The organism is Brevibacillus brevis NBRC 100599 (genome assembly GCF_000010165.1).
In the GTDB taxonomy this organism is placed as follows: domain Bacteria; phylum Bacillota; class Bacilli; order Brevibacillales; family Brevibacillaceae; genus Brevibacillus; species Brevibacillus brevis_D.
Window position 1 is genome coordinate 1,278,387 of sequence record NC_012491.1, and the last position, 115,343, is coordinate 1,393,729.

Annotated in this window: 101 protein-coding genes and 1 other annotated feature (2 of these 102 cut by a window edge); of the genes, 81 read left to right on the forward strand and 20 right to left on the reverse strand. The window is 46.6% G+C overall.

Annotated features, from left to right (window positions below):
• The 7 genes in view from cobM to BBR47_RS06665 are tightly spaced (at most 23 nt apart) and all read left to right on the forward strand, a layout consistent with a single transcriptional unit that may run on beyond the window.
• On the forward strand, window positions 1–460 hold the 3' portion of the coding sequence (gene cobM / locus BBR47_RS06635) for a precorrin-4 C(11)-methyltransferase (protein ID WP_012684980.1). It extends 320 nt beyond the left edge of the window; the window shows 460 of its 780 coding nt (coding positions 321–780); its start codon lies beyond the left edge, outside the window; it ends in the stop codon at window positions 458–460.
• Window positions 460–1,605 carry a cobalt-precorrin 5A hydrolase gene (locus BBR47_RS06640; protein WP_012684981.1) on the forward strand — a complete coding sequence of 382 codons (1,146 nt, stop codon included), beginning with the start codon at window positions 460–462 and terminating at the stop codon, window positions 1,603–1,605. Before cobM ends, BBR47_RS06640 begins: the two co-directional genes overlap by 1 nt.
• Entirely contained in the window at window positions 1,602–2,978 is a 1,377-nt protein-coding gene (locus BBR47_RS06645) for a cobyrinate a,c-diamide synthase (RefSeq protein WP_012684982.1), read from the forward strand. Before BBR47_RS06640 ends, BBR47_RS06645 begins: the two co-directional genes overlap by 4 nt.
• Window positions 2,971–4,488, forward strand: a complete 1,518-nt coding sequence (locus tag BBR47_RS06650) for a cobyric acid synthase (protein WP_041749287.1) — start codon at window positions 2,971–2,973, stop codon at window positions 4,486–4,488. Before BBR47_RS06645 ends, BBR47_RS06650 begins: the two co-directional genes overlap by 8 nt.
• Entirely contained in the window at window positions 4,488–5,528 is a 1,041-nt protein-coding gene (gene cobT, locus BBR47_RS06655) for a nicotinate-nucleotide--dimethylbenzimidazole phosphoribosyltransferase (protein WP_012684984.1), read from the forward strand. Before BBR47_RS06650 ends, cobT begins: the two co-directional genes overlap by 1 nt.
• The gene (gene cobA / locus BBR47_RS06660; RefSeq protein ID WP_012684985.1) at window positions 5,525–6,310 is read left to right on the forward strand and encodes a uroporphyrinogen-III C-methyltransferase; all 786 of its coding nucleotides are present in this window, start codon (window positions 5,525–5,527) and stop codon (window positions 6,308–6,310) included. Before cobT ends, cobA begins: the two co-directional genes overlap by 4 nt.
• 23 nt (window positions 6,311–6,333) lie before the next feature.
• Window positions 6,334–6,969, forward strand: a complete 636-nt coding sequence (locus BBR47_RS06665) for a precorrin-2 dehydrogenase/sirohydrochlorin ferrochelatase family protein (RefSeq protein WP_012684986.1) — start codon at window positions 6,334–6,336, stop codon at window positions 6,967–6,969.
• Between the two features lie 54 nt (window positions 6,970–7,023).
• On the opposite strand, the gene BBR47_RS06670 is transcribed toward BBR47_RS06665, so the two are convergent.
• Window positions 7,024–7,803, reverse strand: coding sequence for a GNAT family N-acetyltransferase (locus BBR47_RS06670; protein ID WP_012684987.1), 780 nt, complete (start codon window positions 7,801–7,803; stop codon window positions 7,024–7,026).
• Between the two features lie 90 nt (window positions 7,804–7,893).
• Here BBR47_RS06670 and BBR47_RS06675 point away from each other — a divergent pair, with 90 nt between their 5' ends.
• On the forward strand, window positions 7,894–8,589 hold the full coding sequence (locus BBR47_RS06675) for a hypothetical protein (RefSeq protein ID WP_012684988.1): 696 nt from the start codon (window positions 7,894–7,896) through the stop codon (window positions 8,587–8,589).
• Window positions 8,573–9,133, forward strand: a complete 561-nt coding sequence (locus BBR47_RS06680) for a peroxiredoxin family protein (protein WP_012684989.1) — start codon at window positions 8,573–8,575, stop codon at window positions 9,131–9,133. Before BBR47_RS06675 ends, BBR47_RS06680 begins: the two co-directional genes overlap by 17 nt.
• A gap of 48 nt (window positions 9,134–9,181) precedes the next feature.
• On the opposite strand, the gene BBR47_RS06685 is transcribed toward BBR47_RS06680, so the two are convergent.
• Both BBR47_RS06685 and BBR47_RS06690 read right to left on the reverse strand, forming a co-directional pair.
• The gene (locus tag BBR47_RS06685) at window positions 9,182–10,414 is read right to left on the reverse strand and encodes a cation:proton antiporter (RefSeq protein WP_012684990.1); all 1,233 of its coding nucleotides are present in this window, start codon (window positions 10,412–10,414) and stop codon (window positions 9,182–9,184) included.
• Window positions 10,415–10,416: 2 nt separating this feature from the next.
• A complete protein-coding gene (locus BBR47_RS06690; RefSeq protein WP_012684991.1) occupies window positions 10,417–10,914 on the reverse strand; it encodes a cation:proton antiporter regulatory subunit in 498 nt (165 codons plus the stop codon).
• Between the two features lie 326 nt (window positions 10,915–11,240).
• Between BBR47_RS06690 and BBR47_RS06695 the strand changes: the two genes are divergently transcribed.
• A complete protein-coding gene (locus tag BBR47_RS06695) occupies window positions 11,241–11,495 on the forward strand; it encodes a hypothetical protein (protein ID WP_012684992.1) in 255 nt (84 codons plus the stop codon).
• A 48-nt stretch (window positions 11,496–11,543) separates the two neighbouring features.
• Here BBR47_RS06695 and BBR47_RS06700 read toward each other — a convergent pair whose 3' ends face one another.
• A complete protein-coding gene (locus BBR47_RS06700; RefSeq protein WP_012684993.1) occupies window positions 11,544–12,836 on the reverse strand; it encodes a dicarboxylate/amino acid:cation symporter in 1,293 nt (430 codons plus the stop codon).
• 249 nt (window positions 12,837–13,085) lie between these two features.
• Here BBR47_RS06700 and BBR47_RS06705 point away from each other — a divergent pair, with 249 nt between their 5' ends.
• From BBR47_RS06705 to BBR47_RS06715, 3 genes are all read left to right on the forward strand, one after another.
• On the forward strand, window positions 13,086–13,832 hold the full coding sequence (locus tag BBR47_RS06705; protein WP_012684994.1) for a stalk domain-containing protein: 747 nt from the start codon (window positions 13,086–13,088) through the stop codon (window positions 13,830–13,832).
• Between the two features lie 212 nt (window positions 13,833–14,044).
• A complete protein-coding gene (locus BBR47_RS06710) occupies window positions 14,045–14,734 on the forward strand; it encodes a response regulator transcription factor (RefSeq protein ID WP_012684996.1) in 690 nt (229 codons plus the stop codon).
• The gene (locus tag BBR47_RS06715) at window positions 14,700–16,154 is read left to right on the forward strand and encodes a HAMP domain-containing sensor histidine kinase (RefSeq protein ID WP_012684997.1); all 1,455 of its coding nucleotides are present in this window, start codon (window positions 14,700–14,702) and stop codon (window positions 16,152–16,154) included. Before BBR47_RS06710 ends, BBR47_RS06715 begins: the two co-directional genes overlap by 35 nt.
• Before the next feature lie 5 nt (window positions 16,155–16,159).
• On the opposite strand, the gene BBR47_RS06720 is transcribed toward BBR47_RS06715, so the two are convergent.
• Entirely contained in the window at window positions 16,160–17,209 is a 1,050-nt protein-coding gene (locus tag BBR47_RS06720) for a DctP family TRAP transporter solute-binding subunit (RefSeq protein WP_012684998.1), read from the reverse strand.
• A gap of 102 nt (window positions 17,210–17,311) precedes the next feature.
• Between BBR47_RS06720 and BBR47_RS06725 the strand changes: the two genes are divergently transcribed.
• From BBR47_RS06725 to BBR47_RS06820, 20 genes are all read left to right on the forward strand, one after another.
• The gene (locus BBR47_RS06725; RefSeq protein ID WP_012684999.1) at window positions 17,312–18,883 is read left to right on the forward strand and encodes an ATP-binding protein; all 1,572 of its coding nucleotides are present in this window, start codon (window positions 17,312–17,314) and stop codon (window positions 18,881–18,883) included.
• Window positions 18,870–19,631: a response regulator gene (locus BBR47_RS06730; protein ID WP_012685000.1), complete on the forward strand. Its 762-nt coding sequence runs from the start codon at window positions 18,870–18,872 to the stop codon at window positions 19,629–19,631. Before BBR47_RS06725 ends, BBR47_RS06730 begins: the two co-directional genes overlap by 14 nt.
• A complete protein-coding gene (locus tag BBR47_RS06735) occupies window positions 19,618–20,985 on the forward strand; it encodes a sigma-54 interaction domain-containing protein (RefSeq protein ID WP_012685001.1) in 1,368 nt (455 codons plus the stop codon). Before BBR47_RS06730 ends, BBR47_RS06735 begins: the two co-directional genes overlap by 14 nt.
• Window positions 20,986–21,033: 48 nt before the next feature.
• Window positions 21,034–21,963, forward strand: a complete 930-nt coding sequence (locus tag BBR47_RS06740; RefSeq protein WP_012685002.1) for a S66 peptidase family protein — start codon at window positions 21,034–21,036, stop codon at window positions 21,961–21,963.
• A 208-nt stretch (window positions 21,964–22,171) separates the two neighbouring features.
• Window positions 22,172–22,546: a DUF4280 domain-containing protein gene (locus BBR47_RS06745; RefSeq protein ID WP_012685003.1), complete on the forward strand. Its 375-nt coding sequence runs from the start codon at window positions 22,172–22,174 to the stop codon at window positions 22,544–22,546.
• Between the two features lie 37 nt (window positions 22,547–22,583).
• Entirely contained in the window at window positions 22,584–25,400 is a 2,817-nt protein-coding gene (locus BBR47_RS06750) for a phage late control protein (RefSeq protein ID WP_012685004.1), read from the forward strand.
• A 16-nt stretch (window positions 25,401–25,416) separates the two neighbouring features.
• Entirely contained in the window at window positions 25,417–26,067 is a 651-nt protein-coding gene (locus BBR47_RS06755) for an SMI1/KNR4 family protein (RefSeq protein ID WP_012685005.1), read from the forward strand.
• Between the two features lie 431 nt (window positions 26,068–26,498).
• The gene (locus tag BBR47_RS31490; RefSeq protein ID WP_231850566.1) at window positions 26,499–28,340 is read left to right on the forward strand and encodes a hypothetical protein; all 1,842 of its coding nucleotides are present in this window, start codon (window positions 26,499–26,501) and stop codon (window positions 28,338–28,340) included.
• 18 nt (window positions 28,341–28,358) lie between these two features.
• A complete protein-coding gene (locus tag BBR47_RS06770) occupies window positions 28,359–28,775 on the forward strand; it encodes an SUKH-3 domain-containing protein (RefSeq protein ID WP_012685007.1) in 417 nt (138 codons plus the stop codon).
• A 189-nt stretch (window positions 28,776–28,964) separates the two neighbouring features.
• A complete protein-coding gene (locus BBR47_RS06775; RefSeq protein WP_012685008.1) occupies window positions 28,965–30,221 on the forward strand; it encodes a deaminase domain-containing protein in 1,257 nt (418 codons plus the stop codon).
• 28 nt (window positions 30,222–30,249) lie between these two features.
• The gene (locus tag BBR47_RS06780; RefSeq protein WP_012685009.1) at window positions 30,250–30,693 is read left to right on the forward strand and encodes an SMI1/KNR4 family protein; all 444 of its coding nucleotides are present in this window, start codon (window positions 30,250–30,252) and stop codon (window positions 30,691–30,693) included.
• 87 nt (window positions 30,694–30,780) lie between these two features.
• Window positions 30,781–31,167: a deaminase domain-containing protein gene (locus tag BBR47_RS30170; protein WP_012685010.1), complete on the forward strand. Its 387-nt coding sequence runs from the start codon at window positions 30,781–30,783 to the stop codon at window positions 31,165–31,167.
• Between the two features lie 20 nt (window positions 31,168–31,187).
• Window positions 31,188–31,862 (forward strand): Imm3 family immunity protein, encoded by a 675-nt coding sequence (locus BBR47_RS06785; protein WP_012685011.1) that lies wholly within the window; start codon window positions 31,188–31,190, stop codon window positions 31,860–31,862.
• A 355-nt stretch (window positions 31,863–32,217) separates the two neighbouring features.
• Window positions 32,218–33,789: a hypothetical protein gene (locus tag BBR47_RS29715; RefSeq protein ID WP_050763821.1), complete on the forward strand. Its 1,572-nt coding sequence runs from the start codon at window positions 32,218–32,220 to the stop codon at window positions 33,787–33,789.
• 7 nt (window positions 33,790–33,796) lie between these two features.
• Window positions 33,797–34,294 carry a hypothetical protein gene (locus BBR47_RS06795; protein ID WP_419761082.1) on the forward strand — a complete coding sequence of 166 codons (498 nt, stop codon included), beginning with the start codon at window positions 33,797–33,799 and terminating at the stop codon, window positions 34,292–34,294.
• 516 nt (window positions 34,295–34,810) lie between these two features.
• Window positions 34,811–35,617 carry an SMI1/KNR4 family protein gene (locus BBR47_RS06800; protein ID WP_012685015.1) on the forward strand — a complete coding sequence of 269 codons (807 nt, stop codon included), beginning with the start codon at window positions 34,811–34,813 and terminating at the stop codon, window positions 35,615–35,617.
• 440 nt (window positions 35,618–36,057) lie between these two features.
• On the forward strand, window positions 36,058–36,672 hold the full coding sequence (locus BBR47_RS06805) for a hypothetical protein (RefSeq protein ID WP_012685016.1): 615 nt from the start codon (window positions 36,058–36,060) through the stop codon (window positions 36,670–36,672).
• A 241-nt stretch (window positions 36,673–36,913) separates the two neighbouring features.
• On the forward strand, window positions 36,914–39,289 hold the full coding sequence (locus BBR47_RS06810) for a sensor histidine kinase (protein WP_012685017.1): 2,376 nt from the start codon (window positions 36,914–36,916) through the stop codon (window positions 39,287–39,289).
• Window positions 39,286–39,936 (forward strand): response regulator transcription factor, encoded by a 651-nt coding sequence (locus BBR47_RS06815; RefSeq protein ID WP_012685018.1) that lies wholly within the window; start codon window positions 39,286–39,288, stop codon window positions 39,934–39,936. Before BBR47_RS06810 ends, BBR47_RS06815 begins: the two co-directional genes overlap by 4 nt.
• A 265-nt stretch (window positions 39,937–40,201) precedes the next feature.
• Window positions 40,202–40,618, forward strand: a complete 417-nt coding sequence (locus tag BBR47_RS06820) for a hypothetical protein (protein WP_041749288.1) — start codon at window positions 40,202–40,204, stop codon at window positions 40,616–40,618.
• Between the two features lie 380 nt (window positions 40,619–40,998).
• Here BBR47_RS06820 and BBR47_RS31185 read toward each other — a convergent pair whose 3' ends face one another.
• Window positions 40,999–41,151, reverse strand: a complete 153-nt coding sequence (locus tag BBR47_RS31185) for a hypothetical protein (protein ID WP_007726025.1) — start codon at window positions 41,149–41,151, stop codon at window positions 40,999–41,001.
• Window positions 41,152–41,225: 74 nt separating this feature from the next.
• The gene (locus BBR47_RS06830) at window positions 41,226–43,214 is read right to left on the reverse strand and encodes a serine hydrolase (RefSeq protein WP_012685019.1); all 1,989 of its coding nucleotides are present in this window, start codon (window positions 43,212–43,214) and stop codon (window positions 41,226–41,228) included.
• A 270-nt stretch (window positions 43,215–43,484) separates the two neighbouring features.
• On the opposite strand from BBR47_RS06830, the gene BBR47_RS06835 reads away from it, so the two are divergent.
• The 7 genes from BBR47_RS06835 (at window position 43,485) to BBR47_RS06865 (ending at window position 53,447) form a co-directional block, all read left to right on the forward strand.
• Window positions 43,485–44,072 carry a sensor domain-containing protein gene (locus BBR47_RS06835; protein ID WP_012685020.1) on the forward strand — a complete coding sequence of 196 codons (588 nt, stop codon included), beginning with the start codon at window positions 43,485–43,487 and terminating at the stop codon, window positions 44,070–44,072.
• 4 nt (window positions 44,073–44,076) lie between these two features.
• On the forward strand, window positions 44,077–45,885 hold the full coding sequence (locus tag BBR47_RS06840; protein WP_012685021.1) for a helix-turn-helix transcriptional regulator: 1,809 nt from the start codon (window positions 44,077–44,079) through the stop codon (window positions 45,883–45,885).
• Window positions 45,886–46,083: 198 nt separating this feature from the next.
• Window positions 46,084–48,807: an S-layer homology domain-containing protein gene (locus BBR47_RS06845; protein WP_231850567.1), complete on the forward strand. Its 2,724-nt coding sequence runs from the start codon at window positions 46,084–46,086 to the stop codon at window positions 48,805–48,807.
• 305 nt (window positions 48,808–49,112) lie between these two features.
• Window positions 49,113–49,736 carry a hypothetical protein gene (locus tag BBR47_RS06850; protein WP_012685024.1) on the forward strand — a complete coding sequence of 208 codons (624 nt, stop codon included), beginning with the start codon at window positions 49,113–49,115 and terminating at the stop codon, window positions 49,734–49,736.
• 435 nt (window positions 49,737–50,171) lie between these two features.
• The gene (locus tag BBR47_RS06855; RefSeq protein WP_012685025.1) at window positions 50,172–50,756 is read left to right on the forward strand and encodes a hypothetical protein; all 585 of its coding nucleotides are present in this window, start codon (window positions 50,172–50,174) and stop codon (window positions 50,754–50,756) included.
• Between the two features lie 17 nt (window positions 50,757–50,773).
• Window positions 50,774–51,667, forward strand: a complete 894-nt coding sequence (locus BBR47_RS06860; protein ID WP_231850568.1) for a nucleotidyl transferase AbiEii/AbiGii toxin family protein — start codon at window positions 50,774–50,776, stop codon at window positions 51,665–51,667.
• A 163-nt stretch (window positions 51,668–51,830) separates the two neighbouring features.
• Window positions 51,831–53,447 (forward strand): GMC family oxidoreductase, encoded by a 1,617-nt coding sequence (locus BBR47_RS06865; RefSeq protein WP_012685027.1) that lies wholly within the window; start codon window positions 51,831–51,833, stop codon window positions 53,445–53,447.
• 177 nt (window positions 53,448–53,624) lie between these two features.
• On the opposite strand, the gene BBR47_RS06870 is transcribed toward BBR47_RS06865, so the two are convergent.
• A complete protein-coding gene (locus BBR47_RS06870) occupies window positions 53,625–54,056 on the reverse strand; it encodes a DUF1259 domain-containing protein (RefSeq protein ID WP_012685028.1) in 432 nt (143 codons plus the stop codon).
• A 51-nt stretch (window positions 54,057–54,107) separates the two neighbouring features.
• Window positions 54,108–54,533 (reverse strand): DUF1259 domain-containing protein, encoded by a 426-nt coding sequence (locus BBR47_RS06875; RefSeq protein ID WP_012685029.1) that lies wholly within the window; start codon window positions 54,531–54,533, stop codon window positions 54,108–54,110.
• A gap of 412 nt (window positions 54,534–54,945) precedes the next feature.
• On the opposite strand from BBR47_RS06875, the gene imm47 reads away from it, so the two are divergent.
• The 5 genes from imm47 (at window position 54,946) to BBR47_RS06900 (ending at window position 58,073) form a co-directional block, all read left to right on the forward strand.
• Complete coding sequence (gene imm47, locus BBR47_RS06880; RefSeq protein WP_012685030.1) at window positions 54,946–55,740, forward strand: Imm47 family immunity protein; 795 nt, start codon at window positions 54,946–54,948, stop codon at window positions 55,738–55,740.
• 53 nt (window positions 55,741–55,793) lie between these two features.
• Window positions 55,794–56,210, forward strand: coding sequence for a hypothetical protein (locus BBR47_RS06885; RefSeq protein WP_012685031.1), 417 nt, complete (start codon window positions 55,794–55,796; stop codon window positions 56,208–56,210).
• 268 nt (window positions 56,211–56,478) lie between these two features.
• Entirely contained in the window at window positions 56,479–57,180 is a 702-nt protein-coding gene (locus BBR47_RS06890) for an Imm3 family immunity protein (RefSeq protein WP_012685033.1), read from the forward strand.
• Window positions 57,177–57,548, forward strand: a complete 372-nt coding sequence (locus tag BBR47_RS06895) for a hypothetical protein (RefSeq protein WP_012685034.1) — start codon at window positions 57,177–57,179, stop codon at window positions 57,546–57,548. Before BBR47_RS06890 ends, BBR47_RS06895 begins: the two co-directional genes overlap by 4 nt.
• 72 nt (window positions 57,549–57,620) lie before the next feature.
• Window positions 57,621–58,073: a Dps family protein gene (locus tag BBR47_RS06900; protein ID WP_081437224.1), complete on the forward strand. Its 453-nt coding sequence runs from the start codon at window positions 57,621–57,623 to the stop codon at window positions 58,071–58,073.
• Window positions 58,074–58,210: 137 nt separating this feature from the next.
• On the opposite strand, the gene BBR47_RS06905 is transcribed toward BBR47_RS06900, so the two are convergent.
• On the reverse strand, window positions 58,211–58,675 hold the full coding sequence (locus BBR47_RS06905; RefSeq protein WP_012685036.1) for a GNAT family N-acetyltransferase: 465 nt from the start codon (window positions 58,673–58,675) through the stop codon (window positions 58,211–58,213).
• A 453-nt stretch (window positions 58,676–59,128) separates the two neighbouring features.
• On the opposite strand from BBR47_RS06905, the gene coaA reads away from it, so the two are divergent.
• Both coaA and BBR47_RS06915 read left to right on the forward strand, forming a co-directional pair.
• Complete coding sequence (coaA, locus tag BBR47_RS06910) at window positions 59,129–60,067, forward strand: type I pantothenate kinase (RefSeq protein ID WP_231850569.1); 939 nt, start codon at window positions 59,129–59,131, stop codon at window positions 60,065–60,067.
• Between the two features lie 26 nt (window positions 60,068–60,093).
• Window positions 60,094–60,546 carry a DUF523 domain-containing protein gene (locus tag BBR47_RS06915; RefSeq protein WP_012685038.1) on the forward strand — a complete coding sequence of 151 codons (453 nt, stop codon included), beginning with the start codon at window positions 60,094–60,096 and terminating at the stop codon, window positions 60,544–60,546.
• Between the two features lie 32 nt (window positions 60,547–60,578).
• On the opposite strand, the gene BBR47_RS06920 is transcribed toward BBR47_RS06915, so the two are convergent.
• Both BBR47_RS06920 and BBR47_RS06925 read right to left on the reverse strand, forming a co-directional pair.
• Complete coding sequence (locus BBR47_RS06920) at window positions 60,579–62,102, reverse strand: glycine betaine uptake BCCT transporter (protein ID WP_012685039.1); 1,524 nt, start codon at window positions 62,100–62,102, stop codon at window positions 60,579–60,581.
• 92 nt (window positions 62,103–62,194) lie between these two features.
• The gene (locus BBR47_RS06925) at window positions 62,195–63,067 is read right to left on the reverse strand and encodes a LysR family transcriptional regulator (RefSeq protein ID WP_012685040.1); all 873 of its coding nucleotides are present in this window, start codon (window positions 63,065–63,067) and stop codon (window positions 62,195–62,197) included.
• 156 nt (window positions 63,068–63,223) lie between these two features.
• Between BBR47_RS06925 and BBR47_RS06930 the strand changes: the two genes are divergently transcribed.
• Window positions 63,224–64,516, forward strand: coding sequence for an NCS2 family permease (locus BBR47_RS06930; RefSeq protein ID WP_012685041.1), 1,293 nt, complete (start codon window positions 63,224–63,226; stop codon window positions 64,514–64,516).
• Between the two features lie 187 nt (window positions 64,517–64,703).
• On the opposite strand, the gene BBR47_RS06935 is transcribed toward BBR47_RS06930, so the two are convergent.
• Window positions 64,704–65,774, reverse strand: a complete 1,071-nt coding sequence (locus tag BBR47_RS06935; RefSeq protein WP_012685042.1) for a hypothetical protein — start codon at window positions 65,772–65,774, stop codon at window positions 64,704–64,706.
• A gap of 151 nt (window positions 65,775–65,925) precedes the next feature.
• The gene (locus BBR47_RS06940; RefSeq protein WP_012685044.1) at window positions 65,926–66,882 is read right to left on the reverse strand and encodes a GntR family transcriptional regulator; all 957 of its coding nucleotides are present in this window, start codon (window positions 66,880–66,882) and stop codon (window positions 65,926–65,928) included.
• Between the two features lie 139 nt (window positions 66,883–67,021).
• Here BBR47_RS06940 and BBR47_RS06945 point away from each other — a divergent pair, with 139 nt between their 5' ends.
• The 5 genes from BBR47_RS06945 to BBR47_RS06965 all read left to right on the forward strand — a co-directional run bounded on the left by BBR47_RS06945 (window position 67,022) and on the right by BBR47_RS06965 (window position 75,652).
• Window positions 67,022–67,549, forward strand: a complete 528-nt coding sequence (locus tag BBR47_RS06945) for an HPP family protein (protein ID WP_012685045.1) — start codon at window positions 67,022–67,024, stop codon at window positions 67,547–67,549.
• Window positions 67,550–67,690: 141 nt separating this feature from the next.
• Window positions 67,691–68,299, forward strand: a complete 609-nt coding sequence (locus BBR47_RS06950) for a Crp/Fnr family transcriptional regulator (RefSeq protein ID WP_012685046.1) — start codon at window positions 67,691–67,693, stop codon at window positions 68,297–68,299.
• Window positions 68,300–68,368: 69 nt separating this feature from the next.
• Window positions 68,369–69,049, forward strand: a complete 681-nt coding sequence (locus BBR47_RS06955; protein WP_012685047.1) for a queuosine precursor transporter — start codon at window positions 68,369–68,371, stop codon at window positions 69,047–69,049.
• Between the two features lie 171 nt (window positions 69,050–69,220).
• Complete coding sequence (locus tag BBR47_RS06960; protein ID WP_012685048.1) at window positions 69,221–74,710, forward strand: chitobiase/beta-hexosaminidase C-terminal domain-containing protein; 5,490 nt, start codon at window positions 69,221–69,223, stop codon at window positions 74,708–74,710.
• A 603-nt stretch (window positions 74,711–75,313) separates the two neighbouring features.
• A complete protein-coding gene (locus BBR47_RS06965; RefSeq protein WP_041749290.1) occupies window positions 75,314–75,652 on the forward strand; it encodes a darcynin family protein in 339 nt (112 codons plus the stop codon).
• 81 nt (window positions 75,653–75,733) lie between these two features.
• Here BBR47_RS06965 and BBR47_RS31890 read toward each other — a convergent pair whose 3' ends face one another.
• Window positions 75,734–76,501: a carboxymuconolactone decarboxylase family protein gene (locus tag BBR47_RS31890; RefSeq protein WP_012685050.1), complete on the reverse strand. Its 768-nt coding sequence runs from the start codon at window positions 76,499–76,501 to the stop codon at window positions 75,734–75,736.
• A gap of 189 nt (window positions 76,502–76,690) precedes the next feature.
• On the opposite strand from BBR47_RS31890, the gene BBR47_RS06975 reads away from it, so the two are divergent.
• Window positions 76,691–77,068: a MerR family transcriptional regulator gene (locus BBR47_RS06975; RefSeq protein ID WP_012685051.1), complete on the forward strand. Its 378-nt coding sequence runs from the start codon at window positions 76,691–76,693 to the stop codon at window positions 77,066–77,068.
• A 437-nt stretch (window positions 77,069–77,505) separates the two neighbouring features.
• On the opposite strand, the gene trpS is transcribed toward BBR47_RS06975, so the two are convergent.
• Window positions 77,506–78,492, reverse strand: a complete 987-nt coding sequence (gene trpS / locus BBR47_RS06980) for a tryptophan--tRNA ligase (RefSeq protein ID WP_012685052.1) — start codon at window positions 78,490–78,492, stop codon at window positions 77,506–77,508.
• A gap of 124 nt (window positions 78,493–78,616) precedes the next feature.
• Window positions 78,617–78,895: a binding site (T-box leader), on the reverse strand.
• A 107-nt stretch (window positions 78,896–79,002) separates the two neighbouring features.
• Between trpS and BBR47_RS06990 the strand changes: the two genes are divergently transcribed.
• The 8 genes from BBR47_RS06990 (at window position 79,003) to BBR47_RS07025 (ending at window position 89,596) form a co-directional block, all read left to right on the forward strand.
• Complete coding sequence (locus BBR47_RS06990; RefSeq protein WP_155801073.1) at window positions 79,003–79,617, forward strand: TetR/AcrR family transcriptional regulator; 615 nt, start codon at window positions 79,003–79,005, stop codon at window positions 79,615–79,617.
• A gap of 15 nt (window positions 79,618–79,632) precedes the next feature.
• Window positions 79,633–80,169, forward strand: a complete 537-nt coding sequence (locus BBR47_RS06995; protein ID WP_012685054.1) for an HXXEE domain-containing protein — start codon at window positions 79,633–79,635, stop codon at window positions 80,167–80,169.
• A gap of 41 nt (window positions 80,170–80,210) precedes the next feature.
• A complete protein-coding gene (locus tag BBR47_RS07000; RefSeq protein ID WP_231850570.1) occupies window positions 80,211–81,533 on the forward strand; it encodes an ArsR family transcriptional regulator in 1,323 nt (440 codons plus the stop codon).
• 157 nt (window positions 81,534–81,690) lie between these two features.
• Window positions 81,691–83,277 carry a M4 family metallopeptidase gene (locus BBR47_RS07005; protein ID WP_012685056.1) on the forward strand — a complete coding sequence of 529 codons (1,587 nt, stop codon included), beginning with the start codon at window positions 81,691–81,693 and terminating at the stop codon, window positions 83,275–83,277.
• A 135-nt stretch (window positions 83,278–83,412) separates the two neighbouring features.
• Window positions 83,413–84,360 (forward strand): aminoglycoside phosphotransferase family protein, encoded by a 948-nt coding sequence (locus tag BBR47_RS07010; RefSeq protein ID WP_012685057.1) that lies wholly within the window; start codon window positions 83,413–83,415, stop codon window positions 84,358–84,360.
• Between the two features lie 354 nt (window positions 84,361–84,714).
• Window positions 84,715–85,938: a Zn-dependent hydrolase gene (locus BBR47_RS07015; RefSeq protein WP_012685058.1), complete on the forward strand. Its 1,224-nt coding sequence runs from the start codon at window positions 84,715–84,717 to the stop codon at window positions 85,936–85,938.
• 50 nt (window positions 85,939–85,988) lie between these two features.
• Window positions 85,989–87,176, forward strand: a complete 1,188-nt coding sequence (locus BBR47_RS07020; protein ID WP_012685059.1) for a M20 family metallopeptidase — start codon at window positions 85,989–85,991, stop codon at window positions 87,174–87,176.
• Window positions 87,177–87,529: 353 nt separating this feature from the next.
• The gene (locus BBR47_RS07025; protein ID WP_012685060.1) at window positions 87,530–89,596 is read left to right on the forward strand and encodes an alkaline phosphatase family protein; all 2,067 of its coding nucleotides are present in this window, start codon (window positions 87,530–87,532) and stop codon (window positions 89,594–89,596) included.
• Window positions 89,597–89,671: 75 nt separating this feature from the next.
• On the opposite strand, the gene BBR47_RS07030 is transcribed toward BBR47_RS07025, so the two are convergent.
• Entirely contained in the window at window positions 89,672–90,271 is a 600-nt protein-coding gene (locus BBR47_RS07030; protein ID WP_012685061.1) for a hypothetical protein, read from the reverse strand.
• A gap of 273 nt (window positions 90,272–90,544) precedes the next feature.
• Here BBR47_RS07030 and BBR47_RS07035 point away from each other — a divergent pair, with 273 nt between their 5' ends.
• The 3 genes from BBR47_RS07035 (at window position 90,545) to BBR47_RS07050 (ending at window position 94,261) form a co-directional block, all read left to right on the forward strand.
• Window positions 90,545–90,742 (forward strand): hypothetical protein, encoded by a 198-nt coding sequence (locus BBR47_RS07035; RefSeq protein WP_041749292.1) that lies wholly within the window; start codon window positions 90,545–90,547, stop codon window positions 90,740–90,742.
• 133 nt (window positions 90,743–90,875) lie between these two features.
• Window positions 90,876–91,571: a metal-dependent hydrolase gene (locus BBR47_RS07040; RefSeq protein ID WP_012685063.1), complete on the forward strand. Its 696-nt coding sequence runs from the start codon at window positions 90,876–90,878 to the stop codon at window positions 91,569–91,571.
• Window positions 91,572–93,802: 2,231 nt separating this feature from the next.
• Complete coding sequence (locus BBR47_RS07050) at window positions 93,803–94,261, forward strand: TspO/MBR family protein (protein ID WP_012685064.1); 459 nt, start codon at window positions 93,803–93,805, stop codon at window positions 94,259–94,261.
• A gap of 12 nt (window positions 94,262–94,273) precedes the next feature.
• Here the strand turns inward: BBR47_RS07050 and BBR47_RS07055 are convergent, their stop codons facing one another.
• Complete coding sequence (locus tag BBR47_RS07055; RefSeq protein ID WP_012685065.1) at window positions 94,274–95,566, reverse strand: amidohydrolase; 1,293 nt, start codon at window positions 95,564–95,566, stop codon at window positions 94,274–94,276.
• 209 nt (window positions 95,567–95,775) lie between these two features.
• Here BBR47_RS07055 and BBR47_RS07060 point away from each other — a divergent pair, with 209 nt between their 5' ends.
• The 9 genes from BBR47_RS07060 (at window position 95,776) to BBR47_RS07100 (ending at window position 104,975) form a co-directional block, all read left to right on the forward strand.
• The gene (locus BBR47_RS07060) at window positions 95,776–96,642 is read left to right on the forward strand and encodes a MurR/RpiR family transcriptional regulator (protein WP_012685066.1); all 867 of its coding nucleotides are present in this window, start codon (window positions 95,776–95,778) and stop codon (window positions 96,640–96,642) included.
• Between the two features lie 17 nt (window positions 96,643–96,659).
• Window positions 96,660–97,697 carry a serine hydrolase domain-containing protein gene (locus tag BBR47_RS07065; RefSeq protein WP_012685067.1) on the forward strand — a complete coding sequence of 346 codons (1,038 nt, stop codon included), beginning with the start codon at window positions 96,660–96,662 and terminating at the stop codon, window positions 97,695–97,697.
• Window positions 97,698–97,722: 25 nt separating this feature from the next.
• Window positions 97,723–99,006, forward strand: a complete 1,284-nt coding sequence (locus tag BBR47_RS07070) for an ABC transporter substrate-binding protein (protein ID WP_012685068.1) — start codon at window positions 97,723–97,725, stop codon at window positions 99,004–99,006.
• Between the two features lie 138 nt (window positions 99,007–99,144).
• Complete coding sequence (locus BBR47_RS07075; RefSeq protein WP_012685069.1) at window positions 99,145–100,038, forward strand: carbohydrate ABC transporter permease; 894 nt, start codon at window positions 99,145–99,147, stop codon at window positions 100,036–100,038.
• Window positions 100,039–100,071: 33 nt separating this feature from the next.
• The gene (locus BBR47_RS07080; RefSeq protein ID WP_012685070.1) at window positions 100,072–100,896 is read left to right on the forward strand and encodes a carbohydrate ABC transporter permease; all 825 of its coding nucleotides are present in this window, start codon (window positions 100,072–100,074) and stop codon (window positions 100,894–100,896) included.
• Window positions 100,883–101,866 carry an N-acetylglucosamine kinase gene (locus BBR47_RS07085; RefSeq protein WP_012685071.1) on the forward strand — a complete coding sequence of 328 codons (984 nt, stop codon included), beginning with the start codon at window positions 100,883–100,885 and terminating at the stop codon, window positions 101,864–101,866. The genes BBR47_RS07080 and BBR47_RS07085 overlap by 14 nt, the downstream gene beginning before the upstream one ends.
• A gap of 127 nt (window positions 101,867–101,993) precedes the next feature.
• On the forward strand, window positions 101,994–103,406 hold the full coding sequence (locus BBR47_RS07090; protein ID WP_012685072.1) for an ATP-binding protein: 1,413 nt from the start codon (window positions 101,994–101,996) through the stop codon (window positions 103,404–103,406).
• 12 nt (window positions 103,407–103,418) lie between these two features.
• Window positions 103,419–103,733, forward strand: coding sequence for a DUF3870 domain-containing protein (locus tag BBR47_RS07095; RefSeq protein WP_007725309.1), 315 nt, complete (start codon window positions 103,419–103,421; stop codon window positions 103,731–103,733).
• Window positions 103,734–103,760: 27 nt separating this feature from the next.
• Window positions 103,761–104,975, forward strand: coding sequence for a sensor domain-containing diguanylate cyclase (locus BBR47_RS07100; protein ID WP_012685073.1), 1,215 nt, complete (start codon window positions 103,761–103,763; stop codon window positions 104,973–104,975).
• Here BBR47_RS07100 and nhaC read toward each other — a convergent pair.
• Window positions 104,972–106,324 (reverse strand): Na+/H+ antiporter NhaC, encoded by a 1,353-nt coding sequence (gene nhaC, locus BBR47_RS07105; protein WP_012685074.1) that lies wholly within the window; start codon window positions 106,322–106,324, stop codon window positions 104,972–104,974. The two genes, BBR47_RS07100 and nhaC, sit on opposite strands and share 4 nt — an antisense overlap.
• 328 nt (window positions 106,325–106,652) lie before the next feature.
• Between nhaC and BBR47_RS07110 the strand changes: the two genes are divergently transcribed.
• Genes BBR47_RS07110 through BBR47_RS07120 form a run of 3 tightly spaced genes read left to right on the forward strand, consistent with a single transcriptional unit; the run spans window position 106,653 to window position 108,447 of the window.
• Window positions 106,653–107,576, forward strand: a complete 924-nt coding sequence (locus tag BBR47_RS07110; RefSeq protein ID WP_012685076.1) for an NAD(P)/FAD-dependent oxidoreductase — start codon at window positions 106,653–106,655, stop codon at window positions 107,574–107,576.
• 22 nt (window positions 107,577–107,598) lie between these two features.
• Window positions 107,599–107,847 (forward strand): glutaredoxin family protein, encoded by a 249-nt coding sequence (locus BBR47_RS07115; protein ID WP_012685077.1) that lies wholly within the window; start codon window positions 107,599–107,601, stop codon window positions 107,845–107,847.
• A 45-nt stretch (window positions 107,848–107,892) separates the two neighbouring features.
• Window positions 107,893–108,447 carry a peroxiredoxin gene (locus tag BBR47_RS07120; protein WP_041749801.1) on the forward strand — a complete coding sequence of 185 codons (555 nt, stop codon included), beginning with the start codon at window positions 107,893–107,895 and terminating at the stop codon, window positions 108,445–108,447.
• Window positions 108,448–108,555: 108 nt separating this feature from the next.
• Here BBR47_RS07120 and BBR47_RS07125 read toward each other — a convergent pair whose 3' ends face one another.
• A complete protein-coding gene (locus BBR47_RS07125; RefSeq protein ID WP_012685079.1) occupies window positions 108,556–109,470 on the reverse strand; it encodes an NAD(P)/FAD-dependent oxidoreductase in 915 nt (304 codons plus the stop codon).
• A gap of 399 nt (window positions 109,471–109,869) precedes the next feature.
• On the opposite strand from BBR47_RS07125, the gene BBR47_RS07130 reads away from it, so the two are divergent.
• The 4 genes in view from BBR47_RS07130 to BBR47_RS07145 are tightly spaced (at most 21 nt apart) and all read left to right on the forward strand, a layout consistent with a single transcriptional unit that may run on beyond the window.
• On the forward strand, window positions 109,870–112,092 hold the full coding sequence (locus BBR47_RS07130) for a hypothetical protein (protein ID WP_012685081.1): 2,223 nt from the start codon (window positions 109,870–109,872) through the stop codon (window positions 112,090–112,092).
• A gap of 21 nt (window positions 112,093–112,113) precedes the next feature.
• The gene (locus BBR47_RS07135) at window positions 112,114–113,298 is read left to right on the forward strand and encodes a HEAT repeat domain-containing protein (protein ID WP_041749294.1); all 1,185 of its coding nucleotides are present in this window, start codon (window positions 112,114–112,116) and stop codon (window positions 113,296–113,298) included.
• A 17-nt stretch (window positions 113,299–113,315) separates the two neighbouring features.
• Window positions 113,316–114,758, forward strand: coding sequence for a glycosyltransferase family 2 protein (locus tag BBR47_RS07140; RefSeq protein WP_012685083.1), 1,443 nt, complete (start codon window positions 113,316–113,318; stop codon window positions 114,756–114,758).
• A protein-coding gene (locus BBR47_RS07145; RefSeq protein ID WP_012685084.1) for a response regulator transcription factor crosses the window boundary here: on the forward strand, window positions 114,755–115,343 show its 5' portion. Its footprint extends 203 nt past the window's final position; the window shows 589 of its 792 coding nt (coding positions 1–589); the start codon lies at window positions 114,755–114,757; the stop codon falls past the right edge of the window. Before BBR47_RS07140 ends, BBR47_RS07145 begins: the two co-directional genes overlap by 4 nt.

Below are 115,343 nucleotides of genomic sequence, written 5' to 3' on the forward strand. Positions count from 1 at the left end.
TCCAGGTGTGAGCTCAGTATTTGCGGCAGCGGCAGCAGTAGGAGCCGAGCTGACGATTCCTGATCTGACACAGACGATCATCCTCACCCGCGCGGAAGGTCGCACACCAGTGCCTGAAAGAGAAAAGCTGCGTGCGCTTGCTGAGCATCATTGTACGTTGGCTCTGTACCTTAGCGCGACTTTGACGAAAAAAGTAGTCCGTGAGCTGGTCGATGCAGGCTGGAGCGAGGATACACCAGTAGCAGTCGTACAACGTGCAAGCTGGCCGGATCAATTGATCGTTCGCACCACGCTGAAAAATTTGGACGAAGACATGGGCAAAAATGGTATTCGCAAACACGCGATGATTTTGGCTGGCTGGGCATTGGACCCGAACATCCACGACAAGAGCGAGCAATACCGTTCCAAGCTGTATGATAAAACCTTTACACACGGGTTCAGAAAAGGTGTGAAGGAATAATGAAGATCATCGAACTGATCGAGGGAGAAATCCCTGTTATCGAGCAGCGCGGAGACTATGCGATCGTCGCGATCACGAAGCACGGTGTAGAGATGGCACGCGATCTGGCACAGAAATTCCCTGGGACAGACCTGTACTACATGAGCAAGTTCGAGCGCGGAGATGAGGAAGCGCGCGGCATCCAGCTGTTTTCCAACAGTGTCCGGATGCTGTTTCCCGCTCTCTGGCCTGCTTATAAAGGCTTAATCATCATTATTTCGCTGGGTGCGGTTATTCGGATGATCGCACCTTTACTCGAAGACAAAAAGAAAGACCCGGGTGTCGTCGTCGTCGATGACCGTGGGGAGAATGTCATCAGTGTGCTGTCTGGCCATTTGGGCGGTGCCAATGAGCTGGCTCGCGAGGTAGCGGCAGTCATGGGGGCTCGTCCGATTATCACCACAGCATCAGACGTACAAAAGACGATTCCCGTCGATCTATTCGGTAGACGTTTTGGTTGGGAGTGGGATTCCGCTGAAAAGCTGACCCCTGTCAGTGCTTCTGTCGTAAACGAGGAGCGCGTAGCTGTCATCAATGAATCCGGTGAACGCGACTGGTGGATGCATGACACACCGATGCCACCGTCCATCAAGGAATACGCGACAATCGCTGAGGCACAAGCCGATCAGCCGCAAGCTGCTCTCGTCGTTTCTCATCGCTTGCTCACACCGGAGGAACAATCGATTTTGGACAACGGCGTCCTTTATCGTCCGAAGGTAATCGTGCTCGGGATGGGTTGCAACCGGGGAACCTCAACAGAAGAGATCGAGGCTGTCATCAAGGAAACGCTGGATGAACTGCAATTTTCGATCAAAAGTGTAAAAGCACTGGCGACCATCGAGCTGAAAAAGGATGAAGCAGGTCTCATCGCCGTTTGCGAAAAGTACGGCTGGCCATTCGTCTGGTATTCGCCGGAAGAGTTGAATCAGGTAGAAATCAGCGATCCGTCTGATACCGTCTTCAAGTTCACGGGAGCGTACGGAGTGAGCGAGCCTGCCGCGAAGCTATACGCTGGCGCGGGCGAACTCCTTTTGACCAAGAAGAAGTCGGGCAACACCACCATTTCGGTCGGATTGATGCCCTATCATGAGGAGGAGCGTGCATGACGGACAGCCGCCGTATTGTGATTGCAGGAACGGGCAGCGGAGCGGGTAAGACAACCGTTACCATCGGACTGATGGCTGCTCTGAAAAGAAAAGGGCATACCGTACAGGGCTTCAAGTGCGGGCCTGATTACATCGATCCTACGTATCATACGGCTGTGACCGGCAGAGCCTCGCGCAATCTGGACAGCTTCATGCTGGAGCACGAGATCGTGAAGGAGATTTTTGTCTGCGGCAGCGAGGGTGCTGACATCTCGATTATTGAGGGTGTCATGGGCATGTACGATGGCAAGGAAGCGACCAGCGATAAAGGCAGCACGGCAGAAATCAGCATCCTGACTGGCTCTCCGGTTCTGTTGGTGGTCAATTGTCAGAGCATGGCGCGCAGTGCAGCTGCGATTGTCAAAGGCTTTCAACTGCTCAATCCACAGGCGAGAATCGTCGGTGTCATCGCGAACAAGGTCGGGAGTGAAGGGCATCACAAAATCGTGAAGGCAGCGATCGAGCAGGAATGCGGGATTCCGGTCGTAGGCTATCTAAAACGGGAGAATGAGCTGGAAATACCGGAACGTCATCTCGGGTTGGTGCCATCTGTCGAGCGTGGAGAGTTGACACCGCTGTTTGAAAAGCTGGCTGACTTGATCGCAGAGACAGTCGATTTGGAGCAAATCTGGGAACTGGCAAAGGCTGAGCCGCTGCAAGTAGAACCTACGCTGTTTGCTCCGCGAGAAGCGTCTGCCAATGTCACCATTGCTGTAGCGAAGGACCCTGCTTTTCATTTTTACTATCCGGAAAATTTGGAGCTGCTCGAAGCATATGGCGCGAAGCTTGCGTTCTTTTCCCCACTGGCCGGTGAGGGAGTGCCTGAGGACGCAGATGGCTTGTACATCGGGGGAGGCTTCCCGGAGGAGTTTGCAGCAGAGCTATCGCAAAATGAAGCGGTGAAACAATCGATCCGATCTGCGATTACAAAAGGCTTGCCTACCTTGGCTGAGTGCGGCGGCTACATGTTTTTGACAGAGGCGATCGTCACAACTGATGGCGACAGCTATCCAATGGTGGGGCTCATCCCAGGCAAAGTGACCATGCAGAAAAAGCTCGCAGCGCTTGGCTATCGGGAAGTGCGTGGCAAGGAAGGCAATTTCTTGATCGGCACCGAGGAACAGGCAAAAGGGCATGAATTCCATTACTCTACGTATGCTTCGGATCAAGAGCTGCCAGCAGCATATGAGACGAAAGGGCTCCGCGGTACGAAACCGGAGGGCTATGCCCAAGAAAATCTGGTCGCAGGCTATACTCACTTGCATTTCGGCTCCAATCCTGACCTGGTCGAACGTTGGCTGAGCCTTTGCGCGGAGGTGGCCGAGCGTGCCTAAGACCCTCCCGTTGATGGTGCAAGGTACCAGCTCGGATGCAGGAAAAAGTGCGATTGCAACAGCGCTGTGCCGGATTTTTGCCCAAGATGGCTACAAGACAGCTCCGTTCAAATCGCAAAATATGGCCCTGAATTCCTACGTGACGCTGGATGGAAAAGAAATCGGGCGGGCACAGGGCGTTCAGGCAGAGGCGGCAGGAATTCTGGCGACGACTGACATGAACCCCATTTTGATCAAGCCGACACGAGATTCCGAATCGCAAATTGTCGTTAACGGCGAGCCATACGGCAACATGAAGGCTTTTGCCTATCGGACGGAGTTTTATGACAAGGGCTTGCGGATCATTGAGGAAGCGTATCAACGACTCGCTAGCTCCTACGAGCGGATCGTCATTGAAGGGGCTGGCAGTCCGGCAGAGGTCAATCTGAATGACCGTGAGCTCGTCAATATGCGAGTCGCTCGTCTAACGAATGCGCCCGTCATTTTGGTGGCAGACATCGAGCGTGGGGGAGTGTTTGCCAGCTTGGTCGGTACCCTCCAACTGCTCGAGCCCGAAGATCGAGACCGCGTGGTCGGCGTCATTATCAATCGTTTTCGCGGTGATTTGACACTTTTGCAGCCGGGACTCGACTGGTTCGAGGAATATACGGGCAAGCCTGTCCTTGGTGTCGTGCCATTTATTCCAGACTTGTGGATCGATGCGGAGGACTCGTTGATTTTGCATCGTTATCAAGGGCAGCGTGAGACACCGCGGGAGATTGACATTGCGGTTTTGCGCTATCCGCGAATTTCCAACTTTACCGACGTGGACCCGTTTTTTGTAGAGCCGGATTGCCGGATGCGCTTTGTGACACGTCTGGAAGAGCTGGGGGAACCTGACCTGATTGTCTTGCCGGGCAGCAAGAACACACTCGAGGATTTGCAATTCTTACGAGAGACAGGTCTTGCCGCGGCGGTCAAAGACCTTCATCATAAAGGGAAGACGTATATCGTCGGTTTGTGCGGCGGTTATCAAATGCTGGGAGAAGCCATTCATGATCCAGCTGGGGTCGAGTCTCCATTACAGCAGCTTGATGGGCTGGGTCTTATCCCGATGATTACGACGATGGAACAGAAGAAAACGACTGTTTTGTCACGTGGAGAAGCAGTATTTGCGAAGGAAAAGCTGACGGTGGAAGGCTACGAAATTCACATGGGGCAATCGACTTATTCGCGCAATGATTTTCCTTTTATCCAGATGGAGGGGCGTACGGAGGGCTATTGTCAGGAGGAGCGGCAGTTGATCGGCACGTATTTCCATGGCCTGTTCCACAATGACCACTTCCGCACACTGTTGCTGAATGCCATCCGTGAGCAAAAAGGACTCTCACCGATTACGGATCGCCCATCTTTTGTCGCTCTACGAGAGCAGGGGTACGATCTGTTGGCGGATACTGTTCGTCGCCATGTGAAGTTGGATACGATCGAAGAGTACATGAAGGCTTTTCAAGAAAAAGAGGTGCAAATATAATGGCAGTCATTTATCCGGCGATTGAGCCACGAAATCAGGAAGCAAGTGAGCAAACGAGACAGCATGTGGATCAGTTGACCAAACCGCTTGGCAGCCTTGGTCGCCTGGAGCAATTGGCTATTGAGCTGGCTGGGATGACAGGTGAGACAATGCCTGTTGTAACACCGCCGGGCGTGCTTGTTTTTGCGGCCGATCACGGTGTGGCACGGGAAGGTGTCTCTGCCTATCCGCAGGAAGTGACAGCGCAAATGGTGCTGAATATGGTTCATGGTGGAGCTGGAGTCAACGTCTTCGCCAGACAAATCGGAGCCATTCAAAAAATCGTAGATGTCGGTGTAGCGGTCGAGATCGAAGCACCGGGTGTTTATCATAAGAAAATCAGAGCAGGCTCGGGCAATATGCTGAAAGAAGCTGCGATGACGGCAGACGAAGCGCAGCGCTCTATCACAGTTGGCCTCGAGATGGCAGAAGCAATGATCGGGGAAGGCGCCAAAGTCCTGATCGTCGGTGAAGTGGGCATTGGCAACACCACAGCCAGCAGTGCGATCCTGTCAGCCTTAACCGGAGCTGATCCTGAGCAAATCGTCGGACGTGGAACAGGGCTGGATGACGCAGGCTGGCAGCGTAAAAAGACAGTTGTTCGCGAAGCACTCGCCTTGCATCGCCCGGATGCGACCAATCCGTTGGACGTTTTGGCAAAAGTCGGCGGACTGGAAATCGGAGCAATGGCTGGGGCGATCATGGGAGCAGCCTCTCGACGTGTCCCTGTGCTGCTGGATGGCTTTATCGCTACGGTAGCGGCTTTGCTTGCTGTTCGAATGGAGCCACTCGTTGCTGATTACTTGATCGCGGGTCACCGTTCTGAGGAGCCGGGGCATGATTTTGTCCTGCAAGAATTAGGCAAGGAGCCGCTGCTCAGCCTGAAATTGCGACTGGGCGAAGGAAGCGGAGCAACATTGGCGTTTCCAATCGTGGAAGCAGCGACACGGATGGTTCGTGAGATGGCGACATTTGCATCAGCAGGAGTAAGTGACCGATGAGCGGCGCGGGGAAAGTCTATCTCGTAGGAGCTGGCCCTGGCGATCCAAAGCTGATTACTGTAAAAGGAATGGAATGCCTGCAAAAGGCAGAGGTGGTTGTGTATGATCGTCTGGCAAATCCAGCTTTGTTGGAGTACGCGCCACAGACGGCAGAACGCATCTACTGCGGCAAGCTGCCGGATCATCATACGATGAGACAGGAATCGATTAACGAGCTGTTAGCGGAAAAAGCGCTGGAAGGAAAAGTCGTCGTACGGCTAAAAGGCGGCGATCCTTGTGTGTTTGGTCGTGCCGGAGAAGAAGCACAGCATTTGGCTGAGCGAGGAATTGCCTTTGAAATCGTCCCGGGAGTAACAGCTGGAATTGCAGCCTCGGCGTATGCGGGTATTCCGGTGACACACCGCGATCACGGCTCGTCATTTGCTGTCGTGACGGGACATTTGCGTGAAGACAAACCGGAGCTGGCGGTAGAAAAATGGAGTGCTCTCGCGAATGGCATCGACACGGTTGCTTTTTACATGGGAGTCGCCAACCTGCCGTTGATCCGCACCCAATTAATCAAGCACGGACGCGATCCACATACGCCAGTAGCCGTCATCTCGTGGGGAACACTCCCGCAGCAAGCAGTAGTAACGGGTACCTTGGCTGATATTGAGGAACGTTTGGCCCAAAACAGCCACATCACGAATCCAGCTATCATTCTGGTCGGTGAAGTCGTGAAGATGCGTGAGAAAATCAACTGGTTTGAAGCTACGCTTGGAATCGAGCACGTGCAACAATAGGAAACCGAGGGGAGGGAACGCTTATGACGCACTATGCCATGATGGTCAATCTACAAAACAAGCGTTGCTTGGTGGTTGGTGGCGGGCAGGTAGCCGAGCGGAAAATCGGCAGTCTGCTTGCTGCTTGTGCGGATGTTACCGTTGTGAGTCCCTCCTGTACGGCAACTATTCTTGAATGGGCACACGCCAAGAAGCTGACGGTAGTACTGCGCCCCTTTACCCGACAAGACGTCGAAGAGGCAGTGCTCATCATCGCAGCGACGAGTGATCCCGCCGTCAATTTGGCGGTATACGAAGCGTGTCGTCCGCATCAGTGGATCAATATCGTTGATCGCCCAGACCTCTGTTCCTTTACCGTTCCATCTGTCGTTGCACGTGGAGACTTGCAGATTGCGATCTCTACAGGTGGAAATAACCCGGGACTGGCAAAGAAAATGCGCCGCCAGCTCGAAGAGTGGGTGGGACCGGAATACGAGGACTACACGCTTTTTCTCGGCAGCATGAGAAGACAAATACTCTCGCTGTCTGTGAGCGAAGCGGACAAACGAGCAATCTTGGCAGAGCTTTTGGACGACCGCTTTTTACAATGGACCAAAAATGGCGAAACCGACCGAAGAGATCGGGAGGCAGAAGCGCTGCTTACCATGACAAAAGAGTAGATTAACGCCAAAAATTGGATGGCTCCCACTAAGCGACTTGGTGGGAGCTTTTTTCTAGTTTTTTCGCCAGATCATTTCCAAATGCCTCCCGACCTCTTGAAAGCCGAGCTTTCTGTACATTTCCTGTGGCGTATCATCTGCATAGGTCGTCAAGTACATATGGGTGGCGCCGAGCTTTTTGGCGTCCTGCATCATGACCCGAATGATTTCCGTACCGAGTCCCCTACGCTGCCAGGCATCCAGTATAAAAAATTCCTCCATGCGAACGAGCTCCTTGTAAAGATGCCATTCACATGCGCCGACGGGCTCCTGATCGACAAAGCATACATACGGGATGATCTCACCGGTTTCATAGACCGCTCTTTTCCGGTTCGCTTTACGGACAGCAAAATCAGGATTGATCATAACCGAATCATAAGCAGTAAGGCAGCGAATGCCTGCTTCCATGACGTCAGTTGAATCTCCTCGTAAAACAGAGCATTGTGGATTCGGCGCCAGTTTATCGGCAACCTCCAGCGGAGCGAGCATGTACAGCATCGTATTCACTTCAAACCCAAGCTGAGTCGCAAAAGACACGAACTCTTCTGAAAAAGGTAGCGACGGGTGCAATTCCAGCTTCAAGTGGCCGAGCTGCTGCTCTTTGGCACGCCGAAGCTCTTGCTCGATATAAGCTTGTAGCCAGTCCTGCGTGGGCACCGACATGACTTCTGTATAATTATGGCTATACATGTCTGGGACAGATTCATCCCGATATACGCGCACTTGTGGATGCTCGGTTCGCGTAGAAAAAGCAAGGGCATAGCGCTCCTGCAAAGTAAAAATATTCGTGAGCATTCCTTTATTCCCCATTTCCTGATATGGTGATAGTTGTTTGAATACTTGTCTTCCCTAGAGTAAGCCATTTTCCTAAAGGAGGAAACGAAAATGTCGGATGCTTTTCAAATAGGCCCCTTTTTGTTGAAAATGAGCATGCTGGCGGTCGTTGTTTCGCTTTCGCTCGGCTTTGTGGCTATATCCGCTCAGCTTACACATAGTAGGGAATGGAAGTCAGCGGTGATTGAGCTGTTGAGTCATGCACTGGTGCTGGCTTTTCTCGTTTGGAAATTCAGCTACATCTTGTTTGATTTTTCCAAAGCGCTGGAGAACCCCTCATCCATTCTTTATTTTTCTGGGGGAGAAAACGGAACCATGTTGGCTGTCGTGGTAGTTGTCGTCTACCTCACCAAGACAGTACGAAAAAAAGCGATTCCTGTTTATTTCGTCGCCTTGGCCATGGCGACAGGTTTTCTTGCTGCAACGGGCGTTTACCAGCTGCTCACGGTCGTGTTCGAACAGAGCAGCATGTGGTATCACGTACAGCAGATCGCCATATGCACCTGCTTTCTTTGGTGGCTGCAGCGGGCAAAGGAAGGACTCATTCATCTGGCGGCTTGGCTTGCACCCGTAATGTGGTTTGCCATTAGCCAAGTCTATGTGCACTTTTTTGTTCCAAATCGAGAAGCTATGTTTGCAGGACTTTCCAGCTCTCAGCTCATGTACTATGCATTCGCTCTCTTGCTGCTCTTTTTGTCCAGACGAGTGAAGCCGATAGGGGGAGCGACCGATGAAGAAGCATCATAATGTTTGGGCGATTGTCGTACTCCTGGGGCTTTTGGGATGGGGCATTTTCGATGCGGAAATCTTGAACAAGCAGGAGCCCAGCGCGTCATCTGGCGAGCAAGGCAACGGGCAGATTGGAATGGAAAAAGGAAATACCGCTCCGGATTTTGAATTGCAGCAGTTAGGTGGCGGTACTGTCAAGCTGTCCAATTTTCGCGGGAAAAAAGTCATTCTCAATCTGTGGGCGACGTGGTGTCCTCCTTGCCGCGCAGAAATCCCGGACATGCAGCGTTACTACGAAGAGAACAAGGAAAAAGGTGTAGTGATTCTCGGGGTCAATCTGACCGATACGGAGACGAGCCCGGAAGTAGTGGCGGATTTCGTGAAGTTGTACGGCATCAGCTTCCCGATCTTGCTCGATCCCGATAAAAAAGTAGCGAATGTGTCCAAAGCCATTTCGATTCCGACCAGCTACATCATTGATTCGAACGGCGTGGTCCAGAATAAATACATCGGCCCGATGAGTGAAGAAATCATGGAGAACATGCTGTCTGCGATCCAATAGAAAAACCGACAGCAGGCATTATTGCTGTCGGCAGTCATGTCTCTCTGATTATCCAGCGTCTGCTTTGTTTGCTGGTTCTTTGACGGGTGTCTTTCGATCCAGACGAAACACAGCATTGAGCAGCTTGTAAATATGCTTGGATTCCTTGGTCAGCAAAGGACCTAAAATGGCGAGTATCAAAACGTAAAGAGCCGCAAATGGTTGCAAAATTTCCATGAGTGCGCCCGCTTTTCCGAGATTAGCCATGATGATGGAGAACTCACCGCGAGATACGATGGTCAGTCCAATATTGGTAGAAGCCTTCGGAGGCAATCCGGCACTTCGCCCAGCCAATAGCCCGGCGACAACGTTACCGAAAAGGGTAAGGGCAACGGCGCCAATGGACAACCATACGGCTCCACCTAATGACAATGGATCAATTGTCAAACCGAAGCTGAAGAAGAACATGGCCCCGAAGAAGTCACGAAACGGCAGGATGAGGTGCTCGATGCGTTTCATGTGTTGTGTTTCTGCCAAGACGAGACCCACGAGTAATGCTCCGATGGCTTCGGCAACATGGATCGTTTCGGAAAAACCCGCAATCAGAAACAAAGCGGCAAACACTGTAATCATAAACACTTCGTTTGATTTGATGTTCAATGCCCGATTCAGGAAAGGAACGAGCTTGCGGCCTACGATAATGAGGAGGAGCATGTAGCCGAGTGCAATCAATGCAGATGAGAGTACGCCAGCAAGAGAAGTTGCACCGCTTAACACCAAGCCGGACACGATCGAGATATAGACGGCCAAGAATATGTCTTCGAACATGATGATCCCCAAGATCATCTCTGTTTCGCGATTTGCTGTACGTTTGAGATCCACCAGTACTTTTGCCACAATGGCACTGGAGGAAATAGTGGTAATACCTGCGATAATCAAAACTTCTTTAAGTGGAAATCCAGCGGCCCAACCAAACAAGAGGCCGAGGGTAAAGTTGATGACAATGTAAATGGTACCGCCAACGGCAATAGATCGACCAGCCTTGATCAGGCGGCCTACTGAAAATTCAAGTCCGAGGTAAAATAACAGGAAGAGTACGCCGAGTCTGCCCATAAATTCAATGAGCGGGGCGCTTGAAATAAAGCGGAGATCAAACAAACCGATGTCGGGAGCGTGTGGCCCCACGATCATCCCGACGAGAATGTAGAAGGGTACGATGGAGAATTTTAACTTCATGGAGAGGAACCCCGCGATTGCTATGAGTGCGAGGGCAAGACCGACTTCAAAAACGATGTGCTCCAATATCACTCACCTCCGTTGCTGAGAATAGTCTTGAGAGCCTTCACCTGCTTCCGTTCACCTGCAACGACCAAAGTAGATCCTGTACAAAGGACATACTCGGGGCCGGGATTAATCGTTTGATTATGGTCTTTTTCGATAACGGCGATGATCGTAGCGCCTGTTTCTTGACGAATGTTGAGTTCCCCGATCGTCTTGCCAATGGCAGGAGCGTTCGATTCAATCTTGTACCATTCGATCATGAGTTTGTCTAACGCAACCTCGACTGTTTCCAGTGCAGATGGTTTGTACGTCAAGCCGCCTACGATGGCAGCAATTTGTCTCGCCTCATCATCGTCAAGGGTAACCATGGAGAGTGTTTCGTCTATATCATCACGGTCAAAGTGATACATTTCCCGGCGGCCGTCATCGTGAATGACGATAACCAGCTTGTCGCCACTTCTGGTCTCGACCTGGTACTTCCTGCCGATTCCCGGCAAATCAGATTCTCTAATAGAGAACATGTAAGATCCTCCTTCACGCAAAACACTGTATTGGCATAGATAGCTGCTCTTTTTCCCAGTGAGCAACAAGTCGTCAATAATTATTTGGAATTATATCCATCCCGGTGATATTTTAGTAATAATCCCCCCTGTTGTGCGGATTATTGTCGACATTCATACCTACAACAACTATTATACACGAAATGACATCGTTTTTCTTTAAAATGAAACATTTTTATTTAAAAATGACACACTTATAAATGAGTACGAATATTAACTATCCTCTAAAACGCGGTCGCTCCTCTATGAGTGGACTTCGATAGAGGTTATTTTAAGGATGATGAAACATGGCGAACAAACAGTATCGATTAACAGAAGCGGAATGGGTCTTTATTCAAGACATGCGATCCATGGAGATGGATGAGCTATTGGACATCGTGATCGCATTGCGTAATGAGGTAAGGGAGCTGGAGAAAAAGGCGGAGCTGATCAGAGAGCGCGAGAAAGACGGCTGGCAGGAGGAATATCAGGCAGCACAGAAGCGAATTAATCACCTGCGCCAATTTGAGGTTGAGCTTCGCAAAACATGGCCGAATGACTAAAGCAAAAAGAGGTTCTCTCCCAATCGGAGAACCTCTTTTTTATTGGAACTAGGCCATGATCGGTTTTGCTTCTGACTCCTTGTCCGACTCGATGGCCGTTTCATCTGTTTGCTGGACGCGTCCCGGATGGAACTCATTTTCATGCTTGGCTATGACAACAGTAGCTACGCCATTTCCGATGAGATTCGTGATGGCACGAGCTTCTGACATGAATCGATCAACGCCGATCAAGAGGGCAATGCCTTCGACCGGAATGACAGGGAAGGCTGCCAAGGTAGCGGCGAGTGTAATGAAACCAGAACCTGTGACACCGGCAGCCCCTTTTGACGTAATCATCAGGATTCCTAAAAGAGTGATCTGTTCCCAAAAGCTGAGCTCGATGCCATATGCCTGGGCGATAAAAATGGCAGCCATAGATAAATAGATGGAGGTGCCATCCAGATTAAACGAGTAGCCCGTCGGTACGACCAGACCGACAACGGATTTGGAGCAGCCGTACTTCTCCAGCCGGTCCATCATTCTCGGAAGAGCGGATTCTGAGGAGGATGTTCCGAGCACGAGCAGAATTTCCTCCCGAATGTATTTGATAAACGAGAAGATGCTGAATTTGTAGTAGCGCGCGACCCCGCCCAATACGAGAATAATGAACAAAAACATCGTGATATAGACTGCCGTCATCAAAAGGCCCAGTCTGGTCAGCGACCCGATGCCGAATTTGCCAATCGTGTACGCCATCGCCCCAAATGCAGCGATTGGAGAAACCTTCATGATCATGTTAACGACACCAAAAAATCCGTGTGTCAGCTTGTCAAACAGCTTGATGACAGGCTGAGACGCTTGCCCCATGGCAGCGAGTGAGAGACCAAACAGGACAGCGAAGAACAGAATCGGTAACAGCTCGCCTTTTGCCATCGCCCCGACGACGTTTTCCGGGATGATCCCCGTAATAAAATCAATAAAACCGTTATTACTCTGAGCAGCAGCCTCCGTATACTTGGAGACGTCCCCACTGGTCAGTCCTGTTTTGTCAAAGCCTGCTCCAGGCTTGATCAAGTTAACAACCAACAGTCCGATCGCCAATGCGATTGTGGTCACGATTTCAAAATAGAGTAGCGCTTTTCCGCCGATCTTTCCGACCTTTTTCATGTCTCCCATACTGGCGATTCCATTCACTACGGTGAAGAAGACAATCGGTGGAATGACCATTTTGATCAGTTTGACAAAAATATCGGCCAACACTTTCAGCTCTGCGCCGAATTTGGGTGCAAAATGACCAACTAAGATACCGAGAATGATGGCAATAACGACCTGTACGGTCAGATTTTTAAAGTTGATCCGCATCGAATTCATTCCTCCTCCAAGATTTGAAAGCGCTTTATTCCCTCTCTTTTGCATTGTATAGATGGTGTGAAAAATTGAAAATGATGCGGTCATATTGGTTGTTTTGGTCATTTTGGTCATAGAAATCCCCTCAAATTGGAAAGGAAAAAATCACTGATTGACATACTCTCGACACGAACGATAGGTAAAGTAAGAGAGGTACATAGTGACACGAAAGAAATAGACAACCGGGAGAATGGAGGATTTTCTATGTTCAAGAAGCAATATCTGGCGATTGCCTCAGCGTTGATTCTGACTACCACACTTATTCCGACGAGCTCTCAAGCGGCGACTGGAACGAAGAATCTGCAAGCTAAGTACAACAACATTAAAGTTATTTATAACGGTGCAGCTGTTCCAACAACAATCGAACCATTCATCGTAAACGGAACCACGTACATTCCGCTTCGTATGATGGCTGGCGTATTCAGCAAGGATGTAGCATGGGATGGCGCGAAGTACACCATTACGGTAAAAGACTTACCTAACTCCCAACACGCAAACGAGTTGGCTGCACGTGATGCTCAAATCAGAAGCCTGCAAAACACCATCGATAGCCTGAACAAAGAGATCTCTGATTTGAAAAACGGCAAGAAAAACAACAATAACAAAAAAAATGATGATATTCAGGATGCCCTGGATGATTTGGAAGATGATCTGAACTCTGATTACGATGACTACAAAGACCTCAAATGGAGTATCTCCCTGAAGGGCGATGAGGATGATATCGATGTAGAAATCGAGATCAATCTGGATAAATACAAAGATGAATTCGATGATCTGGATGACGATGGCGATGTAGAGGCTCTCGTTGAAGATATTATCAAGGATATCTGGGACGACAAGGATTTCGAAGATGCCGACATTAAAGGTGAAATCATCGACAGCGACTCCGACGATACCATTTATGAGTTCGAAGGCGATGCTAGCGATCAAGACATCAACTTTGACGTGTAAAATTAACGAAAAGTGGGGACGTTCCTCACAAAAAAAGCTTTGCTCCTTTTTACAGGATGCAAGGCTTTTTTCCTATTTTCCAAAAACATCAAAGCCAAATTTAAATACAAGGATGTAAACTGATAGAATAGAAGTACGTAGACGATTAGAGAGACCATGCGAGGATTCTCGAATAGGAATGATCATATGTCTGTAAATCAGGTAGGGAAGATATGAAAAGCATATTATTGGTAGAAGATGAACTGGTGATAGCGCGCGTGATAAAGGCTTACTTGCAAAAGGCAGGGTATGAGGTCTGGTCAGCGAACGACGGACTTGAGGCGATGGAGCTTTTTGACGAAAAAAAGCCGGATCTGGTTCTGTTGGATGTCATGCTCCCTGAACGCAACGGCTGGGAGATTCTCCAGTACATTCGCGAAAAGAGCTCCTGTCCGGTCATTATCATGACGGCGCTCGGTCAAACAGACCAAAAGCTCAAAGGACTGAATCAAGGGGCAGATGACTACATAACGAAGCCGTTTGTCGCGGATGAAGTAGTTGCACGGGTGAATGCGGTGCTGCGCCGCTCTGTAATTTTGGTGAAAGATCAGGAAACCCGACTATTTGGAAGCTTAAAAATAAACTTTCAGTCCCACCACGTGACGCTGCACGGTCTCGAACTGACGTTTCACCCGCGCGATTTGTCCTTGCTGCTTTTTCTGGCACAAAATCCGAATCAGACCTTTACCCGGGAGCAATTGATCGAACAAGTATGGGGAATGGACTATGGTGGGAGTGACCGTGCTGTAGACCTGGCGATCAAGCGGGTCAGAAAGACGCTGGAGAATTGGCCAGTTCAGGAAGGCGAGATCAAGACGCAAAGAGGGGTTGGGTATCAATTCTGTGTTTATAAAAAACAATGAGCCCGTATCGCTGCTGCGCTATTGGACCACACGCTATCTACTCACCCTCGTGATCGGATTACTCATCATTGGGGCTGTTTCTGCCTATTGGATCAAGTACGCTGCGATTGAAAAGCAGATCGAGGTCACGCGACTGTTTGCGGAGGAAGTAGCTGATCGAGTCGTCGATGATGTTGGAAATATTTTGGTGGGGGAAAAACTTCATCAGGTATTGGATAATCGGCGCAAGTTTATGGGTGTGGATCGCAACCTGATTTTGTTCATTGAAGATGTAAAAGGAAAGGTCGTATACAGTCGTCCAACCAAGCTTCCGCCTCCTTTGCAGCAGGCAGCACCTGAGCTGTTGAAGCAGGCAGATATGCGGGATAAAGTGAGGCATCCGTCAGGAGAGACCCTGTATGTAATCAGGAAAAATTTGGAGTTTAATGACCGGATCATTGGCGAAGTGATCTTGCTTTTTCCAGAAACGGATATCAAGGTAGGGAAAGAGGAAATCCAATATTTGGTCATCATGCTGGGGAGTTTGGGTGTGCTTGGCTGGGCGGTTATTTATTTTCATGCGCGGAAGCTGTCTGAACCGATTCAAAATGTGGTAATGTCCGCACGACAGATCGTAGAAGGAAACTACGACGTCTTGCTCAATAAAACGATCAAGGAAAAGGAAATTCACGAACTGGTGCATACGTTTGCAGAAATGGCCGACCGTCTTAGGCAGTTGGAAAGCATGCGAACAGAGCTTTTGGCAGGGGTGACACACGAGTTGAAAACCCCTGTTACGTCGATTAGCGGTTTGATCCAGGCAATTAACGACGAGGTGGTTTCCGGTGAGGAGCAGAAGGAGTTCTTGGAAATCTGCTTGAAGGAGACCAAGCGTCTGCAAAAAATGGTAGAGGATTTGCTAGACTTCAATTCATTTGCCGTAGGAGCGATCACCGTTTGTCAGGAAGAGCAAAACGTGAACAAGCTGGTCCGCGAGATCGCCTCACAATGGCAGATTGTTAACGACCTCGGTCACGTTACGTTTACCGTTGGGGTTCTGGATAAGCAGACGATGATCTATGTGGATCCGGGGCGTGTCCAGCAAATCCTGATTAACCTTTTGAACAACGCGAAACAGGCTGTTGGTGGGAAGGGAAGCATAGCGCTCACTCTCTACGAAACGGACACCGATTTACGAATCGACGTCAAAGACGATGGACCAGGAATACCCGCAAAGGAACAGCCTCTTGTGTTTGAGCGCTTTTTCCGGGGAAGCAATAAAAAAGACAAAGTACGTGGACTCGGTTTGGGGCTGTCCTATTCTCGCATGATGGCGAAGGCGCTTGGTGGAGATCTCCTCCTCGCAAATAGCACGTCAGAGGGATCTGTGTTTACGCTCATTTTGCCCATGCGCAAGGAGCAGAGTGAGGAGATTGCTTGAGAGCTTCACCGGCGTTGGTGGAGCTCTCTGATTTTCTGCATCAAGGGTTCTCCGATACTCGGGGCGAATTGATCGTAGACTGGCTGCAATGCTTCGATCCAGGCCGCACGTTCTTCTGCTGTCTGTATGTGGATGTTCATCCCCCCATTTTCTTGGAGCAAGCGTAGTTGTTTGTCATTCATCGAAACAGCCAACTGATTATTGTAAGCTGTCGCTTCCTGCATCGCTTCTGATATCGCCTGCTGAATATCGGCGGGGAGATTGTTCCAAAACGTTTTATTAATCACGACGGCGTAGCCCAAATAACTGTGATTGCTGATCGTCATGTGCTTTTGAACGTGGTAAAGCCGTTTGGTGTACACATTGGAGATCGTATTTTCTTCGCCGTCTACTTTTCCGGCAGCCAGCATGCTGTATAATTCATTGAAGGAAGAGCCTACAGGGATTGCGTGGAGCGTGCGAAACTGAGCTTCGATCACGTTGCCTGGAATGATGCGCAAACGTTGGCCGACAAAATCGGAAGGCATAATTAATCGGCGGTTGGCTGTCACTTGCTTAAAGCCGCTTCCCCAGAAGGCCAGCCCTTTCATGTCGGAATCTTCAAGCTTATCGAATAGTATTTGGCCGATTTCCCCATTGAATACAGTTTCGACGTCCTCTTGCGATCGAAACAGATAAGGCAGATCAAGGACAGCCCACTCAGGAATCGTGTTCGACACATAGGAGAAGGCAGGGGCGATCATCTGGATTTCGCCGTTTTGCAAAGCAGTCATTTCAGTTTTCTCTGTGTGAAGGATACTGTTGGGAAAGACTTGCACCTCTACACGTCCGTTTGTCTTTTCCTTCACGAGCTGGGAAAAACGTTCGATAGTCAGACCCTTCGGCGTGTTTTCCGCGATCACGTGGCTGAACTTGATGATAATTTGATTGGACAGCCCTACTTGTTCTTCGTCGTATCCTCTGTTGTCCATCAGGAGATCTGGACCGAAGCCGATAATGACAGCGCTCACAAGTCCGAGTATGACTATGAATGTACTGGTTACCAATGATTTCATTATTAAACACCTGCTTATGTTGAATGAATGTGAGTAAATTGCAAACCCAATGGAAAGGAAAGAACGAACCTGCTCGAACGATTAACAATTAAATGGAAGATTATGCTGCTCTCCGTCGGAATCGTTCTTTTTTCCTTGATCATCGGAAACTTGATCATGGCCGGAGGGATTATTCGGATTACGGAAACCCAACTGGGACAACGGCTGATGACCACAGCGCGCACGGTTGCGACGATTCCAAATGTACAAAAAAGCATACAGGAACCAGACGGGTGGAAGGTGATCCAACCGACAGCCAACAACCTGCGCGTCGTCAATGATGTGACGTATATCGTCGTACTGAATAGGGAGCGTGTTCGTTATTCAGACCCATTAGATGAGCGGATTGGTACGGTGTTTATGGACCCTGCGGTTGATGAGGCCTATGCCGAGCACTCCTATTTTCAAAAAGTCATAGGAGAGATGGGAACGGCTCTGCGGGCCTATGTGCCGATCATGGACGACCAGCATCAGCAGGTGGGTGTTGTCGTGGTCGGACGTGTCATGCCTGATGTCTGGGGGATCTTGTACAGCGAGCGAAACAATATCGCGCTGACCTTTTTCCTCTCCTTATTGTTCGGGGTGTGGGGCTCCTATCAGTTGGCCCGTCACATGAAAAAGCAGATGCTCGACTTGGAGCCAGACGAAATCGCGCGAATTCTGGTAGAGAGAACCGCAACCTTCCATGCCATGCATGAGGGAGTAATCGCTATCGATAATCGGGAGCGAATCACAATCTTTAACGACAGGGCGAAGCAAATTTTTGGCATAGAAGGAGAAGTGCTGGGCAAGCACATACGGTCTGTCCTGCACGACACCAGATTACCAGAAGTGTTGGAGCTTCGCCAGAATTTTACCAACACGGAAATTCACGTCGGCAATACTCTGCTCTGGTCCAACCGTTTTCTGATCAAGGTCGAGGAAAAGATCGTCGGCGCCATTGCGATTTTTCAGGACAGAACAGAAGTGGCGAGAATGGCGGAGGAGCTGACAGGTGTAAAAGAATTCGTCGGTGCACTGCGGGTACAAAATCACGAGCACATGAATCATTTGCATACCATCGCAGGCTTGCTTCAGCTCCATCAGCATGAAAAGGCACTCACGTATTTGTTCGAGGTCAACGAGCAGCAGGAGGAGCTCACCTCCTTTTTAACAACAAGGATCATGGATGAGAACTTATCTGGGCTTTTGATCGGCAAAGTAAGCCGCGGAAGAGAGCTGGGCATCCGTGTTGTCATTGATCGCAGGAGTCATCTGGAACGTTTTCCGCCGTACATGGATCATCATAATTTCGTGCTCATATTGGGAAATCTGATCGAGAATGCCTTTGATTCACTGGAGCGCATCGAACGCAAGGAGAAGGAGATCATGATCAGTATCGAGCAAGACGATGAGATTTGCTCCATTTTGGTGGAGGACAATGGAATCGGCATGGACGAAGAGACGCGCCGACATATGCTGGAACGGGGATTTTCTACGAAAGAGCGTGCGCACCGTGGACTTGGTCTACATCTGGTGCATCAGTTGGTCAATAAAGGGGGAGGCGAGCTGGTTTGCCATTCGGCACGCGGAGAAGGGGCCAGCTTTCTCATAACGTTTCCGATGGGGGAGGTGAACAGTCATGGAGAAGGATAACGATCACATTCGCGTACTGATTATGGAAGACGATCCGATGGTACAGGAAATCAACAAGCAGTTCATTGAGCGCGTCCCGGGCTTTGTCGTGGTCGGAATTGCAGCCAACGGGGCAGATGGACTCAAGCTAGTGAAAGAGCTCACTCCTGACTTGGTGATCATTGATATTTTCATGCCGATCCAGGACGGGGTAAAGGCGCTGATGGAGCTGCGCGCCGCCAAACATGCCGTGGACGTCATCGTCGTAACCGCTGCAAAGGACAAAACCACGATCCAGTCCATGCTGCGCAATGGGGCGATGGACTATATAATCAAGCCGTTTCAGTTTGAACGGATCAAGCAGTCGTTGGAAAACTATCGAGAGTTTCGCCGACGGATAGATTGGGAGGGAACCGCATCCCAGGATGAGGTCGACCAGCTGTTATTCCGCAAAAGCCGGGAAAAGGAACAAGCCGATGCCACTCCAGCCAGAGAAGTGCTGCCGAAGGGACTGCACGCTGTCACTATGGAGCAGATCATGCGCCAGATCGAGAAAGAGAGTCAGCCGCTCTCAGCAGATGATGTGGCCGAACGCGTTGGGATCGCGAGAGTGACGGCCAGACGCTATTTGGACTATCTGGAGAAGAGCGGGAGTGTCAGAATGGATGTCAGCTATGGTGGGGTAGGCAGACCGACGAATCGCTATGTACGTGTCACTCCACAAGAGGCGGGGGGCACGGGAGGTAAAGAGCGCCATGGTCGATTATGAAGCGTTATTAGGCTCGCTGTTTGATATCGTGCACGTAACAGACGCAGAAGGCAGAACCTTGCATGGCTCAGGACGATATGAGGAATTTTTCGGAATCGATCCCAGGGAGATGGTGGGCAAACCGATTGAGGAGTTTTATCACCTCGGCTACTTTGCGCCAACGATCACGATGCGGGTCATTCGCGACAAGAAAAAGGTACACACGATTCAAACCACCCGCAAAAATCAAAAGCTTTTTGTGGAAGGCACACCGATTTGGGATCAGGACGGGAATTTTAGCGGAGTGGTTCATACTTTCATTGATATAACGAGCCAGGAGCAACTGCAGCAGGAATTAAATGAAGTCAAGTACGTCGGGACGGTCATGCAAAGTGAAATGACCAAGGAGAACAACAGACAAAAAGGAGAGACTAGCTTGATCTACCGCAGTCAGTCCATGGAGCAGGTCGCCATGTTGGCCAAAAAACTGTCGCAGGTAGAATCATCCATGATCCTGTTAGGAGAATCAGGTGTCGGAAAAGGCGTGCTGGCAAAATACATCCACGAGTGCAGTCCTCGGGTGGACAAACCATTCGTGCACATCAACTGCGGAGCAATTCCCGAGACATTGCTGGAGTCAGAGCTGTTTGGCTATGAAAAGGGTGCTTTTACAGGAGCATTCAAAGATGGTAAGGCAGGTTTGATTGAGAAAGCAAACGGAGGCACGCTGTTTTTGGACGAGATCGGGGAGATGTCACTCTCCTTGCAAGTGAAGCTGTTGAATGTGCTGCAAGAAAAAACGATTACGCCCGTAGGCAGCTCTGTCTCGCGAAAAGTCGATGTAAAGCTGATCACGGCTACGAATAAAAACCTGCGGCAAATGGTCAAGGAAGGCAGGTTTCGCGAGGATTTGTACTATCGCATTCACGTCGTCCCATTGGAAATTCCGCCGCTGCGCGAACGGCAGGAAGAAATACCTGTACTCGTCCATTATTTTCTGAATGTCTTTTCGCAAAAGTACTGTTTGGAGAGACAGCTCGCAGATACCTGCTATCGCATCCTCAGTGAATACGATTGGCCTGGCAATGTGCGGGAGTTGGAAAATGTAGTGGAACGGCTCGTCGTCACGTCTCACGATGTCCTCATTACGCCCGCGCAAATTCCGCGTTACATACATAACCAAGAGTACAGGGAGCACAAAGGGATCAAGGTCGATCATGTGATGGCGATGCAGGAAGCAATGGACGAGGTGGAGCGCCAGCTTGTGCAACGGGCATATGAGCAGCATAAAACGACGACAAAGGTAGCGGAAGCGCTCGGAATCAGCCAGCCGTCTGCAAGTCGCAAGCTGCGAAAATGGTTATGCACCAGTTGACACAGATGTACGATAATGGGGAGAGAACCCGGAGGAGGAGACTGGAAGATGAACAAAGGGAAAGCATTGCGAGCGGGAGATACAATCGGAGTAGTGGCGACCTCTAGCCCTGCTATAGAAGAAGTGCTGAACAAAGCAATGGCAGAGCTGCAAGGTCTGGGATACAAGGTGAAAATATCGGATACATGCCGAGAATCGTACGGTGGGTATTTGGCGGGAACTCCTGAGCAACGGGCGGCGGAGCTGAATGCCATGTTCGTCGACGAGGAAGTGGACGGGATCATGTGCATGCGCGGTGGTTACGGTTCCCCGCAAATGCTACCCTTGCTCGATTATGACCTCATCGCCCAAAACCCAAAGCTGTTTATCGGCTATAGCGACATTACGGCGCTGCATACCGTTTTCGGACAGCGTGCGAATCTGGCTACTCTTCACGGACCGATGGCTACCTCAGACATCGCGCATGGACTGGATGACTGGTCCAAGCAATATTTGCTGCGCGCCATGACTCGCCCCGAGCCATTGGGAGCAATCATGAATCCGCCGGGGGAAGAAATCGTCTGTCTCGTCGAAGGTCAGGCAGCTGGACCCGTAGTCGGCGGGAATCTCGCCCTCGTCTCCGCGTTGATGGGCACGCCTTACCAGCTCGATACGAGAGGCAAGCTGTTGTTCCTGGAGGATATCGACGAGGAGCCGTACCGGATTGACCGCATGCTGACACAGCTTGCCCAGGGTGGCTTGTTTGATGATTGTGCGGGCGTCGTCATCGGGACATGGACCGATTGTGAGCCGAAAAAGCGCGAAGGCTTCTCTGTCTGGGATGTGTTTCAAAATATCGTCGTACCGTACGGAAAGCCAACCATCTGGAACATTCAGATCGGACATGGAGCGTGCAACATCGCTCTCCCTATGGGCGTAGAGGCTAGTCTCGATGCGACAAACGGTGAACTGGTGATCGAAGAGAGCGTAACCATATAGTGTGAATAGGTTTGAATTCAAGAAGGCTTCCCCCAACCATTGCAGAGTTGGTGGGAGCCTTTTTGGGTTACTTAGAAAAATAAGGAAACAGGACGTTTGACCCATAAAACATTTTCCAATATATCCCGATTATTAGATGGAATGTAAAAATAAGACGGAATATGGAAGTTGCTTGCGGAGGATTTTTTTGGAAGGGGAGATAGGTCTAATGATGCTAGCGTTACTTCAAGTACTTGCAATGGGGTTGTTCAGCCCCGAGTACTCATATGTCGTGCGGGGAGCGACCCTCAAGTGCAGTCAGGGAACCGACCCCGGCATTTTGAATTTACCCTGGTGCCATGGCGTTTACAGCCTTGACAAGCCTGTCATGAATGTCGCCGATCACGTCCCCGGCGTGAATATCGGATGCTTCGGTTTTTGCAAAGCAGCAGGAGGAGATGTGTGTGTACCACAGACGTTCTCGAAATGGACAGATGGAAAACACGATGTGCTCATCGACAACGAGCATGCCTTGCTGAGCAGGTCACAGCTCGTTTGCAATCGTTCAGGCATCATCACGATTGAAAAAGACGGTCAGGATTGACGCTTCCCGCGCTTGCTAGAGAAGGAGGGGAGAGAACATGCGGCGTACGAACGGCGTCATGACCTATCAGGATATAAAAGTCGTCTGGCCATATGGACCGATCCGGCTAGATCAGCTAGAGTTCATCCATCAAACAGGCACGCATGCCAAGCTCACGATCACAGGAATTGTCCCGGAAGACAAAGAGGACGAGATCATCAATCGTGCCGGCACCCACGATCCCATCGAGCTGTACAAGGTGGAAGGCGGGCAAAAACAGCCGATATTCATGGGGCGGCTGGATCATGTGGAGATCAAGGTCGTACGAGACATTCACTACGTCACAATAAAGGCAGTGTCGCATACATATGCGTTGGATCTGAGCGTGAAAACACGTTCGTTTCAACAGGTGAATCGGTTGTACCGGGATGTCATAGATGAAATCATGTCCGTCTATCACGGTGGAGATGTCATCGATCAAGCCTTCGACGACCGCCAGCAGGGCAAATACATCATGCAGTACGAGGAGACAGACTGGACCTTTTTAAAACGAATCGCGTCCCATGTCGGAGCCGTCCTCGTCCCAGATTTGAGTGCGCATAAGGTACGCTTGTGGATCGGCATGCCCGAGGGACGCAAGCAAATCAAGCTGGAAGAAGAATCGCCATACGAGGTCAATCGGGCCATCGCGCCGTACATGAAAAAAGCCGCAAACGGCTCCTCATCCGTCAGCGAGTACCAGTACACGACGTACGCCTTCGATTACGACGACCTGCTGCAAATCGGGGATGAGGTGCAGCGGGAAGGGCAAACGTTTGTCATTACGAAAGTGACTGGGAAGCTGGAGCAGGGACTTCTGAGCTGGAGCTACGTATGCGCCGTGCCGGAAGCCGTCAAGCAAACGAAGCTGTACAACAAGGCCATCATCGGTGCGGCGATCGACGGAAAAGTAATTCAAATTGGTCGCAATCAGGTCAAGCTCCACCTGAACATGGACAAAAAACAAGAGCCAAGTAAGGCCCAGTGGTTCCCATATGCAGCGGAAGGCAACCAGATTTTGTATCTCATGCCCGAGCTCGGCTCAAAGGTAAAGCTGTACTTCCCAAGCGCCGATGAAGACGACGGCATGGTCATGAACTCCGTGCGCCATGCACCCAAAGGAGCCGCTGCCGAGAAGCAGGAGCGGCAAATGCAGGACCCCGGTGTGAAAACGTTTGGGAATCCGCAGGGGAAAGAGTTTACGCTCGGGGATAAAGAGCTGACGATGACCGCCAAGGAAGGGATGCTTTACATCTCGATGAACAAGGATGTTGGCGTCAGTCTGAAAAGTACCTCGAATGTGAATATCAGTGCGAGTGGTGCTCTGACCTTGAAAGGGGCAGCCGTGTCTTTGTCCGGGACGCAGAGCTTGAACGTGAAAACGGCGTCGGATACGATAGAGCTGTTGGAGGAAAACAAATCCAGCAGTGAGGAGATTAAGCTGGAGGCTAGCAAACGAAAGAAGTACGACCAGCTGTTTAGTGAATTTGAAAAACAAGTGCAGGCTAAAGGTATTGAAGCGGTGAAAAAAGAGCGAGTGCGGGCAAATTTTGACGCAGAAACGCAGGGAAACAAAGAGTTCTGGGGAGATAGTTTATCTGCTTTGTGGGGTGCTGTGGTTGATACAGCAGATATTGCGTTTACCGCATTAATGCTAGGCAACTCCGAAGAAATTTATGAAGGGGTAAGTGGTAAAGAGGTAGGATCACTTACCGAGCGAAATATCATGGCAAAGGGGGTCGTGGATCGTACTACCAGTGCCTTGAATTACGCGGGAGATGTACTCACGGGGAATAAATCGGCGAGAGAAATGGGAACGGATGCATTAGAAGCGGCTTGGTCAGGTGCAAAAGGAGTCTATAGCGATTTCATAGAACCCTTTGTAAAAGATGGGCAATACATGTTGGAAGACACACAAGGCGGCAGGTGGACCAGGTCGATTGAAGAAAGCTACGAAAAAGGCCGAAATAGAGGCAAGCAAGATTTAGTTATTACCGAGCTGCTACTCAGCCGTGGGGCTGCGTCTGCCTATAAGCAGGGAGCCAAGAAGGTAATTGACTTGGAGCCAGATGGGCATGCCCAACGTGGAAAACGAGATGGTGGGAATAGGACGGGATTACTTCTCGATGGCGCAGATAACCACCGGAACAGTAGCTCATCCCTAAAGGGTGGGAAGCTAAAGACGCAGGCTAAGAGTTTTCCAAAATCGATCGAGGACTTACAAAAAGAGGTTGATAAGCTTCTTGAGCAGATGGGGAACGTGTTTGGTGGAAGAATTGTTGTTCTCCGAAATGCTACTACGGGTCAACCTATGGTTTATTGGGCTAGGCATGATGATTTGCCTGGTAATGGAGGCGGTGGTGGAGGGAATCATCGTCGTAGAGATAATGGTAATGAGAGGACGGGTAATGATGATTTACAAGAAATAATAAACAACTTAGATTCCACAAAAGGAGGATCATTGGGGAACATTGATGGTTTGAAATTTATTAATAAATCATTTCAAAATAAAATATTGGATAATGTTCCTGATATTGATAAATATAAAGGTAGAAAGGTAGCGATTATTGGTCATAGAGATTCAATAATACCGTTTCAAAGAACTATGGGGTTAGATAATAGAATCAATGTTTTTAAAGCAAATAATTTTGGCCCCGGTGGATGGACTGCAGAGAAAAATTTCCAGTGGATTAAAGATATTGTTGGAAATAAACAGCCCGTGTATTTTGCATCCCAAAAAATAAATTTAGGAGATAGCTGGACAAGAGAAGAAATAAAGTATCTACTTGACTCTGGATACAGGCAAAAAGGAAGTTATTTTGTACCTGCAGATTAGACGAGGAGGAATTAAGTTGAAAATTGATGATTTATTACCTAAAATCTATAAAGATTTAAGTAAAAGAGGATATACAAACGAGCGGAATTTTATATCATTTGATGATGTTAATCAGAATTATTTGTGGTTTATTAATTTAACATGGGTTCCTAATGAAGAGATAATGCAGAAAGAGTATGAGAGTTTCCATAACTTAAAAATGATACCTTTTGCGTATACAAATGGTGGCGATTATTGGTGTTTTGATTTAAATCAGAAAGATTATATACCAATAGTATGTTGTTATCACGATGGAGCAGAAGGTGAATATTTTGCTAAGACGCTAGAAGCAGCATTATTTAGGCAAATTTTAGATTTTGCATGCAATGAATTTACTGATAGTGAGATTGAAGATGATCAGAGTGTAGTAACTGGCAAGAAGATTATACTAAATTGGATAAGGAGGCTAGAAGAGTACTTTCCAAATGAATGGATTTCTGAATTAAACAATATTGTTAACAATAAAGACTATGTAGATAGTAGTCCGGGTTATGTTGTAATGATTTCTGAAAGTAAATATGATGAATTGGTAAAGAAATACATTGATTTTGATTTGTTGGATAAAAAGTTTATTTGGACTCAGGAGGATACTACAAAATTTTTCGGTGGGGCTACCAGTACTGAATGAATTAAACACTGGGTGTGTCAAGAATTTAATGAAAACTTGGTTTACAACCCCAACAGCAAGATCGTACAATACAACCAACAAATGCCACAATGCGAGCTAGCCGCCCGTGTTGTGGTCTTTTTCATTCTCTAATATAAAAGGTGGCGGCTGTTCAAAAAGCCTCCACCCAGTGCTGAATGAACCCATCATTCAACCAATTACACATTTAACCCTTGTAATACCCGTATAATGGTTTCTTCATTTTGGTTGTACGTACATGAAGCTTGAATTTTATACCCTAATTAACATCAATGCGTTGCGAATTACAGGTCGATTATGGTCAGATACCACCATGATTGACCTGTCTTTATATACAGATTATTTTGTACCTCATGTCCGAGCTTGGCTCAAAAGTAAAGCTCTACTTCCCGAGCGCCGATGAAGACAACGGCATGGTCATGAACTCCGTGCGGACCGTTCGTCATGCGTTTCCGAGGATATTAAGTGCGTTTGAAAAGGACGTTAAGGAAAATGGTTTGGCTGCCGTCAGAACTGTCAACAACCAATTATCTGAGGCGAAAGGGAAGTTAGATGCTCTCGGAGATACCTTGTTAGGCTTGTGGAATGTGGTAGTAGATGCCGGAGATATTGCGTCGACCGCGTTACCAACATCGTATCTGGTAGACGCCATTTACGAAGGGGTGACTGGGGAAGAGCGACCTTCTCTCCTCGAACGAAATGATCTCGCGAGAGGAGCTGTAGAAACCGCTACGAATGCAGTCAATTACGTGGGAGATACGGTAACGGGCAATAAATCGTGGGAACAAATTAAATCCGATGCAAAGTCGGTTGGACAAGGGCTATACGATGACTATATCGACCCATTCGTGAAAGACGCCCAATACGATCAAGATAACTTGCTTAAAGGCGGTCTGTGGACCAGATCAGAAGAACAAAGCTATGAGAAGGGCCAGAATGAGTTTAAGAAAGACATGGTGGTTGCAGAGGTAGCGGTAAGTGCTCTTAGTGCTGGTACGGGTACAGCAGCCATGCGGACAGTGAAACTGGCCAATAAGCTGGATGGGCCAGGTGGTCCAAAGGGGTTGGGTGGTGGCAGAAGAAAAGGAATAGGTGGACTATTGCTTGGCACTGTCGATGATATGATGGATGGTGGCGCCTCGATTTTTGATGGGAAGATGAAGACGAGTGCTAAGACACTGGGTGATAAACAGGCAGAGATTCAAGCAGTAGTTGAAAAGTTTCAGCTGAAAATGAAAGAACAGTCGAATAAAGAGGTTGATAATAGACTGGATGGCGGGAAGGGTCATACTGGTTCTCGTGCCCCAGAAATCCAAAAGGAACACGCTGCAAAATCTCTCGATATTCCTAATGAAAATGTATTACCAAAGGTAGTGAACGGGGATTCTGGACATTCGAATTATTCTCCGTCGATGAATAGCAAGGCTAATGGCGGTAACAAAAATAGTTCTCAAGGAAGTAATAAGCCAGATACTGAGGCGAGGACGGGGCATGCTCAACATGCTGAAAAACCTCGTGATATTCCTAAGAAAAATGAATTGCCAAAGGTAGTGAACGGAGACTTTGGGCATTCAAACAATCCTACACCTCCTAAAAGTAAGCCTGATAGTACTAAGAAAAATGACCCTCAAGGAAATAATAAGCCAGATACTAAGGGGACAGGTAATGCTGTTGATTTAGCACCAAAACTATTAGATGATTATACAGATTCAGTAAGAGATGGCACTAGATACGGGCCGGATTTTAAACCATCAGTAAGCAGTGTAGCTGTTGATGCTACCGATACGTCGAAAGTTGGATTTGGATGTAGTGGGATTTATCAAAGTAACCCAAGTATTAAACGTATTGAATTGAATAGTCCTAATGAATATATTGAATTTTATAGACATAAATTATCAGATAAATACGTAGATGAATTGGTAGCTAGCAACCCATCATATTTTGTAGGGAAGAACATCAATTCAATTAAAGAAGAAATCGGTAAATTAAGGGAAATAATTCAAAAGACAAAGGAGGAGGCTGCATCTAAAGAGAAATATTATAAGGATGATGAAAAATTGGGAGAACCAAGCATGCAAAAGAACTGGCTCGTGGAAAATTGTGCTGAGGTTTGGGCGGTTCGAGATGCTATTTTACAAGGGTCAAAAATTGAAAATCTTGTGTTGAGGTCATTAGATGTCCGTAGTGGATTAGTTAAACCGTTTTGTAAAAATTGTAGAATAACATTTAAAGATTTTATGAAGTCAATGGAGTAGGAGAGAAGAAATTTGAATATGAGTAAAGAGACTTTAAAAATTTTAAGAGACTCTGGATGGTATGAAGGAAGAAGTATCGATATTAAAGAGATTGAAGAGAATTTAGAGCGATTAGGTTATATAGTATTTCCAGAAGTAAAGAATTTTTTAAAGGAATTTGGAAACTTAGTGATCGAAGATTCTATAAACGATGAGACTCACAATACAAGTATAAGATTCACTAATTATGATAATTGCGGAAGCTTTAAATCAGAAGAAAAATATGCTGGAGAAAGCTTGGTTCCTGTAGGGATGATTGATAGTGGTTACTTAGTACTATTTGTTTCAGAAAGTGGAAAAGTATACTGTAGTACTGGTAAATTAGGTGACAATTCCATAGAAGCATGGGAAAATTTAATTAGCGGGGGTGGTGGTAAACCGTGGGGGAATTTTTGATAACAAATGTCTTTAGGGTGCGAGACTAATCAATAACAGTGCATTCGACGCTCCAGAGAACAATACTACCATCAAACCAAATACTTGATAAACTTAAAAAGCTCATTCCTACTTGAACCATGAGTAGGATGAGCTTTTTTTGCATCCTCGTTTGGACAAGGGCTATACGATGACTATATCGACCCATTCGTGAAAGACGCCCAATATGGTCAAGATAACTTGCTTAAAGGCGGTCTGTGGACCAGATCAGAAGAACAAAGCTATGAGAAGGGCCAGAATGAGTTTAAGAAAGACATGGTGGTAGCAGAGGTAGCGGTAAGTGCTCTTAGTGCTGGTACGGGTACAGCAGCCATGCGGACAGTGAAACTGGCCAATAAGCTGGATGGGCCAGGTGGTCCAAAGGGGTTGGGTGGTGGCAGAAGAAAAGGAATAGGTGGACTATTGCTTGGCACTGTCGATGATATGATGGATGGTGGAGCCTCGATTTTTGATGGGAAGATGAAGACGAGTGCTAAGACACTGCGTGATAAACAGGCAGAGATTCAAGCAGTAGTTGAAAAGTTTCAGCTGAAAATGAAAGAACAGTCGAATAAAGAGGTTGATAGTAGATTGGATGGCGGGAAGGGTCATACTGGTTCTCGTGCCCCGGAAATCCAAAAGGAACACGCTGCAAAATCTCTCGATATTCCTAATAAAAATGTATTACCAAAGGTAGTGAACGGGGATTCTGGACATTCGAATTATTCTCCGTCGATGAATAGCAAGGCTAATGGCGGTAACAAAAATAGTTCTCAAGGAAGTAATAAGCCAGATACTGAGACGAGGACGGGGCATGCTCAACATGCTGAAAAACCTCACGAGATTCCTGATAAGAAGGATTTACCAAAGGTAGTGAACGGCGATTTTGGGAATTCGAATCATTCTATACCTCCTAAGGGTAAGCCTGATACTACTAAGAAAAATGATCCTCAAGGAGATAAGAAGCCGGATACTGAGGGGACGGGAAAAGCTGGTTCTGTCAACAGAGTTTTTAGGGAAGCGACCAAAGAAGATAAGAAATTGTTAGATGATGTGAGGAAGAGGTTTAACGCAGGAAAAACTAAAAATGTCGCATTAACTAAGGGGGAAATAGATGGTGAATCAATAAATCTTGAATCAATGAGTGGGTATGATCCAAATCATCCAAATCATAAGGATAACTATCCAAGACCACCTGAAAATCACTATAAATATAGTGGGTCAGATAATAAAGGAAGGTTGCAAGATACAGAGCAAAAGATGATAGAATATCTGAGAGAAAAGTTCAAAAATAATCCTGATGTTGAAGGCAGTATTGAAATTATTTCACATAACCCTATTTGTAAAAGTTGTAATGATAGTATTGATCAATTTCAAATTGATTTCCGAATATCAAAGTCACGAGAGTTCAAATCTTGGATGACTTGAATGGAGTAGAATATGGAGGAGACTTAACATGGATATTTCAAATAAGGGTGATTTAAAGGAATTCTTATTAACATTAGAAAAAAAATCATACCCAATGAAGCCTTGTAGTGAAGATGAGCTAACAAAATTAAAACATTTTTCTCCAACAAAAACGCTGCCCTCGAATTATTTAGATTTTATGAGTAAGTTTGGGAATGGTGCAGAGTTTTTGACTGGTACAGATTATACTATGAAGTATATATTAGAGTTAAAAGAATGGGCTGTAGAACTTTTAGAGGAAAATAGTTTCTCAAAAAAACTCACAGATAATCAGTTTGTGTTTATGATGCACCAAGGATATATGTTTTGGTTTTTCAATTTGGATGAGGGTGATAATCCTTCAGTATATCTTTACGATGAAAGTCTTAATCTAACGGAGTTTAAGAAAGTCAGCGATACTCTTTCTGAATATTTAATTTCATTATACGACTAAAGAGAATCGAGTAATTGTTTTCAATTAATATTCTTTAATTGCTTTTCACGAATAATCTATCCACCGCCACAATGCGAACTAGCTACCGTGTTGTGGTTTTTTTATTCGCCACTATATACTAAATATTACATTTATACAAGTGGCGGCTTTTCAAAAACCCCCCACCCAGTGCCGAATGAACCCGTCATTCAACCAATAACAGGGTCTGTTAAGGAACACGCTGCAAAATCTCTCGATATTCCTAATAAAAATGTATTACCAAAGGTAGTGAACGGGGATTCTGGACATTCGAATTATTCTCCGTCGATGAATAGCAAGGCTAATCCTTCAAAGGCTCTTGGGAAAATAAAATTATTCACTGAAATTGATACATGTGCAAGTTGTAGTAGGGTTATTGAGCAGTTCCACAGAGATTATCCGGGAATTGATATTGAAGTAATTCATAACGATGGAAATATTATCGTACCAGAATAACTATAAGAGGTGGTTTGAGGATGAAACGAAATTACGAGGCTTTACTTGGTGCATTTTATGGAAAATATTTTGAGTTCAAAAATATGAAAATGAGTAATGATGAAGCACTTGCAAGAACCTCCAATGATTTTGAAGGTGTATTAAAATTAGGTGAAATGGAAAATGCTGTAGTTCACATTGCGATAGGAAATATTATCTTATCACATACGCGGACATATTATAAAGTAAAAGACCAATTAATTGAGGTTTTAAATTCAATAGACTTAGAAAAACTTCAACTGGAAACTTCTCTAGATGAATACCAAGACATTCTAGAACGAAGAGATATGGTGCTAGATGAAATTGATAATATACAAATTGACTACGATCCTTATGCAAGATGGTATAGCTTTGAGATGGAAAAAGAAGTTAAGAGTTATTTTGGAAATATTATATGTGAAGATGAAAGCGAGCTTGTTGAAAAAATAATCGAGCGTTTCGAACGTGATTGTGATAAAACACTTAGTGAAAATATTGTTGTTAAAACTACGCTTGCAGAATTACTAATTAGGCATGGAATTAAGTCGAATGAACAAATTGTAAAAATCAGAAGTGAGCTGGAACAGTTTGATTTGAATAATGTTGGGAAACAATTATCAGAATTTGAGAAGCTAGACCTGTCTATCCGAATTAAGGAAGTATTAGATAAACTTTAGAATCATAGTCACTGGTTTTGTCCCAAACGAGTACGAGCTACTTGTCTTGGTTTTTCTGTATTACTGCAATATCGTACAGGAAGCAAATACCCGTTTATACCGCCACGAGCGTTAGCCTTGTAACAGCAACCCAGTGAAAGAAAGGTAACTTATCGGGATCAAAAATTATCGTCAAAGGCTTATTCCAACTCAAGTGATGAGGAGGAATAAGCTTTTTTCTGTATATAGCAGAAGGCAACCAGATTGCCTTTACACATGATGTGCAGGAAAAAGATTTGGCTGCCAACTTGGGACATAGAGCCACTAACAACCAGTAGCTGAGGCGAAAGGGAAGATAGATGCCTTTGGAGATACCTTGTTAGGCTTGTGGAATACCGCAGTAGATGCCGGAGACATGCTGCTGACAGGACTTGCGGGAGAAGAGAACACGCAAGATTTATATGAGTTTGTAAGCGGTGAAGAAGTTGGCACACTGAGGGAACGCAATGGCATTGTGAAAGGTATTGAGAAAGGCGTAAACGATACGCTCAATTATGTGGGAGATACGGTTACGGGCAAGAAGTCGGGCAATGAAATCCTTTCAGATATAGGAAAGCTTGGACAAGGGCTATACGATGACTATATCGATCCATTCGTGAAGGACGAGAAATATAAACAAGAAAACTTGTTTAACGGCGGTCTGTGGACCAGATCAGAAGAACAAAGCTATGCGAAGGGCCAGAATGAGTTTAAGAAAGACATGGTGGTAGCAGAGGTAGCGGCAAACTTTCTTAGTGCCGGAACAGGTACAGCCGTCATGCGGACAGTGAAAACGGCCGATAAGCTGGATGGGCCGGATGTGCTGGATGTGCTGGATGGGCCGGATGGTAAGAAAAAGTCTGGTGACCATGAGGGAAATGGGAAAGGTGTCCTTTTGCCTAATTCTAGTATCAATGAAGTAATGCACGTCATTCTTAAGGATGGAAAGCTAAAGACGGCGGCTAAGAGTTTTGCAGAAGCGATGATTGAATTAAAAGAGATAATTAAAGAAATTCATAAACTGATGAAAGGTGAAATAGAAATACGAGTTGGAGTGATGTGGACTAATCCAATTGACAGTGGTGGAATTAGTTGGCCAGTAATTTTTATCGAAAAGCGCAACAGTCACGGGAATGGAAATGGAGGCGGCGGTGGAGGAAATCATCGTCGTAGAAAAGAGGAGGAAGAGCCGGATAGAGAAGAGCGCGAGAGGAAGGAACGTGAAGAAAAAGAAAGAGAAGAAAGAGAGAGAAAAGAAAGAGAAGAAAGAGAGCGAAGGGAACAAGAGCAGAGGGATACTGAGGGGACGGATAAAGCTAAGGGAACTCATGAGGGTAAGTATTTAACTGATCGTGAGGACATGCTGCCATATATTATACCTGCAGACAATGGGTTTGATGCATTTATAGAAAGAAAATATATTGACATTAGAAAAATAGGATTAGAAGATGTTAAGACAGTTGCCAAAAATTCAGGATTATCGGAATCAGAAGTTGCAAAGATGAAAACACATTTATTTTTAACTATTTACGATCTATCTGTAGAGGGAAGGCCTCTTCAAAAGTATTACATGCGAGCTGATGGTGATATTGCCTATGCTTGGCAACTTGCTCAAAAAAAAGAACTTAATGAACTACAAAAAGATTGGTTTAGGAGGCTCAAAAATCATGAAATTAAAGAACAAGATATCATGAAGAATGGAGTAAGAGATGATAAAGGCAACATTATTTTAGACCCATTGCCTCTAAGAGATCCATCTACTTATAACGGTAATGATTATGTTAAAAATCATGAAAAAAATGCACATGATTTAGCAAATCTAACTGACCCGAATCCATCTGACCCATTCCCAGAATATGATTTATACGAAGATATAATGAAACATGTAGATAAACCTAATAAGATTTAATAATGAGGTGAGAAAATTGTATCTAAACGAAGTAGTTTCAAGGATAAACCAAATTAAATGGAATGAAGTACGTACTAAAGAAAACGAGGAAAATTCTAAACTAGGTATTGAATATTTGAGGAGACTTGCAATTTTTTTCAGAGAGGAATCTGTGAGGCCAATACATCCAATGATTGCAAATATAGCAAAAATACTTGGTGATGTTGAGGAAGGAATCAAAATTTCGGATTTTTGTAGTAAAGAAGCATCAGATTTTTTAACTAAAGAAGCGTATTTTGGTAAAGTATTTGAGTATTACATTCAGTTAGCAAGATATGTTGACATTAATCCAACCTATTCCAAGTATCTCAGTGTTTATGAACCACTAATTAGAATTGCAGAAAGGGGTGGGTTTTTCGTTCTTAAACCTCATGAGTTGGATATAATAAATGTATCATACATTCCTTTGGGTAATTGGTATGAAAGATATGTGATAAAAGAACCTATCGATATAAGCAACCTGTAAACTAATATTCAGGGAAACTAAAAAACTGGTGGTAGGGCTACCTAGTAGGGTCGAGTCTGTCAAAATTTTTGTGTAAACTTGGTTTACAACTTCAACAGCAAAATCAATACAATACAACAAAAATCAAACACAAAAAAGCTTAATAAACGCTTAAACTAACTTTGAAAGGCTTATTCCAACTCGAACGATGAGAGGGAATGAGCCTGTTTTGTATGGGCTGGAGGGCATCATCGTCGTAGGGATGGGAAGGAAGACCGGGAGAGAGAAGAGAACAAGAGCAGAGAGATACTGAGGGGACGGGTAACGTGGCTTCATACCCATCTAGAACTCCAGAGACTACTGCAGAATCAAAAGTAATAAATGCTGCACATGATAGCCCAAGTAAAATAACTGGCATGGATACTGTTTAGCGCTCATCTAAAAAAGAAAGTCCTTATCCATATGCAGAAGATTCAAACCAAATGAATCCATGTTTAACGTGTAGTGATATTAAAAATATAGAGGAGTACATGAAATATGCAAATGCCAATAAAAAGTAATCACATCCCACCCATAGGAGATTGTACAAATCTTTTTGAACGATTATCAAAATATATATCAAGATTTGATGAGAAATGGATAAATGAAATAGAACCAGCAAAAAAAGAGAGCATAGATACCCTAAAATATCTAACGCAAATTAATAATTATAACTATCATTATCCTAAAGAATATGAGATTTATTTACATTATATGGGGCAGGATGATAGGGGTTTACTTAAAACTCAACTTCCAGGATATACTTCCATTTCTGAGATAATTGATTCTTATGAAGCGATACATGAGGAAGCACGAGATACTTTAAGTGATAAATATGTACATTTTTTTCAAAAAGAATTATTTGATGGTCAACTATCATTTGATTTTACCCAAACTGATAATCCTCAGATTGTTATGACTGATGAGGATAGCCAGTTTGTAAGTTATTTTGCAGATAACTTTGAGAAATTGTTATTTCAATGTGCATTTAGTAAATATGAAAGATTAAATTATGATAAGTGTTTAATCTTTGCTGGATCACCTAACATGCTTAAAGAAGCAATACAGAAGCATAATGAATCGGATGTTTTTGGCATAATTGATCAATTTTCAAAAACATATGATTTTCAAAGGGTTTGGTTTAGTGACCTGACCCATCACATAGGTTTTAAAGACGGCAGTAGCTTTTACATCGAAAGTAGGAACAATGCTTTGTGTGGGTTTATAGCAGGTGATTTAGATAAACAAATCGACAATATTGGTGAAACCTTACTAGCTGAAATATGTGTTAATAAAAAAATTTAAAGCATTCACCATGCTTATATGCAAAGTTTCGAATGGCAAAACGTGAACAGGTAGTAGCAGAAGAGTTGAAGAACCAGCAACTCGTACAGGAAGTAGAAAAGTAAATGAGGTCTATTGCTTAGGCACGAGCTGTATACGAGCAGCTTATGGATTAAGGAACGTGTAATGCAGGAATGTAACCTTACGTTAATCAGTACGGGGAGACTGTAACAAAAGAACAGACTATTACTGATACAGAATTTAGAGATTCGAACTCATTAACACGGCAACAAGTTACCGATATTATGAATAATAAGAATAAAGGTTGGTAGAAAGTGGATTTCCTAAAGCAGTAAACGAATTTGCCCAGAGAAAAGGCCCTTGCTCTGGAGCAGAGAGTAGCTAAAATGACTTATTGGGTTAATATATTTTCAGATCTTTTGATTGAGGGAGAGTAAGCAATGAAAAAATTGTTCGTTTCTTTAATCCTACTATCTGCGACGATAGTCTTTTCTGCTTGTAATTCCCAAAAGCCTAACTCTAATACATCCGAAATGAGTCAACAGGTTACGCCTGTGAACAAATCAGAGGGATTAATTAATACTGAAAATCAAGCTTCGAATACGAAAACAACAGACTTATCTACGAAAGAACTAAAACAGTATTTAAACTCAGTAAAATCAGACATCTCAGCAATAACGGAGAAAGATAATGAAACGGGCACTATTTCAGTTATGGAATCCCATATGGTATTTCCGTTTGTATTTGTGAAAAGCTTAGGGGTATCATTCATTTTTCCAAATGATACTGATGATATAAATCCAACTTACCTGAATGTAAACAAGGCTACAAACATTAGAAATGTTAATGTAAAGGGCGCAATGCCAGGAATGAATTTTAAAGATATACTCAGTAAACTTGAAAATGCACAGGTCAAGAAAACGTGGATCTCAACAGAAGATAATGTGGCTTATAAAATTGATTATAAACTCGACGGTGTCGTGTATACTTTTATTTCATCTGATGAACCGGGAAATGAATCACAACTATTTATTTCCTTAGACGATAACGAATAGGCGGTTGTCAACCTGGTGACCGTCTTTTTCTTATTTAGTTTTAAGGTTTCTTTTTTTGTGACATAACCCATGAATTGAACAGGTCGATTATGGTCAGATACCACCATGATTGACCTGTTTTTATGTGCAGCCGAAGGAAAGTAGACCTTATGGGGAGAAATTGGTAAAATAAGGTAATTTATGTTATGTTTCACAAAAGTAGATTCATTCAAAATGATCGTGGTAAAGGAGATCCAGCCGAATGCAATTATGTAAGAAGCAATGGCTTTTTATCGTCCTTTTTGTACTGGCAGGCTTATTTGCAAGCTATGCGAGTTATTTAGCCTTTACCAAAACGCTCGTGAACATATATGTAGAGAAAATGCCTGACGGGGCTTGGATCGTTTCAGACAACGTCGTATCGGAGTACAATGCAAGTCAGTGGGCAGAGGAGAATGACATAGCTACAGGCGATAGGATTATAAAAATAGATGGTCATTCTCCCGATGAGGACATCTCCGTTTCACGGTTTGGGAAGATTGGTACGGCAGATATACTGGAAGTCATAAAAGACGGGAAGCGGATTGTGCATCATGTACAAAATGAGCACAGCATTTCGTATCTGGTGTACTGTGTGATTCTGCCAGGCATTATTTTTGTCATGCTGCTTCTCTTTTCTATATTTTTGCTCCAGAAGACAGAGGCAAAAAATGTTCCTTCGATCACGTTAATTCTGTTTTTTCTGGCGACCGGGTGTGGCTATGTATCGGGCGCTACCGCTGGCTTGGGGGACATGATCATTCGGCTTGGAAATACGCTGGGTGTTTTGTTCTGCCTCGTTTTATTACTGCATTTTCTTCTCAGCTATTTTGACCTCCTCCACACGAGAGGGCGCATCCTATTGACTCTCGTATACTTCACAAGCACGCTCCTCTATGTTGCGGAAGGCTTCGTTTCATTTGCAAAGATCAAGGAATACTTCCTGACGGTGTATGTAGTCAAGCTGACCTTTTACTCCATTGTATTCTTGATTAATCTCATTGTTATTTTATTGCAATATTTCCATTACCGACGAACACGAAAAGAAGCGATCATGAAGGTTATGCTCACCGGGATATGTGTATCCTATTTCCCTTATGTAGGGCTGGTGACCTTGCCGAAAACGCTCTTTGGTTTTGAATTGATCCAGACGGAGGTAGCGGTCTCGTTTCTGTTTTACTTGCCTGTCTCTTTTTATTATTTGGTGACAGCGAAACAGCTTCTTGATATTGATTTTTTGTTGAACCGATTAAAGTATTATCTCCTGCTGTCACTGTTGCCGTCGGTGTTGATCTTGCTGATTTGCATGTATGTGATCGGCTATTCTCCTAATGGAATGGTGAGCTGGCTTCAGCTTTCACTGGCGACTTATCTGATTATTACTCTGCTTTTTTTTGCGAAAGAGACACTGGACTATGAACTAAGGCACATTTTGTTTCGAGAAAAACTCAATTTCCAGTCAAGCCTGGATCGTTTTTCACGAGAGATCATGAGAGTGATGAAGGTGGTAGAACTGGATGAACGCTTGCTTGCCGAAATACGTGACACGTTGCAAGTAAAAGCCGTTTCCATCGCAGAGATTGAACCGAACCAGAGGAAGGTACATTGGCTGGAAGGCTATCCAGCTCCGTCGACGGAGAATATTATTCAGGTTCTTCAAAAAAATAGCGTCATGAAGATTGGGGACATCGTTACCGATGAGAGCGGTGTGTTTATCCATATGGGGGAGCGGAATCAGAATTTGGCATTTGTCTGGTTGCAAAACAAGCCCAACCAGACACAATTCAATATCGACGAAATCATATGGTTAAAAACAATGATCAGATATGTAGGTCTTGTTTATGAAAATCTTTTTTTGATTGAGAAGCTGTCAGACGAGCTGGAGGAATCACTGCAAAAGCAAAAAGGGGTGTCACCGTGGCTCCTTCGCTTGTTTTTTCGCATGTCCGAGAAGGAAAGGCGCCGACTGGCAAGCGATCTGCACGATTCTGCGTTACAGGAGCAAATTGTTTGGTACCGAAGACTGGATAAGCTGATTACAGACACGAATACACCAGAAGCGGTCGCCAGTGAGCTAACACATATTCGAGAAGGACTCTTGGATGTCATCTATCAAATCCGTCAAGTTTGCAACGAGTTACGCCCGCCATTTTTGCAGGAGATGGGCATTGTAGAAGTGCTGGAGGGCTTGATTTCTTACACCCAGCAACAAGAGAATTTTACGATCACGTTTGCGAAAGGTGAGATTCCTTCTGATCTCGATCCGGAAATCTCGATCAGTCTGTATCGGATTGTACAGGAATTGTTGCGAAATGCTGCTAAACACGCCTGTGCATCCAGCGTCCACATCACGTTGGATTGCAACAACGAACACCTGATCCTGCACTATTCCGATAACGGACAAGGCATGGCTGAAACTGAGCTACGATCAACCTTTTCTCACATGGGCATCGTGGGGATTCAAGAGCGGGTGCGCTGTTTACGGGGGAGTATCCTTTTTCAAACCGATGTGGGAAAAGGTTTTGATGTTCATGTCACACTGCCCGTAGATAGGATTGCCGATACACTTTTATTGGATGGAAAGGAGATTTATCCATGATGAAGCTGTTGTTGGTCGATGATCATCCCTCCGTTCGGGAAGGAACAAAAGTCATGTTTGAGGAGGAGCGAGATTTTGCAGTAAGCGCGGTGTCTTCCGGGATGGAGGCATTGGAGCTGGTCAAAATCATTGACTTTGATGTGATGCTGTTTGATTTGCACATGCCCGTAATCAACGGCTTGGAGCTGACCAAGCGCATCATGAGCATCAAACCCAATCCGCTCATCATCATCTACACAGGCTTTGAAATTGAGCCGTACTTTAACAAACTAGTAGAGGCGGGTGTCTCCGGTTTTGTCAGCAAAACGGCCACAAGAGAGCAGATGATCGAAGCCATCCGATGCACAGTGCGCAATGAAACCGTTATTCCGATTCCTTTGTTCAAGCAATTAAGACGAAATAGTGTACGGCTATGTACAAGAGAGGATCAACTGGAAGAGGTGTCCATAAACGAGCGGGAGCAGCAAATCCTGCTCGAAATTGCAAAAGGGCGAAGCAACAAAGAACTGTCGGAGATCTTGCTGATGAGCCAACGGAACGTGGAGTACCAGTTGACGCGCATCTTTGGAAAGTTGCAGGTACGATCGCGGGCAGAGGCGATTAGCGAAGCGATCAAAAGGGGGATCATCCCTGAACAGAGCTGGTAGTTAGGTAGTCGTTTGGAGAGAAGAGCGTTTGTACTTGTGAAAAGTCGAGCGCTCTTTTTCTATTTTGGAAGAATGATTGCGGGGAGCGCAAAAGAAATACGGGATTCCGAAATAGCGTTTTCGGTGAAAAATGGAAAAATATGGATTACAATAATAATCAGAAGAGGTTGAAGGTACTGAAGGAGGTGAAAAGCATAGCTGGATGCCTTACAGGTTGATCTGATATCACGGAATGAGTATTACAAAATTTGAGGAGGTTGTTCTGATGTTGAAACGTTTTGCTTTTTCTGTTCTTTCGGCAGCTATGGTACTATCATTGGGAACTGGTGCTGCATTTGCTTCTCAGGGAGATCGTGTATCAACGGCTAAAGCACCAACGGCTGCGAGTGTTCAGCAACAGTCGTATAACGTGTACATTTCATGGACCCAACACCCAGTAGCTACGTATTACCAGGTGTCCATGAGAGAGGTGAACAAAGATCACCACATTATACCGGAGTATGTATTTGGACGAGGTCTTGATTATTATAGTCTTAAAGATGCGCCAGCTGGCGAGTATAGGGTTTGGGTTGGTGCATATGATGGTCATCCTAAATATGGGGGTAGACTGTTAGGGATGCAAGAAAGATATATAAAAGTGAGCGGTCATACTTCAGTACATCTTGATCCGTCACGTCTATAATAATTATTAGTCAAAAGGCCCTAATATAGAGCACTACATATAGTAGTGCTTTGGTTGAAGCTAGAGTCTTCTCTAACAATTCTTTTCTAAAATGTAGCTTTGATAAAAAAATGCAGACCAACTCCTTTGGGAGGCGGGCTGCATTTTTTTTATGAGCTTTACCATCCGTTTTGCGTTTATGACGAAAGCTGTAAGGATGGCGTGTATTCGCATACGAAAGAGACCACGGTATTTGTAGGCTTTAGATTCTCCCTCACGATCACGAGGGGCTTGAATGTCCACCTCGCCATACTCGGAACGGACAGTCCTTTTCCTTTTGTTTTTCATGAAAAAAGACTGCCGAGTTTCTCGACAGCCTTAAAGTGGGGGGAGAGTAGTTATTAATCTTTCAGCTCCGTAATCACTTTTGAAGCGCGTTTTTCATCCGGAGTAGGGAACATTTGAAATTGATGCTGAAGCTCGATTTCCTTCTCATTCAAGTCACTTGAATCTTTTTGCTCAGCTTGTCCCCTGTGTTTATCGCTATTTTCCACGACCAGTCACCTCCCTCAAAGGAGTAGGGTATACAACAAGTCCCTACTTTATCCCAAAAAGAGGAAAAGGATGCTTATCGTTTAATCGGCAATGAATAGTAACCAAATGCTAAGTCAAGCAAGGCACTGGCTTCTTGACGCTTCAGTAAATCTTTTGAGCGGAAATTGAATGAGCCATCTGCGTTTACCTTCGTGTCAGGATCGACGATGCCTTGTGAAACAAGAGCAGTGATCGCATCTTTTGCCCATGCGTCGGCTGTGTCTTGCAGCGTCACTTTGCTGGTTGCCACTGGTTCAAGCTGCTTTAAATTTTGGATCATGGCAGCAGCGACTTGTCTTGTGATTGGTGCCGATGAGTTCAAATTAGGGATGCCCGCGGCCAATTGCTGTCTATGCACGTCTTCCATCCCGGCCATTACGTAAGCGCCTGCTGCTTTGATCAGGGCGTCAGTAAATTCGCCTTGTGTCATGGTTCCTGTAGGATCAAATTTATTTCCTGATTTCGCTCCCATAATGGAAAGGGCGCTGAGGTTGTTGATATGGGTCTTATAGCTGCTAGTGTTAGGGACGTCTGAGTAGGTCTTTTCCATTTCCATTTTTTGTGATTCGGCAACAAGGTGAACGCCTTTTGCCGTTGTATAATAGAAGGATTTGATGTTACCGTTTTTGTCTTCCTTGAACGTGACTTTTTCGCCTACCTCATCTACAAATAGCAATGGGCGAATCATTCGCAGCTTTTGTTTTCCAGTTGCTGGATTTTCTAAAATGAGTGAGCCGTTCTCGTAAGCAATTGAAGTGCGTGTCCAATAGAAACGCGTATTTTGATACAGCCCGAAATATTTTTGCGCATCCGCTTCACTCAAGGTCATGTAAACAGGCTCAGCTTTTTTTTCTGTTTCTGGGAAATAATGATCCATGAATTCTTTGTAAATATCAGCGCTAACCATTGAATCATTGTTGTAGGACATGAAAAAGCCGGTTTTATATTCCGGGATCAATACCATCAGGGAAGAATGGCCTGGCATGTTTCCGCCCTTCAAAACAACGTGCTGACCATTTGTATACTCTGGAAAATAGTTTTCAAAGCCTACGGTTGTGATCGGGATGTCATCCGCGAAAACCTGGTGAGTATGCATCAAATCCAAGCTTTTCTGGCTGACGATTTCCTTGCCGTCAAATTTTCCGTTTTGCAGCTGCATGATCATGTACTTTGCCATGTCTTCTGCGGTTGATATAATGCTTCCCTGCGGACCATCAGTTGGAGCGTGTCCTTCTAGCGGACGTAGCTCGCCATTATCATAGTAATTGGCAGCCATTCTCTTCATGAGCTCAGGCTTCAAACGTACACTGGTCGAGGTCATTCCGAGAGGCTTGAACACCTTTTCATCCATATACTGGGCAAAGGGGATTCCACTTGCTTTTTCCACGGCGTAGCCAGCGAGCAAGAATCCTGTATTATCATACGTATAGGTCTCGCCAGGTGGTCGGATGATGACCGGCATGTGCTTTGGAAAGAATTCATCCATAGAGATGTCCTTACCGATGTATTGTGGACCGGTAAAGGTAGTGCCGTCAGGGAATGCGAAGCCGGGTGTGTAGGTGAGCAAGTCGTACATGGTGACTGGTTTTCCTGTCTGATTCGGAATTTTTAGCCCACCGAGATATTCCTCTATATTGCGATGCAGGTCAATTTTACCCGCATCGACTTGCTGCATGGCAGCCAAAGCAGTAAAGGTTTTCGTTACAGAGCCAATTTGGAACACCGTGTCTTTATCAACAGGGATTTTCTTTTCCTTGTCAGCAAAGCCGTAGCCTTTGTTCACGATGACTTTGCCATCACGGACGACAACAAAGCTGGAACCAGCCACATTATATTCTTTCATTTTTTTTGCAAACAGTGGATCGGCAAACGCTTCTATTTCTTTGGCATCCACGGGTCCTTGGGCAGCAATGGAAGCAGTCTGCGTGGATTCAACAGCACCGAGCGACTGTGTGCATGCGGAAATCAAGGTTGTGGAGAGAAGAAAAACGACGAGACTCATTTTTTGTATCACTTTTTTCATGTGCGATTCTCCTTTTTGTGTTGGCAACACGGTTTGACGCACCGACTCTGAGAGTGAGCGCTTGAGCACAGTATGGCAAAGCTCGCGTCATACTCGGTAGTTACTTCCTGTCATCACTTTCCGACTTGCAAAATTCTTTTGATGAAATGACATGACGTAGCCTGTCATATGACATTTTGGCACTGGCTCATGTGACGCGCCGCGGATTACGGTAAGGGCAGACCGTCATCATCGTGTCGGAAAAGGTATAGATAGGAGAGATTAGCTTAGATGAAAAGAGCGATCATGCGTAACGTTCAAAATGTTATCTTTTTGCTGTTTACATTTGTCTCGGGGGTATTTTATTTGTGTTTTTACATGGTCAGTATCGTGCTTGGCCTGGGCTTGTCATTTACCGTAGTGGGAATTCCATTGCTCACCAATGTGTTGCGTACAACCCAAATCTTTGTCCAGCATGAACGTATTCAGACGAAGATTTATACCGATATTTCGATAGAACCCTTGGAAACAAGACAAAGAGCAGAGGGAAATCAATGGAAGCAGGCAAAGGCGGAATTAATGGATGTGAGAAACTGGATATCGGTTTATTGGCTGATGCAAAAATTTTTCATAGGCTGTATCTGCCTGGTGGTCGGAGTGCTCATCTACATTGCACCCGTGTGTTTTGCGTTCGTACCGTTGTTCTATCCTTATTTGGAGTTAACTTTTTTCGGCTTCCCGGTGGATTCAGAGCTGATGGCATTGCAAATTATGGGTTTGGGATTCATACTCATGATCGGGTGCTCCAAGATTGGGAACGGACTGGTACAATTAATTGGTGGGTACACCCGCTTGATGTTCAAAGCAATTAGGAGATGATGGTTTGTTAGATATCGTAAAACAGTGGGCATGGTATGACTGGGTGATGCTTTTTTTACGTCTGCTCAGTTGCTTTTCACTAACCGTTACGACTATACAATTGGGAGATTCTCTTACTCTGCCCTTATGGATTGTTATTTTGTGGGAAATCATGGTTTTTTCCGTTCCATGGATTTGTTTACTGCTGAACTATCGTTACTACCTGATTGCAGAAATGCTCTTGTTTGGCGGATTATCGATTTATCTCACGTCTATGTTTCCGGAGGCGTACCTTACTTTTTTGATGCCTGCTTTTTTGATTGCCGCTAATAGTGCGGAGAAATCGTATCGCTGGGCGGCTCCCATTACGATTGTGATCCTTCCACTGCTGCTTGTGCTTTTTTCGCGGGAAATTGATGCTTTCGTGATTTTTCCGCAAGTCGGACTTGCTTATGTGATGGGGTTTGCCTTTCATTTGCTCATTGTCAATCATCGACAAAATGAAATTATTCGCAAGCAAAACAGTGTGCTGGAGCAATACCTCACCCAAATCGAGAGAGTAACTCTGCTGGAGGAGCGGGATCGGCTTTCCAAGGACCTGCATGATACGATGGGGCATTCCTATGTCTCGATCATCATGGGGATGGAAACCTTACGTCAGGATATAGCGTCGCAGGAAGGGGTGCAAAAGCTCGAATCCCTCTTGCAGCTTGCGCGAAAAGGCATGAAGGAAGTGAGAGGGTACTTGCATCAGATGGGGTCACCGCAAGAGACGCTTCCCTTGGGTCATTCACTGAGGCAGCTTGCGGAGGAGTTTCAGACACATGCAAAAGTGAATGTGCGATTTCGTGCGATTGGAGAAGAGTATCCTGTAGGTAAGCAGGTGAAAATGACCTTGTTTCGCTGCTTGCAGGAATCATTGACGAATGCCGTACGTCACGGGCACGCTACGGACATCGTCGTTTCCTTGCATTTTGAGCAGCAACAGACGAGGCTGGAAGTACAGGATAACGGTCACGGGGTAGAAAATTGGGAGGATGGCTTCGGGATCACGACGATGAAAGAGAGGGCGGCTCATTTGCAAGGAAGAGTATCCGTTTTCTCAGAGCGAGGAGAAGGAACGCTCGTTACTTGTTTGGTGCCGAGGATGGTCGAGAGCGCCGATGAAATCATTCGTTTGGTTATCGTAGATGATCACTCGTTTATTCGGGAAAGCTTGCGCTCGATACTCGAGGGACAGCGGGACCTGCGGGTAGTCGGGTTAGCCGAGGATGGGGCGCAGGCTGTGGAGCTGTGCGAGGAGCTGGAACCAGACCTGGTGCTGATGGACTTGGAGATGCCGAATATGGACGGGATTACTGCGACAAAACGAATAAAGGAAAAATGGCCCGGTATTCGTATTCTTGTCCTGTCTACGTTTCAGGATACGGAAAAAGCCAAGGAAATCATGCGTAGTGGTGCAGACGGCTATCTCTTAAAATCGATTGAATCACGCGAGCTAGCGGAAACAATTCGCCTCGTCCATCGCGGTGGTACGATGATTGCACAGGACCTATTTCATAAAATGCTGGATGGACAGCCAGTAAACGGACAGGAAGATTTGCTGGTTGCGCCGAAACAAAGCGAAAAAGACGAGAATGCTTATGGTTTAACGAAGCGGGAGCAGGAGATTTTGCAGATGCTCGCCCAAGGCATGCGTTATAAAACAATCGCTTCCAAGCTGTATTTGTCAGACGGGACCGTGCGTAACTATGCGTCTGCTCTGTATGACAAGCTCGGCGTGCGGAATCGGGATGACGCGGTACAAAAAGGGAAAATGGAAGGACTTGTGTGATATGTGTAGCCAGGGAGGTAGGTCCTGGCTTTTTTGCTTTTTCCTGTCCTAATAGATGGAGGGCCAATGCATTCTGCTAAAAATAGTAGGTTTATTGTAAATATTTCTTGTTCTGTTACTATGAAGTTTAGTGCAAAATATGGTAATTGGGAGACAGAGCAAAGAGATTATCGGGGAGATATTTGGTGGAGGACAACTATGAAACGATGGATGGCAGCATTGTTAAGCCTTGTGTTAATCCTGACGGCCCAATTTAATACGGTTCAAGCCAATGGGAATGACACAAGAGTTGATTACGAACAGCAATATACACGTATCGGGGAGGATTACCACATCCTTAACGATAATGTGCTACTGTCGAAAAAAGATGGAACCGTATGGACTTGGTACATCTATGGACATCCTCTTAGTTCTTCAGATCCATTCTATAAAGCCAAGAAGATGCAAATTCCGGGCTTGCAGAATGTGAAGGAGATGACAGTCAAAAGGAAGTCGGCCCGGGGAAACTATATTGTTAACTACGCGGCCCTAAAACAAGACGGAACGGTGTGGTATTGGGACGCCGACCCCGTCACCACTCTTGAAACGAGTACGGCTAGTGCTCCGAAGCAAATCAAAGATTTAAAAAATGTAACGTCACTAGTCGCGTATTATAACAATGCCTATAAGGTATTGTTCGTATTAAAATCAGACGGTTCCGTGTGGAGTTTGGGAAGTGAGATAGGTACCATGAAGGGTGTCTCACCCGTTCTAGTTCGAACAAAGCTGCTAGATGATGTCGTATCCATAAAAATGGCTAACGGCATCGTATTCGCTTCGAAAAAGGACGGTACGGTTTGGAGATGGAAGGCAAATTCGTATCTGCCGAATAACCGCTCGAAAAACACAAGTCCAGAGCAGATGAACGGGTTTGCTGATATCGTCAAGATAGAGCCGGGCATTTCTACCAGCTATGCCTATATGAAAGATGGCACAGTCTTGTCTTGGTCAACTGCTGACACGAAGAAATATCCCTTGTATTTACATGCAGCAAAAGACGCACGAACGATCGTGCAATTTGACTCCATGAGAGATCGGAATATCGATAAAACGTATGCCTTCCGAGAAGACGATCAGCTTTGGTCAGTGGACAACAACGATAAAGTTTTCCCAGAGTTTACGGACATCGCTTCTATATACCAAAATGACTATTCCCCACAAGTTAGGTATTACTATGTATTAAAAAAGGATCAGGCTTTGTGGGCTTGGGCAGATTCGATTGCCTTGCCGAAGCTAGTTGTTTTCATGGATGAAATAGTAGCGCGTAATCGTTCAGAGAAAGCAGACAAACCAGCAGCAGAACGCCCTGGGACAGCAGACAAACCAACGGGCAATCGCTCTGGAACAACTGCCCAGGCTGTGATACGAACTACGCAGGAAATGAGTCTCTATCCGTATGTCACGGTGCTGCAACCTGGCGACAAACAGTTCATTGCGGTAAATAATTTGCTTCCCGGGACAAAAATGACGTACACCATTGACGATCCGAGCATAGGAACCTTAGCGAATGTGAATGGTACACAGGTCGTAAAAGCGAACAAACCCGGGCAGACCATTGTGAGGGCAACTGCAAGCAGAGTTGGTTCTCCGGACGTGACTGCTTACTTTTTGTTGTACGTCGTCGACAGTAATAGGCTGTCCGAGACGTATTACACTGCCGTCCAGTCGGTTCCTGTCGCTGACAGACAGCGTCCGTTTATTGTGGAGGGACTGACCCAAGCAGGAGAGCTAGTGATTACAGCCGCAAGTAGCGAAAAGCCGGAGCTTGTTGACGGCCAACTCGTCATCACGCCTGAGTTGATTGACCGCGTAGCTGACAATGCGCGAAAGGCTAAGATTGCCGTGGAGCAGACGCTATCGGATAACAACATTGCCCTTGCTAGAGAGTTAGTCGTAAATGGGGAAATAGTAGCGTCTCTGCCTGAACAAAAAGGTTTTACAGTCAAACTGTATAAGGATAGCTTCACGAATCGTAAGGATGTCGACTATCTTACCGTTCATACGGGGGATGCGAAACTGACGTTTGACCTTGCGACCGTAAATCGCCTGTTCCATTCGCTCCCGGTTATCGTTATTCGCTTGGTCGAAAACAATAACGGCGGATATCGCGTACAATTTTTAGATGAGCAAGGGCAGGAGCTTTCGAACGTATCAAGCAACATCAGGCTCATTCTGCCTGCAAATCAGGCAGACGCGACATATACGAGCGTATTCTATACGAATGGGAAAGTAACGCAGCCTATCGGAGGAAAGTTCAATCCGTACAATAACGGCATGGAAGCTGAAATAAACCGTTCCGGAACCTATTTCGTGGACGATAACACAAAATCGTTCCCTGATCTTGACAATAAGGATCCTGAGTTACAGCAAGCCGTACAGTTTCTGGGATCGAAAGGAATCGTAACTGGGAAAGAAGATGGCAACTTTGAGCCCGATTCACCGCTTACCCGTGCAGAGTTCACAGCTATGCTTGTAAGAGCTTTTTACGCTTTGGACGAAACGGCGACGGAGAGCTTTTCAGACGTGAATCCGCCGCAATGGCATGTTCCATTTATCGCTTCATCCGAAAAAAAGGATATCGTCAAAGGTTATCCCGACGGCACATTTAGGCCGGATCATACCATATCCCGGGAAGAAATGGCTGCGATTGGTGCAAGATCATTACATGAAAAGAAAAATTATTACTACCCTTCGAATACGGAGGACTACTTGAGTCAATTCACAGACCAACACACGATTTCCGATTGGGCGAGACCAACGATGGCTTTGGCTGTGAAGCAGCGCTTGATCGATGTCCCTGCTGATAAACAGATTAGGGCCGGCGAGGCTGTTACTCGCGGGGAAGCTGCCCGAATGCTGTATCGACTATATTTACAGCTTTGATACTGTTAATAAAATGCGAAAGGCTTATTCCAACTTGAATGATGAGGGAGAATGAGCCTTTTTGCATGAGAATAGGTTCGGTATTTCACAAATCTAAAGAGTATCTTTTAAAAGAATTGGATCGTTTGAAAATGCAGCAACTAAAGGAAAAACTGTCGCTGGAACAATTCGATGATCTTATTTTCAAGCCAATCTCCCAAGAAATTTGACAGGTATTTTCAAAAAGTTGTATAGTAAACTACCAAATGTACCCAAAAGATACATTACAATTCTCCTATCAAAACTCCACGAGGAGGAACGACACGATGGAAATGTCTATCACAAGAGGTCTGTCAGAATTAAAATTACTCGATAAAAGAATCCAAAAAGGAATCAATGAAACGACTTTCATATCTTCGGCTATTGGACCGAAGCCAGTATCTGGCTATACTTCAACAGAGCTGTATGTGGAAACAACAGAGCGAAACTACCAATCCACCATTGATCTAATAAAAAGAAGACAAAAAATTAAGTCGCTAATCGTCGAATCCAACGCGAAGACAATGGTAACGATCAGCGGCAAGAGAATGACAGTAGCCGAAGCAATCGAGCGAAAAACCTCCATTCAATATGAGAAATCACTGCTGGAGAAAATGAGAAGAGATTACAACCACGCTGTCACGCAGGTTGAAGAGAAAAATGAAGAAGTACAGCTGCGATTAGAAAAGCTGCTCGAAGCGAACTTTGGCAAAGACTCCAAGGTGAAGGATACAGAAATGGAGGCGATCTCCAAACCGTTTAAAGAGCAAAATGAAGCGAAGCTCGTAGATCCATTGAAATTGAAAGAGAAAATGGATACGCTTAGTAAAGAAATTGACGAGTTTGAGTGTGAAGTCGATTTTATTTTAAGCGAATCCAATACGATTACCAAAATCCATCTTGTGGATTAACAGTGTAATTTGCTAATCATTTGAATAGCTGATAAACGAGAGTCCCTTGCCTAGTGGGTTAACTAGGCCATCCTATAATTATTTGGCGAATATGAGGATGAAAGCTCAAAGATGAGAGCTCAGCTTTCAAAACTTACGTATCAAAGCTCTTTAGGCTCAAAGCTTAGGACTTACGCTTTAAGACTCGATGAAATCTTGGGGCATTGGTCCATAAAAGTACACTCTCTGGACTTTTCAGCAACCACCAAGCTAAATGGTTAGCAACTAGCACTCATACAAAGTAGAGATATGTTGAGAAATGATTTTCAACGTACCTCTACTTTTTTATTTAAACGAAACGGTGAAGAAATAGAAAAGTTATGTCGATACAGGAAGAAAAGGAAATGAATTGAATTGAATTGAATGTGCCATACAAGAAAGTCAGGGAGTGAAGCAATGGAATTTGAGTTTCATGTTACCTTCAACGATCTCCAACTTGTTGAAAAGGAAGCTTTTATCGATCTTTGCCAATCGCAACAAGTGAAACCGGTCATGATCGTTTTGGATCAGGGAAATTACATCAATCAACCGATGATAACAGGAGTAATCAAGCGAGCAGATTTTCAGGAAGCGAATAAAGAGATGGAAAAGATTGCAGCTACGTTTCATAACAACGGTTTTACCATCGTCCGAAAAAAAGTAGAGATTTCACCAAAAGAAGAAACGTACTTTTACCAGCCCATCCTAAAAAACTCGAAGCCTTACTTCGAATGGCATGGCAAAGTACAGGTCGATGATGTCGCGGCGTTACGAAATTTATGTGAGGGTCATGGCGGACATATTTCGAGAAACTCTTTGAATGCGAATGGAAAAGTGAGATTTATCACCGTCCGAGAATATGAAAGCCCGAAACAGTTTTACGATCGAGTAGAAAAGATTCATACCATTTTGCAAGCAAATCAGATCGGGCTAATCAAAGAACAATACGAACTATGCATTTATGACAGCCGGGAAGAACTGGACAGCGGCTGGATTTCCTAATGAGTAGAGGGAGGATCATGATGATTACATACGACGATGTAGCAGAGTTGGAATATGAGGCGAGAGAGCTCATTGTTTTGGAAGCACTGTTGAGAAGAATTGCTCTTGTGAATATGCCCTTTGTTTTAAAAGGCAGCCTTCTAACCAGACAATATTTGGACAACCGAGAGATTCGGGACGCGGATGATATCGATTTATTGTATGCGGGGAAGATCAGGGACGTCGAACATGCCCACGAAGTATTTACACAATGGATGATCCAAGTAACCGAAATGGATCTGAACGACGGCGTGGTGTTTAGAAGTTTTCGAAAAAATGCATTTTGGAGATATATCGATTACGCAATGGCAGATGATTTTCCGACGATCAATACGGATATTGCCTATTATTTCACAGGTCAAACAAGGGAAGCGAATGACTATAACGAGCTTAATCTGGATATTTCGTTTAACCTGGAAATGGATGCAGAACCGGTTCCGCTACAGTACCAACCTGCCATTGGGGAAAGCTTCTTGGTTCCGTACACTGTGCCCCTGTCCATCCAGGTTGCTTGGAAGCTGCATCAAACGATTGTAAGGCCGAGGTTTAAAGACTTGTACGATTTGAAATTTTTACTCTCCCACCCGTCCTATGACAACGATGCGCTCAAGGAAACATTACAGGCGCTCGTGAACGAATGCAGTATCGATCCATCTATTAAAAAAGCGGATATAAAAAAGGTGCTGGTCGATGATTTACAGCACATATACGATGCATTATCCTACGATTACGACCTGAGAAAATATGCGGGCAGCATGGATCGTGGCCTTTATTTTACACAGTTTGTCAGTGATTTGCGTAAAAAGATGGATGTTGCCGGGATTAATGGGTATGCGTTTGAAAGTTTGCCAAGTCCAACACCGAAAAAATAGAAACAGCATAGGAAGTGAAGTAGGCTTATTCCGTCTGTCGTGGTAGACGGAATGAGCTTTTTTTAAATCATTCACCATCATCATTCATGAATAATACCCTACATTAACCCAATTTCCTCGAGTTCATGGGATGATCCAAACTGTACATGTAGGGGAGTAGCGAATGAGCGGAAGCAAACAGAAAGATGGGAAAATCACTTTTGATTACATTGTTGTCGGCACCGGTCCAGCAGGCTCTGTGATTGCAAAGAAACTAACGGACGATAAAAAAACATCCGTTCTCGTATTGGAAGCAGGAGAAAATAATGATAGGGACACGCCAATTAGCAACTCAACGTTTGCTTTAGAGCTGGAGGAGATGTATCTTCCTCAATATTTTTGGCAAGGAGAAGGAGTACCTCAGGAAAAAGTAAATGAACGAAGTTTTGAATGGACGACGGGGCGATTATTGGGTGGAGGCACTTCTATTAACACACAGCAGTATGTAAGACCTACGTCAGCAGTTTTTCAGCAATGGGAGAAGCTGCTGGGGCCTCTTTGGTCACCAAAGAATGCAACTCGCACTTTCCGAAAAATGGAGAATTACAATGGAAAGACAAACAATAAAGAGGCTCGTGGCTATAAGGGATTGATCGACATTCGGCAAGCACCCGAAAATCCAACACTCATGTCCAAAAAATTAGTGTCAGCCATCGAGAAAGCAACAGGATTTAAAAAAGTTCTCGATTATAATGACCCGAAAACTCCCCTCGGACCCTTTACGCGTTGGCAATTATTTCAGCAACCAAATGGACGGCGAGAAAGTGCTTCCACCGCTTTTCTATCATCAGATATCATGACTACTGCTGGTCAAGGAGTCAATGGTCGAAAGCTGCAAGTTTTCTTTAAATCAACAGTTCTTCGGGTATTATTTAAGAATAAGCGAGCAATTGGCGTAGAATTTCTCAAAGAGGGTAAACGCGTGCGAGCCTACTCTCGGAAAAAAGTAATCATCTCAGCAGGCATCAATAGTTCTCAGCTTCTAATGCTTTCTGGAATCGGTCCCGCCAAAATGCTTAAGGACGAAGGAATCCCAGTTGTTTTCGCCAACCCCCATGTAGGCAAAGGCCTTAGAAACCACACGCTCAACTTTGCAGAGTTTAGTGCCAATCCGAAAGATAATCCATTGCCTGAGGATGATCCAAATGCACTTTTTACAGGTGGGGCCTTTTTGCCAGATCCCACTCCTGGCTCAAACAAAACTCGTCGGGCAGTCCAACTGATTGGAATCGGCTCAAAAGGGAAACTGACGATCGCTATCCTTTTCCTAAAACCAAAAAGCCGTGGTTCCATAAAAATACAAAGCAATGATCCGTTGAAAATCGTGCTGGCTGATGAAGGATATCTCCATAATCCCGCAGATCTTGAAGCAGTTAAAAACTGCTATAAGGTATATATCAAGAAGATAGCTGCACAATTAACTGCGATCGATCGATCATATCGGCTTGTTTCGCCGACTCTAGACATCATCAATAATAATCGCAAGCTTGAAGAGTTCATCAAAAATAATTTTGACCATAATCATCATGAACAAGGTGCGCTTCGCATGGCGCCTTTAAGCAAGGGCGGAGTGGTGGATAGCTATGGTCAAGTCCACGGAGTAAAGGACTTAATTGTTGCTGATGATTCGATTATTCCATTCACGGTGGATGGCAACACGTCTGCACCAGCCTACCTGATTGGAAATACAATTGCACAGCAGCTCGTGAAACAAAACGCGCGAGATAATAAGAAAAGGTGAAAGGAGTTACGAAAATGGCAAAATCCCGTGAATCCGCAATTGTACGGAGATTCAGGGGATACTATTCGTGGATTGCCGTTTTACGAAATCTCGGGCTTTTGGTTTGAAACTGAGCGGCAGTCTTGGACGATATCACCACGTCATACTGCCGCTGTTTTCTGTTATCAATACCAATGATTACCCCAAAAACGCAATAGAACGCTTCACTTTTCTTGCGAATGCAATGGGATTATCAATCGACTCCCAATGAATATACATAAGACGCGGGTTGTCAAAGAGCCAGTGATTATGGACTGCTGTTACCTTTATCCCGTTTTTGCGAAGGTTTGACAGCAAACGGTTTACTTGATTTTGGAAGAGAGCCGTTTCCCCTAAACATAGTGCACGGCCTGAACTGTTCAAGGATTCGAAGGAGAACAATTGATAGCGGACCAACGGGGATGTTGTTTTTCTGCCTAATATGGACGCATTGAATTTTCTATTTCTGGAAACGAAACAAACAGGACCTCTTGTAATTTCATGCTCAGTTCCACCTAAAATGGCAGAAAATCGGTTACACAACCTTCTAAACTGAGGACTTGCCTTTGCTTTTGCCTTTACTTTGCCCATATTCGTCATCCTTTCGATTATGATGAAATGAAAACTTCATGGCTCCACCATTTAACCTAGGAATGCGATGGACTCTTTGGTTTTCCTGGCGAATACGATAGGATTCTCTATCGCTTCCCAATGCATATACATTAAGCGCGGATTTTCTTTTAGCCAGTGGTTGTGAAGTGCCGTCACTTTAATCCCGCGTTTGCGGAGATTCGACATCAAGCGGTTCACTTGATTTTGGTGAACGGCAGTCTCTCCCAAACAAAGGGCACGGCCCGACTTATCAAGAGATTCAAACGAAAACATTTGAGCTCGAACTAAAGGGGAAAGCGTACGTCTTCCCAAGATGGTTTCTCGAAGATTTGTAAGGCGCATAACAAAACAAACCGGCCCACTATCAACTTCCGATTCGCCCCCTAATATTTTTCCAAATCGGGTACAGAGCCGTTTGAATTGTGGGCTAACCTTCGCTTTCGCTTTATTCGCCATAGTAATCCTCCTTTTGTCAATCTCGAATTAGCTTATGACTGACAGTAAAAAGGGAAATGAGTAAATTGTGGTTTTTTTACATGGAAAAAGCACAGATTTCATTCTAGGTCCTAGTTGTTCTCCCTAAGCACACTTCTGACGATTTACTCGTAGAGGAGTTTATAGGATAAATATCATGATGATGCAGTGAAGAACGAGGAATGGAAAAAGTCTCAGTTATAGATGTACTCGGTGACTTTGTATTGAAAGAACTCGTCCTGGAAATTTAGGTGCAGTCCTAGATGGAGCGCGTCTCTATAAAACACGATTTGCAGATGCAAAATGGGTTGAGGAGTGGATAGTGCAGAATGATATCCACACAGCAGCGTACATAAAAAAGCCACAAGAATGGAATGAGGACGGTGAATAGGGAATGGAACAAAGCATCAGCATTTCAAACAACATTTGGTTTGGGCAACCATCATCCTCCAGCCCATCTACTATAAAAGAAAACCTGTTACGTGCAACCACAGAGCACGAAGCCTTATTTCATCTGATTGAACTATTCAAATTGGGAGATTTCACGCAAAAACGACTACTTTTTCAGCTCATGAATTACACGAATGACGAGGCTCTATTAAACCTGTGTATTAGAGTGTTTTGCTCCATCTCAACACACGAAGACTTGAGAGATTCCAATCATCTTCTTTTTCTTGGAGAAGGGAACAAAGCGGCAGTGGATACCTTTGCGTCTGAGGCTATTACGACACTTTCCCTTGAAGTCATTCCATATCTGATGGCCTTGCTGGAAGAGTGGGACTCCATTCGTGACACTTCGGTAATGATCAGAGATTCGATTGACTGCTTTATAAATTTCAAAGAACACCTGGGTGATAATGCGACAGTTGATGAGATTGGTGAGTATTACAAAGATTTCATGGAAGATTGTGATGCGGGGCAATATTACTATCATCAAAATTTGTCCTTTCTTGGGGATCTGACAAAAATACTCATGCAAAGGGTATTTATCGCTGCCAATCATGAACAAATGCTCCGAATGGAACTTATTCCATCTTTATTGTCGACTTGGTCAGGTGAAAAAGTACCTGGGGACTACCACACCATAATCACGAGCGAGAATTATAAAGATTATGTAAGCTATGTGAAAGGTCTTGCAAACAGAAAATGGGAGAAGGGTCAAAAGTATTTTTACGGTCATCTACTGTAAGTGTATTTGGAAGACATGAGAAAAAACTTGAATATTGAATGGAGGTGATCAGCATGTACAAAGAATTAGATGTTTTCATAACAGGCTGCCAAAATACCGTTGATTATTGGTATGACGATGGCTGCATGATAGTGTATGACATGTTAACGAAGTTCAGCCAAAAGGATTGGGAAGACCTGTCCAGTCATGTGCTGATGAAACCGTTAGAATGGCAGCGAAAACTCGCGTACTGTATGGACAGTTCTTGTAACGAGCATGAACTGAACATTCTACTATCGTTGCTGGATACGGATGATGAGGAACTTTTCGTGATCTGTGTAGATACTTTGAGAAGCTATACGACCCTAGAAGGGAAACAAATGATACGTGACAATCCTGCTGTGCTCGTTCGTGTAAATGAATTGCTTCCCAGAGCTGGTGTTGCGACTAGGGGAGTATTAGAGGATTTTCTTGTGAAAATACATGGCTAGTTAGCTTCATTTATTGAGCTACTAAATTACGGAGAGCTGTCTCAATGGTTGTGGATGCAACCGTGAGTCATGAAGCAAATCGTGTATGATGGCTTTTCTTTTCCACATGAGTGCTGCAAGTGAAGGGAAGCGAACTCGAATGGTTTTACATGTAGCAAAAGAGATAGAGTCAGGAGATGGAACGGAATATTTGGAAGAGTATCTTCCCCTCGTTCGTTATAAATACGCGGAACTAAGCTTGAATGTTTAGAGCAAGGGGGAAAGTAAAATGGAAGAAAGCTTGGAGTGGGAATACCAAGAGCTCTTTGATGAAATTAATAAAGATTATTTAGCGTACAGAGCAAGGAACATGAGTCTGTCCGAATGCCTCGCTAGAACATGGGATGTATACGAAAATGTGGAAAACATGGGGGAAATGGAGAAGATCGTTGTTAATGTCGCTTTCGGTGAACTATCTCTATTGCCAGCAAAGATTTTCGTTAACCTCAAAAAGCACACTGTAGAAGCATTAAATCAGTTGAATATGTTCGAACTGCAACAGGTGTTAACAACCGAGCAATTGACAGATCTGATGAGGCGTAGGGACCATGTTTTGCAAAATATAGAACACAAACCTGTCGATGCTCATCCGCTAGTTAGATGGTACTATTCTGAAATGAAGGACGAGGTAATTAAATTTCTGAATGTATTCACGCAAGAAACAAGCCATGACGGTGATATCATTATTCTTGCTGCACAAGAAAGATTTCAAAGGGACTGCAAAAATACACGTGGAGAAAATATGAATGTCCAAACAACTATAGCTGAGTTTTTAATCAGTAAAAACATAACGAATTATGAACGGTTTCATTTACTTAAAAGTGAGATACAACAGTTTCAACCTGATCAATTAAATGAGCAGCTTTCGCTAGATGAAAAAGCAGAGTTAACCCTGCGGATTAAAAAAGTACGTAACATGTATGAAAAATGATTAATCACGACTGGAATCAGCGGTTCATCGGAGGCGTTTTCATCAATAAACGGCGAATATTGAAAAGCATAAATATCATCTTTACAAGAGAAGGCGTCATTTTTGATGATGTTTGTATGATTGCGACATACAGGACGTACGCTCTGGATGATCCTGAGCGATGTGCGATCGACCAAGTTGTCCTGAGCATGGAATTCCCCGGCTATCCCGAAGAAACAGCTTGTATAACCTATGACGAATACTTGCAGGTTATTGAATGTGGCTTGCAAGATGTTATGGACAGATACGAGGATTCAGAGCGGGAAGAAATTTTACAGACGCTAGAAAAAGCAAGAAATGAGCTGGGTAGAAAGAATGAACTGACATGAAAAGAATAGAACCGCCCAATTCACCACATACTACAAATGCTATATCTATACCATGAGAGGTGGAGCGTCCGGATGAGTATGACAATGAGTCGGCCTGTGACCGACGTACTTAATAAACAGGTGGCCAACTGGTCTGTGCTGTATATGAAGCTGCATCATTATCACTGGTTTGTCAAAGGACCGAATTTTTTTACCCTGCATGAAAAATTCGAGGAGCTATATAACGAGGCAGCCAAAAATGTAGATGCGCTGGCGGAGCGGCTGTTAACGGTTGGGGGCAAGCCCGTTTCGACGTTGAAGGCCTGTATGGAGCAGGCATCCATTAAGGAAGCGACAGGTGGAGAGTCTGCGGATCAGATGGTAGAGGCGGTCGTAAGCGATTTTACACTGCTGATCAAAGAGCTAAAAGAAGGGATTACAGCCGCGGAAGCAGGGGACGATGAAGCGACTGGCGATATGTTCTTAGGCATCATGGACAGCTTGCAAAAGCATGTGTGGATGCTGCAAGCCCACTTGGGAAAATAACGAGAAACTCTTTTACAAACAGAGCTGATGCCATGGGGTATCGGCTTTTTTCTTAGGCTCTGTTAAAGTTTAATGTTGCTATTAAGGAAAAAATACGAACTTCCAATTATTTGGACCTTTTACTTGAAAAAGAGCTATTAACACTCATATACCATTTTTAGAAACTCAAATGTGCTACCATTTGTATCTTGCATAAAAGTCTTTACATCTTTAAATCCAACTTTTCTGTATAGTTTTATCGCTCTTTGATTAAAAGTTGCCACTGATAATGTAATTTTTTCAGGTTTAAATTCTGATTGAATAAAGTTAATACCTGCCCTTACAAATTCTATTCCATTGCCTTTTCCAGTTAAATCTGGTCTCATTCCTAAACCAATATCAAAAATTCTGTCAGTAACTTTACTAATACTAAGGAAAGCAAACAATTCATTTTCTTTTGTTACAGCAAACGTTGAGTCCCCTCGTTCCTCTGGGTTTAAAAATTCGTCTAAATCTTCTTTGTCAGCTTCCATATCATAAAAAGAATACTCACCATCATAATGCCAGTTAAATGCAATATTTTCAGCTTGTTCTTGGGTCAAAATACTAAATTTATAAGCCATTGAATTCCCCTTCGCAACTTTTGATTCAATCACCTAATTCAACAATCCTGCCCCATTAGATGAATAAGAAACAATGTTATGCCACAAATTTATTTAACCGAATTGTATCATAGGTTTCCAAATTTTATAGTAAATTCCCTGAATCGTTGTATCCATCTCTTTGTGAGTAGCGTATGTTTTAAAGGCACGCCAAGAATCGGTGCATAATATATTTTCACTTGAAAGTTTATGGGAGGATGCTGTAAGCGCATCAATTCAATACTCTTTTAGTCGATGTTTTTCAGCTGAATTTTAACTGTAACAGAGTCTTTTCTTATGTACTCAGGAAGGCAAAGTGCAGAGATGGTCTGATTTGGGACAACCCCCTTGTTCCCAAGAGAGACATGCTGGTGTAAACTAACTTTGTGTTGATTTAAAGAAAGCACTTTCATGATGGAAAGGATGTACATTCCCATGGCATCACCCTATGTTACATTTAATCGCGAGCAGTGGAGTGCTCTGCGGGCTTCCACGCCGTTGACCATATCTGATAACGAGCTTTCCCTTTTGCAGGGCTTGAATGAGAAAATGTCCATGACCGAAGTCTCCGACATTTATCTTCCCTTGTCCCGTCTGCTGAATTTGTATGTCGGGGGCACGCAGGAGCTGTACCAGGCGACCCACACTTTTTTAGGGAACCAGGATGGTAAGGTTCCATTCATTATTGGTATAGCAGGCAGTGTGGCTGTGGGCAAAAGTACAACGGCTCGCATTTTGCAGACGCTGTTATCCCGCTGGCCGAATCATCCGAAGGTCGATTTGGTAACGACCGATGGATTCCTGTATCCGAACAAGGTTCTAGAAGACAGAGGAATCATGAAGCGCAAGGGATTCCCGGAGAGTTATGACTTGCGCCGCTTTATCAACTTTTTATCCGATGTAAAATCGGGTTTGCCTGAAGTGAAAGCGCCAGTTTATTCCCACCTTGTATATGACATCGTGCCAGATGAATGGCAGACCGTCAGACAGCCTGACATTTTGATTGTGGAAGGCTTGAATGTGCTGCAACCGCCTAGAGGTGACGAAAACGATGCCCGTATTTCCGAGGTCATTGTTTCCGATTTCTTTGACTTCACGATTTACGTTCATGCGGAAGAGAAACACATCCTGCAATGGTATGTAGAGCGATTCAAGCTACTGCGTCAGACTGCGTTCTCCGATCCATCCTCGTATTTCAAGCGTTACGCGAGTTTGTCTGACGAGGAGGCGACTGAGGTAGCCACCGGTATTTGGACGGAGATCAATGGAGCCAACCTGCGCCAAAACATTTTGCCGACGCGTGTTCGCGCGCAATTGATTTTGGACAAGGGGCAGAATCATATGGTGCAAAGCGTGAAGCTGCGCAAGCTGTAGATAGATAAAAGGGGGAGACGGTTGTCATGAAAGTGATTAGTGCCTGTTTGATCGGCTGTGAATGCCGTTACGATCAGAAGTCATGCTTGGACCAAGAGCTGGAGCAATTGCTTCGGGAAGGAAAGGCTATTCCTGTCTGTCCTGAACAGCTGGGAGGATTGCCAACACCACGACCACCAGCAGAAATCATCGGGGGGACTGGAGAAGATGTTCTGGATGGCAAAGCACGCATCATAGACGACACTGGCCAAGATGTCACCGAGGAATTTTTGATGGGGGCGAACCAAGCGCTAAAGCTGGCGAAAACGGTTGGAGCCACATCCGCCATCTTAAAAGAAAACAGCCCGTCCTGTGGAAGCTCCTACGTTTACGATGGCAGCTTTTCCGGGAAAAAAGTGCCGGGTGTCGGGCTGACGGCGGCGCTGTTTCGCAGAAACGGGATTGAGGTAACATCCGAGGCGAAAGCAACCAATGAATAACACGGGGGGACGCGATGGACAGCGTCCCCTTTTTACAACTCCTTCAACAACCTCTCCAGCTTCTTCTGCTGATCCTTCCGTTTCTTTTTCGCAATCCGGTCTTCTTCCTGTAGTGCCATGACAAGGGAAAAGCACATCAGGACCATGATGACGGTAAAGGGTAGCGCTGCCACAATGGAGGCTGTCTGTAGTCCTTCTAAGCCGCCGCTTAACAATAGAACGATCGCGATTGCGGATTGGAGGACGCCCCAGGTGATTTTTACCCGATTCGAGGGGTCCAGGTTGCCATCAGATGACAGCATGCCGAGCACGAAAATAGCTGAATCCGCTGACGTGATAAAAAACGTGATGATCAACAGAATCGCAACGACAGCGAGAATGTATCCCATAGGCAACTGCTCCAGTGCGAGGAACAACGCAGTCGAGATGTCGCTTTGTACCGCTGCTCCTATAGGCGCTTGATCAAAAATTTCGAGATGAAGGGCAGTCCCGCCAAACACCGAAAACCAAATAAAGCTCAACAAGCTCGGAACGAGCATCACGCAAATGACGAATTCCTTGATCGTGCGACCTTTGGAGACGCGTGCGATAAACATGCCGACGAACGGCGCCCAGGCAATCCACCACGACCAGTAAAACAGCGTCCAGTTTGCTACCCATGTCCCTTGTGTAAAAGGGGTCAGCCGCAAGCTCATCGAGATGAGGTTGTTCAAATAACTGCCCAGCGTGCTGGTGAAGGCGTCAAAAATAAACGAAGTTGGTCCCAATACGAGCGTTAGTAGGAGGAGCAACAAGGCGAATACGAGATTCGTATTGCTCAAATACTTGATCCCCCGATCTAGTCCGGTCGTAGCGGAGAGCAGAAATAGCACGGTAATCAAGGAAATAATGACGATTTGCACGGTGGTGCTGGACGGCAGTCCGAAGAGGTGAGACAAGCCTCCGTTTATTTGCAGAGTTCCGAGGCCAAGTGAGGTCGCGACACCGAATGCCGTGGCGATGACAGCCAAAATATCGATCCCTTTTCCGAGCGGTCCGTGTATGCGTTCACCGAACAACGGGCCAAAGGTGGAGGAAATCAAGCCCTTCGCACCTTTGCGAAATTGAAAATACGCGAGAGTGAGCGCGATGAGAGCGTAGATCCCCCAAGGATGCAGGCCCCAGTGAAAAAACGCATAGCGCAGAGCAGTTTGTGCGGCTTCGGTCGTTTGCCCAGTCACACCTGCTGGCGGAGCGAAGTAATGAGAGACGGGCTCTGCCACTCCCCAAAAGACAAGACCGATCCCCATCCCAGCAGAAAACAACATAGCAAACCAGGTAGGGAGCGAATATTCCGGCTCGTCATCGTCGCTCCCCAAAGGGATTTGTCCGTATCTGCTAAAGGCAAGGAAGATGCAAAAGATCAGAAAACCGAAAGTCACGATTAAATAAAACCAGCCAAAATTCGTCGTGGTCACTTTCAGGACTTGAGAAGCCGCAGCGGCGAAAAGCTCCGGAGAAATCGCGCCGAACAGCACAATAACAAATACAATGACCAAGGATATCAGGAAAGTCATCTTTATCCTCCCGGGAATCTACAAGAAATGGTAATAGTTATCATCCCGCGGGATTTCCAAGATTATTCCGGATGGACCGCCCTTGAATGGAATTACAATGAAAACGTCTCGATAAACCGATTCGCTGCTTTGGACAAATGGCGTCCAGACTGCCAAACGACAGCAGCGGAAGAATAAATGGAAGTTCCGGAGAGTCGAATCCCGCGAATTTGTTCGCTCTGATGCGTTTCCCACGCCGAGATGGGGACGATGGAGGAACCGACCGAGGAGGCGACCATGCTGACGATGAGAGAGATGTCCGGGCACTCGCAGATGACGTGTGGTTCCACGCCTAGACGGGAGAATTCCTTGATAATCAAGTCGTAAATGCCCAATCCTGGCGTGCTCGGCATGATGAGTGGGAGCTCGGCGATTTCGCGCATTTCGATTGCTTTTCGATCGGCATAGGGGGAGGTGGCAGGAACGATGAGCACAAAATCCTCTTCCTCCAGCGGAATCATGGTGCAGTTGTTCAACGAGTGGGGAAGGCGTACGATAGCGACTTCTATGGTTCTTCGCTCCAGCCACTGATTGAGAAGCTGCGTATCGCCTTTCCAAATTTTATAGGTGATGAGCGGGTATTTTTGCTGAAATACACGAATTTGTTCTGGCAGGCGATAGGCCGACAGTGCACTGACACCGATGGAAAGTGTCCCACGAATGCCTTCGCCTGTTTCTTTTACCTCGGAGAGGGCTTCCTCCATTTGATGAACGATATTAAGCGCCTGTTTATAAAGAGTGATGCCTGCTTCTGTCAGGACTATTTGTTTTCCTGAGCGCTCAACAAGCATGGTTCCGAGCTCCTCCTCCATTTGCTTCAGCTGCTGACTCAAAGGCGGCTGGGCCATGTTCAGTCTTTTAGCCGCCCCCGTTATCTGACCCTCTTCTGCTATGGCGATAAAGTAACGCAGTTGCCGAATATCCACACACAAGCCCTTCTTTCCCTACGAGAATGGTTCCATATGAAAACGATATGAAAATTAGATTTTATGGATATTTTTCATATTGATGATGCTATGATAGCATGTTACCTGTGAATCTTCACTTCATGGAATAGACATAAAGGAAAGAAGGGAAAATCTGTGCGTACGTGGATGGAAAAGCTATTTCACTTGCGCGCTTACGACACGACGTTTCAAAGGGAACTCATCGCCGGATTTATTGGCTTTGTCACCATTGTCTACATTGTTGCCGTAAACGCTTCGATTTTAAATGATGCTGGAATACCGATGGAAGCAGGCATTCTGGCGACTGTGTTGACGGCATTTATCGGGTCACTTCTCATGGCCTTTTGGGCAAATGCTCCTATTATTCTCGTTCCCGGCATGGGGATTAACGCTCTGTTTACGTTCACATTATGCCAATCCATGGGCCTCACTTGGCAACAAGCGTTGGCTGCTGTTTTTGTTTCGGGTCTGATCTTTACTGTGATTGCCTTTACCAAGGCTGCGACGATATTGTCCAATGCGATTCCCGCTTCACTAAAAGAAGCGATTACCGTAGGGATTGGGTTGTTCTTAACCTTCATCGGTCTGCAAAAAGGCGGGCTGATCGTCATGAATCCGTCTACGTTTGTCGCGCTGGGTGACTTGTCCAGCCCGCATGTGATCGTCACGCTGATTACTTTGATTGTTACGTTGATTTTGTTTGTTCGAAATGTACCAGGCAACTTCCTGATCGGAATTGCGGTTGGTACAGGACTTGGCTTTTTGTTCGGGATTGTCGAACCAGGAGGGGGAGGGACGTTCTCGTTCGCGGATTACGGAAGCGTATTTGCGGGTCTTTCCTTTTCAGCCATTTGGGCGTTGCCATTTTGGATCGCGACCTTCTCATTGGCGATGGTCATCGTCTTTGAAAATATTGGCTTGATTCATGGGCATACCTCGATGCTTGGACAGCCGCAGAAGTTCAGACGTTCGCTGCAAGCAAATGCGTTGTCGGCTGCTATCTCTGGCATTTTGGGATCCAGCCCGACGGTTTCGACGGTGGAGACCGCGGCAGGAATCGCAGCGGGAGGAAGGACGGGACTGACCGCACTTGTAACAGGTACCTTGTTCCTGCTCTCACTTGGTTTGCTTCCTGTCATCAAAATGATTCCAGATGGAGCGATTGCTCCAGTGCTCATCATCATTGGCGCACTGATGCTGCAAAACGTACAGAATATCAATTTGAAGGACTTCTCGGAAGGCTTCCCTGCTTTTTTGATCATCGCAATTATTCCGTTGTCCTACAGCATTGTAGATGGAATTGCGTTTGGATTCGTAGCGTATCCGCTCATGAAGCTCGCTTTGGGCAAACGTCGCGAAGTGCCTGCGCTCATGTACGTCATCGCGGGATTGTTCTTGCTGAATCTCATGCTGCCGATCTTCACATAAAAGAGTAGTTTTCCCTCGACTTGGGTCGGGGGTTTTTTCGTTCTGTTCTCTAGAAAGTGGCGGAAGGGTTGTAGAGGAGAAGCAAAAAAGATTTGCGAAGCTGTAAGTGGAAAACCTACCTAAGAACAAAAAAAGTCCCTTTGCCTATGAGAGAGGCAAAGGGATTATTCGTGGAGAGATGCGGTGATTATCGTTTTACCAGCGTAAACGCTTGTTTTACTTGGTCCAGAGACATCATCAGAGGGATGAATTTCTTCCCTTCTTTGCTTGCTGGGTCAAATACGGAGTCTTGTGGCAAGCTTACTACATAAACCGTGTTGGTTGCTTGGTTACGTGCAATTTCGACACCGATTGGCGGCTCGTCCGGGTTGTTCAGTTTTTTCCAGTCATTCAGGTCAAACGCAGTGATAACGACAGCAGTTGCACGATCTTCTGCTTTGTCAGTATTGAAGATGAAGCGGGTTACGCTCTTTGCTTCTGGCAAGAATTCGTCTGCATGTGGGCCGGTTTTTTCCTCGACAAGGATATTGCCGTTCCAAGATTTTGGACCTTTAAAAGCAAAGGCAGAGTCTTGGCTTTTGAAAGTATCATGATAGACTTCGAGTGGTGTTACAGCTGGTTCGAAGTTGGCACTCATCAACTCCCACTTGCTTTGGTTCCACTTCCATTTGGACTTGAGGTAGCCGCGAACATCTGCATTGTAATCACCAGTCAGACGCTCTGTACCTTCCAGTACGTAGAGACCATTCTTATTTAGATCAATTGGTTTCAGTTCGACGAAGTCCGCTCCGACTACACCTGCTTTGTTTTTATCCAGACCTGGCAGGCTGAGCTCTTTCGCTTTTTCATCTTTAACGGTGTAGATGTGATTGGTTGTGTAGCCGCCGCTTCCGCCTGTGCTTGCAGTAACCATGATCTCATCTTTTTTATCGTAAGTGAAATCTTGAACGGAGAGCTTCGGCTCGTAGCCGCTGTCCTTCACGTCAATGGTAAAAGATTTCTTCGTTTTGCCATCTGTTACTTTGATAGTGAGATCCTTCACGTATGGGCTGTTTTTCTCTTTTTTTCCGTACAGAACGACTGTGTCTACGGTCTTGTCACCCGTTACGTCTGCTGTTTTTTTCGTAATCTCTTGCAAGCCTTTTGGTGTAGCAGTTGTGTTGTTGGCATCTGCTGTAATGGCGTACCCACCAGTGAAAAGTGCAGAAGTAAGTACCGTTCCTGTTACGAGTTTGTTCAAGTGTTTCAAGTGTTTCATGTGATGAATCTCCTCCCCAGTCTTGCTGACTGATCATGATGAAAAGTGTCGTTTGTGCTTGTCCTTGCTATATGTTCATTATGTACGATAGGGTGGATGCATTGGTTACAGACTATCGACATAATTCCTACAAATCAGTAACAGGTAAAGGTTAAGGTGCTAGTAGGTTGCTCGCTTCTTTTAGCAGTGCCTCGCTGCTTTGCTCCAACAGCATGGGATAGAGACGTGTTTTGTCTGGAGCTAGCGCGAGGAGCTGATCATATACCGCAGCGGAGGCATAGAGCAAATCAGAATCGTGGATAATCTGGTGCAAGGAGCGTTCATCAGCGAATCCTGCGGTCATGTGTTGAATCTGTTCGATACCTGCCTCTTGTACACGTCCTGCCATCCATTCCCCGCCTTTCTTTCCGAGACAAACAAACCCAACTGCACGGCCTGCCTCCAAGCGAGCGATCTCCAAAAGGGTGCTCGTCTGGGCATTTGCTCCAATGATGAGGACTGATTTGTGATAACGAGCAGCTAATTCTTTTACTTCTTCTGCATGGTTGACGGTGGTAACAATTTGGTCGGCATCTTGTAAGGCAGAGAGTACATCTGAATGGTTTTCAAGATAGGCAACCTGAATGGAGTGACCGATGATGTCTTCTATTTTCTTACGATAAAAAGGATGATCATGCTCGTGACATTCCACCAAGAGCCATCGGGATTCTTTTTTGGACCGGGAAAGAAACAAGTGTCCGTAAGCAATGGAAGCAAGCATCAGCTCATCCAGCGAAAACGGAAGCTGCTGTGCTTCAGTCAGGATGGTTTTGGCGTGATCATAAAGCGATTGCTGACGCATGCGAAAGGCAGCAATCACAGCTTTGTCGGCGATAGAGGTACCACGACCCTTTTGCATATGGACGAGACCTTCATCCCGTAGCTGTGTGTATACAGCATTAATGGTGTTGCGGTTGACTTGCAGCTGATCGGCTAATTGGGCAGCAGGTGGTAGCATTTCGCCCGGTTGAAGGTGTCCAAGGCCAATGAGAAGCTTCAATTGTTCTTTGATTTGCACATGGATCGGGATTGGAAAGTCCGCATTTAGCCGCACAAGTGATTGAGTCATGGATATTCGCCTCACAGTTTGGGGTTTGTATTTTATTTTACTAAATATCTAGGTAACTAGCTATTATTTATGTTTTTGTAAGATAGCTTACAGAACAAGGAAGGGCCACTTGCTACGATGTGAGCAGGAGGTGGCTGTGATGAATGGTGAATGGAGCATAAAGGATTTTGTAGCCAAAATGAAGGGGAGAAGTAGAACGCCCTTGAAAATATCTGGCTCAGTTGCTTTGATTGGGGGCCTTGGCGGATTAGTGACGATAGGGGTACTGGGCATGCTGACGGAATTAACTACTGCGGTCTGGTTGATGGCTTCATTTGGAGCAAGCTGTGTGCTTGCTTTTGTGGCCTGGGATTCGCCGTTATCTCAGCCGCGCAATATCATCGGAGGGCATTTTTTCACCAGCTTGGTTGGCGTTCTACTCTATCAAATAGGCGGATCGCAGCTGTGGGTAGTAGCTCTAAGTGTCGGTCTTGCGATTGTCGCCATGCATGTGACGAAAACGACGCATCCTCCTGCAGGCGCCAATCCGATCGTCATTGTCATGGATGGCAAGGGGTGGGAGTTTTTATTGTCTCCGGTACTCATAGGTGCAGTAGTGGTTGTGCTGATTGCTCTGTTCGTTAATAACATGCATAAGAAACGTGCTTATCCTGTGTTTTGGGTATAGCAGTATTAAGGTAAGAGATGGCCGCCTTTTATGAGGTGGTCATTTTTTCATGGAGGAGGAAGAGGGAGAGGTGATTGACAAATAGATCTAAATACATAAAAGTATAGGTAACTAGTTATTTGGGATGGCGAGGGTTGCATCATGAGTGAGCAAATCGTTCTAGCCAAGAAAACAGTATTTCAGACACCGACCGACACTCGAATGGGCATTTTCTTCATTCAAAAGGGACTCCTGCGTCTTTCTCGGCTGAACGAGGAGGGAAAGTCCTTTACCGTGGGATTGCTGGGACCAGGAGCTGTTTTTGGCGAGATTGAGGAAATGGTGTTAGGGTCACGCGCTGTTTACATTGAAGCAATGCAAAAAACGACCCTTACTCATTGGAGTGTGACTCGGATGGAAAAAATGCTGAAAGCATGTCCACCAAGCCTGAAAGAAATGATGTTGCAGTTGTCAAAACGATTGGGGGAACAAGAGGAGAGGATGGAAAAGCTGGCCTTGGAATCGGTTAGGGATCGCGTATTGCATCTGTTGGTTCAATTATGTCAGCGGTTTGGAAAAGCAGAAGAGCCGTTTTGGAAATTGACCGTATCTCTCTCCCATCAGGAGATTGCCAACATGGTGGGGGCGACTAGAGAAACCGTTTCATTAGCATTAGCCGGTTTAGTCGATGAGGGAATAGTGTTGGTGTCCCGCATGTCGATTGCTGTGCATGCCTCGAGAATGGTTGATAAAATAAGCGAATGCAAGTAAAATGATTGAATGCCCAAAATGGGCCGCGGTTCGTAAACTCCCGCGTTATCAAAACTAGGAGGAAATCATATGTTTAATTTTTGGATCGGAGTGATTTTTGCTCTGGTTAACTTCGGGCTGTTCCTGCTCTGCTACCGATTGTTCGGCAGAATGGGACTGTACGCGTGGATCGGGATGGCTACCGTGCTAGCCAACATCCAGGTTGTCAAAACAATCGAGATGTTCGGTTTGGTCATGACGCTCGGCAATACGATCTATGCATCTATTTATTTGGTAAGCGATCTATTGAACGAGAAGTATGGAGAAAGAGAAGCGAAAAAAGCCGTGTGGTTCGGCTTCTTTACCTTAATTGCGGCAACAATCATCATGCAGCTCGTGCTGGTGTTTGAACCACAGGAAACAGATATCGCCCAAGGTTCCTTGCAGACGATTTTTGGCTTGATGCCAAGAGTGGCATTGGGTAGCTTGTGTGCGTATTTTGTCAGCCAATTTGTCGACGTGAAAATCTATTCGTGGTTGAAGAAAAAATGTCCAGGTCCAAATCAGCTCTGGATTCGCAATAATGGAAGCACGCTCTTCAGTCAGATGCTTGACTCCGTTACCTTTTGTACGATTGCCTTTTTAGGAGAATTCCCGATGGACGTATGGTGGCAAATCCTATTGACTACCTACCTGATCAAGTTTGTCGTATCGGCAGCTTCGACACCGGTTCTATATATCGCACGCAGTATGAAAGTAGACGAAAGCTAATTGACAAAAACAGAGAAAAACCGCCAAGGACGATGGAGCTTGGCGGTTTTTGTTTTTCTATGTTTAGAAGGATTATACAAACTTTACATCAAATTTACATAAGATTCAGGTTATACGTTTACCATCTTATAGTAGCTACTTCCGAATGATGTGAGGAGGAATGATGCAAGAATGATGAAAAAAAGAGGAAGTGCTTCCCGATGGCCGAAGCTGGCGTTAATAGCCGCAGTCATGATGGGAACAGTTTTACCGACCGGGTGGATGCCACAGGCAAAAGCTGCGCGGGCTGATCATGTGGTGATTAGTGAGGTGTATGGGGGTGGGGGAAACTCTGGTGCCCATTACAAGAATGACTTCATTGAACTGTATAACCCGACAGACAAGGCTGTTTCGGTTGGAGGCTGGTCAGTGCAGTATGCTTCTGCTACGGGAACGGCGTGGCAAAAGGCAGGGCTGACTGGAAGCATAGCCCCGTACGGCTTCTATTTGGTTCAGCTAGCAACATCGGGTGCAGTAGGAGGGGAACTGCCAACTCCTGACGATAGCGGGACTTTGAACTTGTCAGGGACGAATGGGAAGGTTGCGCTGGTTAACAATGGCGACCCGTTAACAGGGGCAGATGTCACCTCCCAGGCCAGTGTCGTGGATATGGTCGGCTTTGGTACTGCCAATTCATCTGAGGGCAACTCACCAGCACCAGCTCCTTCGAATACGACCAGCGTCCAACGCATTAGCGACGAGCGCGGCATTGTGCCGAACGGAGGAAATGGCTGGGATACCAATAACAACGGCAATGATTTTATCACGGGGGCTCCTACCCCAAAAAACACGCAAAGCCCAGTAGAACAGCCGCTACCAACAGACGTGACCGATAAGTTGAATGCTACTGAACTTATTTTTGATCATACTGATCCTATCCAAGCAACAATTCGCGGCTATGTCGGTCAGGGGCGAACTATTAAGGTTTATGCGAGTCAGCCTACAGGAACAGGTAGCGACACTCCTTTGGCCCAGCAAGATTCGGATGCGTCCGGACTGATCGAGCTGACTTTTTCCAATCCCGATCCAAATGCGCAGGGAGTCCATCTCACAGCAACGGAAGGGAGTAAGAAGGAAAGCACGAGCATCGAGCTGAGGCCAGCGGTAGCCAGCACAGCTATGATTCAGGATAAAGTCAGCCTGCAAGCATTGAACGGTGTGGGCGAGCTGAGAGGAGTAGCAGGTGCGGCAGCAGGGAATGCGATCCTGCGTGCATACGATCCGCAAAAACAACCGCTAATGCTAAGTAACAAAGAAACAGGAACGGCACAGGCAAACGGGTCATTTTCTTTTACGATTCCAAACATCGATCAGCTGGATCATATTTTCGTAACGCAGCAAACAACTGGGGAATATGGCAAGTCGTTTGAGAGCCCGGAAGTTAGCATTACCAAGTCAGCCGTAGGTTCGACTACGATTGCAGAAGCAAGAAACACCCCGGTAGGCACGAACGTGATTGTCGTCGGAACGGTGACGGCGATGTTTGAAGCGGGCGGCCAAAACAACGTGTATTTCCAAGATGAGACGGCAGGACTCGTACTTCGTGCGCCAGGGCTGACTGGCAAAATTGAGGTGGGAGACAAGATCCGAGCTACCGGAAAAATGAGTGATTATTATGGACTTGCTCAACTCGAAGCGCTCACCAATAACGTGGAAATGGTGCAAAAGCAAGCAGGTGTGCCTAGCCCGCAAGTTGTAACTTCTACTGATTTTGCAGCTGCTACAGGAGAGGCTTTGGAAGGCAAGCTGGTAACTGTGAAGGTGGTTACTGTCAAAACAGCATCAAGTGGCAATTACACGCTGGAGGATCAGCACGGTACGTTTGTGTCTCGACCGGATGCCTCTCTGACACTTCCAGTGAACAAAAGCTATGCAGCTATGACAGGCGTGGTGAACTACGACCGCAATGTTTACAAGCTGGTGCCGCGCACTGTGGCTGATCTCGTCGAGGACGAGAATAAAGTCCCGATGGTCACAGCGAGCCCAGCTGGTCCTATGGTGACAAAAGGAACAAAAGTCACGCTCTCGACGACGATGGCTGACGCTACGATCTTCTATACGGTAGATGGTTCAACGCCGAGCAGAGGAAGCATCAAGTATACGGGACCGATCCAGATTGATGCGGATACGACCCTTTCAGCCATAGCTGTCAAAGATGGTTACACAGACAGCAATCTAACGACCTTCCGCTATGTGATTCAAAAAGATAACATTCGTATCCATGACATTCAAGGAGCCTCGCACCGTTCACCGATGGCGGATGGAACGGTCACCAATGTTCCGGGAATCGTAACGGCTATCGTCGGAAGCGGCAGCAATGTACAAGGCTTTTATATGCAAGATCCGCAATCGGACGCAGACCCATTTACCTCTGAAGGCATTTACGTTTACGAGCCAAAAGCAACGGTCGCCCCCGGCGATGAAGTAACGGTTAGCGGCACCGTCAAGGAATACGTACCATCGAACAGGGCAGGCACAGACCTCACCCAGACCCAAATTGATGCAACCTCGTACGCAGTTGTCAAGCCAGGTCAATCACTCCCAGAACCACTCATCCTGGGCAAAGACAACTACGAATATCCGAAAGGAATTATCGACAACGACAGCCTCGGCAAATTCGATCCAGACCAAGACGGCATCGACTTCTGGGAAAGCCTCGAGGGCATGCTGGTACAAATCGACAATCCAATCGTGGTTGGCGAAACCAAGACGTTTACCAATCCACGCGCAACGGAATTTGTCGTCATCGACGATCGAGCTCATCTGAGTCAGCCGCGTACGCCAGCCGGCGGAGTCGTGCTGGAAGCCAATGATTTTCACCCTGAGCGCATCACGGTATCGGACAAACTCGAATCGATTACCGGAGAGGTAAAAGTCGGCGACAAATTTGACGGACCGCTGGTAGGCATCATTGACTACAGCTTTGCGAATTACAAGCTGTTCCATACACGATCATTTACGGTACAGCCAAGCCATTATAAGCCGCCAGTGACAAGTATTTCGCCAAAAGAAGATAAGCTGACCATCGCTTCGTACAACATCGAGAATTTTTCGGCAAAAACCGATTCCGCCAAAATCAACCGCATCGCCGAGACGATCGTGGACAACATGAAGGCGCCGGATATTATCGGTGTGGTGGAAATGCAGGATAATAATGGACCAACGGACAATGGGCAAACAGATGCGACACAGTCTGCGGATGCATTGATCAAAGCAATGGAAAACAAAAATGGCCCGACGTACCGATACATCGATATTGCCCCACAGAACAATCAGGATGGTGGTCAGCCAGGAGGAAACATCCGTGTCGGCTTCTTCTACAACCCAGGACGGGTACAGCTGGCAGCAGGAACGCCAGGAGGCGCGACTGATGCGGTGCAAATCGAGACACGAGATGGTGTAGCGCATTTGTCACACAATCCAGGACGGGTAGATCCGACCAATGCGGCGTTTGCTTCGAGCCGTAAGCCACTGGCAGCGGAGTTCATTTTCCAAGGCGAGCCAGTCATTGTCATCGCTAACCACTTCAACTCTAAGGGTGGAGATCAAGCGCTGTTTGGAAAAGATCAGCCGCCACAGCTGGTCAGTGAAGTACAACGAATGAAGATTGCCCGTGTGTTAAATAGCTTTGTAAAAGAAATCCATTCAGCACAAGCAAAAGCAAATGTTGTGGTGCTGGGTGATCTCAATGATTTCCCGTTTTCAAACCCGGTGCAGGAATTGGCAGATGGCGTTTTGACCAATATGGTGGAGAAACTGCCGAAGGGTGAGCAGTATACGTACGTGTACCAAGGGAACTCTCAAGTCTTGGATCAAATTTTGGTCAGCAACCATTTGGAGGATGACACGAAGGTTGACATCGTTCACATCAACGCTGGCTTGACCGAGAACGAGGGGCGTGTGAGTGACCATAATCCTGTCCTTGTCCAGTTGGACTTGAAGGATCGCGGCACACCGGAAAAAACAGCACAAGAAGTGGCGGAAAGCATTACGCAGCTCACACAGCCAGCAGCAGGTGAGACGCGCTTGAAGCTGCCAGTAGTACCTACAGGCTTTACTATCGCAATCAAGTCTTCTAGTGATCCAGCAGTCATTGCGCTGGACGGCAAAATTACACCGCCATATCGCCTGACGAATGTAGACCTTGTTTTGGAGGTCACACGAGCGTCCGATCAATCGACAGCAGAAACTACAGCATTGACCGTGCAGGTTCCAGCCAAGCCGGATTCACCACCGCCAGTGACACCGCCGGACAGAACACCGACACCGGACTCGCAGCGAGAGTTGAACAAGCAAGCAGCTCAGGTCATCTCTGCAAGCAGCGAGGAGAAAATCATTTTAGGACAGGTGGATCAAGTACTCAGCCATCTGGAAAAACTTCTGGAGGCCAAGCAATGGACGCCAACTGAGAAATGGGAGACAGTCACGGATACAATCAAGACTGTACTCGAGGCAGTAGCCGAGCAGGCCGAGCGAGGAACCATCAGTGAAGAGACACTCCAAGATGTGACGAAGAGCTTTTTGGACAAAGCATTTGACCCGCTCACTGAAGATGGCATCGAGGATGAAGAGATTGCCCGCTTGGCACTTGCCTCCTTGACGAGCTTGGCAAAAACAGCACTGGAGCCGCTCGATGAAAAGGATATTTCCAAAGAAGTAGCCAAGCATGTCCGTACACTAGCAGAAGAGCTTTTGAAAAAGCTTGGCACTGTCGTCGTAGATGATGGGGATGAGATCAAGGCAGATGACGAACAAGTAGATGAACTTCTGGAGATACTCGGGGAATTCATGAAAGCAGTCGAGTCCGTGAAAGAAAAGATCGGTTTTGCCCCTGTGCTGTTCGTTCAGGTGAAAAAAGGCGATAACGATGCGAGCGATACGGGTTCTCGCAAGGGAGAATCTGCTGATCCGACAGTGACTCTGGAACAGAAGCTCGTTGAACAATTAAAGGAAAAAGAGGTAGGTATTCGCGTAACCTTGGAGAGCGAAGCATGGGTAGAGGTGCCAAGCGCATATTTTTCCGCTCAGCGTGCAAGGAAGTTTGCCCTCGCTCTGACAGAAGAAAATGGGAACGGGTGGAAAGGTGTGCCGAACCCTGGCGAAGCGTATCAATTGCAAGTGTGGAGTAACGGCAAAAAGGTGACCAGCTTCGGTAAAACAGGTTTTACACTGGGTCTGCCAGTCGCCGATGACGCAAGCTCCAAGCTCCAAGCTTTCTCATACAGGAGCAATATGTGGAAACCAGCAATTGGACTCAAGGGTAAAGCGATCCAGGTGACAAAAGAAGACGATCTAGGGATCTTTTCAGTAACGACCGCGGCCTCTTATGTCGTCGGGGAGAGTGCCCTGAAAAGGATCGAGATCGAGCCGAAATCTCTCAAGCTAGCCCAAGGGGAGGAAGCCCAGCTCAAGGTAATGGCGATTCTTGGTAATGATGCAGAAGAAGACGTTACTGAAGCGGAGGGTATCGAGTTCACATCCAGCAAGCCCGAACTGGTAGAGGTTGATGAGTCAGGACGTATTCTTGTCTTGGATGACGCCAAACCAAGGACAAGAGTGACCATCACGATCAGCTACGCTGGCAAAACAGCCAAGGTAACTGTCACGGTTAAGAGCAATTAACGAAAAGTGTTCCATAAAAATAAAGTTGTAGACTGTAAAATAAAGTATTAGACTGGCTGCCAGCTATTCAACTAACGAGAAATTAGTTTAAGATCAAACGCGGGGAACCGTACGACAAGTGATGGTACACACGATCAGAAAAGAAATAGTACCAGTGGTTAGATAAGTTATTTACTAACATAAAATAAGGGAAGATTAAACATTGAAAAAGCCTCTGGTATACACCAAAGGCTTTTATCATCTTTTAAGTTAGTTTATTGCATTAAAACTAGTGCTTTTCCAAATTCTTCGGCGCCATCTGGGCCGTCACCTGTGATAATGTCACTATGTATGTGCTTTCTTTAAATACGTGGATAATTCTTGCGCCTTATTGAGTCTGGTGATTACGTAAGCTGCAATTATTTTTGCTCAGAAGGTTTATTCCGGTTATTTTACACACTGGCCAACGGCAGGGGATATAATGTCGTTTTTTCACTGGAGAATGATTTTGTTACTTCCTATTCAGTATCATTTCGCTTCTTACATAGGTGTATCTCCTGTATCGTTAAGCTTTGATTCCTGATCGATTACAAAATCCGCAGAATTCAATATTTCTATAGGAAGATGCGATATATGATGATCGTGTTATTGGAGTTTTATCCTTCCTGGCTCGCATTATCTCGGGAAGAGCGCAATAATCATGCTGCTTCTTCGCAGAAGATCGTCCAAAAATACAATCAGCATGTTCAGGCCCGCTTTTTTGATGCTGAGGCGCTTCCAGGGAAGGAATTTACTGATTTTGTGGTATGTGAAGTAGACGATCTGAAGCAGTATCACTATATATGGGAAGAAATTAGAGACTCCTTGGTTTACACCCAGGGATACATGAAGATTAAAGATGTCATTATGGGCATGGAAAATGCTTTTAAGTCCTATGAGTCGGAAGTGCTCAAAATGAATTGATCAAGTTAGTATGTAAAAAGACCGGAAAAACTCTGTGAGTGAAGTCCGGTCTTTTTATCAACTTGCCCTATCGGTGAATAACTATGTTAAAAATATCTTTTTGGCAACATTTATAGCATTCAAGACTTTAGGAAATCCCGTGTATGGGTAGCATTGCAGTAATGCCTCAATCACTTCTTGTCTCGTTAGACCTACACGAATAGAGGCATTGAGATGAACGTGCAACTGTGGCTCGCATCCACCTTGAGCAGTTAAGGCTCCTAATGTGACGAGTTGGCGCTGTTTAGGGTTTAGTCCTGAGCGGCTGTAGATTTCACCAAACGCAAATTCAATGATTTGTTCAGCTAATACAGGGGCAATCTCGGCAAGTGAATCGGCAACCGCCTCACCATGTTTGCCGTCGATTTCTTGAAGTTTCGCTATGCCTCTTTCCCGTCGTTCCCCTACAGAATGTAGTAGTTCGTCCTCGATGTTTACTTCGATATTTTGTTCTGCAAAAAGTTGTTTCGCAACGGTAATGGCATTTAAAGCACGAGGAGCGCCGCAAAAAGGAATACAATGGGTAGCAATTTCAATAATTTCGTTCGGCGTAATTCCAACTTTCAAACCGAAGTTCATGTGCCATTTTAGTTGATTTGGAGTATCACCTAACGATGTTAACGCAGAGATCACGATCATTTCTCTTTGTTGATAGGTGAGTACGGGATTATTGAAAACTTGCCCAAAAAATTCAATAATGTACCGACTTATGTGGGGAGATACATCGCTTAAAGCATGAATAACCGCTTGGATTCCTGCTCCATCAGTTTCTTGAAAAAGTTTTTTTCCATTTTCATAGTTTGAGTTCATCGCTTAATTGCCTCCAGTTTTGAGGTTTTCTATTTCCCGGTACTTCAAATGTAGTTTATTATTGCTGCTCGAAGTCAAATATAGGTTTTTACAATAGAATTTGCTATTAGGTAGAGGTTACTAAAGCATTTTTCTATTTTTTTGATCTACATTTAGTTATAGTAACTATAACGAAAGGGGACGGATCGGATGTTATTTTCAATGAAATATGTAGTTGATAACTTACATGTGTCTGCAAATACACTCAGATTTTATGAAACGGAAGGGTTGTTAAGAAATATTTCTCGAGATTCAAATGGTCGTAGAATATATAATGATGACGATTTGAGATGGATCAACTTTATCCGATCTCTGCGGTTGACAGGAATGCCTATTTCTAAAATAAAAGAATATATCGATCTTTATGAATTAGGCGATGAAACATTCCTGCAAAGAAAAGAAATGATGATGCAGCATAAATTAGAAGTGCAGAATACAATCAATGAAAACCTAAAACATTTAGAAGTAATAAGTTATAAGGTTGCGATGTACGAACTTCAAGAAAGGAAAGACACGCAGAAAATTTAGTATACTGGACTGTAAGATAAAAGCTCGGCTGTATGCCGAGCTTTTCCAATGAATACACAGTTGTTTCAACATGGTTGTTTGTTACACGTTCCCGCGCCACAGAGGTATTTGAAGATTATTATAAATATAATGGGACCCTTATTCTGAAGTGACTTGTGTATGGAAAACCAAAGATATAAGTAAGCTACATCTCAACTAACGAGTAACGTTAGTTGAATGACAACAGCGGCAGTCTAAGACTTTATTTATCAAGTTTTGGGCCGCAACTGCTCCTTTTAATGGATCAGTCTAAAACTTATTTTTCAAAAGCTAACGATTCTTCAATTCTAAAATCGCGTTAAATCAACGACTCCAGTCTAATACTTTAATTTTACCAAACAAAAAGAAAACGGGTTGGGAGAAAGCTTCCCAGCCCGCTTTTTTGTTGTGGAAATGGATTAGATACGTGCCATCCCCATCGCTTTTTCAACTTTGTACAACATCTCGTTCGCGACTTTATTCGCTTTTTCTGCCCCGGCAGTCAGGATATCATCCAGCTCAGAGGAGTGGAACAGCTGCTCAAAGCGTTCTTGAATCGGACGGAGTGTTTCTACGACAACTTCTGCCAGCTCGGTTTTGAATGCGCCGTAGCCTTTGCCCTCGTACATCGCTTCAATCTCATCCAGCGTTTTTCCAGAGCAGAGGGAGTAGATGGTCATGAGGTTAGAGACAGCAGGCTTCTCTGCTTTGTCATAACGCACAACGCTGTCGGAATCCGTTTGCGCGCGCTTGATTTTTTTCGTGATGGTGTCTGCATCATCCAGCATGGAGATGAAGGCGCCTTGGTTTGGATCGGATTTGCTCATTTTCTTGGTGCCTTCAGCAAGAGACATGATGCGTGCGCCAGTCTCCGGCAGGCGAACCTCTGGGATGGTGAAAATGTCGCCATAACGGTTGTTAAAACGAGCGGCTAAATCACGAGTCAGCTCAAGATGCTGCTTCTGATCCTCGCCCACAGGGACGAAATCAGTGCTGTACAGCAAAATATCAGCCGCCATCAATGGAGGATAAGCCAGCAGACCGCCTGGAATGGATTCGCCGCGTCCATCGGATTTGTCCTTGAATTGAGTCATGCGCTCCAATTCACCCAAGTAAGAGGTACACAGCATGATCCAGCCGAGCTTGGCATGGGCCGGTACTTCGGATTGGACGAACAGCGTCATTTTGTTCGGATCGAGGCCAACGGACAAATAGAGAGCCGCAAGACGACGGATGTTCTCGCGCAGGACAGCAGGCTCCTGTGGAACGGTGATCGCATGCTGGTCTACGATGCAGTAAAAGCAGTTGAACTGATCTTGAAGCGGAACGAAGTGCTTCATTGCGCCCAAGTAGTTGCCGAGTGTCATAATGCCGCTCGGCTGAATGCCGGAAAAGATGGTTTTCATGGGAAAGTTGCTCCTTTCAATCGTGAGATATGAATTCAAAAAGTCGACTTTTCAGAACTACTTCGTGATCAAAAGTCGATTTTTTGAATGTCCGCTTTAAATACAAAAAGGTCCATCCGCCCTGGACAGGGACGAATGAACCGTGGTGCCACCCTTGTTATTTCGCGCAAGGAATCATCCATACGCAAAATCTCTTTAATCCGTACCGTTTCTGTGTAAGACAGCTTGATACGGTGTCCATTGTAACGTACGGACGTAACGCCAAAGCCTACTGCCGCCATGAGTAGCGGGTTTGGTTTGGAGCTCGGAAGCCCATTCATCATTTCCTTAACACTGATTCGCACCAACCATCAGCTCTCTGAAGTCTCGTAAAATGACTACTCTTCTTCCTCATTGCCATCAAATGATACCCTTTGAGCAAACATTTTACATAGAGTGGATTAAAAAAGCAAGTAGGTCTTGACAAAAAAATCCAGTTGTTGTAAAAATAACTCAAGAGTTACATAACTGATGAGTTACTTTTGGGGTGAGGAAATGACCAATGACAAACTGTCAAAAGGAGAGTTGAGTCGCAGTCGGTTGCTTGCGGCAGCAGCTTCTGAGTTCGCGGCAAAAGGCTTTCATCGTACACGGGTGAGTGACATCGTGAAAGCAGCAGGTTTGACACAGGCTTCGTTTTACCAGTATTTCGACAGCAAGGAAGGTCTGTTTCAGCAGTTGACGGACACATTCTTAACCAGGCTATGGGAATTGGCGGACGGCGGTCAAAAGGTAACGGCCTTGACGAAGGCAGATGTCTTCCAGCAGGTACGGGAAAACTTGCTCGCCTTGTTCCAATTTTTTCAGGAGCAGCCTGACTTGACCCGGATTGTGCTGTATCAGGCAGAAGAGGCCGAAGAGCTGCATCGTAAGCTGGCTGCCATTGTTGCTGTCAATTTGCGACAAAATCAGACTGCTGGGCATGTTCGTGTCGAGTTGTCTGTGGAGGTAGCGGCAGAGGCAATGATCGCAGTCGTAGACCGTATGACGACGCGGTATTTGCTGACGGGTGAGAAAACAGCGGAGCAGCTTGTAGATGACGCGGTATCTTTTTTGGCATATGGAATTTTGCAGACAAACGAATAGAAAGAGGGTGCTTGCATGCTGGAGCTGTCTCATCTGATTTGGCTGTTTTTAGTCGTTTTCATGTTTCATGATTTCGAGGAGATCGTGATGGTAGAGGGGTGGGTGCGAGCCAAGAAAGACATCATTAGACGGGCTGTGCCAAAACTGCTGATGAAGATGCTGGAGCCATCGCTTTCGATGAACACGGCGCAATTTGCGGTCGCAGTCTCTTGTATTTTCGCGGTTTTATCGGTAGCGGTTATCCTGACTGTCACGACACTTTCGTCTGGAACGTACCTTCCGTTTTTCCTGGTTTGTCTGCATGTGATGTTTCTCCATGTGTTCATACATGTTGGTCATACCGTTGTCCTTCGCACGTACACACCTGGTGTGGTAACGGCTGTGGTATTCGTTTTGCCGTATAGTTTATATACATATGATCGATTGCTTGAGGCTGGCCTTGTGACGTGGCCGTTGCTATGGAGTACATTGCCTTACAGCTTGTTGATCATACCTGTTTTGTATGGGGCACACAGGATTGGAGAGGCAGCAGGTAAAATGATCCCCCGATGAGAAAAAGAAAGGGAGTATGTTATCCTAGTAGGAAGATTGGTGTGAAAGAGGGAGTTTTGTTGAAGCTGCGACTAGGCGTAATAGGCGCGGATGATTCACTTGCCATCATCGAATCAGTCATGCGAGAGTTTCCTGAAATTGAATACTTGCCGATTGTCTATTGGAAAGAGGAGGAAATCCTCGATCTGATCATGCCACATGTGGATGAGGTGGATATGTGGCTTTTCTCCGGACAGGTCCCTTATGCCATGGTGAGCGAGTCAGGCAAGGTTCAAGTGCCGATGGCGTATGTGCCTCATCTCGGTGCGAGCTTGTACAGAACCTTGCTTCATCTGTCCCATCAATTGGGAGTCCGGGTGGACGAAGTGAGCTTTGATACATTTTCACCAGAAGAACTGGAGCATTTTATGGACGAAGCGGGTATCGCTGGCGGCTACAAGTGGCTCAAGCATTACGAGGGAGCGATTTCAGCCGATGAACTGGCGAATTACCACGAACAGCTCTGGAAAGCAGGCAAGACAAAGGTGGCTGTCAGCTGCTTGCGGACAGCAGAGTTAGAGCTGACACGCAGAGGTGTCCCTGTACATCGGGTCGTGCCGACGCGTGCAGGAGTGATTTCGGTCATTCACATGCTCTTGCGAACACACGAAATGCTTCACTTCAAAGATACCCAGATTGCCGTACAGATGATGGAGATCGATCCCTTCCGCGAGCTTGCTGGTGGCAATTTTTCTACAGATGAGTGGCAAAATGCCGAGATCAAGACGATGGAAAAGCTGTTGCGTTACGCAAAGCATTTGCAAGGTTCATTGAAGACAGCGGGTCCCGGACGCTACGTTATTTTTACAACGCGGGGGAATTTGCAAGAAGTTACTCGTGATTATTCGACAATTCCCGACTTGGATGAGATGTTCGACATTCGTGCTGATCTGGTAACATGTGGGATCGGGATTGGCAAGACCGCTTATGAAGCGGAAATCCACGGTGGCGCGGCCCTCTTACACGCCAAAGAGCGAGGGAGCGGCAATTGGATGGTCTTTTTCGATGACAAAAGCGTCGTGGGGCCGCTCGGGCGAGACGAACAGCTTACGTATCGGTACGACTCAGAGAAGCTGCAAGCGCTCAGCCAGCTTACCTCACTCAGCGTCATGACACTGGCGAAGCTTGAATCCATCCTGAAAAAGCGTGGGTCTCAGGATATTCATGCCCACGACTTGGCATCGCATCTACAAATATTGCCACGAAGCGCCAGACGCATACTGATTGAGCTGGAGTCAAAGGGCCTTGCGCAGGTCATCCGGGAAGAAAATCCGCACCCGCGGGGCAGACCGCGCAAGGTGTATCGGATCATCTTGCAATCGTAATTGTAATAAATTTACCAATTAATCATTTCTTTCAGGAAATGATTTTTTTGTCGTTAAAAAATTGTTCTCAAATTCACATTTATGACAAATAATAAGAGATGTAAACAACTATGAACTTACATAAAAAACAATATTTTCCAAGGAGGAGTTAACGAGTATGAAGAAATCGGTTTTTGCAGTAACACTCAGCTTCGCATTAGGTACCACTACATTCCTTCCGTTGGCAACGCAGGCCGCATCCGAAAGCATCGTGTATAGCGCTGAGTGGGATACCCCCGAATTTATCGGAGAAGAGTTCGAAGCAGAAGAGCTGGATGGCGAAGAAAAAGTTTGGGGATTCCTGGAGCAGTATCAAGACTCCTTCCGTATTGATGGAGATGTGAAAGATCACTTTAAAGTGCTAGATGAAGTGACAGACAAAGAGACAGACATGACTCACTACCGTGTACAAGAAATGTACGAGGGCATCCCGGTCTATGGTTACCAGCAGACGATTCACGTAAACGAGGATGGAAATGTAACAGCATTCCTCGGAAACTACGCGCCTGACCTGTCAAACAATGATAAGCTGACGGAAAAACCAAAACTCAAGGCAGATAAAGCGGTCAAAGAGGCCATCAAGGATTTGGAGGATGAAATTAACGAAAAAATCGAGAAGTTCGAAGTAAAGCCAAAAGGGGACCTCTACGTGTACATCCACGAAGATGAATCGTATTTGGCTTACGAAGTGGAACTGAATTTCCTCGATCCGCTGCCAGGGCGTTGGAAGTATTTCATCGATGCAAATTCTGGTGAAGTCATTAACAAATACAATATGCTTCATGAGATTACAGGAACGGGTACAGGAGTACTGGGTGACACCAAATCGTTCGAAGTAACGAAAGTAAGCAATAACAACTACACGGCGAAAGACACGACTCGCGGTAAGGGAATTGAGACGTACACTGCACGCAATAGAACCACCCTGCCAGGTACTCTTGGTTCTGACACGGATAACAATTGGACAGATGGAGCGCTTGTCGACGCACATGCGTATGCACAGAAAACCTACGATTACTACAAAAACGCACATAACCGCAACAGCTTTGACAACAATGGTGCGAAATTGATCTCCACAGTCCACTACAGCAACAGATATAACAACGCATTCTGGAACGGTACGCAAATGGTATACGGGGATGGAGATGGAAGCGTATTCCGCCCATTGTCCGCCGGACTGGATGTCGTTGCTCATGAATTAACTCATGCTGTCACAGAACGAACAGCCAATCTGATCTATCAAAACGAGTCCGGTGCACTGAACGAATCCATTTCTGATATCTTCGGGGCTATGATTGACGACGACGATTGGCTCATGGGCGAAGATGTATACACGCCAGGAACGCCTGGAGATGCACTGCGCTCTCTCGAAGATCCAACCGTTGCAGGTGATCCAGATCACTACAGCGATCGATACACAGGTCCAAATGACAATGGAGGCGTACACACGAACAGCGGTATCAACAACAAAGCAGCATATCTCCTCGCAGAGGGTGGCACACACACCGGTGTAACTGTAACAGGCATTGGTCGCAATGACACAGCAAAAATCTACTACTACGCCCTAACAAACTACCTCAATCCAAACTCTAATTTCTCCGCTATGCGACAAGCAGCCATTCAATCCGCAACAGCTCTTTTCGGTGCTAATTCCCAACAAGTAAAATCAGTAAAAGCCGCGTATGATGCAGTAGGCGTGCAATAATTACTGAGATATTTCGTGACGCGAAACAATTTTCATACTAGTAAAAATTGTCTTGCTCCTTGTGGGGTAAGGCAATTTTTTGTATGTTGGTGGTAATTTACAGCGTGTGAATAAGGAGTTAGAAAGGAGTAGCTCATGGATCATTTCAAAACCATATTGCGACACCATTATGATAGAGACGCTGCTGATGTTATCCCTCAACAAGGAGGATGGTCTGCACTTGCTTATAAAGTCATCAGCGACCAGCATTCCTATTTCTTGAAGGTCTATGAAAAAAGCAGAGCATCAACGCCCAAGTGGACAGCGCTGATCGATAAGTACGTTCCCATTATCCAGTGGCTATCCTGCCAGACCGGACTACAAGGCAAACTTCCAGTGCCACTGCTGACAAGAAACGCAGCGTATAAACATGAAGACGACATGGGCATCTATCAGCTGTTTGAATATATTGAGGGGAAAACCATTGGGAGCCAAGCATTAAGCACGATGCAAGTCCGCCAGCTAGCAGAAATCATCGCGCAATTGCATTTGTACGGGGAAGAAGTCCCGATCAGTACGGCTGCGATCAAGGAAGACTTCCGCATCCCATTTGCCGAGCAGTTTAGAGAAATGCTGAACGAAGATATCCATCGTCTGCCTGATGATGTGAGTGAAATCGTCAAACCTTTTGCCAGCATACTGGCTACTCGCATGAATGATTTGGAGATGATTGCCGAGGAATTGCGAGGCAGTGAGGTGGAAATGAAGCTTTGTCATACGGACATTCACAACTGGAATTTGATGCAATCTGGTCAACAGCTCATTCTCATAGACTGGGAAGGATTGAAGCTGGCTCCGGTTGAAGCAGATCTGATGTTTTTGGTAGATCAGCCGTTTTTAGAAGAGTTTATGGCTACCTATCTGAAGACACATACAAATTATGTCGTCAATCGACAAGCCCTGAAATTCTATCAAATCCGACGTAGGTTGGAAGATATATGTGAACTGTTAGAGCAGCTTTTGTTTGATGAGCAGGAGGAAGAGGATCGAGTAGGGACGATCAGGCATTTGAAAGGGGAATTGAGTAAGGTTGAGGGAGATTAACATGATTGACGTTACTAGGAGCCGCAAGAAAGGTAGAATGGGATCCATTAGCGAACGTTCTGCCAACGCTAGACGACGCTATCCTTGATTATGCATTAAGCATTCTTGGTTGTTCAAAAAACGAAAATTTATAAAAGTAATCGAGCCGTACTTACATTCCCCTACGGAAAATATTAGGCAAGCTGCCGCAGAAGCTTTGGAGGAAATCAATTATAACAGAGAAGAATGTTGAGGTTTGTGGCGCTACTTGACGAGTTATGCCTCCTTTTCAAAATAGACAGACTATTATACAATTAAGGACATAACCGTTAATCAACCGTTATTGGCTCTACATAGAAGGGGGAGTGACGCGTCATGATCAATTCGGATCGATTGTGGGATCGATTGGGACAGCTTGGCAACATTGGGAAGCAAGAGGCGGGCGGCATTACGCGGTTGTCTTTTACGCCTGAGGAACGGGCGGCAAAAGATCTCGTCACAGGCTTTATGAAGGAAGCGGGTCTCATCGTTCGCGAAGATGAGGTAGGGAACTTGATTGGCCGAAAAGAAGGGAAAAATCCAGCCGCTCCTGTCGTTTTGGTTGGCTCGCATATCGACTCCGTACCAAATGGCGGCGATTATGACGGTCCCCTTGGCGTACTGGCTGGGGTAGAAGTTTTACAGACGATGCAGGAACAGGGAATCGAAACAGAGCATCCGATCGAAGTCATCGCGTTCACGGATGAAGAAGGAACGCGTTTTGGGTACGGGATGATCGGCAGTCGTGGTATCGCGGGTCTGATCAAGCGTGACGAGCTGGAACAAGCAGACAAGAATGGGGTCACGATTGCCGAAGCAATGCGGCAAACGGGGCTTGATCCGGATCGCACCAGTCTCGCCGCGAGAACGCCTGGAAGTGTGAAAGCGTATGTGGAGCTACATATCGAGCAAGGCAAAGTACTGGAGAGCCGTGGGCTATCTGTGGGGATCGTGACAGGAGTGGCGGGCCCGCTCTGGTTGAATTTCGTGTTTGAGGGAGAAGCCGGTCATGCCGGGGCAACGCCGATGAATTTGCGCCGTGATCCGATGGCAGCAGCCGCTCAAGTGATGCTTGTCATCGAGGAAGAAGCCGGACGGACAGGAACCAGTGTAGGGACGGTTGGAAGGCTGCAAGCTTTCCCGGGCGGGGTGAATGTCATTCCGGGACGAGTCGAGTTTTCGCTTGATTTGCGCGATGTGGACGAAGCGATCCGCGATGAAGTGGAACAGCGCATTTACGAACGGGCAGAAGCGATCTGTGCAAAGCGCAATGTGACGTTGAAGGTAGAGCTGCTGCAACGCATAGCTCCTGCTGTATGCTCGGACGATATCCAGCATGCTGTAGCCGAAGCGTGTGAGGCAGAAGGCTTGGAAGCATTTAGACTGCCGAGTGGCGCAGGGCATGATTGCATGCAGCTCGTTGGGCTGTGCCCGGTTGGCATGATTTTCGCCAGGTCCAAGGATGGCATTAGCCACAACCCGGCAGAGTTCACGACAAAAGAGGATTGTGCGAACGGAGCACAAGTACTGTACCGCACCGTTTTATCCTTAGCAAAATAGGCATAAGAGATAGTAAGTGGGGGAGCCACGTAAATCAGGAGGAGAGCGGCATGACAGCAACGGCAGTGGTAACGCTTAATAAGGCGGTCGAAGAAATCAAGGATCAGGTAATCGCATGGAGACGGTATTTGCACGAAAACCCTGAATTATCCTTTCATGAGGAAAAAACAGCACAGTTTGTATACGAGACACTTCTTTCTTTTGGCAATCTGGAAATATCCAGACCGACGAAAAACAGTGTGATGGCCAGATTGATCGGTTCCCAGCCTGGGAAAGTGCTCGCCATGCGGGCTGACATGGACGCATTGCCGATTACGGAAGAAAATACGTTTGAATTCGTATCGAAAAATCCTGGCGTCATGCACGCATGCGGACACGACGGTCACACGTCCATGCTGCTCGGAACGGCAAAGCTACTGTCTGGGATGAAGGATCAGATCAAGGGAGAGGTTCGTTTCTTCTTTCAGCACGCGGAGGAAGTATACCCGGGCGGAGCGGAAGAAATGGTACAGGCAGGCGTCATGGACGGCGTAGACATGGTAATTGGTACGCATCTGTGGTCGACGATGGAGTTTGGGACAGTAGGTATCTGCCCAGGTCCGATGATGGCCGCTCCTGATACGTTCTGGATCACTGTTCTTGGAAAAGGCGGACATGCGGCGCTCCCACATGAAACGATCGACAGCATCGCAATTGCGGCACAAGTGGTGACCAATCTCCAGCACATCGTATCCCGCAATGCCGATCCGCTCGATAATCTGGTTCTCTCTGTCACGCAATTTGTGGGGGGAACGACACATAACGTCATTCCGGGTACGGTAGAGATTTGCGGGACAGTACGCAGCTTTGACAAAAATTTGCGCGAGTCTGTTCCAGGACTCATGGAACGCGTGATCAAAGGCATTACAGAAGCACATGGCGCGGAATATAAGTTCAAATACGAATTTGGCTATCGCCCGGTTATCAACGATGCCGAAGTGACGAAATGGATGGAAGAGGTCGTGGAGGAATCACTGGGAGCAGAATGGGTAGAGCATATGCGCCCAACCATGGGTGGCGAGGATTTCTCGGCCTTCCAGCAAAAAGCGCCAGGCTGCTTCTTCTACGTCGCTGCCGGAAACAAAGAAAAAGGCATCACATATCCGCACCATCATCCACGTTTTACAATCGACGAGGATGCACTCGAAGTCGGGGTTAAAATGTTCGTCAACGCGGCGAGAAAAATCGTGATGGAATAGGCAAAATGAAAAATGGCGTAAACTAATCCAAAAGTAAGGCAGCTTGTCAATGCGGCAAGCTGCTTTTTTACGTTTCTCTCTAATCTGGGACTCAGGTTGTGGTACGCAATGTGTATTTAGTTGTATTTGAGGTTGTGAAGTTGTGTATTTAACTTGGAATTTATTGTTTTTTCTTTTGGTTTTAATAAACCCTCAACAATGCAGCTATAAAATGAATGCAAACAGCTCTGGATTCTTTCTAAGTGATAGGGATCGGGACAGAAAAGGGAGGCTTGATCTTTACGTAAACAAGTGAGGAAGCAAATCAAGACGATGAAAAGAAAATGAATTGAGATCCGAGGAGGAGAGACACCATGAAAAAAATCCTGAACCCAAAAGGAATTGCTGCGCTTTTAACAGCTACAACTCTCGTTACCGGTGGAGTCATCGTACAAGCTCCATTTCTGAATTCGTCAGTTTATGCCGCAGCAAAGGAGGCGAAAGAACTCTCATCTGAAAAGCAACTCCATCGTTTCCTGTTTGAAAATAGCATAGAGGATAGCTCAGAATCTCACCATCCTGTGCAAGTGTCCGGAACACCAACGTTCGTGGAAGGACGTGCAGGATTGGGGAAATCCATTCATTTCCAGTCTACCTCAAAAGATAATGCAACCTGGATAGATTTAGGTGAAAATGACGAGATGAAGTTTGGGGAAACACAAGATTTCACTATTGCCTTCTGGGTGAAATCTCCTGGCGTTGATGCTGATCCTGGCATTATCTCCAATAAAAACTGGTCAAGCGGTGGTAACGTGGGGTGGTTCATCGGATTGCAAGGATCTACGTTAAAGTGGAATTGGCGTACATCCGATAGCTCCCGTCTCGATGCATCGATTCCAAACATTGCAGATAATGCATGGCACTATGTCGTCGTTTCTCATGATCGGGATGAACTGGCAACGATCTACGTCGACGGTAAAGTAGCAAAAACAATCGATATCAGCCAATCCAAGGGAACAATCGACACTAGCTTCACTACCAAGATTGGAGTAGATGGCGCTGGAAACCATTTTGGAAGTCGCTATGACGTGCAGTTGGACCAGTTGCAGATTCTGAGTCGCACCGTTACAGATAAAGAAGTAGCTGATAGTTACGCAAGTGCTCCGAAGATTCCAGTGAAGAGCCTTTCATTGGATCAGAAGGAGCTCAAATTGAAGGCTGGAGCAACGATGCCTGTTACAGTTGTGATCTCTCCGAAAGAAGCGTCCGTTCAGGATGTCAAATGGAGTTCCAACAACAAAGAGGTCGCGAAGGTCGAAATGATCAATGGACGCCCAACTGTTGTAGCAGGCAAGCCGGGTAAAGCAAAAATCACAGTGAAAACTGTCGATGGAGGCAAAACAGCGAAAGCGGAAGTAATCGTTACGAATTCGATTGACGTATCGGGAGACGGTCTCCTAACCGAGGAAGATTTGAACGTCATCATGGACAACCAGAAAAGCCGCTTCGGTGATCGGCGTTGGGAAAAAGCGCAACATGCGGATATTAACAATGACAAGAAAGTGGACAAAGCAGATGTGGAGATGATGAAAGAAAAGCTGGCTCCTTATGAGAACGATTTCCTTTACAGACGTGTCGTGGTTATCGGCATCGATGGTGCAGGGAATGCAGTCAAAGATCCGGAAGCAAAGGCGACGAATATCTTGAAACTGATCGAAGAAGGTGCTGGAACATTTGAAGCGAAAGCAGAGCTGCCCACGATCAGTGCGCAAAACTGGGGATCTATCCTGCACGGCGTCACTCCTGACAAGCATCAATTGACTAACGATAGCGTAGCGGCTACTCCTTATCCGGAGAAAAACGAGTATCCTTCCTATTTGAAGCTGCTGAAACAAGAGCGTCCTAAACTCCAGCAAGCTTCCTTCGCTACATGGGGCCCAATCAATATCGGTATCATTGAAGATTCGGCAGGTTCTTACAAGCAAAATAGCAAGTCGGATGAAGAGACTGCGAAAAAAGTAGTCGATTATATCAAAAAAGAGGGTGAAAATACTCGTAACATTTTCGTTCATTTAGATGAAGTGGACGGGGCTGGCCACAATCAAGGCTATTTCACACCGGCATTTTATAAAAAGCTCCAAAAAGCAGATGAGTATGTAGGTAATATCCTCGAGGCACTGGAAGAGGAAGGACTGATGGAGGATAGCCTGATTATCGTTACGACTGACCACGGTGGGAAAGGAACAGGGCATGGGGGTTCTTCACCGGGAGAACAGACGATTTTTTGGGCGGCAAAAGGTGGCTCCATCACGCCTGGTACAGAGCTCTCAGAGGTAGGAAACATTGACACTGCCGCCGTAGTAGCCCATGCGCTTCGGTTGGAATTGCCAGCAAATTGGGATGCTAAAATTCCAGAAGGGTTGTTTCAAGACAACGAGTAAAAAGACCAGTTATTCCTTATTCCACCATGGTGTAATAGGGGATAACTTTTTTCTTTCTAGCTAGTGACAACGCAACTAGTACAGACGAATCAGCTTTTGCCAAAAGGAAGTTTTTCTACTCGCGTCCTTGATCTTTGCCAACTCGATTTTGGCATCCATAATGTCATTCATAGCCTTGGTCAAGCGGCGATCTCGTTCCTTGAGATTGTTGGTAATATAGGCTTCCTGCTTTTCTACACGCGCTAACAGTGCTAAGTAGGCGGCGTCTTGTTGCTGGACATGGGAAGCCAAGGCATGCAGCTTTTCATCCAGCTCTTCGAGGACAACGGTATGGTTCAAAGCCAGATGTGAGGAAACAGGGGCAGGGGGGAATGCAACCGCAACGGCCGTTTCCTTTCGGGCGGGTTCAGGTGAGCTCTGCGTAGCAACCATTCGGGCAGCTTCATCTTGCGGAATGAGCTGATCCTTTGTTAAGCTATAAAACCGCTGAAGACACGTAATATCTGCCTGTCTGTACTCCCGACGATTCTGACTATCCCGCAAAAACCAGTAGCCGTGCTGTTCTAAGAGCATGCTCCACTTGCGCAAGGTGCTGGCCCCAATACCTAACAGTCCTGCCACATCTCTGCCACTGTATGTTCTCTCCCGTGCCAACAACTCGATAACCTCTCCCATGGAAATCCCTCCTCTGGCGTAAGTCCGCTCATCTCTTGCTATACCGTTTCTGTACGTGAAAAAGGTTTTCCTTTTGGAATCGTGCGACAAAATCTCACAGTGTTCGTAAGCAACGTACTGGTATGGCGTCAATTTGTCACCAGTCGACAAAGTTGTTGAGAAAAATGAGGACAAATGACGGACGGGTACAAGTACATTTTCTCTTTGACTCCGCTTTTGCTCAGTAGGGCTATGCCAAATGTTCATAGGATGCATGAGAAGGAGGGATTAACCATGGCATTCAAAGACCAGGTAAAAAAATTCGAAGGGAAAAATGTTAGGGTTGCCACTGTAGAAGGTATTTTTTTCGGTCGTCTGGTACAAGTAAAATCGACCACCATTATTTTGGAAGAGCGCAATGGTAATCGCCGCACCATTATTCGTGACTCGAAAATTATTGCCGTTACAGAGCATGACGGCGACGATTGCTAAGTTGTGATTGTAGAAAAGTAGGATTTGTTTCTCAGGCTGTCGAGTGATCGACGGCCTTTCCTATTCTTTACACCCTGCGGCATGGTAACATAAAAGGGACTGAAAAAACGCTGCGAATAGAGGGGGTACCACTATGTTGGACATTCGATTTCACGGACATTCTTCCGTGCAGGTAACAAGTAAAGGGCATTCGATCATGATCGACCCATTTATTTCAGGAAGCCCAGTGGCAGCAACCAAGTTGGAAGACTTCTCGGTTCAGTACATCCTTCTGACACACGGACACCTAGATCATATTTTGGATGCAGTAGAATTGGCCAAGAAAAACGATGCGACAATCGTTGCAACCCATGAGCTCGCTACCTATTTGAGCTGGCAGGGAGTTAAGACCATCTCGATGAATCTGGGAGGCTCTATCAAACTGCCATTTGGAAAAGTGAAGATGACCCAGGCGTTCCACAGCTCTGGTGTCGTGCTGGATGATGAGAAACAAATCGTGTACATGGGAATGCCAGGAGGCTTTGTGATCGAGCTGGGTGGAAAAACGATTTATCACGCAGGGGATACAGGACTGTTCGGTGACATGAAGCTGATCGGAGAGCGTCATGACATCGATTTGGCGTTCCTGCCAATTGGAGACGTGTTCACAATGGGACCTGAGGATGCACTCGTGGCTGCCGAGTGGGTACAAGCCGATTTTGTTGTGCCCATTCATTACGATACATTCCCGCCGATCAAACAGGATGGGGAAGCATTCGTAGCCGAGCTGGCTGAGAAAGACATCAGAGGCAAGGCATTGAAGCCAGGGGAGACATTGCGTTTGCCATAACTCGCTCTAGATACATAGAACCGCTAATCTACGGAAGATGAGATTGGCGGTTTTTTTATGGAGTTCTTTTGGATGTGGCTGCGGTGGGGAGAAGAATATTTCCAGTCTAGGCTCAGTGCTCCGTCCCGCTGGGGGGTGGGACTGTCCGCTCCGAAGGGATTTGCGGGGAAACGCAAAAGTGGTAGCCGCTACGTCGTACGGGCAGGGTTGCGTTTCTTTTGCCCGCAAATCCCTTCTCCGCTCGGTAGGACTCCACAAGTCGCTACGTCTGGAAATATTCTTCTCTGTCATAACTGATTATGTTCTTCATTCTTTTAAGGCATTAAAAAATCGGATCACACGGAAAGCTTGTAGAGGAAACAGGAGAAAAAAGCGAAGATCTTAGGGACACCGCCCGAGGCGCAATGAAAAAAAGAGAAACAAGCTCTTAGCGTCCACCTCTGAGAAGCTACCAGAATGGACGACTTTGGACGCGTGTTTCGCTTTTTTTCATGGAGCCGGGCAGTCAATCCCCCAGCGGGTGGCCCTAGAATCTGAGCGTTTTCTCCTGTTTCCTCCCCAGCACGACAGCAACAACTTGAAGTTCTAATGTATGTGGCTGCGGTGGGGAGAAGAATATTTCCAGTCTAGGCTCAGTGCTCCGTCCCGCTGAGGGTTGGGACTGTCCGCTCCGAAGGGATTTGCGGGGAAACGCAAAAGTGGTAGCCGCTACGTCGTACGGGCACGGTTGCGTTTCTTTTGCCCGCAAATCCCTTCTCCGCTGGGTAGGACTCCACAAGTCGCTACGTCTGGAAATATTCTTCTCTGTCATAACTGATTATGTTCTTCATTCTTTTAAGGCATTAAAAAATCGGATCACACGGAAAGCTTGTAGAGGAAACAGGAGAAAAAAGCGAAGATCTTAGGGACACCGCCCGAGGCGCAATGAAAAAAAGAGAAACAAGCTCTTAGCGTCCACCTCTGAGAAGCTACCAGAATGGACGACTTTGGACGCGTGTTTCGCTTTTTTTCATGGAGCCGGGCAGTCAATCCCCCAGCGGGTGGCCCTAGAATCTGAGCGTTTTCTCCTGTTTCCTCCCCAGCACGACAGCAACAACTTGAAGTTCTAATGTATGTGGCTGCGGTGGGGAGAAGAATATTTCCAGTCTAGGCTCAGTGCTCCGTCCCGCTGAGGGTTGGGACTGTCCGCTCCGAAGGGATTTGCGGGGAAACGCAAAAGTGGTAGCCGCTACGTCGTACGGGCACGGTTGCGTTTCTTTTGCCCGCAAATCCCTTCTCCGCTGGGTAGGACTCCACAAGTCGCTACGTCTGGAAATATTCTTCTCTAGCGTAACTGATGAGGTTCTTTCATCTTTTAAAGTTTTTAAGACCCGTTTAAGTACAGAAAGCTCGTAGAGGAAGCAGGAGAAAAAAGCGAAGATCTTAGGGACACCGCCCGAGACGGAATGCAAAAAGCGAAACACGCCCTTAAGCGTCCACCTCTGAAATACATCCTGAAAGGACCACTTTGGACGCGGTTTCGCTTTTTGCATGGAGGCGGGCAGTCAATCCCCCAGCGGGTGGCCCTAGAATCTGAGCGTTTTCTCCTGTTTCCTCCCCAGCACGACAGCAACAACTTGAAGTTCTAATGTATGTGGCTGCGGTGGGAGAAGAATATTTCCAGTCTAGGCTCAGTGCTCCGTCCCGCTGAGGGTTGGGACTGTCCGCTCCGAAGGGATTTGCGGGGAAACGCAAAAGTGGTAGCCGCTTCGTAGTACGGGCACGGTTGCGTTTCTTTTGCCCGCAAATCCCTTCTCCGCTCGGTAGGACTCCACAAGTCGCTACGTCTGGAAATATTCTTCTCTGTCGGAACTGATTACGTTCTTCATTCTTTTAAGGCATTAAAAAATCGGATCAAACGGAAAGCTCGTAGAGGAAACAGGAGAAAAAAGCGAAGATCTTAGGGACACCGCCCGAGGCGCAATGAAAAAAAGAGAAACAAGCTCTTAGCGTCCACCTCTGAGACGCTCCCAGAATGGACAACTTTGGACGCGTGTTTCGCTTTTTTTCATGGAGCCGGACAGTCAATCCCCCAGCGGGTGGCCCTAGAATCTGAGCGTTTTCTCCTGTTTCCTCCCCACCACTACCGCAACGTACCAAAAAGTTTTTTATAAATCTCTGAAACTAGCATGAAAAGAGCAGGACCACTCATAGATATAGAAGAGAAAGAAGAAGAAAGGGTGACTACCTGGATGAGATTGGTGCACAATAGTCTTCTATTTCTTGCGGGAGTGGTCCTCTATTCACTGGGTGGTATCGCTTTTCCAGACGGTGGGACCTGGTATGATTCCCTCGCCAAGCCCGATGGAACACCGCCAATCTACTTGTTTCGCATCATCTGGCTCATATTATACGCACTCATAGCATGGTCGTTCGTGATTTTGATTCGAACAAAACAGATAGACCGCGAGCTTTTGCTCCTCTATGGGATCAATTGGTTTTTTCATCAACTGTTTTTCGTGTTGTTTATCGGCTATCAATTGCTCGTGTTGGCTGCGCTGGATACCATTCTAGTGATGTATTCCACATGGGTACTCATTCGCGCCATTCGTCCCCACCACAAAATCGCATCCTCGCTACTCATTCCCTATTTCATGTGGAGCGTGTTTTTTATGTGTCTAGCAATTGGCTTCTGCCTACTCAACCTGTGAGTACAAAAGTAATTACAGGCCCTCGACGAGTCGGCTGGCTCGCGCTGTCGCTTCTCGCTTTATTTCCTCCCAATGAAGGGTTTGGAATTGGCGCTGATGCATCAAAATTTCTCCGTTCACAATGGTTGTATCCACATCGGCTCCCGTCGCGCTGTATGCAAGCAGGGCATGGATGTCATGGACAGGCAACAGGTGCGGTTTATCCAGATCGATCAGGATGAGATCAGCTCGCTTCCCTGCTTCCAGGGTTCCGACCTCGTGATCGATCGCAAGCAGCTTCGCACTTTCGATAGTAGCCATGCGCAAGGCCGCTTCGGCAGGCAGTACCGTCGGATCGCCGTGCTTGAGCTTTTGCATCCAAGTCGCGGCTTTGATCTCAGCAAACATATCGAGGGTCGTAGCACTTCCGGCACCGTCTGTTCCCATCCCGACAGTGACCCCGGCCTCGATCAGCTCTCTGACAGGAGCGATGCCGCAGCCGAGCTTCAAATTGCTGACAGGATTATGTGCGACACCGCCTCTCATCCCGCGAAGAAGCGCGACATCGGATTCATTCAGATGAACAGCATGCGCGAGCAAGACGTGGGTATCGTGAAACATGCCCAGTTCATGCAAATACTCCGTGGGTGTTTGATCGTACTTGGCCCGGATTTTCTCTCCTTCCTCAATCGTTTCAGCCAGATGGATGTGGAGAGGGATTTGGCGCTTGCGGGCAAGCTCGATGACTCCTTGCAAAGGCTCCGGCGGGCACGTATAGGGAGCGTGCGGACCGAGCATCGTCGTGATTCTGCCATCGCCAGCCCCCGTCCAGTTGTCGATGAGGTTTAAGGCTTCGGCCATTCGTCGACCTCCGTCATCCTCAAGAAAGACCATTCCGCGTGTTAAAGAAGCGCGTATCCCGGAATCAAGTACGGCTTGGGCAACTGCATCCATATGCACATACATATCGGCAAAAGCGGTCGTGCCAGAAGCGATCATTTCTGCAATCCCGAGTGTCGTTCCCCAGTAGACATCTTCTCTTGTCATCCGGGCTTCAGCCGGGAGCATCTTTTTGTCCAACCAATCCATCAGCTTGAGGTCATCGGAAAAAGCACGCAGCAAGGACATACTGGCATGGTTGTGAGCGTTGATGAGACCAGGCATCGCAACCCTATTTTTAGCCAGTATGACACGGTCTGCCTCCTCTTCAATAGATGGTCCAATTTTGGCGATTCGACCATCCGCGATCCAAATATCCCCGAGAAATGGCTTCTCTCCCTCAACCATCGTCAATATCATGCAGTCTTTAATCAGTAACGTTTTCATGGGAAAATCCTCCTTTTTCTTTCTGGTAGCGATGCAAGCGTAAAGCTTAACGCCGCGAGAAAGTCAAGGAGGGAATTTATGAAAAAGAGAGAACAAATTCAGAAGCGTTGTGCTGAGCTTCGTGATTTTGAAATATTGTTTATTAGATAACAATTGACGAGAGAAATAATGCTACATAAAATGTAGATAAGATTTGGGGGAAGAAAGTGATGTCACATATGTTAAATGGAGGGCTTGTCGGCCTACAAGCAATCTTGGATCAATTAAAGCCTTCGGAGCGAAAAGTCGCCGATTATATCCTGGCTCACCCGGAAGATGTCGTGAAGCTCTCTGTCCAAAAATTGGCGGAATATAGTGGGGTATCCGAGGCGACGATCATCCGTTTGGCTCGTTCTCTTAATATGAAGGGGTATCAGGAGCTAAAGCTGCGCGTCGCAGGAGATTTGACGAAACAGACGGCGAGAGGCAGCTATCAGGAGATCATGATGGAGGGTTCAGTTGAATCGATTATGCAAGCGGTTAGCTGGAACAATATTCAATCCATTCAGGATACGCTCTCTGTCTTGTCCAACGAAGAAGTAAAGAAAGCAGTCGACGTGCTGTCGGTAGCCAGGAAGATTGATGTTTACGGTGTCGGTGCATCGGCGGTCATTGCTGACGATATCCGGCAAAAATTTTCGCGGATTAACTTGTGGTGTGAGGCTTATTCGGATTTTCACGCACAATTGACATCGGCAGTCACTTTAACGGAAAAAGACGTGGTCATCGGCATATCTTATTCAGGACAGACCGAAGACATTATTCAATCGTTGACGGAGGCCAAGCAGCAGGGCGCGACTATCATTACCCTGACCAAATTCGGTCCCTCGCCAGTAGCCGAACTAGCCAACATTCGGTTATTCACCAGCTCGGTAGAAAAAAGCATTCGTAGCGGAGCCATGGCTTCGCGCATTGCTCAATTGAACGTCATCGATATTTTGTTTATTACCATGATCAGCAGGATGCAAGAGCGAGTCATTCCCCTGTTGGAAAAATCAAGGCTTGCTGTTAGTCGGACGAAACGCTCCTCGACGTAGGAGAAGGGAGGGAAGACATGGACGATCTGGAGCTGCTTTTGCAAGGATGGGTGGACAGCGGTTTGCTACCGGGAGCTGCCTTGCGAATCGTGCGTGATCGTCGTATCTGGTATGCGTGTGATGTCGGAACGACGAGTATTGCCAAAGACAAGTCAGTGACGCCGAATACCATGTTTGACCTGGCGTCGCTCACCAAAGTGACGGCGACGCTACCTGCTATCCTCTTGCTCGTGCAGGAGGGAGTGGTAGCGCTGGATGATCAGATTGGTCAATTTTTTCCCGATTGTCCCGCTGACAAAAAGCGGATCACAATCGAACAGCTGCTTGTGCATACCTCAGGAATGCCGGCAGATTTGGCAGAGAGAAGGCGCGATAGCGAGATCCATTTGCCAGAGCTGTTGTATGCGCAACAATTGCTTCACGAGCCTGGGACCCAGGTCGTTTACAGTGATTTGGGCATGATCTGGTTGGGCCTCGTTATCGAGCAAGTAACAAGAGAGCGTTTAGACCAGTTTGTTACCCGGCGCATCTTCACCCCATTGGGCATGACACATACTGTTTTCTGTCCGAACGAACAGATTTATCGGAATATTGCGTCTACTGAATATTGTAGCCTCACCAACGCCTACATCACAGGAGAGGTTCATGATGAGAAAGCATTTGCGATGGGAGGGGTTGCAGGACATGCTGGACTTTTCTCAACAGCTGACGATCTGTGCCGATATGCGATGAGCTGGTTGTACCAAGAGCCTCGAATACTTGCTAGCGAATGGTACGAACTGGCGATACGCAATCATACAGAGCAAGCAGGGGGGAGTAGAGGGTATGGCTGGGAGATCAATCAAGCATCCACCACCTTGAGCTGTGGAAGCGGCTTTCATCGTAGGAGCTTCGGGCATACAGGCTTTACTGGAACCAGTATGTGGATTGAACCAGAGCAACAGTTTGCTGTCATCTTTCTCACTAACGCCGTTCATTTAGGCCGTAATCATCAGCTTCGGCAATTACGACCGATTTTGCACGATGCTGTTACGGCCCAGCTTTTGCAGACCTAAGGGAAGAAAAAGGGGAGGGTTTCGCATGAGTCAATTTCGTTTTCGCTATGTAGCTTCTCTCGTGTTGACTGCGGTTATGGTGGTGACAGGATGTAGCAGTGGAGGAACCGAAACAGAGTCAGTCGGCGGACAAGGTGGCGGACAGCAGGTAACACTCTCCATGCATAGTTGGCGCGTAGAAGACACGGAGGGCTACAAAGCCATCATCAAAGCTTTTGAGGCAGACCATCCGAATATCAAGATCGACTTCAAACCATTCAAAGCAACGGAGTACAATACCATCCTCAACACGGCGCTCCAAAGCGACAGTGGCCCAGATATTTTGCAGCTGCGTCCCTACGCTCCGGGGATTGCCTTGGCTGAAGCTGGACATCTGGAGCCTCTCGACAATGTGCCAGGCATATCTACCATCCCAAAAGACGTCCTCGCAGCCGCCACAGGTAAAGATGGTAAAGTCTACGGAGTCCCACTATCCCTGAACTCCACGCAATTTTACTACAACAAGAAAATCTTCGAGCAAAATGGCCTCCAGGCACCGAAAAGCTGGGATGAGCTGATTGCGACAGCCAAAACATTGAAAGAGAAAGGAATCGTCCCGATCTCTTTCGGAGCAAAGGAAGGCTGGCTCCTCTCTCTTAGTCATGGTGTGATTGCTCCAGCTAGCTATAGCGGTACGAACTATCTCGACAAGCTGCTAAAAGGAGAAAGTGACTTAAAAAGCGCCGAGTTCCTCCAATCCGTGCAGCGTATGCAAGAACTTATCCCTTATTTCCCGGAAAATTATGTGGGTCTCGAATTGAATGATATGCGGACGTTGTTCGCCACGGAAAAAGCAGCAATGTTCATCAATGGCAGCTTTGAACTGGAAGGCATCAAAAAGCTGAACCCTGATTTGCCGCTTGATTTCTTCCCGATGCCAACCGATGACGGAAAACAAGTCCTGACAACCTGGGTCGATGGCTCCTATGCTGTAAACGCCAAGTCCAAACACAAAGCAGAGGCATTGAAGTTCATGGAATTCATGGCGACGAAAAAGTTTGGGGAGCTATTCGCCAATCAGTTCAAACGAATCAGCGCGGTGCCAGGTGTATCGACTGACGATCCGTTGGTAAACAAGATGGCAGAGCTTTCCCAATCAAGCGCCACACCCTATTTGATGGTCGTCAGCTTCGCGGAAGGAAAACCGACCACGAAGCAGACATTGGAAAACGCCCTCCAAGGCATGTATTTAGGCAAGCTCACCCCTGAGCAGGTCGTAGAAGAAGTTCAAAAGTCGGCGGCTACCTGGTTCCCTCCCTTTAAAAAGTAGAAAATAGCAGACGGAAAGGGGGAGTGGACCTGAGTTGGGTTCACTCCCGGCTTCTGAACAGGCCGCGATGATTTTCGTAAAAAGGGGTGGGCCATCATCGAGAGGGTAAACCGAAAAAGCATTCGAACAAAGGGGCAGGTGCGCTGGCTGATTCACTTGTTTCCGCTGCCCGCGCTTGTTATTTATACGTTGTTTGTCGTGTACCCGATCTTCTCGGCATTCTTATACAGCCTGTACGACTGGAATGGCATCAAGCGCGGGGTTTTTGTCGGACTGCAAAATTTCATTACGCTGTTTACGGTAGAGCCTTTCAACGAAATGTTCTGGAATGCTTTTCGGCATAACGTTTTCTACTTTGTGGTCGAAATGATTGTGCAAAATGGGATTGCCTTCGGTCTGGCTTTTCTCATCTATCGCAAAATACGAGGATCCGGCTTTCTCAAGATTGCTTATTTCATGCCAAGGCTGTTGTCTGTTATTGTAATTGGGTTTTTATGGAAGTTGATTTTAAACCCGAATTACGGTGCGCTGAATAGCATTTTGGCAAAAATCGGTCTAGAAGAATGGACCAGACCATGGCTCGGTGACCCGGATACAGCGCTACTCGCGATTATTTTGATTAACTCTTGGTTTGGCATAGGCTTTGCCATTCTAATCTTTTTGGCGGGACTTCAGTCGATCCCCGAGGATTTGATCGAGGCGGCGAGATTGGATGGGGCAACAGGCTTGCGGATGCTGTGGAAAATGATTTTGCCGCTGTGCATGCCAGCCATTACGATTATGACGATATTTACGTTCATTCAGGCTTTTGAAGCGTTCGAGCTCGTCTACGCTATGCAAGGCTCGATGGGTGAGCCGTTTTATTCGACGGATACGCTGGCTGTTTACTTTTATCGTATGGCGTTTAGCAGCGGAGCTGGGGATGTCACACTTGGACTCGGTTCGGCATTGGCTGTCGTGCTGTTTTTCATCGTCGGATCTGTGTCGGCGTTGTCGCTCTATTTGATGAGGAAACGAGAGGTCCAACACTAATTGCGTGTTCCTGAGTGGAAAGGAGGATGCGATGTGAAGATGACTGTGGGTGGGAGAGCTGTATCTTATGTGCTGGCGTATTTATTTGCGTTACTCGCGCTATATCCGATTGTACTGATGATTTCTTCTTCCTTGAAAACGAATAGGGAGATATTTGCGAGTCCGCTCTCCCTTCCGAAGACGTTTAGTCTGGATACGTACAAAAAGCTGTGGGAAGCCGTGCCGTTTGCCGACTTTTTATGGAACAGTGTATTCGTCAGTGCTCTGTCAGTCTTGCTCATTACGGTTTTTTCAGCGATGGCGGCCTTTTACTTGTCGCGCTTTTCTTTTACATGGACAGCGGGGCTCTACTTCTTTTTCATTATTGGTCTAATGATTCCGATCAAGCTGGGGATCGTTCCCTTGTTTTTGCTCATGAAGAATCTCGGCCTCTTGAATTCTCTGTGGTCGCTGATTCTGATTTATACGGCGAGTGGGATTCCGATCTCTGTTTTTATTTTGACGGGCTTCTTTCGGACGTTGCCGATTGAGCTGGAGGAAGCGGCGCGGATCGACGGATGCAGCCATTTTCAGGTGTTTTGGCGCATACTCTTGCCGCTGATTCGTCCTGCCTTGGCTACGGTGGTCATTATTAATTTCATCCATGCGTGGAACGACTTTTTCTTCCCGTTGATTTTCATTCAGGAGGAATCGCTCAAGACGATCCCGGTAGGCATGATGGTGCTGTTTGGAGAATATGAAACGGATTGGAGCCTGTTGTTTGCAGGGCTCACGTTGTCTGCTTTACCGATGATCATCGTGTTTTTGCTGGCATCAAGGCAGTTTATGGAGGGGTTGACGGCAGGTGCAGTCAAGTAATGGGGAAAAGTGGTTTATCGGGATCGATGGGGGCGGAAGCAAAACCAGAGCAGCCATCTGCAATGAGGCAGGACAGGTGGGGGCAATCGTGGTGGGGGAATCATCAAACCCGCTCTCCAGAAGCTGGGGGGATGTGGAAGCTACACTACGCCAACTCATGGATGCTGTGAGAATAAAGGCAGGTGCCAAGGAAGAGGAAGTAGCCGGTCTGTTTATTGGGCTTGGCGGTGCAGATCGTCCGCAGATCAAGGAAAGAATTCAGCATGCCTTTGCCGATGAGTGGGGAGAGCGGCTATTGATTAATAACGATGTCATCGCAGCCCTTTACGCGGGGACGTGGGGGCAGCCAGGCGTCGTACTCCTTGCTGGTACGGGCTCGATTGCCTGTGCCTTTTCAAAAGAGGGGGCGCGGCACCGTGTAGGCGGATGGGGGTATCTGGTAGGAGATGAGGGCAGCGGGTTTGATTTGGGCAAAAAAGCGGCAAGCGCCGTATTGCGCGAATACGATGGGCGCGGTGAATCGACAGTGCTGACACAACTGTTTATGGACCACTATGGCGTTGAGCGTCCTGATGAATTGATCAGCCTGATCTACGGGGGAAGCAATCCGCGAATGGAGCTGGCAAAAACGAGTCAGCTCGTAGAACAAGCCGCAACACTAGGCGATCCGGTGGCGAATACATTGATCATGCAAGCAGTAGAGGATTTGCTAGAATTGGCTGATGCTTGCTTAAAAAAGGTTCAGGAGCCTGTTCCAGTCGTTTTAGCCGGAGGATTGTTAACTTCTAGTACAATCCTGCGCGAACAACTAATTGGGAGAGCTTCGTTTCAAACGATCATTCCCACGGTACCCCCTGTCGTGGGAGCGCTGGTAGCGGCTTTCACAAAGCTGGGCTTCGTTGTTGACGAAAAAATGGCAGAGCAACTACGAGTCAGTGCAGAGGTACTGGAAGAGAAATCACACAATTAAATTTTCCGAGGGATGGAAACCACAGAACGAATAGGGTAAAATTGGGTGAGAATAGGATTTGAGAACGTTGTAGGCTATTTCCGTAATTTGGAGTAGCCGTTTTCTCGTCCCAGGAGGGAGGGGCACGATGAAAAATTTATTGGACAGTGGATGGAGAAGTGGTCATCTCTATCGTTCCTTCTTTGATCAAATGATTCAGGCCACTTTTCTGCTCGATCAATTTGGTAGAGTTTTTAAAGGCAATCCTGCCTGCCAAGTGTTGACTGGCTACTCCGTAGAAGAATGGGAAGGAGCCTCATTTTGGAAGCTGGCTATTTCGGAAGAACAGGAGATGGTACGCCTTCAAACACAATTTGCGATGAATGGTGATCCGAGACCTTTTTTCACCGCTTTTCGTCATAAGGATGGCACAAGTATTCCCGTGCATATTACATATGGAGCTTTTGGGGAGGAAGGCACATCAATTGGGTATTATGCGATGGTGCAGAGGCTCCCGGCCCCGTTTGGTGACAGCTATGGTTCCAAACAGTGCAGAGTATTGGATATTTCCGGTGAAGGTGCGTTCATTTTCCGTGCTGGGGAGCTTCAATACGTCAACCAAGCAGGGATGCAACTGGTTGGAGCTTCCGGTTTGGACGAGCTGTTATGGTATCCATTTCAGTCGTTTTTCCATCCCCGTGATGTACCAAAGATCAAGGGTCTCATCCGCACTTTGGAAGAAGGGGAAACAGCCTCTCCAATTGAGGTCGAGCTAATCCGTTTGGATGGCAGTCGGACGGAGGTAGAAGTGTGTGGAACATCCATGACGATGTTGGACAAGCTCTCCATGTACATTCTGATCCGGGATATTACGGAACGCAAACGGGCGCAAGAATTTTTGCAAAACTCGGAAAAACTCGCGCTGGTCGGGCAATTGGCGGCAGGGATCGCGCATGAGATACGCAATCCGCTTACCTCGTTAAAAGGCTTTGTGCAATTAATGCAAAAGGATGGCATGAGAAAGCCGGAGTATTTTTCGATCATGAGCTCGGAATTGGCGCGAATTGAGATGATTGTCTCAGAGCTGTTGGTCTTGGCGAAGCCACATACGGCTGTGTTTGAAGCCCGCGATCTGTCCAACCTGATCACGCATGTGGTTACGCTCTTGGAGACGGAGGCGATTCTGAAAAAGGTCATGATTCAGGTCGTTTTCGAATCGGAAGTCCCTTTGATCCATTGCGATGAGAATCAGTTGAAGCAAGCTTTCATTAACTTTTTGAAAAATGGGATCGAAGCGACCGCAGGGAATGGAGAAATTGTGATTCGACTGCGATGTGAAGATGATCGAGTCGTCATTCGGTTTGAAGACAACGGAGTGGGGATCCCGGCCCATCAGATGGCGAGATTGGGAGAGGCTTTTTTCACGACGAAGGAAACGGGGACGGGCCTGGGATTGATGGTGAGCCGCAAAATCATCGAGAACCATCGGGGGACGCTGCGGTTAATAAGCACGCCAGGTAACGGAACGGCAGTCGAGGTATGCTTGCCGATCAGCAGCTAGGAGGACGACTGGATGAACAAAAATACGGTACTGACAGCAGGCTTCGCCCAAATCCCCAAGGGAACTACCTTGTACGAGGTTTCAACCATGGTAGGCTGTGTACTCATCATTGATGTAGACGCCGAAGTGATTTGCGACGCCAGCTTTACCTTTGTCATGGACAAGACGAGTGAGTTTTTGGTTAGCTTGCTTGTAGGCAAGACAGTTGCAGATGGCATGCAGGAGATCACGAAGGCGATCCAAGAACGTTTTTTAGCACCTGGTCAGGGAGCTGTCTTGCAAGCCATCCGTGCAGCTATTGAGCGATATCATGAAAAAAAAGCGTAAAGCTACCCAATAGCCGGAGGGTTGAATATGCATGAGAAGCACGACGTTAGAGAAGCGTATGCAAGACAGTTGTTGGAGCGTTATAGCCAATGGCTTGGCAACATAGAAGCAGTCGAGCTTGGCGAGGTTGAAGCGCTATCTCGTGAGGTAGATAGTATGCTGTCGGAACAGGACAGTGTCTTGCATGCAGAACTGCTGAAGCAGATTGTGGAGCTGCGAAATAAGGTAACCGAAATGATGTGGATCTCCGAGCACATGAAGATTTTACATGACCTCAGCCACATTTTTGCGAAAACGTTTGAGGAAAGTGAAATTTTGTGGAAAGCATTTGAGCTGGTCTCGCGCGTGATGCGTGCAGATGCTTTCTTTATTGCCTTTTATGATGAGGGCGACAGTGAGATCAAAATTCCGATCAGCATCGATAATGGGGTCAATTACGGTCCGCTCACGATTCCCTATGGACAAGCGATGGTGTCCAAAGTGATTGATACACGGGAAACCATTCATATCAAGACGATGAAGAATGAGCCAAGCGAGCCAGAAATGTTCCGCTGGGGAAGCCCGGAAATGGATACGAATACATGCATTTTCGTACCACTCATGCTGGGGAATCAGATCAAAGGCGTTGTTTCTGCCCAGTCTTATCGGGAATTCGCCTATAAAAAAGAGCACGAGGAACTACTGAAAATCATTGGTTTTCAGGTAGCAAGTGCTATTGAAACGGCGCGCTTGTATGAGCGAATGTACCAGATGTCGTTTCAGGATGAGCTGACAGGGATTGCGAATTATCGTGCTTTCCATCGTGATTTGGAAAAGCTGCTGAGTGAAGAGAATGCGTCTGTCTCTTTGATCATGCTGGATTCAGACAGCCTAAAAGCGGTGAACGACCATTTTGGTCATCATGCAGGGGACGCATTGATTAAGCAAATTGCCGAAGCGATGAAAGAAGTAGCAGGACCAGAGGATACGGCGTATCGTTATGCGGGAGATGAATTCATGCTGCTCTGCCCGGGGGCGTCGATGGAGATGGCGGAGGAAAAAGCGAGTGCCATTCGGGAATATTTGCGCTTGCGCCCCTTAACACAGGACGATTGCTGCATCTTGATTGCGGTCAGTGTTGGCATTGCACGCTACCCTCAAGATGCAAACACGGCAGATGGCTTGAAGCGGGCAGCAGATGAGGCACTGTACCGCTCCAAGCGCAAAGGGAAAAACTGTACGACCGTGTATGCAGCCGGCTAAGCTTTTTGCTGACGCATGGCGAATAGAAACGTCAAAACTGGCGAGATCCACAGGTAGATGACATAAGGCAAGTATTCCACTGTAGATACGTGCAAGGTAGCGGTAAAGAATGCACCACTTACCCCCCATGGAATGAGTGGGTTGACGAGTGTCCCGCAGTCTTCGAGAGTACGAGACAGTCGTCTGCCCGCCATTCCGCGAGCTGTGAATGCTTCACGAAACATCTGCCCAGGGAGCAGGATAGACAAATATTGTTCTCCTGTCAGCAGATTCACGAGAATAGAAGAAGATCCGGCAAGTCCGACCATCTCAGCGTCTCGTTTGATTCGATTGATGAATCCGGAAAAAAGTGCATGAAACACACCGCTGTATTGCAGGATGCCGCCTAAAGACAAGGCAATCAAAATCAAGGCGAGGGACCAGGTCATCGACAACAGTCCACCGCGGTCCACAATCGATGCAACGGCTTCATTGGCGATATTGCTGGTGAAGCCTTTTTGCATGACAGTCATCCATTGGACCGGAGAGGTAACTCCTTCGGAAAGAGCAGCTGTGACAATCCCGCTCAAAATCCCGAAGACCAATGTAGGCAAAATCGGTTTTCGCAGCGCTGAGCATAACAGGACGACGAATGCTGGCAGCAGCGATAAGAGGCTAAGCGAGAAGTTTTGTTCCAAAGCATGCTGGATTTCTTGAATGGCGTCCAGATTCACATTGGCGCTTTGTCCTTGAATTCCGAAGAAAATCGCGGTAATGACAAGGGCTGGAACAGCAGTACGTGACATGAACTTGACGTGCTCCGACAAGGAAACGCCTGCAATGGCTGCTGCAAAGTTGGTCGTGTCGGAGAGCGGCGACATTTTATCCCCAAAGCAAGCTCCACAAATAATGGCCCCAGCTGTAATCAACGGATCAAGTCCGAGTGCTGTCGAGACCCCCATCATAGCGACCCCTACCGTACTAATCGTGGTAAAAGAGCTCCCTGTAACAGTGGAGACGATCACTGTCAGAAACAGGGCGGAGAGTGTGAAGTACTCCGGTGAGATCAGCGAAATGCCGAGGTGCAGGATCATCGGAACGGTACCACTCATCATCCATACCCCGATCAAAATTCCAATTAAGGAAAGAATCAGCATGGGGGCGATCGCGGTTTGAATTCCTTTGATCAAGCCCTCCTCCATTTGCTTCCACGGAACGCCGAACAGGAAGAGAAGAGTGGCAGCTCCTATGGTTGCGAGGAAGAGCGGCATATGCGGCTCAACTTTGCCCCAAAAAAGGGCAGGAAACAAGATTCCGAATACGGTGACAAGCACCCAAATACTTTGCGAAAAAGATAATGGCTTGTTCATAATGGCAACTCCTTGTTAAATCAGCCTAAAGCAGTGAGAAAGTATATTTCGCTTTCGTACTTTTGTGCTTTCTTGCTTCTTTGCTTTTGTGCGTTCAAGTGTTAGTGGTACTTTATCCTGAATTACTTGTTTCGTCAACGAAATTGGTTGAATTCGGAATCGTAAAATAATACAGACGAGTATGCGGCTGCTGAGTGAGATAAATCTTATCAGTCTTATTTAAAATTATTATAAAAAGATATTGACTTTAAAATTATATCAAGTACAATGATAATTGTTCCTAGTTGATAATAATTATAATCTGATAATAAGAAAAGGGGGGCTGTTCATGTATGATGTCATCATCATCGGCGGAGGACCAGCTGGTGCTTCTGCTGCCATATATACAGCTCGTGGAAATCTAAAGACGCTCGTCATTGATAAGGCACCCGGAGCTGGTGCGCTTGCCCTGACACATAAAATCGCCAACTACCCAGGGGTAGAAGGCGAGATGACAGGGAAAGAACTATTGGATAAAATGCGCAGACAAGCGGAGGGCTTCGGTGCAGAATTCATCCAGACTACGATTTCTGCGGTAGATGTAGAGGACGAGGAAAAAAGCATTTTCACGGCTCATGGTACTTTCCAAGCGAAGGCCGTGATCGTAGCGACTGGTTCCAAAGGACGTAACCGTATGCTTCCAGGAGAAGAGCAATTGCTCGGACGAGGCGTGAGCACTTGCGCGACATGCGACGGAGCTTTTTATGAAGGCAAGCATGTTGCGGTCATCGGTGATACGGAGGAAGCATTGGAAGAAGCGCATGCGCTGACCAAATTTACGGACAAAATCACTTTTTTGGTGCCGCGCGCTGATCTTCAAGGGGTAGATGAACTACCTCGGCTGCCGAACACGGAAATACATTTTCGTACCCGCCCATTAGAAATTGTGGGGGAGAAGTCAGTCGAAGGGTTGCGCATTCGCACAGCAGAAGGAACAGAAGAAATGCTGTCCGTAGACGGGGTTTTCGTCTTCCTGTCTGGCAGCAAGCCGGGTACCGATTTCTTGGATGGGCAAGTTCCCCTCGATGAGGAAGGATTTATGATTTTAGATGAGTTCATGCAGTCTTCTGTTCCAGGCGTATTTGGAGCTGGTGAGGTACGCAAAACACCTGTGAAGCAAGCGGTAGTCGCTGCGGCAGACGGTGCCATTGCGGCTATGGCTGTAGACAAATACATCAACAAGCGCTCCAAAGTTGTTCCACAGTACAAATAGAAGAAAAAGGAGAGAAACAAACATGGCTCAAGCAATCGTATACTCCAGCACACATTGCAACTTCTGCCAGCAATTAAAATCGTATTTGACAGAACAAAACATTTCTTTCGAAGAGCGAAACATCGATGAAAAAGAAGAGTACTTCCAGGAGCTGAGCCGTTTAGGCGTGATGTCTGTTCCCTTGACAGTCATTGGTGAAAAGCAAATTTTGGGCTTCAACCCGACCCGTATCAAAAAAGCACTGGCAGTATTGGAAGAGGCTGCGAAGTAAATTTCATCAGTTACCATATAAAAGGAGAGATGTATCATGACAACAATGACAACACAGCAAACTGTCCAACTTCAAGTAGGAAAACCGGCACCTGACTTTAACATGCTCACGACCAAAAACCTCGAGACACTGGAAGAACGTGTGTCGCTGGCTGATTACAAAGGAAAATGGCTGATTTTGTTCTTCTGGCCATTCGACTTCACGTTCGTTTGCCCGACAGAGGTAACTTCGTTTAGTGACAACATGGAAGAGTTCGAAGAGTTGGATTGCGAAGTATTGGGTGTATCCACAGATAGCGTACATACGCACCGGGCATGGATCAAAACACCGCGAGATGAAAACGGCATCGGTGAAGTAAACTTCCCGCTCGCGAGCGACTTTAAAAAAGAGACGGCACAAGCTTATGGCGTTCTTGATGAAGAGACTGGTGCAGCTCACCGTGGCTTGTTCATCATCGATCCAGACGGCATTCTGCGCTACCAAGTGGTAACGGACATGAACGTGGGCCGCAGCGTGACAGAGACAACTCGTATATTGCAAGCCCTGCAAGCTGGCGGTCTGTGCCCGGCGAATTGGAAGCCAGGACAGAAGACGCTGTAATCAAAGAAAGAGCATTGCTTCTATATAGAAAGAAGAGGGACAATCCCACCCGTCTATTGCAGTCGGAGGGATTGTCCTTTTTTATAGAAAGAACGCGGAGGGATAGAGCTAGCTTTGACGATTCCATGCCTCTACAAGTAGTTCGTTGTTGATGCTCATTCCAGCAGCAGAGCCTAGAGCAGCAGCAGTTATCACTTGGTATTGGGTAGTTGCTGCATCGCCTGCACTGTAGACACCCGGTACGCTCGTTTTCCCAAAGTTGTCGACGATAATCGTACCAGCTTCCGTTACCTGGCAGCCTAATGCTTGTGGCAAGTCAGATGCAGCGACGAGTTTTGGGGCAAAAAAGATCCCTGTGCACGAAATGCTATTGCCATCTGTAAGTTCAACGTGTTGCACCATCCCATCGATAGATACAATCCGTTCGATCGGGGAGTCAAAGACAGGAATGCGATGCTGCAACAGCTCCATTCTTTGTTCTTCCGTGAATTCATCTGGTCCATTGGTGCAGAGGGTGTAATGATTAGTCCAACCAGATAGCACTTTTGCCAAGTGCAATGCTTTCTCGCCGTTTGCTATCAAGACAAGTGGTTGGTCGCGTAATTCCCATCCATCGCAATAAGGGCAGACAAAAGCACTTTTTCCATACACTTCTGCTAATCCGTTAACAGGTAAAGGAAGATCCTTCATTCCCACTGCGAACAGTAGCTTTTTGCTTTGATAAGTCGTTCCCTGTGCAGTCATTATGAGAAAATTTCCATCGTGCCCCGTGATCGTTACCGCTGTATCCTCCACAAAGTGAACGGAAGGGTAGGCGCTGATTTGCTCTCTTGCAATGCGACGAAACTCGCTCGGAGTGATGCCGTCTCTCGTAAGAAAGCCATGGGACTCACGTGTAACACGATTGCGCGGACGGCCTTCATCGATAACGACGACTCTCTTTCTTGCTCTGCCAAGTGCGAGAGCGGCACTCATACCTGCTGGTCCTCCACCAATAATCCCTACATCGATAAGTTGATTCATGTTTGTTTACCACCTTTACAGATCCTTTATGTCTATTATAATCAAACCTTCCTCAGAATCAAGCTCCGAAACACTTTGTATTCTTTTTGTAAATAATCCCTTATATCGAAAAAATCTAACGCCTTTCAAATAGTAGCAACCTACTATTTTTACGAGTGAAAAGGAAAAAAAAGGAAGGAGCAATTGTACCTAGTTGGCAAAAAATGTGGGCCAGAAGACCGTCCCGGTTGCAGGACTTCCCTCCAAAAAACGTAGGACAATGGAGGCGAATCCGTCCCAATATTACATTTTCATGACAAATCTGAAAAAGACACAATAGTGAATTTTGTCTATGGGAACGATTTGCTCCCTATGTTTACAATGACTGTGACGTGGCAACATATCGGAGGTTGACGAGGAATGGAGCCAACAAAAAAGAAAAGATGGCGCTGGATGAGCTTGACCATGCTGATCGTGGTGGGGGCAAGTGCCTTCTGGTGGTTTTGGGCAGCAGATCGTGTCGAAAGCATGGGGACGACTACAGGTGCTCAATTAAAATTTCGTACGAATGGTGAGCTGTTCGAAGTCTATCAGAATCAGAAATGGCAGCCCTTTTTTGCGAAAGGTGTCAATCTGGGGGCATCGCTACCGGGTCATTATCCGGGTGAGCTTCCCATAACGAGAGAGGATTACATGCGCTGGTTCGCGATGATCGACGAGATGGGAGCGAACGTCATTCGTGTGTATACGATCCATTCTCCTGTCTTTTATGAAGCGCTGGTCGATTACAATCGGCGAAAAGAAGGGGATCCTCTCTATTTGATGCAGGGCATTTGGAGTCCAGAAGAGCTGTTGATTGAAAAGAAAGACGCCTATTTGCCAGAGATTCGCGAGGAGTTTCGACAGGAAATCAAGGATGCAGTCGGCGCTGTCTACGGAGACATCACCCTGCCGGAAAAACCGGGAAAGGCAAGTGGTACATACCGTGCCAATGCGGGCAAATACTTGATCGGCTGGCACACAGGGACCGAGTGGGACCCCGTGATGGTGAAAAACACCAACCGCCTGCATCAAAAAGTTGCACCCTATCAAGGGAAGTACTTCCACGCGACACCGAATGCAACCGCTTTTGAGACATGGATTGCTGAAATGATGGATACCGTCGCAACGGAGGAGAGCAAATACGGTTGGCAGCATCCGATGACTTTCACCAATTGGGTGACAACAGACCCCTTATCGCATCCGGGAGAGCCGATCCATCATGAAGATTTGGTCAGTGTCGATTCTACCCATATAGAGCCAACACAGTGGGAGGCAGGCTACTTCGCTTCCTATCACGTGTACCCGTATTATCCGGATTTCTTCCGTTACGACACTACCCTGCAACAGTTGAAGAATGATGCAGGGCAAATCGATACGTACAAAGCGTATTTGCGACAACTGAAGCAGTATCACAAAAATATGCCGATCATGGTGACGGAATTCGGGGTCCCGGCATCGGTGGGAGTCGCCCATCTGGGAAATTTGGGGCGTAATCAGGGTGGTCATTCAGAAAAGCAGCAGGGAGAGATTGATGCCGAGCTTTTGCAAGAAATCCATCAAGAAGGGTATGCGGGAGCAATCGTATTTGTCTGGCAGGACGAGTGGTTCAAAAAAACATGGAACACGATGCGATTTGAGTTGCCGGAAGATCGGCGCTCCCTGTGGATCAACGTATTGACCAACGAGTCTCTGTTTGGAGTCCTCGGCATGTACCCGAACAAAGAAGGCGTGCTGACCATCGATGGGAATCGCACAGATTGGGATCAGCTCGTGCCGGAAGAGAAGCAACGCCTCGATGTTCAAGTTCCGGGTGTCGACGAAATCTGGATGACACACGATGAAGGGTACGTCTATTTCCTTGCTCAGTTGAAGGAAGAGTTTGACCCGGCTAAACAACAGCTCTATGTAGGTGTTGATACGCTTCCTGGCGGGAACAAGCATGCTGTGCAGCTTCCCGGCCTGACACTGGATGAGGGGCTAGAGACGTTGATCGCGTTGGGAAAAGCAGATGAAAGCCAGATTCAAATCGCTGCCAATTACGACTTTCATGCACGCTTATACGGAAAACGCTACGGCATGCTTGCAGTCAAGGAAGAGGAGAAAAAAGACGATTCCGGGATATTCAAGCCGTGGAAGCTGGCTGTAAGCCTCGAGATGGAGCCGCCAGACAGCAAGAAGTACTATCCGTTGGAGGAAGTCGAGGTCGGCAAGCTGATCCGGGGAACGACAGATGCCCAAGACCCGCAGTACGACTCACGAACCTCGTGGCAAGCGAAGGGAAAAGTGGTAGAGCTGAGAGTACCGTGGATGCTGCTTGGATTTACAGACCCGAGCTCCTTGTCCGTCATGAGCTATGAGGATGAAGGCAAAAGCTTCACGACGAAGACGACGAAAGGCATACGTATCCTGCCGTTCCTCGTGGATACAGCGACGAAGCAAATCGTCGGACAAAACGCTTATGCAGTGACGAAGCTCCCGATGTATACATGGCAAGGCTGGGAGCAGGTCGGTTATCACGAACGCAAAAAACAGAGCTATTCCATACTAAAAAAAGCATTCCACGAGATTGAGGCTCCGGTGAAGACCGGGACTCAGCCTTGATTGGATAGGAGAGTGGCAAACGTGCAAACACCATTGGCGACGGCAATTGTTTTTCTGTACGCGCTATGTGGATTGACAGTACTAGGCTTGCTTGTCTTGTTCGCACTGAAGCTACGCAACATTTCGGTGGAGAAACAGACCATGCGCTGTCTGGAAAAATATCGCGATTACTTCGTTTACCTGCAAGCACACGGGGAAGAAGAGGAGCGCTTGCAGGTGCCTTATGGCGATGTGACGCAAAAAGAAAAGCAAATCATTCAGAAAAAGCTGTTTGAGCTGATGGAGTGCTTCACAGGCATTCATCGGGACAAGCTGATCTGGCTCTGCGAGGATATGGGACTCGTAGAGCTGGATATGCAAAGACTAAATGGCAAGTGGAAATGGACGAGAGTGGATGCCGCTTACAATTTGGGGATCATGCGCTCCAAGCTCGCCGTACCAGCTCTCATGACCCTCCTGCAAAAAAACACGAATGACACCAGTGTTTTTATCATTGCACGCTCCGTCGCCAAATGTGCACGCAATACTGAAGATTTGCGGGAAATGGCGACCCACGTTGTCCGAGCGAAGAACAATGTCCACCAGCTCATCGTGGACATCATCAGTGATTCGCAGGTGGATACAGCACCACTTTTTGCACAGTTTTTACAAGATTCCGATGCTGAACTGGTCAAAATCGGACTGATTGGCTACGCCGTGCATGCCCAGCCTGGCATTGAGCCTGCGCTATACCAGCTCATTCAATCGCCTGACAAGGAAGTCCGAATCAAGGCAGTCAAGCTCATGTGTCGGGATATCCGCTATATGAATGAGCAGACACTCACGGATTTTATGAATCACAAGGATTGGGAAATTCGGGCAATGGCAGCGAAGGCAATCGGCTCACTGAAATTGCATGCGTACATTCCCTCGCTGAAAAAGGCGGTGGGCGATGCGAACTGGTGGGTTCGTCATCACAGTGCACGCAGCTTGGCGCAGCTGGAGGTCGAAGGCTTTGCTGCCCTGTGTGAAATTTTGCAGGAAGAGAGAAACAGTCATAAGAGCGAGATGGCTCATCAAGTGATCCAGGAGGAGCTGGAAAAAGAGAAGCTGGTTCTACAAAGCGCGACAGCGACAGAGAAGCTCGTGCAATACAACGAAAAGCTGCATCTGTACCGCAAGTCGTATCGCAAAACAATTTCCACGGTTCAGGCATTGGAAAGATAGAGCGAAAGGAGGCTGCCATGAGAGATTTTCTACTTTACTACGGAGTATTTGCGGTCTATTACGTCATCGCGATCAACTCTTTGTACTTCATCATCATGCTGTTCTCGTTTAATAGCATCATGGGAATCTTAAAAAGCTCCATCTATTCGAGATTCCAGACACTTTCAGGCTCTGAGCACGTTCCGCCGATTTCGATTCTCGTGCCGGCTTACAACGAGGAGCTGACGATTATTGAAAATGTAAGGTCGCTCTTATCCTTGAACTATCCGCGCTACGAGGTACTCGTGGTCAACGATGGATCAAAGGATGCTACCTTGCAGGTAATGATTGACGAGTTTTCACTGGTTTACTCCGAGCACATGCCGGTGCAGCCGCTTCTTCATACATCGAAGATCAGGGGAATCTACCACAATCCGGCTTTTCCGAATCTGTATTTGATCGACAAAGAGAACGGAGGAAAAGCTGACTCGCTTAACGCGGGGATCAATCTCTCCCACTATCCGTTGATTGCTTCCATTGATGCAGATTCCCTGCTGGAAAAAGACGCGCTGATTCGCATTGCGAAGGTGTATATGGAAAACCCGGATGAAACAGTGGCTATCGGCGGAGATATCCGCATTGCCAACGGCTGCAAGATCGAAGACGGTGTCGTGAAAGACATTCGTCTGCCAGACAAGTTTTTGCCGATGATGCAATCTGTCGAATACCTCAAGGCGTTTCTCGGGGGACGGATCGGCTGGAGTGCAATCAACGGATTGATTATCGTCTCAGGTGCGTTCGGTGTTTTTCGCAAGGATTACATCATCAAGGTAGGCGGCTATCGCGAGGGGTATCCGGGTGAAGACATGAACATCATCATCAAGCTGCACAAGTACATGCTGGAAAACAAGCTGCCGTACCGAGTGGCATTCTGCCCCGATGCGGTCTGCTGGACGCAAGCGCCGGATACACTCAAAATTTTGGGCAGTCAACGGCGCAGATGGGGACGCGGCAATCTGAAAAACATGATTGAGTACGGCAGACATATGGCGTTCCGCCCCAAGTACAAGCTGTTCGGGATGCTCACGCTACCGTTCAATATCCTGTTTGAAACCTTGAATCCATACTTCCGCATCACGGGTCTACTAGCCCTCATCGGTTACACCTTACTGGATATGACCAACGGCTATGTCCTCTTACTCTACGGCTTGCTCAATGTGCTGTATGGCATGCTGCTTGGTATTGGCTCCTTATTGCTGGAGGAAATCGCGTTTCGGCGGTATCCACGCTTTCAGGACATCGTCAAAATGCTTTTCTATACGATTCTGATGTTCTTCGGCTATCGGCAAATCGGCGTCATCTGGAGATTCCTCGGTCATATTGAATACTTGCGCAACAACAACTCCTGGGGAACGATGACGCGGACGAGCTGGCAGACGAAGGGCAGCGAAAACATTTCAAGTTTGGAGGCTAGATCATGAGTAATCTCGTACCTGTTTTTTACGAGCATCTGAGCAAGATGGAAGAGAAACAATTGGCGTGTGGGGTTATTCTAGCGGCTTGCAAAAACCTCACAAAAGAGTCAATGGAGCTGATCAAGCAAGACCTGGGCACCAGTTCAGGAGACGGCTCCGAGATTGCTTTGCACTACGTGTATGACAAAAACAAGCAGCTCTTCGGAATCCTGCTTGAAGGACAGAAGCTTTCGAACACTCATTTCTATGCTTTGCGTGTCAAAGACTATTTGCAAGAGCACAAACTGCTTGCGGGCAGCCTGTTGATTGCGAGTTTTCCCGAAAGCTCCCGCTCGTCCGGTCAAATGCTGATGCGGATGATCCAAGAGATGAGAGAGCCAGGCGCTCACGGGGAGATCAAGATTTACGAGCAGAATCCCGCTCAAAGAGAAGAGCCGGCAAGTATTTTGCTGGTTAACCATGATGAGACTGTCAACGAGTTTTTGAGCATCTACTTTCAGCGCAAAGGGTATCTCGTTACAGTAGCCAATGACGGGATGGATGGCATGGAAAAATATCAGGAGGTCGCTCCTGATCTCGTGATTACCGACC

What these genes read in the sequence shown, in the direction of transcription:
- BBR47_RS07040 (WP_012685063.1), top strand. Translation starts at nt 90,876, where the DNA reads ATGTTGGACATTCGATTTCACGGACATTCTTCCGTGCAGGTAACAAGT.
- BBR47_RS06750 (WP_012685004.1), top strand. Translation starts at nt 22,584, where the DNA reads ATGCGGCGTACGAACGGCGTCATGACCTATCAGGATATAAAAGTCGTC.
- BBR47_RS06870 (WP_012685028.1), bottom strand. Translation starts at nt 54,056, where the DNA reads ATGGGCAAAGTAAAGGCAAAAGCAAAGGCAAGTCCTCAGTTTAGAAGG.
- BBR47_RS06690 (WP_012684991.1), bottom strand. Translation starts at nt 10,914, where the DNA reads ATGTTCTCTATTAGAGAATCTGATTTGCCGGGAATCGGCAGGAAGTAC.
- BBR47_RS06915 (WP_012685038.1), top strand. Translation starts at nt 60,094, where the DNA reads ATGAAAGTGATTAGTGCCTGTTTGATCGGCTGTGAATGCCGTTACGAT.
- BBR47_RS07115 (WP_012685077.1), top strand. Translation starts at nt 107,599, where the DNA reads ATGGCTCAAGCAATCGTATACTCCAGCACACATTGCAACTTCTGCCAG.
- BBR47_RS06780 (WP_012685009.1), top strand. Translation starts at nt 30,250, where the DNA reads ATGGATATTTCAAATAAGGGTGATTTAAAGGAATTCTTATTAACATTA.
- BBR47_RS06705 (WP_012684994.1), top strand. Translation starts at nt 13,086, where the DNA reads ATGTTCAAGAAGCAATATCTGGCGATTGCCTCAGCGTTGATTCTGACT.
- BBR47_RS06945 (WP_012685045.1), top strand. Translation starts at nt 67,022, where the DNA reads ATGAATGGTGAATGGAGCATAAAGGATTTTGTAGCCAAAATGAAGGGG.
- BBR47_RS06785 (WP_012685011.1), top strand. Translation starts at nt 31,188, where the DNA reads ATGAAACGAAATTACGAGGCTTTACTTGGTGCATTTTATGGAAAATAT.
- BBR47_RS06940 (WP_012685044.1), bottom strand. Translation starts at nt 66,882, where the DNA reads ATGACTCAATCACTTGTGCGGCTAAATGCGGACTTTCCAATCCCGATC.
- BBR47_RS07055 (WP_012685065.1), bottom strand. Translation starts at nt 95,566, where the DNA reads ATGAAAACGTTACTGATTAAAGACTGCATGATATTGACGATGGTTGAG.
- BBR47_RS06900 (WP_081437224.1), top strand. Translation starts at nt 57,621, where the DNA reads ATGAGTATGACAATGAGTCGGCCTGTGACCGACGTACTTAATAAACAG.
- BBR47_RS06995 (WP_012685054.1), top strand. Translation starts at nt 79,633, where the DNA reads ATGCTGGAGCTGTCTCATCTGATTTGGCTGTTTTTAGTCGTTTTCATG.
- BBR47_RS07050 (WP_012685064.1), top strand. Translation starts at nt 93,803, where the DNA reads ATGAGATTGGTGCACAATAGTCTTCTATTTCTTGCGGGAGTGGTCCTC.
- BBR47_RS07090 (WP_012685072.1), top strand. Translation starts at nt 101,994, where the DNA reads ATGAAAAATTTATTGGACAGTGGATGGAGAAGTGGTCATCTCTATCGT.
- BBR47_RS06890 (WP_012685033.1), top strand. Translation starts at nt 56,479, where the DNA reads ATGGAAGAAAGCTTGGAGTGGGAATACCAAGAGCTCTTTGATGAAATT.
- BBR47_RS06835 (WP_012685020.1), top strand. Translation starts at nt 43,485, where the DNA reads ATGAAAAGAGCGATCATGCGTAACGTTCAAAATGTTATCTTTTTGCTG.
- BBR47_RS06695 (WP_012684992.1), top strand. Translation starts at nt 11,241, where the DNA reads ATGGCGAACAAACAGTATCGATTAACAGAAGCGGAATGGGTCTTTATT.
- BBR47_RS06975 (WP_012685051.1), top strand. Translation starts at nt 76,691, where the DNA reads ATGTTATTTTCAATGAAATATGTAGTTGATAACTTACATGTGTCTGCA.
- BBR47_RS06745 (WP_012685003.1), top strand. Translation starts at nt 22,172, where the DNA reads ATGATGCTAGCGTTACTTCAAGTACTTGCAATGGGGTTGTTCAGCCCC.
- BBR47_RS06875 (WP_012685029.1), bottom strand. Translation starts at nt 54,533, where the DNA reads ATGGCGAATAAAGCGAAAGCGAAGGTTAGCCCACAATTCAAACGGCTC.
- BBR47_RS06830 (WP_012685019.1), bottom strand. Translation starts at nt 43,214, where the DNA reads ATGAAAAAAGTGATACAAAAAATGAGTCTCGTCGTTTTTCTTCTCTCC.
- BBR47_RS06955 (WP_012685047.1), top strand. Translation starts at nt 68,369, where the DNA reads ATGTTTAATTTTTGGATCGGAGTGATTTTTGCTCTGGTTAACTTCGGG.
- BBR47_RS06675 (WP_012684988.1), top strand. Translation starts at nt 7,894, where the DNA reads ATGTCGGATGCTTTTCAAATAGGCCCCTTTTTGTTGAAAATGAGCATG.
- BBR47_RS07100 (WP_012685073.1), top strand. Translation starts at nt 103,761, where the DNA reads ATGCATGAGAAGCACGACGTTAGAGAAGCGTATGCAAGACAGTTGTTG.
- BBR47_RS06770 (WP_012685007.1), top strand. Translation starts at nt 28,359, where the DNA reads ATGAGTAAAGAGACTTTAAAAATTTTAAGAGACTCTGGATGGTATGAA.
- BBR47_RS06670 (WP_012684987.1), bottom strand. Translation starts at nt 7,803, where the DNA reads ATGCTCACGAATATTTTTACTTTGCAGGAGCGCTATGCCCTTGCTTTT.
- BBR47_RS06680 (WP_012684989.1), top strand. Translation starts at nt 8,573, where the DNA reads ATGAAGAAGCATCATAATGTTTGGGCGATTGTCGTACTCCTGGGGCTT.
- BBR47_RS06920 (WP_012685039.1), bottom strand. Translation starts at nt 62,102, where the DNA reads ATGACTTTCCTGATATCCTTGGTCATTGTATTTGTTATTGTGCTGTTC.
- BBR47_RS06800 (WP_012685015.1), top strand. Translation starts at nt 34,811, where the DNA reads ATGCAAATGCCAATAAAAAGTAATCACATCCCACCCATAGGAGATTGT.
- cobA (WP_012684985.1), top strand. Translation starts at nt 5,525, where the DNA reads ATGAGCGGCGCGGGGAAAGTCTATCTCGTAGGAGCTGGCCCTGGCGAT.
- BBR47_RS07035 (WP_041749292.1), top strand. Translation starts at nt 90,545, where the DNA reads ATGGCATTCAAAGACCAGGTAAAAAAATTCGAAGGGAAAAATGTTAGG.
- BBR47_RS06895 (WP_012685034.1), top strand. Translation starts at nt 57,177, where the DNA reads ATGATTAATCACGACTGGAATCAGCGGTTCATCGGAGGCGTTTTCATC.
- BBR47_RS06805 (WP_012685016.1), top strand. Translation starts at nt 36,058, where the DNA reads ATGAAAAAATTGTTCGTTTCTTTAATCCTACTATCTGCGACGATAGTC.
- BBR47_RS07015 (WP_012685058.1), top strand. Translation starts at nt 84,715, where the DNA reads ATGATCAATTCGGATCGATTGTGGGATCGATTGGGACAGCTTGGCAAC.
- BBR47_RS06720 (WP_012684998.1), bottom strand. Translation starts at nt 17,209, where the DNA reads ATGAAATCATTGGTAACCAGTACATTCATAGTCATACTCGGACTTGTG.
- BBR47_RS06640 (WP_012684981.1), top strand. Translation starts at nt 460, where the DNA reads ATGAAGATCATCGAACTGATCGAGGGAGAAATCCCTGTTATCGAGCAG.
- BBR47_RS06815 (WP_012685018.1), top strand. Translation starts at nt 39,286, where the DNA reads ATGATGAAGCTGTTGTTGGTCGATGATCATCCCTCCGTTCGGGAAGGA.
- BBR47_RS07130 (WP_012685081.1), top strand. Translation starts at nt 109,870, where the DNA reads ATGGAGCCAACAAAAAAGAAAAGATGGCGCTGGATGAGCTTGACCATG.
- BBR47_RS07020 (WP_012685059.1), top strand. Translation starts at nt 85,989, where the DNA reads ATGACAGCAACGGCAGTGGTAACGCTTAATAAGGCGGTCGAAGAAATC.
- BBR47_RS06710 (WP_012684996.1), top strand. Translation starts at nt 14,045, where the DNA reads ATGAAAAGCATATTATTGGTAGAAGATGAACTGGTGATAGCGCGCGTG.
- BBR47_RS07025 (WP_012685060.1), top strand. Translation starts at nt 87,530, where the DNA reads ATGAAAAAAATCCTGAACCCAAAAGGAATTGCTGCGCTTTTAACAGCT.
- BBR47_RS07095 (WP_007725309.1), top strand. Translation starts at nt 103,419, where the DNA reads ATGAACAAAAATACGGTACTGACAGCAGGCTTCGCCCAAATCCCCAAG.
- BBR47_RS06860 (WP_231850568.1), top strand. Translation starts at nt 50,774, where the DNA reads ATGATGATTACATACGACGATGTAGCAGAGTTGGAATATGAGGCGAGA.
- BBR47_RS06885 (WP_012685031.1), top strand. Translation starts at nt 55,794, where the DNA reads ATGTACAAAGAATTAGATGTTTTCATAACAGGCTGCCAAAATACCGTT.
- coaA (WP_231850569.1), top strand. Translation starts at nt 59,129, where the DNA reads ATGGCATCACCCTATGTTACATTTAATCGCGAGCAGTGGAGTGCTCTG.
- BBR47_RS31890 (WP_012685050.1), bottom strand. Translation starts at nt 76,501, where the DNA reads ATGAACTCAAACTATGAAAATGGAAAAAAACTTTTTCAAGAAACTGAT.
- BBR47_RS06950 (WP_012685046.1), top strand. Translation starts at nt 67,691, where the DNA reads ATGAGTGAGCAAATCGTTCTAGCCAAGAAAACAGTATTTCAGACACCG.
- BBR47_RS06990 (WP_155801073.1), top strand. Translation starts at nt 79,003, where the DNA reads ATGAGTTACTTTTGGGGTGAGGAAATGACCAATGACAAACTGTCAAAA.
- BBR47_RS06700 (WP_012684993.1), bottom strand. Translation starts at nt 12,836, where the DNA reads ATGCGGATCAACTTTAAAAATCTGACCGTACAGGTCGTTATTGCCATC.
- BBR47_RS07010 (WP_012685057.1), top strand. Translation starts at nt 83,413, where the DNA reads ATGGATCATTTCAAAACCATATTGCGACACCATTATGATAGAGACGCT.
- nhaC (WP_012685074.1), bottom strand. Translation starts at nt 106,324, where the DNA reads ATGAACAAGCCATTATCTTTTTCGCAAAGTATTTGGGTGCTTGTCACC.
- BBR47_RS06740 (WP_012685002.1), top strand. Translation starts at nt 21,034, where the DNA reads ATGAACAAAGGGAAAGCATTGCGAGCGGGAGATACAATCGGAGTAGTG.
- BBR47_RS07140 (WP_012685083.1), top strand. Translation starts at nt 113,316, where the DNA reads ATGAGAGATTTTCTACTTTACTACGGAGTATTTGCGGTCTATTACGTC.
- BBR47_RS07060 (WP_012685066.1), top strand. Translation starts at nt 95,776, where the DNA reads ATGTCACATATGTTAAATGGAGGGCTTGTCGGCCTACAAGCAATCTTG.
- BBR47_RS06845 (WP_231850567.1), top strand. Translation starts at nt 46,084, where the DNA reads ATGAAACGATGGATGGCAGCATTGTTAAGCCTTGTGTTAATCCTGACG.
- BBR47_RS07005 (WP_012685056.1), top strand. Translation starts at nt 81,691, where the DNA reads ATGAAGAAATCGGTTTTTGCAGTAACACTCAGCTTCGCATTAGGTACC.
- trpS (WP_012685052.1), bottom strand. Translation starts at nt 78,492, where the DNA reads ATGAAAACCATCTTTTCCGGCATTCAGCCGAGCGGCATTATGACACTC.
- BBR47_RS06850 (WP_012685024.1), top strand. Translation starts at nt 49,113, where the DNA reads ATGGAAATGTCTATCACAAGAGGTCTGTCAGAATTAAAATTACTCGAT.
- BBR47_RS06865 (WP_012685027.1), top strand. Translation starts at nt 51,831, where the DNA reads ATGAGCGGAAGCAAACAGAAAGATGGGAAAATCACTTTTGATTACATT.
- BBR47_RS07030 (WP_012685061.1), bottom strand. Translation starts at nt 90,271, where the DNA reads ATGGGAGAGGTTATCGAGTTGTTGGCACGGGAGAGAACATACAGTGGC.
- BBR47_RS07110 (WP_012685076.1), top strand. Translation starts at nt 106,653, where the DNA reads ATGTATGATGTCATCATCATCGGCGGAGGACCAGCTGGTGCTTCTGCT.
- BBR47_RS31490 (WP_231850566.1), top strand. Translation starts at nt 26,499, where the DNA reads ATGGTCATGAACTCCGTGCGGACCGTTCGTCATGCGTTTCCGAGGATA.
- BBR47_RS07120 (WP_041749801.1), top strand. Translation starts at nt 107,893, where the DNA reads ATGACAACACAGCAAACTGTCCAACTTCAAGTAGGAAAACCGGCACCT.
- cobT (WP_012684984.1), top strand. Translation starts at nt 4,488, where the DNA reads ATGGCAGTCATTTATCCGGCGATTGAGCCACGAAATCAGGAAGCAAGT.
- BBR47_RS06965 (WP_041749290.1), top strand. Translation starts at nt 75,314, where the DNA reads ATGCGATATATGATGATCGTGTTATTGGAGTTTTATCCTTCCTGGCTC.
- BBR47_RS06735 (WP_012685001.1), top strand. Translation starts at nt 19,618, where the DNA reads ATGGTCGATTATGAAGCGTTATTAGGCTCGCTGTTTGATATCGTGCAC.
- BBR47_RS07065 (WP_012685067.1), top strand. Translation starts at nt 96,660, where the DNA reads ATGGACGATCTGGAGCTGCTTTTGCAAGGATGGGTGGACAGCGGTTTG.
- BBR47_RS07125 (WP_012685079.1), bottom strand. Translation starts at nt 109,470, where the DNA reads ATGAATCAACTTATCGATGTAGGGATTATTGGTGGAGGACCAGCAGGT.
- BBR47_RS06725 (WP_012684999.1), top strand. Translation starts at nt 17,312, where the DNA reads ATGCTGCTCTCCGTCGGAATCGTTCTTTTTTCCTTGATCATCGGAAAC.
- BBR47_RS06935 (WP_012685042.1), bottom strand. Translation starts at nt 65,774, where the DNA reads ATGAAACACTTGAAACACTTGAACAAACTCGTAACAGGAACGGTACTT.
- BBR47_RS06820 (WP_041749288.1), top strand. Translation starts at nt 40,202, where the DNA reads ATGTTGAAACGTTTTGCTTTTTCTGTTCTTTCGGCAGCTATGGTACTA.
- BBR47_RS06665 (WP_012684986.1), top strand. Translation starts at nt 6,334, where the DNA reads ATGACGCACTATGCCATGATGGTCAATCTACAAAACAAGCGTTGCTTG.
- BBR47_RS06855 (WP_012685025.1), top strand. Translation starts at nt 50,172, where the DNA reads ATGGAATTTGAGTTTCATGTTACCTTCAACGATCTCCAACTTGTTGAA.
- BBR47_RS06810 (WP_012685017.1), top strand. Translation starts at nt 36,914, where the DNA reads ATGCAATTATGTAAGAAGCAATGGCTTTTTATCGTCCTTTTTGTACTG.
- BBR47_RS07070 (WP_012685068.1), top strand. Translation starts at nt 97,723, where the DNA reads ATGAGTCAATTTCGTTTTCGCTATGTAGCTTCTCTCGTGTTGACTGCG.
- imm47 (WP_012685030.1), top strand. Translation starts at nt 54,946, where the DNA reads ATGGAACAAAGCATCAGCATTTCAAACAACATTTGGTTTGGGCAACCA.
- BBR47_RS06645 (WP_012684982.1), top strand. Translation starts at nt 1,602, where the DNA reads ATGACGGACAGCCGCCGTATTGTGATTGCAGGAACGGGCAGCGGAGCG.
- BBR47_RS06905 (WP_012685036.1), bottom strand. Translation starts at nt 58,675, where the DNA reads ATGGCTTATAAATTTAGTATTTTGACCCAAGAACAAGCTGAAAATATT.
- BBR47_RS06960 (WP_012685048.1), top strand. Translation starts at nt 69,221, where the DNA reads ATGATGAAAAAAAGAGGAAGTGCTTCCCGATGGCCGAAGCTGGCGTTA.
- BBR47_RS06730 (WP_012685000.1), top strand. Translation starts at nt 18,870, where the DNA reads ATGGAGAAGGATAACGATCACATTCGCGTACTGATTATGGAAGACGAT.